This is a genomic window from Streptomyces sp. NPDC058051 (assembly GCF_042885475.1).
Taxonomy (GTDB): domain Bacteria; phylum Actinomycetota; class Actinomycetes; order Streptomycetales; family Streptomycetaceae; genus Streptomyces.
In genome coordinates this window covers 1-92407 of record NZ_JBHVRW010000032.1, presented here as the reverse complement: position 1 = coordinate 92407, position 92407 = coordinate 1, and the positions used below count along the sequence as shown (strand labels likewise).

Here is a 92407-nt window from a genome sequence, read left to right as displayed (position 1 = left end):
CACGGTCGAGTACCCACACCTTCTCGAACGGCCGAATCATCACACCGGTTACGGCCCACCAGGACGTTTCAGCAAGATCGTGTTATGAGCTCTTACGCTCACGCCGCCCCTCAGAGCACGAGTAGTACGTCGGCAGACTGGCTCTGCCCTCTGGAAGAGAGAATCTTCACGGGGGCCTCGGCTAAACGTTTGAGTATCTGCCCCGACGGCGCCGTGCTCTGCAAGGGTATGAAAACGGCACGGCGCCGGGGGCTTGAGGGCAGCCAGTCGGCCGTCTGCGCGAAACCGTCAGGCGGGCTGCTCGGCGGCCATGGCCGTGACAGTAGCCTTCCAAGGACTGACGACGTCGGGGGCAGCGTGCCCAGGCACTGTGACCACGCCCCTGGGGTGCGCAGGGGCGTGCACGAACGGGAACTCCTCCACCGAATCTGGCGGAAGTTCCGTCTCAAGCCCCACATGACGGACACCTTCAAACTGTCGACGGCCCCATGTTCGTGGAGAAGGTCTACGACGTCGTCGGGCTGTACTTCAATCCGCCAAAAGGGGCGGTGGTGCTGTCAGTGGACGAGAAGTCGCAGTTCCAGGCGGTGGACCGGTCTCAGCCGGTGATCCCGGGCATGCCCGAGCGTCGCACCCATGACTACATCCGTAACGGTCTGACCACTCTCTTCGCGGCCTTCGACGTTGCGACCGGCGAAGTCATCACCTCGTTGCACCGTCGGCACCGGGCAGCGAAGTTCAAGAAGTTCCTCATCGAGATCGAGAAGGAGGTTCCCGGGCACCTCCAGATCCACCCGATCCGCGACAACTACGGCACCCACACAAGACGCCCGCCATCAAGGCATGGCTGGCCTAACACCCCCGATTTCACCTGCACTTCACCCCCACCGGTTCGTCCTGGATCACCCCAGGTGGAAAGGTGGTTCGGCTTCCTCGCCGACCAGAAGATCCGCCGCGGCTCCCACAAAAGTGTGCGTTCCTTGGAAGCCGACATCCGAGCCTGGTCAAGGAGTGGAACGAGAACCCAACACCATTCACCTGAACCAAGTCGGCCGAGGAGATCCTCGACTCCCTCGCCCGCTTTTGCCAACGGATCTCCGGCGCAGGACACTAAAGGTTGTTGCAGAAGGGTGGGTGTGGGCAGGCCAATGTGGTGTTTGACCTGTTGGTTCAGCCTGTCATGGTGAGGTTGTGCATGGTGGCGACGGCTTGGACGGCATGGTGAAGGCCGTCTCCTTTCTGGCGGCAGTCGCGGAGGAATTTCCAGGTTTTCATGCGGGCGAAGGTGCGCTCGACGCGGGCGCGGACGCGTCGGCGTTCGGCGTTGTCCTCCTCCTGGCCGCGCAGGAGTGGGCGTCCGGCTCTTCTGCGGTGCGGGACGATCAACCCGGTTCCCAGGTGGGCGCCGTCTGCGATGACCGTTGTCCCGGCCGCGATGGCGGGAAAGGGTCAGGTGGCGGGGGCGGAGTCGGCAACTGACGGCTCGACCGCCTGCTTCTCTGTCTCCGTCTGCGGCTTCTTCCGTCCGGGCGTGTGGTTGAAGAGCAGGTTCAGCAGGAACGCGGCGAGCGTGGCGCTGGTGATGGCGCTGCCGCCGATGATCTGCACCCAGGTCGGGAAGGCGTGGTAGATCGTGGGCGCCGCGACGGGCAGCATGCCGATGCCGATGGAGACGGCCACGATCAACAGGTTGTTGGTGCCCTCGAACTCCACCTTGCGCAGGGTGTTGATGCCGACGGCGGTGACGGTGGCGAACATGACCAGCCCGGCCGCGCCGATCACCGGGCCGGGCAGCGAGGCCACGACCTCGCCGAGCTTGGGGACCAGGCCGAGCGCGACGAGGATGCCGCCGGCGACGGCGGCGACGTAGCGGCTGCGGACCTTGGTCATGCCGACCAGGCCGACGTTCTGGGCGAAGACGGTGTCCACGAAGCCGTTCATGACGCCGGCGAAGATACCGGAGATGCCGTCGCCGGCGAGGCCGCGGGCCAGATCGCTCTTGCTCAGCGGGCGGCCGGTCATCTCGCCGACGGCGAGCATGTCGGCGGTGGACTCGGTGAACGTCACCAGCATCACCACGCACATGGAGATGACCGCGGCGACGGGGAAGTGCGGGGCACCGAAGTGGAACGGCGAGGCGAGCCCGAGCCAGTCGGCGTCACCGACCGAGGAGAAGTTCGTCAGCCCCATCGGGATCGCGGCCAGCGTGCCGGCCACCAGGCCCAGCAGCACACCGAGTTGGGAGATGAAGCCGCTGGTGAAGCGGCTGACGAGCACGATCAGGAGCACGATGCCGCCCGCGAGGGCCAGGTGGCCGGGGGCCGCGTAGTCCTTGGCCGTGGGGTCCAGGCCGGCGATCAGACCGGCGGCCACCCCGATGAGCGAGAGCCCTATGACGGTGATGACCGAGCCGCTGACGAGCGGTGGGAAGAACCGCACCGCCCGGGCGAACGGCACCGCGACCAGCAGTCCGAAGACACCTGCGGCGATCATCGAGCCGTAGACGGCCTGCATCCCGTACTCGCCCGCGATCAGGATCATCGGGGTCACGGCCGTGAAGGTGGCGCCCGCCACGACCGGCAGCCGTACGCCCAGGATCCTGCCGATGCCGAGCGACTGCAGCAGTGTCACCAGGCCGGCCACCAGCAGGTCGGCGTTGATCAGCAGGCCGATGGTGGAGGTGTCCAGCTTGGCCGCAGCACCGAAGACCAACGGAACGGTGACACAGCCGGTGTACATCACGAGCACGTGCTGAAGGCCGAGCAGCCCCAGCCGGGCGGGCGGCAGAACCTGGTCCACCGGGTGCCGGGCAGGTTCGGCGGGGGATTCGGACGCGGGCGCGTCAGGGGCCTGGGACACAGGGAGCCTCCGGAGGCGAAGCCGAGCTTGGGGAGCGGAAAAAGGGAATCAGCAGCACGTGAGGGGCGCGGTGGAGAAGGACGGGGTGGGGCCCGTGGACCAGAAGCCGAACAGCGGGTCAAACTTTTTGTTGACCTCGTTTCCCCCGCGTTTCCCCGACCGAACAGTGGTGTTGCTTTTGCTGTGGCCGGACAGAACGGTGATCGTCGAGGTCATGGCGTGCGAACCGACCGACCGGGGTTGCGCCCTGCGCACGGGAGCCGGGTCCGTGACGTGAGGTGGCCCGCGTGCGGGAGGTCGTCGTGGCCGGGTGAGCCGACGGCCTCACAGGGTGGTGCCGGGGCGTGTGCGTGAGGCGTAATCCCCGGCGCTCCGCAGCGTGACGGAGCCGAAACCCGATCTTTCTACGGTGCTGGTCGTAGGGCTGCCCGTAGTAAACCGCGCGGGCCGGCTCAGGAGGTACGCAGACCGGAAAGTGGAGGTTCGGTGCCAGCAGGCTCGAAGAAGGACAGCGTCCGTACGGTCTGTTCGTACTGCGGGGTCGGCTGCGGCATCGTGCTCGACATCACGCGGGATCCCGCCGACGGCCGCCGCCGCGCGGCGAAGGCTTCCGGGGACAAGGCGCATCCCACCAACGTCGGCCGCCTGTGCACCAAGGGGGCGACGAGCGCGGACATGATGGCCGCGCGCGGACGCATATCGAAGGCGCTGGTCCGGGCCGAGCGCGGCGCCGAGCCGGCCGAGACCGGCGTGGACGAGGCGATCACGGCGGTGGCCGGCCGGCTGCGGGCGCTCCTGGACGAGCACGGGCCCGATGCGCTGTCCTTCTACGTGTCCGGGCAGATGTCGCTGGAGGCGCAGTACCTGGCGAACAAGCTGGCCAAGGGTTTCGTCCGGACGAACCAGATCGAGTCGAACTCCCGGCTGTGCATGGCCTCCGCGGGAACCGGCTACAAGCTGTCGCTGGGCGCGGACGGCCCGCCCGGCTCCTACCAGGACTTCGACCACGCGGACGCGTTCTTCGTCATCGGCGCCAACATGGCCGACTGCCACCCGATCCTCTTCCTGCGCATGACGGACCGGATCAAGTCGGCCGGGGCCAAGCTGATCGTCGTCGACCCGCGCCGCAACGCCACCGCCGCCAAGGCCGACCTCTTCCTCCAGATCAAACCCGGTACCGACCTCGCCCTGCTGAACGGCCTGCTGCATCTGCTGGTCGCGAACGGTCACACGGACGAGGAGTTCATCGCGCAGTTCACCGAGGGCTGGGAGGAGATGCCCGGCTTCCTCGCGGGCTACGCGCCCGACAAGGTCGCGGAGATCACCGGCATTCCGGAGGAGGACATCCGGCAGGCCGCACAGTGGATCGGCGAGGCCGGTGAGTGGATGAGCTGCTGGACCATGGGCCTGAACCAGTCCACGCACGGCACCTGGAACACCAACGCCCTGGTCAACCTGCACCTCGCCACCGGTGCCATCTGCCGTCCGGGCTCCGGCCCGTTCTCGCTGACCGGCCAGCCCAACGCCATGGGCGGCCGGGAGATGGGCTACATGGGCCCGGGCCTGCCCGGTCAGCGTTCCGTTCTGGTCGAGGCCGAGCGTGCCTTCATCGAGAACCTGTGGAACATTCCCGACGGCTCGCTGCGTACCGAGGTCGGGCGTGGCACGGTGGAGATGTTCGAGCAGATGGCCGCCGGGGACATCAAAGCGTGCTGGATCATCTGCACCAACCCGGTCGCCTCGGTCGCCAACCGCAAGACCGTCATCGCCGGCCTGGAGGCCGCCGAACTCGTCATCACCCAGGACGTCTTCACCGAGACCGAGAGCAACACCTACGCCGATGTCGTTCTGCCCGCCACGCTGTGGGCGGAGTCCGACGGCATCATGATCAACTCCGAGCGGAACCTCACCCTCGTGCAGGGCGCCGTCGACCCGCCCGGCCAGGCGCTGCCCGACTGGCAGCTGATCGCCCGGGTGGCCTGCGAGATGGGCTTCGCCGAAGCGTTCACCTACGCCTCGGCCGAGGAGGTGTTCGAGGAGCTGAAGCGGGCGTGGAATCCCAAGACCGGCTGGGACCTGCGCGGCGTGAGCTACGAGCGGCTGCGCACCACGCCCGTCCAGTGGCCGTCACCGGCCGCCGACGGCCCGGACCGCAACCCGATCCGCTACCTCAACAACGGCATCAGCCAGACCCTCCTGGAACGCGAGGACGGCAGCCGCCCCCGCCTGGCCTTCCCCACCGCGAGCGGACGCGCGCAGTTCTTCGCCCGCCCGCACCTGCCGGCCGCCGAACTCCCCGACGACGAGTACCCGTTCGTCCTCAACACCGGCCGCCTGCAGCACCAGTGGCACACGATGACCAAGACCGGCAAGGTCGCCAAGCTCAACAAGCTCAACCCCGACCCGTTCGTGGAGATCCACCCCGAGGACGCCGAGGCTCTGGGCGTCATCGAGGGCGACCCTCTGGAGGTCGCCTCCCGCCGCGGGCGTGCCGTGCTGCCCGCCGTGGTCACCGACCGGGTCCGACCGGGCAACTGTTTCGCACCCTTCCACTGGAACGACCTGTTCGGCGAGTACCTCAGCATCAACGCCGTCACCAACGACGCGATCGACCCGGTCTCCTTCCAGCCGGAGTTCAAGGTCTGCGCCGTCACCCTCGCCAAGACGGCCGCCGCCGTCCCGGCGGCCCGCCCGAGCACCCGGCCGGAGACCACGCCCGTGCCCCCCGCCCCCGTGCCCGCGCCGACCGCCGCAGCTGCCGCCCCGGCGGACTCGCCCGTCCACGCGCTCGCCTCGCTGTTCGGCATCGCCGACCTCGCCCCCGCACCCCTGGCCGAGCCGGAACGCCGCTATCTCGCCGGCTATCTCTCCGGTCTCGCTGCGACCCCGTCCGACGGACGCGTCCCCGTCCTGCCGCCGGGCGCGCCCTTCGACCCGGGCCACGCCCTGTGGGTGGACGGCGTCCTCGCCGGCATGTTCTCCCGCACCGCCGCACCCACCACCACCGCCCTCGTGCCCGCGCAGACCGGTGCCTTGGCAGCCGATCCGGCCGTAGCGACCCGCCGCCTGGTCATCCTGTGGGCCTCCCAGACGGGCAACGCCGAGGAGTTCGCCGCAGAGACAGTCGCCCACCTCACCCGGACGGGCCGCACCCCCGAACTGCTGCCCATGGCCGACGCGACCCCGGCCCACCTCGGCACCGACACCGACGTACTCCTCATCACCAGCACCTCCGGCGACGGCGACGCCCCCGACAACGGCGCCGACTTCTGGCAGAGGCTGTCCGACCCGGACACCGGGCGGCTGGAGGGAATCCGGTACGCGGTTCTCGCCTTCGGCAACTCCGACTACGACGACTTCTGCGGCCACGGCCGCCGACTCGACGAACGGTTCGACGCCCTCGGGGCGACCCGCCTCGTCCCCCGCACCGACTGCGAGCCCGACTTCGAAGAGGCCGCCGAGCAGTGGCTCGGCCGGGTCGTCACCGCGCTGGCCACAGGCGACGACCGGCAGCCTCGTCCCGCGGACGCGGTCGAGGCTCCCGTCGCCGAAACCGCCTCCGCCGGCCCGACCGCCGGCCCGACCGTCACCGCCCCGCAGGCCGTCACCGTCCCGCCGGCCGATCCCGCACCGGCCGGCTACACCAAGGCGTCGCCGTTCGCCACCCTGCTCATCGGCAACAGGCTGCTGAGCCTGCCCGGCTCGCAGAAGGAAGTGCGGCAGTTCGCCTTCGACACGCGCGACGGCGAACTCGCCTACGACGCCGGGGACGCCCTCGGCGTATGGCCGGCCAACGGCGCCCCGCTCGTCGCCGAATGGCTCGCCCTCACCGGCCTCGACCCCGACGAGCCCGTCGACCTCGGCGACGGCGCGCCCCTCCCTCTCGAAGAGGCACTGCGCACCCGCCTGGACATCGCACGCATCTCCCCCGGCCTGCTCAAGTTCGTGGCCGAGCGCACCGGCAGCCACGATCTGAAGCGGCTGCTGCGCTCCGACAACAAGGACGAGCTGGCGAAGTGGAGTTGGGGCCGTCAGGCCGCCGATGTCGTCTCCGCGTTCCCCGTCCAGGCTTCGGCGCCGGAGTGGGCGCGGGTCCTCAAGCGTCTCCAGCCCCGCCTGTACTCCATCTCCTCCAGCCCGCTCGCCCACCGCGGCGAGGTCCGCCTCACCGTCTCCGTCGTCCGCTACACCAACGGCCTCGGCCGGGACCGCAAGGGCGTGTGCTCCACCTACCTGGCCGACTGCGCGGACGACGGCCCGGTCCAGGTCTTCGTGCAGCGCTCACCGCACTTCCGCCCGCCGGCCGACCCGGCCACCCCCGTGATCATGATCGGGCCCGGAACCGGTGTGGCCCCCTTCGTCGGCTTCCTCGAAGACCGCCGGGCCCGCGGCCACACCGGCGCCAACTGGCTCTTCTTCGGCGAACAGTGCCGGGCCACCGACTTCTACTACCGCGAGGACCTGGAGGCATACCGGGCATCCGGCCACCTCGACCGCCTCGACCTCGCCTTCTCCCGCGACCAGCGCAACAAGGTCTACGTCCAGGACCGGATGCGCGAACACGGTCCGCGCCTGTGGCAGTGGCTGCAGGACGGCGCCCACTTCTACGTCTGCGGCGACGCCTCCCGCATGGCCAAGGACGTCGACCAAGCCCTCAAGGACATCGCCGCCACCCACGGCGGCCTGGACACCGACGAAGCCGCCGACTACGTCAGGCGCCTGTCCGCGGACAAACGCTACGTCCGCGACGTCTACTGACGGCACCGTCCCCGAGGTGCGGCTCAGCAAGCACAGCCACCGCCTCGTGTCCCGGGCCGACGGCAGGTCGGCCCGTCGCGAAAGCGCCGGCCCGCCGTGTGTCAGTGGCGTGCTGCATGATCGAGCACGTCGGTGCTCAAAGAGGATGAGGATGGGGAGGCACCATGCCGATCACCAACCAGCAGATGGCAGGACACGCGTTCCTGCGACTGCTGTACGTGGACGATTACTTTCCCGATCATGTCGTGGACAAGGGCAAGGCGATCATGCTGCGGCTGTGCGAGCGGATCGAGGCCGAGCAGCCGTCGGACCTGGCGGCCCTGTATGTGCTGACCCAGGCCGCGACGGAGGAGTTCAACCTGCTGGAGGCGGAGTTCGAGGCAGCCGGGAGCGAGATCGAGACGGTTGCACGGGAGGAGATCGCCGAGGACTTCTGGTTCGTCGCGTCGGCTTACGGCTTCACGGACGCGGACGTCGAGGAAATGATCGCCCCCCGGGATTGGTGACCGGCGGCTGCAAGCCCTTGGGTGGCGGCCCAGGATGCGAGGAGGCGCAAAGCTTCTTCGGAGGGGGAGCGGGGTTCGGCGGTGTAGATGGTGAGGGTGAGGCCGGGTTCGGCCGCCATCTCAAGTCCTTCGTAGGCGAGGGTGAGTTCGCTGACGACCGGGTGGTGGAAGCGCTTTGTGCCGGTGCCGTGGTGGCGGACGTTGTGTGCGCCCCAGCGGGTGCGGAATTCGTCGCTTCGGGTGGACAGCTCTCCGACCAGGTCGTGGAGGTCCTTGTCGTGGGGGTTGCGGCCGGCTTCGGTGCGCAGGATGGCCACGGCCATGTCGGCGGCTTCGTCCCAGTCGGGGTAGAAGCGGTGTGAGGCGGGGTCGAGGAAGTTGAAGCGGGCGAGGTTCGCCTGGTTCTGGGGGGAGGCGTAGACGTCGTGGTAGAAGGCGCGGGCGAGCTGGTTGGCGGCGAGCACGTCCATACGGCCGTTGCGGACGAAGGCGGGCCCGGCGGTGATCGCGTCCAGGGTCCATTGCAGGCTGCGGTGCGGAATCCACTGCCGGGTGGTGCGGCGTCGGGGCCGGGTGAGCGCGTCGGACCCGTCGGCGGCTTGCACCAGAAGGAGCAGGTGGGCGCGCTCCGCGTCGTCGAGCTGGAGAGCGCGGGCGACAGCTTCGAGCACGGTCGGTGAAACGCCGGCAAGGTTGCCGCGTTCGAGCTTGGCGTAGTACTCCACGCTCATGTCGGCGAGCGCGGCGACCTCACTCCGGCGCAGGCCGGGCACGCGCCGCCTGCTGCCGGACGGCAGCCCCGCCTGCTCCGGGGTGATCTTCGCGCGCCGCGAGGTGAGAAACTCGCGGACCTCTTCACGGTTGTCCACCCCTCGACCGTACGTCTCCCGCGCCGCGGGAGGGGTGTACTGCCGGTACACCCCTTGGCGGTGACTCGCTGCGCGCGCGAAGACCGGGTTACCTGGATGACGTGACGTTCTTCCGTCCGGCCGTGAACGCTGCGGGACGGGAAGCCCGCACCCGGCTCGCGGTCGGCGGCTCGCCGTCCGTTCCGGGCCTGCAACCGCACCCGGCGTGTGCCGGTACACCCCCGGTACCGCACGCCCCAGCACGTAAGGAACCCCTCATGCGCGGAGCAGTGATCCACGCCCCCGGCGACGTCCGCTTCGAGACCTTGGACGACCCGAAGATCCTCCGGCCGACCGACGCGATCATCCGCACGGCCGTCACCTGCGTATGCGGCTCCGATCTGTGGCCCTACCGCGGCCTGGAGCCGATCGGCGAGGTACACCCCATGGGGCACGAGTACGTCGGATTCGTCGAGGAGGTCGGCAGCGACGTCACCGCCGTGCGGCCCGGCCAGTTCGTCGTCGGCTCCTTCGCCACGTCGGACAACACCTGCGCCAACTGCCGCAACGGCTTCCAGTCCAACTGCCTGCATCGCGAGTTCATGAGCACCTGCCAGGCCGACTACGTGCGCATCCCCAACGCCCAGGGCACCCTCGTCGCCACCGACGAGACGCCTGCCGACGAGTTCTGGCCCGGCCTGCTGGCCGTCTCCGACGTCATGGGCACCGGCTGGTGGGCCGCTGACGCCGCCGAGGTCAGGCCCGGCTCCACCGCCGTGGTGGTCGGCGACGGCGCCGTCGGTCTGTGCGCGGTGATCGCGGCCAAGGCGATGGGTGCGGAGCGGATCATCGCGATGAGCCGCCACGAGTCCCGCCAGAAGCTCGCCCGCGAGTTCGGCGCCACCGACATCGTCACCGAGCGCGGCGACGAAGGCGTGGCCCGTGTCAAGGACCTCACCGACGGGATCGGCGCCGACTCGGTCCTGGAGTGCGTCGGAACCGCCCAGGCCATGCAGCAGGCGCTGCACTCCGCGCGGCCCGGCGGCAACGTCGGCTTCGTCGGTGTCCCGCACGAGGTCGGCATCGACGGGCAGGAGCTGTTCTTCTCGCACGTCGGCCTGCGCGGCGGCCCCGCCCCGGTGCGTCGTTACCTGCCCGACCTGATCGATCAGGTCCTGACGGGCCGGATCGCGCCGGGCAAGGTCTTCGACCTCACCCTTCCCCTGGACCGGGTTGCCGAGGGCTACAAGGCGATGGACGAGCGCCGTGCCATCAAGGCCCTGCTCACGCCCTGACCTGCGCAGCTCAGGCCCTGACCTGCGCATCCCGCGCTCTCCTCGGGGACGGGGCCTTGTGCGGCCCGTCCTCTCCTCGGGGACGGGTCGTTGTGCGGCCCGTCCTCTCACTCCCCCGTGCGGAATCCTCTGGAGGACTCACCGTGACCACCTTTGCCCTCGTCGGTGCCGGCCCTGGCCTGGGACTGGCCTGTGCCCGCCGCTTCGGCGCCGCCGGCCACAGCGTCGCGCTCCTGGCCCGCAGTGCCGATCACCTGGACGGCCTCGTGGCCGCACTGGACAGCGACGGCGTCCAGGCCCGCAGCTTCGCCGCCGACGTCCTCGAACCTGCCTCCCTCACCACGGCCCTGCGGACGGCCGCCGAGGAGATGGGGCCGGTCGAGATCCTGCAGTTCAGCCCCGTGCCCCGCGCGGACTTCATGAAGCCGGTCCTGGAGACCACCGCCACGGACCTGGACGACCCCCTGGCCTTCTCGGTCAAAGGCCCGGTCACCTGCGTGAACGCGGTGCTGCCCGGGATGCGCTCCCTGGGCCGCGGCACGGTGTTGTTCGTCAACGGCGGCAGCGCGGTGCGCCCGCACCCCGAGCGGGCCGGCACCTCGATCGCCTTCGCAGGCGAGAGCGCGTATGCGCGCATGCTCCACGACGCGCTCACCCCGGAGAACATCCACGCAGCCCAGCTGATCATCCCCGGTGCGATCCGGCCGGATGCCGAGCACAGCAGTCCCGAGGTGCTGGCCGAACGCCTGTACGCCATGCACACCGAGCGCGGCAGCTTCCGGCACTACGCCGAGCCGCTGCCCGCCTGAACCGGGCCGACGCCCAACTGACCTGGTCGCCGTCCTCACGAGTGGCTGTGACCAGCACCAACCCCCTGGACCGTCGTGGCCAGCCTGCGCAGGGCCCGGGCCGAGGGGGTTTGGGGGTCGGCCGTGATCAGGACGATTTCCTGGTCGTCCTCGGGGACGAGAAGTACGTCGCAGTTCAGCCGGATTCGGCCTGCCGTCGGGTGGTCGAGCGTCTTGGTGCGGTGGCCGGGGGCGTGGACCGGACGGGTCTCCCAGAGCTGGTGGAACTCGTCGCTGCCGGCGTGCAGTTCGGCCAGCAGCGCGGCAAGCTGCGGGTCGTGCGGGTAGCGGTCGGCGGCCCGGCGCAGGCGTGCCACCACGACGTGCCCGAACTCCTCGGTGCTGGAGCTCTCGTGCAACCGCCCCTTGCCGAGGAACCGGCGCCGGGCCAGATTCGCCGTCCTGTGTCCGAGGTCGCCGCCCAACAGGGCCTGGGCCAGCGGGTTCCAGGCGACGACGCCGTAGGCCGCGTCGGTGACGATCGCGCCGGTGTCCGGCAGACGCTGCAGCATCCCGGCCACGTGCGGGCGGACGCGCCGTACGGCGCCGGTGGCGGGCGGCGGCGCACTCGTTCCGGCCAGGCGGAACAGGTGGCTGCGTTCGGCCGGCGTCAGGCGGAGGGCCTGGGCCAGCGCGTCCAGGATGCGGGGCGACGGACGTGGGCCGCGGGCCTGCTCAAGTCGTACGTAGTAGTCGACGGACATGTGGGCCAGCTCCGCCACCTCCTCGCGGCGCAGGCCCGGGGTGCGGCGCGGGGCGCCGACGGGCAGGCCGAAGTCGTGCGGACGCAGGGCCGTGCGGCGCTCCCGCAGGAAACGGGCCAGTTCCGGCCGCGCCATGACCTCTCCTCCCGGTGCCTGGTACAGGTTGTCCCTGGCAGGGTGGTCGCCACCAGGGGACCGTGGCTGCCATGAACGATCGCACAGCACTGGTCACCGGTGCCAACAAGGGAATCGGCAAGCAGATCGCCCGCCTGCTGGCCGCGGAGGGTTTCGTCGTGTTCGTGGGCTCCCGCGACGCCGGGCGGGGGCGGCGGGCCGTCGAGGAGATCGGCGACGCCGCTCGCCCGCTCGTCCTCGACGTGACGGATCCGGACAGCGTCGCCGCTGCCGCGGGGCAGGTGGACCGCCTGGACGTCCTGGTCAACAACGCGGGCATCTCCCCCTCGCTCGCGCCGCCGACCGAATCCGGCATCGACGAGTTCCGGCGCACGTACGAGACCAACGTGTTCGGGGTCGTCGCGGTCACCAACGCCTTCCTGCCCGCCCTGCGCCGCTCTCCGCACCCGCGGATCGTCAACGTCTCCAGCGGGACCGGGTCTCTGGCCTGGAGCGCGAGCCCGAACCCCCGGTTCGCGACCGGCAGCGGCGGCGCGGCAGCGTACCGGTCGTCGAAGGCCGCCCTCAACGCCCTCACCGTCCTGTACGCGCGGACGCTGGCCGAGGAGGGCTTCAAGGTCAACGCGCTCGCCCCCGGTCTGCGGGCCACCGACCTCAACTCCCGGGCGGCCGCGGCGGGCGGAGACCCGGCGGAGGCCGCCCGGGGGGCCGTACGGCTGGCGGTCCTGCCGGACGACGGGCCGACCGGCGCGTTCTTCTCCTGGGACGGAACCCCCGTGCCGTGGTGACCGCGGCAACCGCTGCAGGACGCCGGTTCTGCGGGACTGTGGCAGCGGTTGTCCCCCGATCTCCGTGGCACCTTCGGGTCCGGCCGTCCTCCGGCCGGTACGCCCGCCGTGCTCATGCCGTGGTGTCGCCGGAGGCGACGGACGCGGCGGGCTCTGCCGCGCCGTGGGGTGCCGCGTGCCCGGAAGCCAGGGGCCGCTGGCGCGGGATGAAGGACGCGACCGCCACAGCGAGGAGGGCCGCCCCGGCTCCGATGGCCATGACGGTGCGGAACGCGTTCTGCGACGGCAGCTCGGCCGGGCCGAAGCTCATGGTCATCTGGGCCAGCACCACGCCGGCGACCGCGCTGGACACCGAGGTGCCGATGGCGCGCATGAGCGTGTTGAGGCTGTTGGCGGCGGCCGTCTCGGAGACCGGGACGGCGCCCATGACCAGGGCGGGCATCGCGCCGTAGGCCAGACCGACACCGGCACCGATGATGCAGGAGACGAGCACCAGCTGCCAGATCTCGGACATCAGCACGATGTTCAGCAGGTAACCGGCGGCCACCGTGAGGGCACCGAGCATCAGGGTCACCTTCGGGCCGCGGGCGCGGGAGATGCGGGCGGAGAAGGGTGCCACGGCCATCATCACCAGACCCTGCGGGGCCAGGACCAGGCCGGAGACGAGCAGTGACTTGCCCAGCCCGTAGCCGGTGGCCCCGGGAAGCTGCAGAAGCTGCGGAAGCACCAGTGACATGGCGAACATCGAGAAGCCGAACGACATCGACGCCAGGTTGGTGAACAGCACCTGCCGCCTGGCGGCGACCCGCAGGTCGACCAGGGCGTGCGGGATACGGAGCTGGAATGCGCCCCACACCAGCAGCACCACCACACCGGCTGCGAACAGACCCAGCGTCGTGCCGCTGGTCCAGCCCCAGGTGGCGCCCTTGGAGATGGCCAGCAGCAGGCACACGAGCGCGGCGGACAGGCCCAGCGCGCCGACGAGGTCGAACCGGCCTCCGCTGCGCACGCGGGACTCCGGCACCAAGGACGAGACGAGGAGGGTGGCCAGGACGCCGGCGACGGTGGAGACCCAGAACAGGACGTGCCAGTCGAAGTGGTCGGCGATCAGGGCGGCGGCGGGCAGCCCGAGGGCGCCGCCCACGCCCAGCGACGCGCTCATCACCGCGGTGGCGGAGGCGAGCCTCTCGGCGGGCAGCTCGTCACGCATGATGCTGATGCCCAGCGGGATCACACCGGCCGACAGGCCCTGCAGGGCCCGTCCGGCGATCATCGGGACCAGGGAGTCGGCCAGGCCGCACACGATCGACCCGGCGGTCAGCAGCACCAGGCTGACCAGCAGCATGCGCCGCTTGCCGTACATGTCGCCGAGGCGTCCGACGACCGGCGTGGCGACCGCGGACGCGAGCAGGGTGGCGGTGACGGCCCAGGCGGAGTCGGACGCCGAGGCGTCCAGGAGTTTCGGCAGCTGCGGGACCAGCGGGATGACCAGGGTCTGCATGAGAGAGACCACGATCCCGGCGAAGGCCAGCACCGCCACGACAGCGTTCGCCCGCGACGGTTCCACCTTCCTGGCGACTGCGGGCTGGGCGGGGGTGTCGGACATGAAGAGCGGCCTCCGTCTGGACAAGTGAGGACAACGGGAAGAAACTTTTAAATAAAGCCGTTGAATTAAAACTAGGCGGTGACGCGATGCCGGTCAAGCGGGCCAGGCCGCGAGGCAGGTGGGATCGGTTGACGAGACGACGACGGCGACGGCGGCCCACGGACAGCTGCGCCTGCACCTGCGCCTGCAACGGGGCGACGGGGCAACGGGGCGACGGGGCGACGGGGCGACGGGGCGACGGTGGGCTGACGAGGCGTAAGCGCGCTGATCAGTAGGCTCGTGCGCACGGACATCGCCGCCTGGGCGGCGGAACGCGAGCGGCGGCTGAAGGCCGGCCGCTCGCAAGGAGAACGAAGAAAACGCGGAGCGGTGAGGACCATGTCTGGCAAGAGCGTGCGCGAGGAGAAGGTCGAAGCAACCCGAGAGGCGATCCTCGCAGCGGCGGAGCGGCTGTTCGCCGAGCACGGCGTCTACAACGTCTCCAACCGGCAGATCAGTGACGCCGCAGGCCAGCGCAACACCGCCGCCGTGAACTACCACTTCGGCCACAAGGCCGATCTGGTGCGTGCCATCTCGAACCGGCACACCGCTCAGATCGAGCTCATCCGCGGCCGGCTGGTGACGCAGGCCGGTAGCTCCACCGACCTGAGGGACTGGGTGGCCTGCATGGTTCGTCCGGTCACCGAACACCTGGCGACGCTCGGCAGTCCCACCTGGTATGCGCGGTTCAACGCCCAAGTCACCGCAGACCCCGCCCTGTACGACAACATCGCGGCAGAACCCGCGGCCTCGCCGCACCTGCGTACATTGCTGGACGGACTCAGGGCATGCCTGCCCGATCTCCCGCCCGACGTGCAGGCCGATCGCGGCATCATGGCACGCCACCTCATCGTCCAGATGTGCGTCGAACGCGAACGCACCCTGGCCGACGGCGCCTCGCTCCCCCCATCGACCTGGGACGACACAGCCGCGGTGCTCATCGACGCCATCACGGGACTGTGGAGTGCACCCGTCAGCAAGAGCGGAGACGACGGCACGCCCCCTCCCGGGGCCGAACACCGGGCCCGCTCTGCGCGATGAGCGGTGGAACCGCCGGACAGAGGACGACCCACCGGACAGAGAACAACCCGCCGCCCGCACACCGGGCCGGCACCCTCGCCCCCCTCATCCGCGATCTGCTCGCCAAGGATCCCGGAGGCGTCCTGCAGCGGACGAAGCCCTGAGCCGTCTGCGCGTCACGCGCCGCAGCAGCCACTCGCCGGGGCCTCCTCGGCAGCCGCCCCGACCGCGGCGGGAGCACCGAGCCGGACGAGCTGCGGCGCGGGCACGCAGCAGCCACCCTCGGCCTGCTGGGCGGAGGGTGCGTCGTACAGGCCGGTGCCGCCGCAGACTCCGGTCTCGGGCAGGGAGAGTTCGACGCGGTCGGCCGACTCCAGGTCGCCGGCGATCGCGGCGGCGACGGAGCGGACCTGCTCGTAGCCGGTCATCGCGAGGAAGGTGGGGGCGCGGCCGTAGGACTTCATGCCGACCAGGTACACGCCGGGTTCGGGGTGGGACAGCTCGCGGTGGCCGTGCGGGTAGACGGTGCCGCAGGAGTGCTGGTTGGGGTCGATCAGCGGGGCGAGGGCGACCGGGGCCTGAAGGCGCTCGTCCAGCCCGAGGCGCAGCTCGTCGAGGAAGGACAGATCGGGGCGGAAACCGGTCAGCACGATCACCTCGTCCACCGGCTCCAGCCGGCGCCCGTCCTCGCCGACCAGAACCGGACGGCCATCGGCGTCGCGCTCGATCGCCTCGGTGCGAAAGCCCGTGACCGCGTCCGCGTGCCCCTCGTCGACGGCGGCCTTCGCGGCCAGGCCCAGGGCGCCGCGCGCCGGGAGCTGGTCCGCCTCTCCTCCGCCGAAGGTGGAGCCGGAGATGCCACGGCGCAGGATCCACACCGCCTTCGCCCCGGCGCCGTCGTCGGCCTTCGCGAGGTCGGCGAGGTGAGCGAGGGCGGTGAAGGCCGAGGCGCCGGAGCCGATGACGGCGGTGCGCCTGCCCGCGTACCGGGTCCGGACGGCGGGGTTCTTCAGGTCCGGGACGCGGTAGGTGATCCGGTCGGCCGCCGCCTTCTCGCCGAGGGCGGGCAGGCCGCTGCCGCCGGCCGGGCCGGGCGTGGTCCAGGTGCCGGAGGCGTCGATGACGGCGCGGGCGAAGAGCCGCTCCTCGCGGCCGTCGGTGTGGGTGACGTGCACGACGAACGGCTGGGTCTCGCGATCGGCGTCGACGATCCGGTCGCGGCCGGCCCGGGAGACGCCGGTGACGGTGGCGCCGAGGCGGACCCGGCCGCCGAGAACGTCGGCGAGCGGCTGCAGGTAGAGCTCGACCCAGTCCCCGCCGGACGGGTAGGCGGCCGGGTCGGGGCGCGGCCGGCCGGTCGAGGCGAGGAGCTTTTCGGCGGCCGGGTCGACGACCTCGCCCCAGGTGGAGAACAGGCGCACGTGCGACCAGTCGCGCACCGCGGCGCCGGCGGTGGGACCGGCTTCCAGGACCAGGGGCTCGATGTCCCGGTCGATCAGGTGGGCGGCGGCGGCCAGACCGGTGGGTCCGGCCCCGATCACGACGACGGGCAGCTCGGTGGTGGCGGGTGCGTTCACGGCGACTCCTTGCGCTGTTTCGACATCTGTCGATGGCTTGCGCGGCCCAGCATGACACCTATATCGACAAGCGTCAACATAGACATTCATCGAACTCACAGGGGTTACTGATGAAGAACACCGACGTCACAGCACCCTCGTCGATGACCGGCGTCAGTGACGGCAGCCCTCCCAGCCTGGTTCGACGTGTGTCAACATAGACGCATGTCGAACGCCAAGGTGCTTCCCCTGCTCGGACCCGACAGCCAGGGTGTGGCGCCCTGCTGCCCGCCGCTGACCGAACGCCCCATGACCGCCGAGGAGGCGGAAACCGCCGCCCGGATGTTCAAGGCGCTCGGCGACCCGGTGCGCCTGCGGCTGTTCTCCGCCGTGGCCTCCCACGAGGGCGGCGAGGCGTGCGTGTGCGACATCTCCGACGTCGGGGTTTCCCAGCCGACCGTCTCCCACCACCTGAAGAAGCTGAAGGAGGCCGGGCTGCTCACCTCCGAGCGGCGCGGCACCTGGGTCTACTACCGGGTCGAGCCGTCGGTACTCGCCGCGATGGGCAAGCTGCTGGCCATGCCGTCCGCGGCCTGACGATCGAACGGACCGCGCACACCGCCCTGACCACCATCCGGGTCGCGACGCGGGCACGCTTCGCGCGCACGCCGGCTCCGCATCACCGGCAGGTGCCGACGGCAGTGCCAGCGGCGTCTGCGGCGCACCCTGCGGCGCGAAAGTACGTCAGCTGTTGTTTCCCGGTGTGGTGCGGGTGGCGGGCGTGAACTTCTTGCGCCAGGCGAGGGCGACGTGGACGAGTCCGATCAGGACGGGCACCTCGATGAGCGGGCCGACGACGCCGGACAGAGCCTGGCCGGAGGTGACTCCGAAGGTGGCGATGGCGACCGCGATGGCCAGTTCGAAGTTGTTGCCCGCCGCGGTGAAGGCCAGGGTGCTGGTGCGGTCGTAGGCCAGGCCGAGGGTCTTGCCGAGCCAGAAGGTGCCGAAGAACATGACCGCGAAGTACACCAGCAGAGGCAGGGCGATACGCGCGACGTCCAGCGGTTGCGAGGTGATCGCCTTTCCCTGGAGGGCGAAGAGGATGACGATGGTGAACAGCAGCCCGTACAGCGCCCAGGGGCCGATCTTCGGCAGGAATCGGCGCTCGTAGGGTTCGCGGCCCATCTTCCGCTCGCCGATGCGGCGGGTGAGGAACCCGGCCAGCAGCGGGACGCCGAGGAAGATGACGACGTTCAGCGCGATGTGCCACACGGACACGTCCAGACCCTGGCCGTCGCCGAGGTTCATCCAGCGCGGCAGCAGGTCGAGGTAGAGCCAGCCCAGCAGGCCGAACGCGAGCACCTGGAACACCGAGTTCAGGGCGACCAGGACGGCCGCGGCCTCACGGTCGCCGCACGCGAGGTCGTTCCAGATGATGACCATGGCGATGCAGCGGGCGAGTCCCACGATGATCAGGCCGGTGCGGTACTCGGGCAGGTCCGGCAGGAAGATCCACGCCAGCGCGAACATCACCGCCGGTCCCACGATCCAGTTGATGACCAGCGAGGACACCATCAGCTTGCGGTCGCTGGTCACGCGGTCGAGCCTGTCGTAGCGGACCTTGGCGAGGACCGGGTACATCATGACCAGCAGACCGAGCGCGATCGGCAGGGAGATCCCGCCGGTCTCGATCTTCGCGAGCGCGTCGTCCAGGCCCGGAACGAGGCGGCCCAGGCCGAGACCGACGGCCATGGCGAGCAGAATCCACACCGCGAGGTAGCGGTCGAGGACGGAGAGCTTCTTGACGATCGAGTCGTTCCCGGCCGGGCCTGCGCCCCGGGTGGAGGCGGTCGTGGGCTCGGTGGAGGTCACGGGCAGGCTCTCTTGTTCTCGACGGCGGTACGGGCGGAGGCGGCCAGTTCGGCAAACTGCTCGGACAGGCCGGCCAGGACCTCGGGCTTGAGCCTGTAGTAGGTGAAACGGCCACACGGCTCGGTCTCCACCAGCCCGGCCTCACGCAGCACCTTCAGATGGTTGGACAGGTTGGTCTGCTTGGCCCCGGTCTCCTCGACCAGGTGCGTCGTGCAGAGCGTCTCGCGCGCCAGCAGGGTCACGATCTGAAGGCGGAGCGGATCACCCAGCACCCGGATCACATCAGGATCGACTGAAGTCAGCATGCACTGATACTGTCACATCACTGCCCGCTGATGCCGGCGGGGGCTGAAGTCATGGGCGGCTGGTACCGCCATGCGACGAGAGAGAACGATCACCGTGGCCGAGTCCTCCGGCAAGCCGTCCGTCCTGTTCGTCTGTGTCCACAACGCGGGCCGCTCCCAGATGGCCGCCGCCTGGCTGACCCACCTGGCCGGGGACCGCGTCGAGGTCCGGTCCGCAGGCTCCGACCCGGGCACCTCCGTCAACCCGGCCGCCGTCGAGGCCATGGCCGAGGTCGGCATCGACATCTCCCAGGAGACACCGAAGATCCTCACCATCGACGCGGTCCGCGAGTCGGACGTCTGCATCACCATGGGCTGCGGCGACACCTGCCCCGTCTTCCCCGGCAAGCGCTACCTGGACTGGAAGCTCGACGACCCGGCCGGCCAGGGCGTCGAGGCCGTGCGCCCGATCCGTGACGCGATCAAGACTCTGATCGAGGGCCTGATCGCCGAGATCGCCCCGGAGAAGACGGCATAAGGCACAAGCGATATACGCGACGTCGCCGTCATCGACTCCGGCCCCGCCGGATATGCCGTCGCCCTCTGGGCCGCCCGCGCGGCGTACATGAAGGACGGCACTCAGGCTCCGCTCCCCGCCGAGCCCTGTCCGGGCCGCCCGAGGAAGAGGTGAACTTCCCGGGACCGGCAATAGCTCGACATTTCAGTACGCCGTGGCCGGCCCACTCTCCACAAGGCTCCTCTGTCGCCTGGCGTTAACTCTTTCTTCTCTTCGAAGACTCCTGGAATCCACCCGTGATTCTCATGGGCTCTTCATGCGCTGTTGGTTGCGTGTGTGTGGCCGGTCGGTCCGCAACGTATGAGCAAGGAGGCGCATGGTGTTCCTGTCGAAGGCAGGCGCGGCGGGTGAGGGCCGGGCAGACGAGGCCCGGGCCGCTGACAGCGGGGAGCAGGGGAGTGATGAGCCGGTGCATGTGGCCAGTCGGCTGCATGCGTTCAACCGGTTCGAGCTGAAGTATCTGGTCCCGGTGGAGCAGGCGGCTGAGATCCGGGATGAGCTGGCTGAGCGGATGGATCAGGATCTGCACAGTCCGGTCGGTGGGTATGGCGTGTGGAGTCTGTATTACGACACGCCTCAGCTCCGTTTTTACTGGGAGAAGATCGAGGGGCTGAAGTTTCGCCGCAAGTTGCGTATCCGGCATTACGGCAGTCTTGATGGGGTCACTGATGATTCCCCGGTGTGTGTGGAGATCAAGCAGCGTGTGAACCGGGTCACGCAGAAGCGTCGTATCACTCTTCCTTATGGTGTGGCGCGGCAGTTGTGTGACGGGCGGGAGATGGTGGATCACTCGGCGAGGGAGAGTGCCTTCATTCAGGAGGTTCTCGAACTTGTTGTGCGGTTGGATCTGCGGCCTGCCGCGATCACGGGGTATCAGCGTGAGGCCCTGGTGGGGCGGGACGCGGATACCGGTCTGCGGGTCACGTTCGACCGGCGGATCCGTGGCCGGGACCGGGATTTCCATTTCGGTATCGCGACGCCGGAGAACCGGTTCACGATCCCGCCGCATATGTCGGTCATGGAGATCAAGGTGAATGAGCGGACTCCGCACTGGATCACTGATCTGGCCGCGCGGCGCAATCTCAGTCTTGTCCGGATCTCGAAGTACGTGCAGTCCATCGAGGCGTTCGGTCTGGCGCCGCGTTCGGTCTTCCATGTCAATGAGGCGGATTACCCACCGACCACCCCCGCCCCCACCTCTACTTCTACTCTTATCGAGCAGCAGTCGCGGGATGCGCTGCTGAAAGCAGGAGCACAGTGAATTTCGATCTGCAGGAACTCAGTGGCACGTTCAGTGTGGCGGATGTCGTGGCGGCGATGGCGCTGTCGTTCATTCTGTCCACGGTGATCGGCTACACGTACCGGTATACGCACCGCAATGTTTCCTACAGCCAGTCGTACGTGCAGACTCTGGTCATTGTCGGCATGATCGTCGCTTTGATCATGCTGGTCGTGGGGTCGAACCTGGCGCGGGCGTTCTCGCTGGTCGGTGCGTTGTCGGTGGTCCGTTTCCGTAATGCGGTGAAGGAGACCAGGGACGTCGGGTTCATTTTCCTGGCCATGGCGATCGGTATGGCCTGTGGTGCCCGGTTCTACACGCTGGCCGCGGTCGGTGCGGTGGTGATCTGCGCGGTCGTCCTGGTGATGTTCAAGTTCAACTGGTTCGCGCTGAATGTGCAGCGTCAGGTCGTGAAGGTGCAGGTCCCGGCGGGTGAGGACTACACGCCGCAGATCCGTGACGTGCTGATCAAGTACACGAGCGAGTTCGAGCTGGTGAGTACGGAGACGATCCGTGGGGGTGCGCTCAACGAGGTGTTCTACACGGTGCGGCTGAAGAAGGGTGCCGAGCCCGGTGATCTGGTCGGTGCGCTGCAGGAGCGGACGTCCGGCCAGCGGGTGACGGTGCTGACCGGTTACGACACGACGGATCTGTGATGAGCGGCGTAGCCCCTGTGCGGCGTGGGCGGCGGCTGCGGGACCGGGTGCCGGTCCGGCTGCGTCATCACTGGAAGCCGACCGCGGCGCTGGGTGTGGGGCTCGCCGCGGTGGTCGCTTTCCTCGGCGACGCGCGGATCTCCCCGTATGTGACGTCGTCCTCGCGGGTCGAGGCGGACGCCGTCACCGACAACGTCGAGGGCACGGTGGGCCTGTACGACACCTCGGCAGAGCACTCCGTCCAGCTCACGTACCAGCAGACCGATTTCGACAAGATGATGAAGGAGTTCAAGGAGGACGGCACCAAGGACTACATCGAGGCCGACCTCACGATCGACGGTGTCTACCTCAATGACGTCGGGATCCGTCTCAAGGGCAACTCCACCCTGTCGTCCCTGCGCGGCAACAAGGGCATGCCCGGTGGCGGCCGGGACCTGCCCGAAGGCGTGCAGGGCGCCCCCGCCGGCGGCGCCCCCGGCAACGGTGGCGCCGCCGGCAACGGGGGTGGGGCCGGAGGCCAGGACCAGAAGGCGGCCGGCGGCCCCGGCGGGGCTGGTGGTCCTGGTGGGGCTGGTGGTCCTGGTGGGGCTGGTGGTCCTGGTGGTCCTGGTGGGGCTGGTGGCATGGGCGGGATGGTGCAGTACAACCTGTCTGCGGACAAGCCCGAGGAACTGCCCTGGCTCGTCAAGATCGATGAGTATGTCAAGGGCCGGGCCTACCAGGGCGAGCGGGAGATTTCGCTGCGTCCGGGCAGTAACAGTCAGGTGCCTCTCAATGAGGCGCTGTCGCTGTCGCTGACCGAAGAGAGCGGGCAGAAGGCCGAGCGGTATGCCTTCACCGAGGTGAAGGTGAACAACCGGCCCGCCGTCGCCCGCCTCATGGTCGAGGCGCCCGACACCGACTACGCCGACGACGTCGCCGACGGCAACGGCGTGCTCTACAAGGCGAAAGCGAGCGGCAGCTTCGAGTACAAGGGTAACGATCCCACCAAGTACGAGAGTTCCTTCAAGCAGCTCAACAAGAAGGGCAGCCAGGACCTCGAACCGGTGATGAAGCTCATCAAGTGGGCCGACAGCGCCTCGGACAAGGAGTTCGCCCGCGACCTCCACACGTACGTCGATGTCGACTCGCTCGCCCACTACATCGCCACGCAGAACCTCCTGCTGAACTTCGACGACATGGCAGGACCCGGCAAGAACTACCTGCTCTGGTACGACCTGGACACCAAGAAGTTCTCCGTCCTGGGCTGGGACTACAACCTGACCTTCAGCGGAGACACAGCAGCCGGCCCCGACGACTCCATCGGCATGGGCGGCGGCATGCCCGGCGCCAGCACAAACACCGGAGGCAACACCACCAACGGAGGCAACACCGCCAACGGCACCACCGGCCAGACAGACGGTGCCGCACCCTCCGGCACCCCACAAGACCAGCCCAACACCATGCCGAGCGGAGCACCAGAAGGAATGCCCCAGGGCATGCCCGAAGGAATGCCGGAAGGAATGCCCGAAGGTGCGCCCGAGGGAATGCCGGAGGGAATGCCCGGTGGGGCCGGTGCGGATGCCAAGGGAGGCAAGGGCGGCTTCATGCAGCACGTCCTGAAGACCAAGTTCCTCGACTCCGACGTCTTCGACGACATCTACAAGAAGGCATACCGCGAGCTCTACCAGAAGTTCTACAGCTCCGGCACAGCGACAACAGAGCTGAAGGACATCGCGGAACAGGCCCGCTCCGCAGGCGCCGACTCCAAGGAACTGGACACCGCGGTGACCAAGCTCACCAAGACCGTCACCGACCGCACCACCGCCCTCGCCAAAGACAAAGAGGTGACCGGCGCGACCGGCTGAGAACCCCGGCATCCCGGGCCGCCCCACCCCCCGAAGAAACCGCCCGGGATGCCGGAGTAAGTACGTAAAAGTTCGATTTGAGATTTTTGTGTACAGGTTCTCCGATTACCCTTGCGCCGCACGACCAGGACCCGCCCCGTTGCGGCTCCGCCTGCCCGTACCCCGAGGTGTCAGAACGTGATCGACCAGCACACCCCTCCGCGCACTCCCGCCGCCGGGCACACCGTCCTGGTCGTGGAGGACGACATCAGCATCCGCACGCTGCTCACCTCCGCGCTCAGCGCCGCCGGCTACGCCGTGGCCGGCGCCTCCAGCGGACAGGAAGCCATGTTCGAGGCCGGCAACCGCCGACCCCACCTCATCGTCCTGGACGTCATGCTGCCCGACACCGACGGCTTCCAGGTCACCCGCAACCTGCGCGCCCAGGGCATCTACACACCCGTACTGTTCCTCACCGCCCGCACCGGCGTCGACGACCGCATCATCGGCCTGAGCTCCGGCGGCGACGACTACGTCACCAAACCCTTCCACATCCAGGAAGTCCTGCTGCGCATCCGCGCCATCCTGCGCCGCAGCAACGCACCCGCCACCACCACCAACACCCGCCCACCCCTGCGCTACGCCGACCTCACCCTCGACGAAAACACCCACGAAGTACGACGCGCAAACCACCCACTGAAACTGTCACCCACCGAATTCCGCCTCCTGGCCTGCCTCCTCACCCACCCCGAACACGTCCTGGACAAGACCGAAATCCTCCAACAGGTCTGGCAGTACGACTTCTCCGGCGACACCCGCATCGTCGACACCTACGTCAAAAACCTACGCCGCAAGATCGACCGCAACGAACCCCCACTCATCCACACCGTACGAGGCGTCGGATACTGCCTGCGACTACCACGCGACGAAACCAACACGGCCACCCGATGAGATGGCCACACCGACTGCGCCCACGCTCCCTGCGCAGCCGCCTCGTCCTGATCGCCGGCCTGCTGGCCACCAGCGCGGTCCTCCTGTGCCAGTTCGCCGGGCTGACCGTCCTGCGCGGCTGGCTCACCGACCAGGTCGACGACCGGCTCGCCCACTTCCGGCCCCCGGACCGCGTCTACGAGGACATCGCCGACGACGGAGCACCTCAACCGCTGAACTCGGACAACGCGCTGCCCTCGGACTACCGCGTCTTCTTCTACGACAAAAACGGAAGCCTGCTGCGCACTTCCCTGGGAAGCAGCAACGGCGCAGGGCCCCGGCTCCCGCAGCAAGCAGCCGACTTGGGCCTGGCCACCGGGCGGCCGAGCACCCTTCCGGGCGAGGGCGGCGTCACCGGGTCAGGATGGCGAGTGGTCGTCCACTCCGGGCCCGACCACATGCGTGCCGTCGTCGCCCTCCCCCTGGACACCGTGGACGGCGCCACCACCAAACTCCTCTGGCTCAGCCTCGGCCTCGGCGTGGCCGTCGCCGTCGGAGTCGTCGTCCTGGGCAACGGTGCCGTCCGCATCGGACTGCGCCCGCTCACCCGCGTCGAGCACACTGCCCGGCACATCACGGAGGGCACCCTGCTCAACGTCCCCGCGGCAGACCCGGACACCGAGGTCGGGCGGCTCGGCCTGGCCCTCAACACCATGCTCGACCGGCTGCGCACCGCCCTGCACCGCAGGGAGACCTCCGAAGCTCAGCTGCGCCACTTCATGGCGGACGCCGGACACGAACTGCGCACCCCGCTCACCGCCATCCAGGGCTTCGCCGAACTCCTCCTCGACGAACCCGGCATGCCCGGCCGACGGCGCCACGAGGCACACACCCTGATCGCCCACAACGCCGACCGGATGAGCCGCCTCGTCGACGACCTGTTCCTCCTCGCCAAGCTCGGCGACACCCCCGCCGCGCACCGCGAACCCGTCGACCTCCTCTCCCTGGCGGCCGACGCCATCGCCACCACAGCGATACGCCACCCCCACCGCACCATCACCCTGGAGCCACTCACCACCCACCCCGCCGACCCCGAACGCGACCTCGACATCGTCGAGGCGCCCGGCGACCCCCACCAACTCGCCCAGGTACTGGGCAACCTGGTGTCCAACGCCTGCACCCACACTCCCGCCGACAGCAGCGTCCACGTCAGAGTCGGCGCCACCCGCACCCACTCCGAGGGGGGCCTCGGCAGCGGCCCGCCACTGCCGCCCGGCACACCCGTCTGCGTCATCGAGGTCGCCGACAACGGCCCCGGCATCAAGCCCGACGAGGCCCCCCTCGTCTTCGACCGCTTCTACCGCGCGACGCCACTCGACCAGCCCTCCGAACCGGGTTTCGAGGCCCGGCCCGAACCCGGCTCCGGCCTCGGACTCGCCATCGCCGCCGCCATCGCGACAGCACACGGCGGACGCCTCGAACTGGACAACCGCCCCGGCTTGGGCTGCACCTTCCGCCTGCTCCTGCCCGACTCGACCACCGCGCCGAAGGACGACGCCGGTGATCACTGCGGCGCGGCACACCCGCCGCCCCCGTGACGGTCCGGTGGGAGGCACAGCCGCGCAGCCGCCTCGACGCCGGGGCCGGGCCCAGGGACCTGCTTGCTCTCGCCGACCTGTCGGCCGTAGCCGCCCAAGGGCAGCACCACCGCAGCCGAGCCGACCAGGAGGCCGGGAGGCCCCCGCTCCCCGGAGCCGCGGCTGCGCCCCGGGGAGGTGGCCGGCAGGGCCGGGGCTCACGAGGCGGGCAGCACCTTCCAGGAGCCGGTGCCCGGGCCGCGGTCCGTGTAGTGACTGGTGGAGACGTCGTACTGGGCACCACCCTGACGGGAGGCACCGTTGGTGTCCAGGAAGCCGCCGTTGGCGGAGCCGTAGTCGTTCAGCAGGTGCACGAGGGAGTCCGTGCGGATGGCGCCGTCCGCCGGGGAGGAGGTCTTGCCGAAGATGTGCCACTTGCTCGTGCCGGGGCCGCGGTCCTTCGTGGCGGTCGTGGACACGTCGTACTTGGCACCCTGATGGGTGGAGACACTATTGGCGTCCAGGTAGGTGCCGCTGGAGTACTGGTTGACGAGGTACACCACGTCGCCGCTCACGACACGCGCGCCGTTGGCCTTGCCGGCGGCGGAGACGACCTTCCACACCGACGTCCTCGGCCCCCGGCTGTTGGGCGTCCGGTTCGTGCTCACGTCGTACGTGGCGCCCTGATGGGTGGAAACACCGTTGGTGTCCAGGTATCCGCCGTCACCCCGGTACTGGTTCTGCAGCAGGATCTCACTGCCGTACGTCAGCTCGCCACGGGCCGCGGAGCTGGCCGCAGCCGGAGCGGTGAACGTGGCCGCCGTGGCAACGAGCACAGCCGCAGCCGCGACCGTGGGCATGATGAAGCGCATACGCATGAGGTCTTCCTCAGGTTCGTCGGCAGGGACAGGCGTGGAACACCCACCCGAACGACTACGAAGTGCAGCCGTTCAAACGCGGAGAGTAGCAACAGCCGATCTTGCGCCGGACGTGCCGCGCGACCCTCCGCGCTCGCCACGCCCCTATCCGGACAACTTCCGCGCAGATTCTGCCGAGACGGCGCAACCGAAGGCGCGCCAAGGGGGCAGTCCGGAGAAGGAGTGATCGGCCTCACAGGGAGAATCACCTCGACACTTCTTGCCCGATTCAAGCCATATGTCAATGGATCTCCCCGTCTGGCCGCCGCCGCAGGGACCGACGCACGTCTCCTGCCAATGCCAATGCCGGCACCGGCACCGGCACCGGCAGGAGCAACGGCTCTACGGCTCTACGGCTCTACGGCTCTACGGCCACAGCATGTGGCGTTCCCAGGAGCTGCCACGGTCGGGGCGTTCGTAGCGCAGCCGGGCGTGGAGGCGGTTCTTGTCCGCCTGCCAGAACTCGATTTCGGCCGGAACGAGGGTGTAGAGGGTCCATTCCGGACTGACCAGGGCAGGGTCGGACTGGATGCGGGCCAGCGCCGCACGGAACGCCCGGTCGCGCTCCTCGGCGTCGGCCAGTCGGTCGCTCTGGCGGCCCAGCAGCACCTCGGCGCGGGCGGAGGGTGCACGTGCGAGCAGGTCGGCGGCGCTCTGTTCGGGGGACGCGGGCTCGACCGTGCCCCTCACCCGCACCTGCCTTCCCGGGAGAGGCCAGTAGAAGGTGAGCGCCGCGCGGGGCCGGGACGCCAGCTGACGACCCTTGGGACTGCCGGCGTGCACAGCGAACTGCCAGCCTTCACCGTCCACGTTCTTGAGGATGAGCACCCGGGAGTCCGGGCCACCGTCCTCACCGACAGTCGACAGCGTCATGGCATGCGGATCGGGCACACCCGCCGCGACCGCCGCCCTCAGCCAGCCGAGGAACAGGTCGACCGGCTCGGCCGGGGCATCAACGGGGTCGAAATCCGCCAGCGGGCGTCTGCAGCGGGCGCCTGTTCTGTAGCGGGCGTCTGTAGTGGGCGTCTGTAGTGGGCGTCCGCCTCAATGGGCGGAGGGGTACGGGAGGGGCCTCCTACGCCTGCCGGGCGCAGTCCGCGGCCAGGCGCAGGCTCTCGGCGACGGCGTGCGGGATGTCGACGACCGGGAACAGCGTTGCCCGTACGGTCCGTTCAGCATCGACGACGAGGATCAGTCGCTTGTGCCGCAGTCGGCCCGCGCTACGGAAGGTCGGCAGGCGCAGGGCCGCGGCCAGCTGGTGGTCGGAGTCGGAGAAGAGCGGGTACGGCACCCCCTCGGCGCGGGCGAACGCCTCCTGTTCGTGGACGAGTTGGGTGCTCACTCCGCGTACGTCCACGCCGGTTCGCCGGAAGTCGGGCCAGGCGTCCCGGAAGAGCTGGTTCTCCAGCGTGCAACCGGCGGCTCCGGGGATGGACTCGTCCCCTTCGGCTCCTGCGCCGGGGTAGGCGAACAGCACGGTGGCGAGGGCGTCCGGCGAGACGAGCGGCAGGTCGGCGCCCTGCGTGCTGGGCAGTTGGATGCCGTCGGGCAGCCGGGTGCCGGCCAGGGCGTGCACGCGGGCGTGCTCGGCGCCGTCGGCCGCGGCCGTCGCGCTGAGGCTGCCGTCGCCCAGCACCCATCGGTCGCCCCAGTCCTGCATGGCGACGAGCAGGGGGAGCAACGCGGCCCCGGAATCGGTGAGGAGGTATTCGTACCGCACCGGCCGCCGCTGATAGAGGCTGCGACGCAGCACCCCGCGGGCGACGAGCCGGCTCAGCCGCTCGGTGAGGACGTTGCGGGACAGACCGATCTCGGCGGCCAGCGCGTCGAAGCGGACGTGCCCGCGGGCGATCTCCCGCAGCACCAGTACGTTCCACCAGTCGCCCAGGACGACGGCCGCCTGGGCGATGCCGCAGGTCTCGTCAGCGTTGTGCATCCTCATGGACCCATAGTAGGTTCCTTTTCAGGACGCACTTTGTTTCCGATTGGAACTTAATGCCGCCGCAAGGCGGCACGAACGCGAGGAGCAGCAACGTGCCCGTGGTCATCAACCGAGTCGTCGGACGCGAGATCATCGACAGCCGGGGCAATCCCACCGTCGAGGTCGACGTCCATCTCTCGGACGGGTCGCTCGGCCGCGCGGCCGTCCCGTCCGGCGCCTCCACCGGCGCCCGCGAGGCGGTCGAACTGCGCGACGGCGACCCCGCCCGCTTCCACGGCAAGGGCGTCCGGCGCGCGGTCGACGCCGTGAACGACTCCATCTCGGATGCCGTGGTCGGACTGTCCGCCGACGACCAGGCGAGTGTCGACGCGGCCCTGATCGAGCTGGACGGCACAGCCGACAAGGGGCGCCTCGGTGCCAACGCGGTCCTGGGCGTCTCCCTGGCCACCGCCAAGGCCGCCGCGGCCTCCCACCGTCTGCCGCTGTACCGCTACGTCGGCGGAGTCGACGCCCGTCTGCTGCCGGTGCCGATGATGAACATCGTCAACGGCGGCGCGCACGCGGACAATCCGCTCGACTTCCAGGAGTTCATGATCGCCCCCATCGGCGCGGCCACCTTCGCCGAGGCGGTCCGCATGGGCTCGGAGGTCTTCCACACCCTGCGCGGCAACCTCCTCGCCGCCGGCCACAGCGTGAACGTCGGCGACGAAGGCGGCTTCGCGCCCGACCTGCGCACCGCCGACGAAGCCCTGGACTTCGTCGTACGCGCCGTCGAGCAGGCCGGATACAAGCCCGGCACCGACATCACCCTCGTCATGGACCCGGCCACCTCGGAGTTCTTCCACGACGGCGTGTACGACTACACGGGCGAGGGCGTCCGCCGCACCCCCGCCGAACACGCCGACTACCTGGCCGCGCTCGTCGACCGCTACCCCATCGCGTCGATCGAGGACCCGATGGCCGAGGACGACCACGACGGCTGGCGCGCGCTCACCGCCCGGCTCGGCGGGCGCTGCCAGCTCACCGGCGACGACGTCTTCTGCACCAACGAGACGCTGCTGCGCGCCGGTATCCGTGACGGCATCGCCAACTCGATCCTGGTGAAGGTCAACCAGATCGGTACGCTCACCGAGACTCTGGCCACCGTCGCCACCGCCCACCGTGCCGGATACACCGTCGTCATGTCGCACCGCTCCGGCGAGACCGAGGACACCACCATCGCCGACCTCGCCGTCGCCACCGGCTGTGGGCAGATCAAGACCGGTTCGCTGTCCCGCTCCGACCGCACCGCCAAGTACAACCAGCTCGTGCGCATCGAGGAGGAACTGGGCACCCAGGCCCGCTACGCGGGCCACGAGGCCCTGGGGCTGCGCCGCTGACCCCGGTCCGTGGTGTTCCTGATCTGCCGCCGCGTGCTACTGAGGCTCCAGAGACCTCATGGGCGGACGCGGTGTCCGCCCACAGGGCCTCGGGCCCTCACGGGCGGCTCTCGTGGCCGATGTCGCGGACGAGGTCCAGGCCGAGCACGCGGTCGAGATGGGCGAACGTCTCGAACTTGGCGCCGGGCGGCACATCGGACCGACCCGCCACATCGGCCAGCAGATCCAGGACGGCATCGGCTCCGAGATCGTCGACGAGCGCCGCATGCGACCGGCGCAGCAGTTCGGTGGGGATCGGTCTGGACGGTTCCCGCGCCCATGCGGCCACCTGCCGACGCCACCACCGCAGTGTCCGCCGGGCATCGGCCAGCGCCTCACCGGTGAACGTGACGGGTGCGCCGTAGGGGTGGCCGAGCAACAGCAGGCGCACCGCCAGTGGATCCGCGACCTCCGGTTCGAGTACGCCCGGTTCACGCATGTCCGGTTCGAGTACGCCCGGTTCGAGTACGCCCGGTTCGAGTACGCCCGGTTCGAGTACGCCCGGTTCACGTTCACCCGGTTCGAGTGCGTCCGGTTCGAGCACGTCCGGTTCGAGCACGTCCGGTTCGAGCACGTCCGGTTCGAGCACGTCCGGTTCGAGCACGTCCGGGAGATCCGGGGCGAGAACAGGGCCGGGCCCGGGCACGCCCTCTTCCTGTTCCTGGGACGCCGTGCCGACCTGCCCCACGTCGATCCGGACCCCGTCCGTCACGTCGTCGGCTTCGGCGCCACGGGCGACCACATGGATGTCGGCCGGGCCGCCGAGCGCCCCGTCCGGATGATGGCCTGCGACGACGACGGGTGGGTGGATGCCGAGCACCGCCATCACGCGGTCGAGCGCCCCGGCCTGATCCGGTGACAGCACGGGTGTGCTGAGGACCGTGACGACCTGCAGCCCGTTCAGCTCCGCGACGCGCGCCAGCACGTCACCGATCAGTGCCACACGCAGGTGCAGCGGCCCGATCCCGGCGCCGACGGCCGGCAGATGGACGCAGCTGCGCAGCAGGCGGCGCGGGGCGGCGGGGATGTCCACGGGGTGGCCGGTGCGGGCGTCGGCGATACGCAGCATGCTCGGAGGCTACGGGTTGTCCCGTCATCCGTGGTGGATGAGCGCGGGGCGGCGGCTGCGGTGCGTCGCACTGAGGAGGGGCGTCAGCTCTCCTCGGTCAGTTGCTCGTCCAGTTCGTCGAAGAGCAGTTCGCTGTGATCGGTCTGACCCGTGCGGTAGGCGGACCGTGCCACCAGGTGGGCGGCGACCGGTCCGGTCATCAGCTGGAAGAAGCCGATCAGCGCGAGCGTGGCGAGGTCCATGCCGGTGCGCAGGCGCAGGGCGACCCCGGCGAGGACCAGGAGCATGCCGAGCGTCTGCGGTTTGGTGGCGGCGTGGCTGCGGGACAGCACGTCCGGCAGCCGGAGCATCCCGATCACACCGAGCAGACAGACGGCCGCGCCGATGAAGACCAGTACCGCGCCGCCCGTGTCGAGGATCTGGAGCCAGGTGCTCATCGTGGTTCCCCCTCGCCGTCGTTGCGTGGCTCCCGGCTCCCGGTTCCGATCGCGTCGCGCCGTCCCGGCCGGTCGCGTGCGGCGATGAAGCGGGCGATGCCGACCGACCCGGTGAAGCCGAGAAAGGCCAGCACCAGCATGATCGGGAAGTAGAAGGGGTCGCGCGCGAAGGCGGACTTGGCGCCGAGGCCCGCGACGATGAGGGCGGCACACACGTCCAGCGAGATGGCCCGGTCCAGCATGGAGGGACCGCGCCAGATCCGGGCGAGCAGCCCCGCTCCGGCCATGACGATCACGACGACGGCCGCGGTGAGCAGCGCCCGGTCGACGGTCTCCGGCACACTCATGCGCCGCCCCTCCTGTCGTGTGCGAGCGGTGGAGGCGGTCCGGCGACGCGGGCGATCTCGTCGGCGGTGCCGAAGGCCCGTACCGTCAGCTCCTCCAGCCGCCAGACCGAGTGCCGCGCCGCGTCGAGTACGGCGGGCCGGTCCGCGTCAAGGACGTGCAGGAAGACGGTGGCCGTGGCGCGGCGCACCTCGATGACCGAACCGCCGGGCACGTTCGACACGGCGACGGCGGTGGCCGCGAGCATCAGGTCGGAGCGGCAGCGCAGCGGTACGGCGATGACGGCCGCCCGGTGCGGATAGCCGACGAAGATCTGCCGGGTGACCCGTACGCCGGAGGTGTACATGTCGTAGAGCAGATAGCCGGTGAGTCTCAGGATGCCCCAGGGGTGCAGGCGGAGTCCGAGGTCGACCCGGGGCAGCGGGAAGGCCAGGCAGACGGCGACTGCCACGACGGCGCCGATCAGGACGTTGGCCCAGTGCAGGCTGGACCACAGCATCAACCAGATGAGGGTGAGCCAGGCGATCAGCGGGAGGTCCAGCACACGTCCCCGCTTGCCGAACTCGCAGCTGAGCGGCGGCAGGTCCTTGTTCCGGAAGGACAGCTTGATCAGGCGTTTCACCGTCCGAGCACCGCCTCGACGTAGGGGGCGCGGGCCAGGAGTTCGGCGGCTGCCCGGTCGGTGTACGAGGTGAGTGGCGCGGCGAACACGGTGAAGGCGAGTCCGAGGGCGACGGCTGCCGCGGTGGCCGCGGTCATCAGCCTGGGCAGTTGTGTGGTGGTGGTGACGGCGTGTCCGTGCAGGGTGGCCGCGACCGCGCGGCCGGCGGGCTGATGGCGGGGGAAGACCGGTTCGTCGCCGCTTCCGGGGATGTGGTCGGGGCCCTCGTCGGAGTCGTCGTCCTCGTCGGAGTCGGACTCCAGGACGGTGCCGTACGCGGCCTGCCCGGGGGGCGCGGCCCGCCAGAACGCCAGGTTCCAGACCTTGGCCATCACGTACAGCGTGAGGAGGCTGGTCGCGGCCGATCCGATGACGAGGGTCCAGGCCCAGGCGCTTCCGTCGGCGACACCGGCCCGCATCAGCCCCAGTTTGCCGATGAATCCGGACAGCGGCGGAATGCCTGCCAGGTTCATGGCGGGTACGAAGAAGAGGGCGGCGAGCAGGGGGGCGGCCTTGGCCAGGCCGCCGATCCGGGTGAGTTCGGTGGTGCCGCCCCGGCGCTCGATCAGCCCCGCCACCAGGAAGAGGGTGGTCTGGACGGTGATGTGGTGGGCGACGTAGACGATCGCGCCTCCGTACGCCTCCCGGGTGGCGAGGCCGATACCGAAGACCATGAAGCCGATGTGACTGATGAGGGTGAAGGAGAGCAGCCGTTTCAGGTCGGTCTGGGCGACGGCCCCGAGGATGCCGACGACCATGGAGGCGAGTGCGGCGGCCATCAGCAGGTCGCCGAGCCGGTTTCCGGGGAAGAGCAGGGTCTCCGTCCGCAGCATGCAGTAGACACCGACCTTGGTGAGCAGGCCGGCGAAGACCGCGGTGACGGGGGCGGGAGCGGTCGGATACGAGTCGGGGAGCCAGGCGGCCAGGGGGTAGACGGCGGCTTTGATGGCGAAGACGGTGAGCAGCATCGCCTGGATCAGGGTCTGTACCCCGAGCGGGAGTTCGGCGAGTCGTCCGGCCAGTTGGGCGAAGTTGGCGGTGCCGGTCGCCGCGTAGGTCATGGCGATCGCGGTGAGGAACAGCATCGACGAGAACAGCGAGATGATCACGTAGGTGGAGCCCGCGCGGACGCGGGGTCCGGTGCCGCCGAGAGTGAGCAGGACGAAGCTGGCGACCAGCATGATCTCGAAGCCGACGTAGAGGTTGACGAGGTCGCCCGCGAGGAACGTGCAGGAGACGCCGGCGACCAGGATCAGGTACGCGGGGTGGAAGACCGCCACGGGGGTCTCCTCGTCCCGGTCGGCCATGCCCTGGCCGAGGGAGTAGATCAGCACGCAGAGCGTGATGGCCGAGGAGACGGTCAGCATCAGCCCGGACAGCCGGTCGGCGACCAGGGTGATGCCGAGCGGGGGTGCGAAGTCGCCGAGGTGGACGGAGAGCGGGCCCCGGATGTCGGCGACGATCATCAGGGTGAGGGAGAGTCCGAGGACGGCGGTGAGCACGGCGACGCTGATGAGGCGCTGGACCTGCTTGAGCCGGGTGCCGAAGGCGAGGCTCAGGCCGGTGGCGCAGAGCGGCAGCAGCACCGGCAGGGGGACGAGTGCGTTCATCCGGTGGCTCCCGGGTCGGCGTCGGCGGAGTGGTCCTGCTGCTGGGCGTAGTCCTCGGGGTCCGCGCCCAGTACGTCGTGCCAGAGGTCCCCGGTGGCGTACCGGCCCCGGGCCTGCAGGGCGCGGTCGGCGCGGAGCCTGGCCCGCAGACGCCGACGCTCCTCGCGGTACCGGGCACGCTGCTCGTCCGTGATCTCCGGGGCGGCCCGGTACCGGTCGCGCAGTTCGGCGCGCTCCCCCAGCACTTCGGCGCGCAGGACGATGCGCCGGTCCTCCTGGTCGTCGTGGACCTCGTCCGTGCCGGTCAGTTGGTGGCTGCGGTAGGCCATGGCGAGGAGGAACGCCGTGGTGGCGAGGGTGATGACGATCGCCGTCAGCGCGATGGCCTGGGGAAGGGGATCGGTGATCTGCCCCAACGGGACGCCGTAGAGGAGCGGTTCCCGGCCGGCCGGACCGCTCGCGGCGATGACGAGCAGATTGATGCCGTTGCTCGCGATGACCGCGCCGAGCAGGATGCGGGTGAGGGGCCGGGTGAGCATGAGGATGCCGCCGACCGCGCACAGTACCGAGGCGGTGGCCAGGAGCGAGAAGCTGACCGTCATCCGGGGATGCCTCCCGTGCCGGGTGGGGTGCCGCTGCTCGCCGCGGCTGCCTTGTCGATCGCCGCTCGCTCGATCTGCCGGTCGATCTTGGCGCCGAGGGCGCGCACGATGTCCAGGACCACGCCCAGGACCAGCAGATACACGCCGAAGTCGAAGAGGACCGGGGTGCCCACCTCGTACTCCCCGATCAGGGGCAGTCGGCCGTGGTGGGTCCAGGCGTGCAGGACCGTTCCGTCGGCGAGGCCGAGCAGGGCGACGCCGGTGGAGATGAACAGGCCGAGGCCGGTGAAGAGTCCGGGTTGCAGCGGCGCGGCCTCGGCGAGTTCGAAACGGCCGCCCGCCAGGTAGCGGGTGATCAGAGCGAGTCCGGCGACGAGCCCGCCGACGAAGCCGCCGCCCGGCATGTTCTCGGCGCAGAACAGCAGGTACACCGAGAGCACCAGGATCGGGTGGAACAGCAGCCGGGCCACGACCTCGAAGACGATCGAGCGGTGTTCGGGGGCGAGTGTGGAGCCGGCCGCGAGCCAACTGCGCTCCGGTGCCCCTTCGTCGCCGTACGGAAGCCCCGCCATCTCGGGGGCCGTCAACGACCACGCGGTGCGTCCCTCCAGCTCTTCCTGGAGCGACGGTCCCTCGGTGCGGCGGTGCAGGTAGATCAGGCTGGTCACCCCGATCGCCGCCGCCGCGAGCACCGCGGACTCCCCCATCGTGTCCCAGGCGCGCAGGTCGACCAGGATGGTGGCCACGACATCCTTGAGTCCGTGGTGGGCGGTCTCCTTCACCATGGCGGCGCCGGCCGGGTCCGCCGTGCGGGCCGCCGCCGCGACCCACACCACCACGCCGAGCGTCGCCGCCGCGGCCAGCGCCACCGGGATGCGTACGGCACGCCGCCAGGTACTGACGGACTCCTGGAAGTGGACCGGCATCCGCCGGAGCACCAGCACGAACACGATCATGGACACGGTCTCGACGCAGAACTGGGTGAGCGCCAGGTCCGGGCCGCCCTGGACGACGAAGAGGAGCGCCGCGCCGTATCCCGTCAGACCCGCCAGGACCACGGCCTTCATCCGGCGGTTGACGGTGAGGCACAGAAGCGCCGCCGCGCAGGTCAGTACGGCGACGGCACCCTGCAGCGGGAAGTCCCAGACCTTCGGGAGGGCCGCCCCGTGCCAGGGCCGGTCCGCGACGAGGACGGCGAGCTGGCCGGCCAGCATCACGAGCAGGGTGGTGGCGAGGTAGACGGAGAGCGAGCCGCGCTGGACGAAGCCGGTGAGCTGGAGGGAGAACCTCTCCAGGCCGAGCAGCAGGTGCCCGAAGACGCTGTCGGCGGTCGGCCAGGCGATCCTTCGGGAGAGCCGGGTCACGCCCGTGCGCGCGACGAAGAGCACGACACCGCCGACCAGGGCGACGGCCGAGAGCAGCAGGGCGGTGCCGAATCCGTGCCAGAGCGCGAGATGGTACGGATGCGCGGGCCGGGGAAAGGCGTCGGCGTACGCGCTGAGCAGCCGGTTCGTCCACCCGACGCCGGGGCCGAGCACCAGCCCGCAGAGCGCGAGGAGGGCGGGCGGCGCGAGGAATACCGGGCCGACCCGGTGGACGGGGGTGTCCTCGACGCCGGGTTTGCGGGCGAAGGCGCCCCAGACGAAGCGCACGGTGTACGCGACGGTCAGCGTCGAGCCAGCGACCACGACGCCCAGGGCCCAGCGGTCCGCGGTGTCTCCGTGCAGCAGCGCCTCGAACGCGGCCTCCTTCGCGGCGAAACCGAGCAGTGGAGGCAGGGCGGCCATGGATGCCGCTGCCACCACCGCGACCGTGCAGACGTGCGGCAGTGCCCGGCCGACGCCGGAGAGCCTGCGCAGATCGCGGGTGCCTGCCGCGTGGTCGACGATGCCGGTGACGAGGAACAGCGGGGCCTTGAACAGGGCGTGGGCCAGGATCATGGCGGCGGCGGCCAGTGCCGCGTCCCGGTTGCCGACACCGGCGAGCAGGGTGAGGAAGCCGAGTTGGCTGACGGTTCCGTAGGCGAGGACGAGCTTGAGATCGTTCAGGCGCAGCGCCCGCCAGCCGCCCAGCAGCATGGTCGCGGCGCCGAGGATGATGACGACGGGCCGCCAGACCGGCACGTCGGCGAAGCCGGGGGCCAGGCGGGCGACCAGGTAGACGCCCGCTTTCACCATCGCTGCGGCGTGCAGATAGGCGCTGACGGGGGTGGGTGCGGCCATGGCGTTCGGCAACCAGACGCTGAACGGCCAGATCGCCGACTTCGACAGCGCCCCGCACAGGATCAGCACCACGGCGGCCGAGACGGCGGCGCTCGCTCCGGGCGGGTCGGCGAGGATGGCGGAGATCCGGTACGTGCCCGCCGTCTGACCGATGATCAGGAAGCCGACGAACATCGCGAGTCCGCCGAGCGTCGTCACGGTGAGCGCCTGGAGCGCGGAGCGGCGGCTGTGTTTCTGCTCGCTGTCGTACCCGATCAGCAGGTACGAGAAGACCGTGGTCAGCTCCCAGAACACGTAGAGCGCGATCAGGTCGTCGGCGAGGACCAGGGCCAGCATGGCTCCGGCGAACGCGAGGAGGTTCCCCGCGAAGCCGGCCAGCTCCGGGGTCTCATCGGTGAAGTAGGAGGCGCAGTACAGCAGGACGAGCGTGCCGATTCCGGCAGCGAGCAGCACCATCAGCTCGGCGAGTGCGTCGAGCCGCAGGTCGACGGTGACGTCGTAGACCGGCATCCACTGCCAGGTCCAGGTGACCGCGCCACCGGACGCCGCGGTGTCCCACTGCGTGGCCGCCCACACGGTGGCGGCGGCCGGTGGCAGCGCGAGCACGACGAAGGCGCGCCTGCCCCACGCTCGTACCAGCGGGCGTGCGAAGGCGGCCAGGACGAAGTGGCAGACGATGAGCGCGGTCATACGGACCCGTGGGGAGTCCCGCGCCCGCCCCGGTCGGGTGTCGGACGGCTGGATGTCATAGAGCGAGCAAAAGGCACTAAATACAGATATATCGCCGATCGCACTTCACCCGTACGGCGCGCCGCGCCCCACCCGGGCGATGGATTCACGTGCGCACACCGCAGGGTGCGTCCCCCCGTACGGACGCGGCCTGCGCGAAGGGTCTCCCGTGGCCTCCGGAGAGCCTTCCGGACCGGTTCGCGGGCCCGTGCGGTCGCGGCCGGCGTCGCTCGTGATCACCGGCCCGCCTCACCGGCCCGTCGCCCACGATCAACCGGACCGCCGCTCGTGATGAACCGGACCGCCGCTCGGGGCGGTCGGAGCGGGCACCTCCGGCATCTTGATGGCGGAGGTGTGTCTGATCAGTGATGCACTTGTGAGCCCACTTCCTTTCCTTTTTTGCAGTGTGACTAATATCTATGTGTCGGAGTTCTCAACGGAATTGACCAGTCGTGAGGCTGGCACCATCGTCAAGGAGCACGCCCTGCGCACGCGCCTCTCACGGCGGACCCCATCGACCACGATGTCGCTACGGACGGCCCTGCTCGTACTCGCCGTCGTTCCCGGCGTCGCCCTGGCCGCCCTCTGGGCCGTCACCAGCGGACAGACCCTGCTGGACTTCCAACGGCAGGCGGCACAGGGCCAGTTGGCCGAGAAGGCCGGTCAGCCGTCCAATATCGTGTACTACAACCTGCAGGCCGAGCGCCGTCTCAGTGCCGAGGCGCTCGCCCGTGACAAGGGCGCCACCGACGAGCTGGAGCGCCAGCGCAAGAAGACCGACGACGCCGTCGAGAGCTTCCGGACCCTGTCCGACGTGGCAACCGGCGACGCCCCCTCCGAAGTCCGGGACGCGGTCCGCAGGGCGCGCGAGGCGATCAACCAACTCCCGGCCCAGCGCACCCTCGTCGACCAGGGCGGCAACGATCAGCAGGAGGCCGTGTACAGCTACTACACGGACCTGATCGCGGTGGACCTCGAACTCTTCTCGGCGCTCAGCCATGTCGACAACGGCAGGATCACCACCCTCTCGCAGCCGCTGGCCGACCTCTTCTGGACCAAGGAGATGATCTCCCGTTCGGACGCCCTGCTGGAGCGCGGCTGGTCCGACGGCAAGCTGAGCACCGAGGACCTGAAGCAGGTCCGGGAGGCTGTTTCCGGACAGTCGCTCCAGTACTCCACCAAGGTCGTCCCCTATCTGCCCGCGGACGAGAAGGCCATGTGGGAGAAGATCACCCGCAGTCCGGCCTGGCAGACGAAGACGCGCGTGGAGAACGAGGTGCTGCGCCCGGCCGATGCCGACAGCGCCGGCTTCGTCGATGTCGGCGTCAAGGAGAAGACCTGGCGCGGCGCGATGGACGACCTCACTCCGCAACTGGAGCAGCTGCTGGAGCACCGCACCGCCCTCGTGGTCGACGAGGGCAAGGGCAGCGTGATGTCACTGCTGTTCACGATGGTGCTGACCACGGTGGTCGGCCTGCTGGCCGTGATCGCCGTCATCTGGACCACCTGGCGCCTCACCCGTAACCTCCGCCGCCGGATCGGCGGCCTCCAGGAGCGGGCCGAGGAGCTGGAGAAGACCCTCCCCGATGTCGTCGAACGGCTCGGCCGGGGCGAGCGCATCGACGTCGAGGCCGAGGCCCGCGCGATCGAGCACGACCGCGGAAGCGGCAGGGCCGACGAGCTGACCCGCCTCGGCGACGCGCTCAACCTGGCGCGCACCAGTGCGCTGACGGCGGCCGTCACCCAGGCCGACCAGCACCGCGGCTTCGAGCGGCTGCTCCAGCGGATCGCCCGCCGCACCCAGCAACTGATCGGCCAGCAACTGAAGAAGCTGGACGAACTGGAGCGCAAGCACGAGGACCCGGAGGTGCTCGACGGCCTGTTCGACCTCGACCACCTCACCGCCCGACTGCGGCGGTACGAGGAGAACCTGGTGATCCTCTCGGGCGGCTCCCCGCACCGGCGCTGGCGCAAGCCGGTTCCGCTGCTGGACGTGATGCGTTCCGCCCAGGGCGAGGTGCAGGACTACCGGCGCGTGATGCTGGATCTCGACGGCAGCCCCTGGCTCGCGGAGCGGGCCGTCGGCCCGGTCTCGCATGTGCTGGCCGAGCTCATCGAGAACGCGCTCAGCTTCTCCCGGCCGCCGAGTCCGGTCGAGGTCAGGGCCGCCCGGGTGAGCCGCGGTCTGGCGATCGAGGTCGAGGACCGGGGCCTGGGGATGGAGGAGGACCAGCTGGCCGCCGCCAATGAGCTGATGGCCCGGCCGCCCCGGATGGACGTCCTGGCCCACTCCGACGACATCCGGCTCGGTCTGTACGTGATCGCGCGCCTCGCGGACCAGTACGACCTGCGGGTGGAGTTCCGTTCCTCGGCGTACGGCGGCACCCGGGTCGTGGTGCTCGTCCCCGACGCGCTCACCGTCGCCGCGCCGCAGTCCGGCCCGGTCGGCGTGCCCTCCCCGTCGGTGGCCCCCGAAGCGGCCACCGCGCCCGACGAGGCGCTGCCCACACGCGTACAGGGCCAGGCCCTGGCCGGAGTCACCGCGCTGCACACCGCAAGCGCTCCCCCGGCCACCGCCGACCAGCCCCACGAGACGCCGGAACAGAACCGGCCGGAACAGGACCAACAGCCGTACCAGGCCACCGGAAACCCGTACACGGACGGCCGGGAGCAGCCTTACCCGGCGGCGGCGCCGGAGAACACGGTTCCCGCACCGGAGGGGCCCTACGGGACGCCGCCTGCGAGCCCCTACGGCGCACCGGCTGCGCCGTACTCCGCGCCCGCGGCCGGGTACGACGACGCCGAGCGGCCGTACATGACGGCGGCCGGCCAGTACCCCGTGGACCAGCCGCCGTACCGGGCGTCCGATGAGCCGTTCCCGGCCCCGCAACAGCCCTACCCGACGCCCGACGTGCCGTATCCCGCCCCGGGGCAGTCGTACGCCGCTCCGTACGCCTCCGGCACCGGGGCGGACCGTCCCGGCCGCCTCCCGATCCCGGGGCCCCGGCAGTCCGAACCGGGCACCGGGCGTCCCGCGCGGCTGCCGGTGTCCGTGCCCGACCATCCGGCGCCACCGGAGCCGGACGCCCTCCTCGCGGCGAGCGGACCCGACCGGCCGACCGCGTCCGCGCCCGCTGCGGAACCCCCGCTGCCGCGCCGGGTCCGGCAGGCCAGCCTGGTGGACGAACTGCGGATCGGCCCGGCCGCCCCGGCCACCGCACCCGATCCGTCCGGCCGGGAGGAGACCCTGCCGCGACCGGCCCCGCGCCGGGCCGGAGCCGCCATCGGAGCCTTCCAGCGCCGGTCCCGCGCAGCTCGCGCGACCACCGAGACGCCGAAGCAGCCCGCACCGTCCGCCACCCCCCTCCCTACGAGAGAAGAACGGCCATGACACGCACAACCGCCACCCACCAGGATCTCGACTGGCTGCTCGACGGCCTGGTGGACTCGGTGGCCGAGACCCGGAACGCCATCCTGCTCTCCGACGACGGTCTGGTGGTGAGCCATTCACGCACCATCGACCGTGCCGACGCCGAGCGGCTGGCCGCCATCTGCACCGGTCAGCAGAGCCTGGCCCGCGGTGTCGGTCAGCTCTTCGACGGCGGCGGCGTGCACCAGGTGATCGTCGAACTGGCGGACCTCTGGCTCTTCATCATCTCGGCCGGCCAGGGCACCCACCTGGCCGTGATCGCCTCCCAGGAGGTGGATGCCGAAATCATGTCGCTGGCCATGCACAACCTCGTACAGCAGGTGGGACAGAAGCTCGGCACCCCGACCCGAGGTGACTTCGACGCCTTCGGTACCGGGGACGGGCAGCGCGCGTGACCCCGCACTGGGAGGAGGAGGCCGAGGAGGACGGAGCGGGCACGATGGTGCGCCCGTACACCATCACCCGGGGCCGGACCGCCCCCGAGCGGGACGACTTCACCCTCATCACCGTGCTCACGACCGCGCAGGATCCTCGGGACGAGCACGGTGCGCCGATCCTGCCGGGGAGGCTCCAGCCCGAGCACCGGCTGATCCTGCAGCGCTGCCACCGCCCGTCCGCGGTCGCCGAGGTCTCGTCCGGCCTCGGCCTCCCGGTATCGGTGACCAAGATCCTGCTGGCCGACCTCGTCGCCCAGGGCCTGCTGCTGGCCCGCGCCCCGCTCTCGGTCGCGCGCGCGGCCGGCGGGGCCGACAGGGGCGTGCTGGCCGCCGTTCGTGACGGACTCCGGAGACTCTGAACCAACATGACAAGCAGTCAGGCGGCCCCCGCCGCCGTCAAGATCCTCATCGCCGGCGGCTTCGGCGTCGGCAAGACCACCATGGTGGCCGCGATCAGCGAGGTGACGCCGCTGCGCACCGAGGAGTACCTGACCAAGGCCAGCATCGGCGTCGACGACCTGGCCGGTGTCGGTCAGAAGGACACGACGACCGTGGCCCTGGACTTCGGCCGGATCACCGTCAGTCCCGAACTGGTCGTCTACCTCTTCGGCACGCCCGGCCAGGAACGCTTCTGGTTCATGTGGAACGACCTGGTGAACGGGGCGCTCGGCGGTGTGGTGATCGCCGACACGCGCAGGCTGGAGACGAGCTTCGCCTCGATCGACTTCTTCGAGAGCCGCAATATTCCGTTCGTGGTCGCGATCAACTGCTTCCACGGCCACAACACCCGTACACCGGACGAGATCAGGACCGCCCTCGACCTCGATCCGCACGTTCCGCTGCTGATCGGCGACGTCCGCGAGCGGCCGTTCAGCCGGGACGTGCTGCTCGCCCTCGTGGATCACCTGATGAGCCTGCCCGTCACGGCCGGCTGACCGCCCGTTCCCCTTACTTTCTCGCTCTGGAGAGATCTGAGATGGCATCACCCCTGCGCGTCCTGATTCACGGCGGCGGCATCGGCGGGCTCACCCTCGCCACCGCACTGGCCAGGCGCGGCCACACCGTCGAGGTCGCCGAGCTGCGCGACGGGCTGGAAGCACTCGGCGTCGGCATCATCCAGCCGTCCAACGCCCTCCACGTCATGCGGGAGATCGGGGTTCTCGACGCGTGCCTGGAGGCGGGCTTCGAGTGGGAGATCCTGACCATTGCCGACCCGGCGGGCAACACGCTCGCCGAGATACCCCAGCCGCGCATGGGCGACGCCCCCTCCAACAACGGCATCCCGCGCCCCGCCCTGGCCGAGGTGCTGCACGCCGCCGCCGTCGCCGCCGGAGCCACGGTCCGCTTCGGCACCACCATCACCGAGCTGGCCGACGACGGCTCCGGTGTGGACGTCACGCTCTCCGACGGCTCCGCCGGCCGCTGGGACCTGGTGGTCGGCTTCGACGGCATCGGTTCGCCGCTGCGCACCCGGCTCTACGGGGACCGTTACGTCCCCGAGTACACCGGCTTCGCGAACTGGCGGGTGACGGTGCCCCGGCAGCCCCAGGTGCGGGGCGTCGTGATGGGCAGCGCGGGCCAGGACGCGAAGGCGCTGCTCACGCCGATCACCGACGAGCTGATGTACCTGGGCGCCGTGTTCGCGGAGGCCGCGGACTTCCGGCCGGACCCGGAGCGGGCGCACGAGCAGCTCAAGGAGCGGCTGCCGATGTTCTCCGGACCGGTCGCCGAGGCGCTCGCCACCGTCACCGACCCGGCCTCGGTGGTGTACTCGCGGATCTCCCAGGTGACGGTCGAGGAGCCGTGGCACGTCGGCCGGGTGGCGCTGGCCGGTGACGCGGCGCATGCCTGCACCCCGCACATCGCGCAGGGTGCGGCGATGGCCGTCGAGGACGCGCTGGTCCTCGCCGAGTCGCTGGACGCCGAGACCGACGTGGCCGCGGCCCTCAAGACGTGGGAGGCGCGCCGCCGTCCCCGGGCGATGTGGGTGCAGGCCATGTCGCGTGCGGTGCTCAAGCAGGAGACGGGCACGCAGACCACGCCCGAGGAGGACGAGCTGCTGAAGGTCGGTATCCCTGGCGCGGCCCATGTGCTGGTGAAGCCCTACTGATCCGCGCCCAGTACCGCACGGATCGGTGCCGCTCCGCACGGGCCGGCGCAGGTCCGCGCGGTGCCGGACGGGCCCGGGCACCCGGGTCCGTCCGGGGTGTTCAGGGCAGTACCGCCACCCCGTCGATCTCGACGAGAGCCTGCTCGTCCCAGAGCCTCGCCACGCCGATGACCGCCATCGCCGGATAGTCACGGCCCGCCGACTGCCGCCAGATCCGGCCCAGTTCCCCGGCGTGGGCACGGTAGTCGGCCACATCGGTCGCGTAGACGGTGACCCGGACCAGGTCCGCCGGAGTGCCGCCCGCCGCGCGCAGCGCGGTCAGCACATTGGTGAGGGCCGTCGCGAACTGCTCGGTCAGGCCGGTACCCACGACCTTGCCGTCCCGGTCGAGAGAGGTCTGTCCGGCAAGGAAGACCAGGCGTCCGCCGGTGGCCGTGACGGCGTGCGAGAAGCCCGCGGGCGGCGACAGCTCGGCGGGGTTGATCCGGTGGACCGGACTCATGCGGACGCCTCCCGGTTCGCGTACAGCTCCTTGGCGATGATCGTGCGCTGGACCTCACTGGCGCCCTCGTAGATCCGTGGGGCGCGGACCTCCCGGTAGAGGTGTTCGAGGAGGTGGCCGCGGAGCAGGGCGCGGGCGCCGTGCAGTTGGACGGCGGTGTCGACGACGTACTGCGCGGTCTCGGTGGCGTACAGCTTGGCCATGGCCGCGCGACACGGTACGCCCGGCTCCCCCGCGTCGTAGGCGGCCGCCGCCGCGTACACGAGGAGGCGGGCGGCCTCGGTGCGGGTGGCCATTTCCGCGACCTGGTGGGAGACGGCCTGAAGATCCTTCAGCACACCGCCGAAAGCGGTGCGTCCGGCGGTGTGCGCCACCGTCGCGTCGAGGGCGGCGCGGGCCATCCCCACGGCGAACGCGCCGACGCTGGGACGGAACAGGTTGAGGGTGTTCATGGCGACCGGGAAGCCGCGGTCCGGTTCACCGAGCACATCGTCGGGGGTGACCGGGACACCGTCGAAGGCCAGGGCCCCGACGGGGTGCGGCGAGAGCATGTCGAGTGCGGTGCCGGTCAGTCCGGGGCGGTCGGCGGGGACCAGGAACGCGGTGACCCCCCGGGAGCCGGCGCCCTGGGTCGTCCGGGCGAAGACGGTGTAGAAGTCCGCCTCGGGCGCGTTGGAGATCCAGCACTTCTCGCCGGTCAGCCGCCAGCCGCCGGGGGTGTGCGCGGCGTTCAGGGCGAGGGCGGCCGCGTCGGAGCCCGCGCCCGGCTCGCTGAGCGCGAACGCGGCCACGGCGCGGCCGGCACGGACCTCCGGGAGCCAGCGTTCGCGGTGGGCCGAGGTGCCGGCCTGGATCAGGGGGTGGGTGCCGAGGCCCTGGAGTGCCAGCGCCGTCTCGGCCTCCGTGCAGCCGCGGGCCAGGGATTCGCGGAGCAGGCAGAGGTCGAGGGCACCGGAGTCCAGCAGCCGGTCGAGGAGGCCCGATGCGCCGAGTGCGGCGATCAAGGGGCGGTTGACGTGGCCCGGTTCGCCTTTCTCGGCAAGGGGGCGCAGTCGCTGCTCGGCAAGGGCCCTTACCCCTTCGCACCAGGCGGCCTGTGCCGGATCGAGCGAGAATGCCGTCATACCGGCGCCTCTCTAGTCGCGTCGCGTCGTCTCTTCTTATCGCGGACCGTTGACTACCGTCACCCAAACGATACGCTCCACAGGCGACAAGGGGGCGATCCGTCATGGACCCGAAGACCTCAGCGCATCTCGACACCTTCGCCAGGGAACACCTGCCGCCGCCCGACCAGTGGCCGGACGTCCTCTTCGACCTTCCCGAACTGCGCTACCCGGCGCGCCTCAACTGCGCGGCCGAGCTGCTGGACCGTACGGTCGACCGGTTCGGCCCCGACCGACCCGTCTTCCGTACGCCCGACGGCGGAGTCTGGAGCTACGGGGAGCTGCGGGGCCGGGTGGACCGGATCGCCCATGTCCTCACCTCGGATCTGGGGGTCGTTCCCGGCAACCGCGTCCTTCTGCGCGGCCCCACCACGCCCCAGCTGGCCGCCTGTTGGCTCGCGGTGCTGAAGGCGGGCGCGATCGCCGTCACGGTGCTGGCCCAGCAGCGGTCCGCCGAGCTTGCCACGATCTGCTCGATCGCCCGGGTGAGCCACGCGTTGTGCGACGTCCGGACGGTCGCCGACCTGGTGAGGGCAGAGGCGCCGGGGCTGCGGATCACGACGTACGGAGGCGACGGCCCGGACGATCTGCTGCGTCTGGCCGAGGCCAGGACGGGGCCGTACCGTCCCGTGGACACGGCGGCGGACGATGTCGCACTGATCGCGTTCACCTCGGGCACCACCGGGCGTCCCAAGGGCTGCATGCACTTCCACCGGGACGTGCTCGCCGTCGCCGACACGTTCTCGCGCCATGTCCTGCGTCCCACGCCGGACGATGTGTTCGCGGGCAGTCCCCCGCTCGGCTTCACCTTCGGGCTCGGCGGTCTGGTGGTCTTCCCGCTGCGGGCCGGCGCCAGTGCTCTGCTGCTCGAACAGTCCGGGCCGACGCAATTGCTGCCCGCGCTCGCCGCCCACCGCGTCTCGGTGCTGTTCACCGCGCCGACCGCCTATCGCGTGATGCTCGACCATGTCGACGAGCACGATCTGAGCGCGCTGCGACGCTGCGTCTCGGCCGGGGAGAACCTTCCGGCGGCCACCTGGCGTTCCTGGTACGAGCGGACGGGGCTGCGCATCATCAACGGAATCGGCGCCACCGAACTGCTGCACATCTTCATCTCCGCCGCAGACGACGCGATCCGCCCCGGAACCACCGGAGTGCCCGTGCCCGGCTGGCGGGCCCGGGTGCTGGACCGCGAGGGCAGGCAGGTGCCGGACGGGGAGCCCGGCCTCCTCGCCGTACGCGGTCCGGTCGGCTGCCGCTATCTCGCCGACGAGCGTCAGCGGGACTACGTGGCGCACGGCTGGAATCTCACCGGCGACACGTACGTACGCGAGCCGGACGGCTACTTCCGTTACGTCGCCCGCGCCGACGACATGATCATCTCCTCCGGCTACAACATCGCCGGCCCCGAGGTCGAGGACGCTCTGCTGCGCCATCCCTCGGTGGCCGAGGCCGCGGTGGTGGGACGGGAGGACGAGCTGCGCGGCCGGATCGTGGTGGCGTACGTGGTGCTGCGCGACGGCGCCGACCTGTCGGCGGACGAGCTGCGCGCGTACATGAAGGGCGAGCTGGCCCCGCACAAGTGCCCGCGCGTCATCGAGTTCCTGCCGGCCCTTCCCCGGACCGCCACCGGCAAGCTGCAACGGTTCCGGCTGCGGGACGCCTGACACGGAAGGCCGTGCACCCGGGTGGAGCGCGTGCCGGGAAATGCGGGTGCTCCGTTCCGCGCACACGCGGCAGGATGAGGCATGCTCTGGACCTTCACCGAAGACGTCGAAGTCTTTCTCGCCACGGCCGGCGCGTCACTGGCCGCCCGGCCCGTCGAGAACACGCTCGTTCTGACCGTCACCGCCACCCTGCGCCGCCGGGGCCCGCACGCCTTCAGCGACGCCGCGCCGCTGCTGGGTTGGTGGCGCGGGGCAGATGGCCGGATCGCGGGGACGCTGGTGCAGACCCCGCCGTATCCGCTGGTCCTGGGGGCCGTTGCCCCGGAGGCGGTCGGTCCGCTGGCCGCCGCGCTCCCGCCCACCCGCGTCAACGCCGACCGGGCCACCGCCGAGGCGCTGGCCGCCCGGTGGCCCGGCCACCGGGTCGACCAGGAGCAACGGCTCTACCGGCTGGGGACGCTCCTCCCGCCTTCCCCGGCACCGCCGGGGCGTCCCCGGGCGGCCACCGTCGCCGACCGGGAGCTGCTGGTGCGCTGGCATCGCGCCTTCGCCGATCAGGTCGGCCAGGTCGGCACCCATGCCGAACGGATGGTGGACGAGCGGACGGCATCCGGCGGGCTGACGCTGTGGGAGGTGGACGGTGCTCCGGTGTCGATGGCGGGCGCCCTGCCGCGGATCGCGGGCACGGTCCGGGTCACGGCGGTCTACACGCCGGCTGAGCACCGCGGCCGGGGCTACGCCGCCGCGGTCGTGGCGGAGTCCGGCCGACTGGCACGGAAGGCGGGCGCCCGGGAGGTGCTGCTCTTCACCGACCTGGCGAATCCGACCAGCAACGGCGTGTATCAGCGCATCGGCTACCGGCCGGTCTCCGACCGGCTGCTGATCAGCGCGAGGGAACACGGCGCCGAGCAGCATGACGCCGGGAAGCCCGGCCCGAAAGAACACAACCCGAAAGAACATCGCTGGGAAGAACACAGCCCGGAAGAGCTCAGTCCGGAGAAGCGGTGAGCGGGCCGCCCGAACCCGCCTGGCTGGTCGCCGCCCACGTGGTGCTGTGGCGGCGGTACGGGGACCTCGGCCAGGAACTGCGTCCCGGCACGAAGGCGTACCGGGGCGGGGCGAAGGTGTACGTCGTCGACACCTATCCGGGAATGGGCCACCAGCAGCTGACCACGGTGGGACATGCCCGGCACACCGGCCGCTGGATCACCATCGACACGAGCACGCGCCATCTCCACACGTTCCGGGCGCAGTTGGTGTACATCCCGGCCGTTCTGAGGCGGTGCGCCCACCCGGGCATCGCCGGTCCCGGTACCGCCGGTCCGGGCGCTGCCACGCGGCACGAGGCCGAGGAATGGGCCGCTCTGCTGGAGCGTGTCGCCCGGGAGGAGCGCGAGGCCCATCACGGTGCCCCGCACCCCTCCCCGTGTCTCTGCCACTCCTGCCGGCCGGTCACCCCAGGGTGAGCCGGGGCTTGGGCGCGTCCGTACGGCCCGTGGGCGGGGTGCGGCTTCCCGCGCGGTACGGGAGCGGCCAGGGCGCGCCCGGTCCGCGGTAGTCCTGGTCCGCCGCGGCGTGCAGCGTCCAGTGCGGGTCGTAGAGATGGGGGCGGGCCAGGGCGCAGAGGTCGGCCCGCCCGGCGAGCAGCAGCGAATTGACGTCGTCCCACGACGAGATCGCACCGACCGCGATGACGGGCACGCACAGCGTGTTACGGATCCGGTCCGCGTACGGGGTCTGGTAGGAGCGGCCGTACTCGGGGCGCTCGTCGGGGACGACCTGACCGGTGGAGACGTCGATGGCGTCGGCGCCGTGGGCGACGAAGGCACGGGCGATCTCGACGGCGTCCTCGGCCGTCGTGCCGCCCTCGGACCAGTCCGTGGCGGAGATGCGGACGGTCATGGGCCGCTCGTCGGGCCAGTCGGCGCGGATCGCGTCGAAGACTTCGAGGGGGAAGCGGAGCCGGGCCGTCGGCGATCCGCCGTACCGGTCGGTGCGGTGGTTGGTGAGCGGCGAGAGGAAGCTGGAGAGCAAGTAGCCGTGTGCGCAGTGGAGTTCGAGCAGATCGAAGCCACATCGGTCGGCGCGCCGGGCGGCCGAGGCGAACTGTTCGCGTACGGCGTCGAGTCCGGCCCGGTCCAAGGCGTGCGGGACCTGGCTGACGCCGTCGGCGTACGGAATCGGCGAGGCGGCGGTGAGCGGCCAGTTGCCGTCGTCGAGAGGCTGGTCGATGCCTTCCCACATCAGTTTGGTGGACCCCTTGCGCCCGGAGTGCCCGAGCTGCACGCCGATGGCCGTACCGGGTGCCTGTGCGTGGACGAAGTCGGTGATCCGGGTCCAGGCGTCGGCCTGTTCGCGGGTGTAGAGGCCGGTGCAGCCCGGTGTGATGCGGCCCTCCGCGCTGACGCACACCATCTCCGTCATGACGAGCCCGGCGCTGCCGAGTGCGCGTGCCCCCAGGTGGACGAGGTGGAAGTCGCCGGGGACGCCGTCGACGGCCGAGTACATGTCCATGGGTGAGACGACGACGCGGTTGCGGAGTTCGAGGCCGCGCAGCCGCAGCGGGGTGAACATCGGCGGGGTGCCCGGGGCGCATCCGAACTCCTCCTCGACCGCTGCGGTGAAGGAGGCGTCGCGCAGCCGCAGGTTGTCGTGGGTGACACGGCGGCTGCGGGTGAGGAGGTTGAAGGCGAACTGGCGGGGCGGCTGGTCGACGTAGGTGGCCAGCTCCTCGAACCAGTGCAGACTGGCCGCGGCGGCTCGCTGGGTCGACTCGACGACCGGCCGGCGCTCGGCCTCGTACGCGGCCAGTGCGCCGGGCAGGTCGGGCTGTTCCTCGATGTGGGCGGCGAGCGCGAGGGCGTCCTCGACGGCGAGTTTGGTGCCGGATCCTATGGAGAAGTGCGCGGTGTGGGCGGCGTCGCCGATGAGGACCGTGTTGCCGTGCGACCAGCGGGCGTTGACGACGGTACGGAAGGTGAGCCAGGAGGAGTGGTGGGAGCGCAGCGGCCGGCCGCCGAGCGCCTCGGTGAAGATCTTGGCGCAGCGCAGGATCGAGTGTTCCACGTCGCAGGTGTCGAATCCGGCGGCCCGCCAGACCTCCTCGCGCATCTCGACGATGACGGTGGAGGCGTCGGCCGAGAAGGGGTAGGCGTGGAGTTGCATCACGCCGTGCGCGGTCTCGGCGATCTCGAAGCGGAAGGCGTCGAGGGCGAAGTCGACGGCGAGCCAGATGTAGCGGCAGCGGTGGGTGGTGAGGCGGGGCCCGAAGGTGTCGGCGTGGGCGGCGCGGGTGAGGCTGTGCACGCCGTCGGCGGCGATCACCAGGTCGTGTGCGGCGGCCAGTTCGGCGGCCGGCGGAGCCTCGGTACGGAAGCGGAGGTGTACGCCGAGCCGGTCGCAGCGCTCGTGCAGGATCTCCAGGAGCCTGCGCCGGCCCAGTGCCGCGAAGCCGTGCCCGCCGGAGGTCTGGGTCACGCCTCGGTGGACGATGTCGATGTCGTCCCACCGTACGCACGCGTCCTGGAGCGCCCGGTGGACAACGGGGTCGGCGTGCCCGATGCCGCCCAGGGTCTCGTCCGAGAGGACGACTCCGAAGCCGAAGGTGTCGTCGGGGGCGTTGCGCTCCCAGACGGTGATGTCGCGTCCCGGGTCGAGGCGTTTGAGCAGGATCGCGGCGTAGAGCCCGCCGGGGCCGCCGCCGATGATCCCGATCCGCTGCACACCGGTCCGCCCTGTACCGGTCTGCCCCGTGTCGGTCCGCTCCGTGACGGTCTGCCCCGTGCTGGTCTGCCCCGTGTCGGTCCGCTCCGTGACGGTCTGCCCCGTGCTGGTCTGCCCCGTGCTGGTCTGCCCTGTGCCGGTCCGCCGCGTGCCGGGCGCCACAGTCGCGGACGCCTCGCCACCGGTCGGGCTCGTGTCCGGCGGCATCGCGCTACCGGCCTTGCCACTTCGGTGGCCGCTTCTCGGTGAAGGCGGCGTGGAATTCGGCGTAGTCGTCGCCGTGCATCAACAGCGCCTGGGTCGCGGCGTCCATCTCGACCGCGGCGGCGAGCGGCATGTCGAGTTCGGCGGTGAGCAGCGCCTTCGTCTGGGCGAGCGCCAGCGCCGGTCCGTCGGCGAGGCGGCGGGCGAGCGCCGCCGCGCGCGCGTCCGCCTGCCCCTCTTCGGCCAGCTCGCTGATCAGCCCGATCCTCTCCGCCTCGGGTGCGCGGACCGGTTCGCCGAGCATCAGCAGCCGGGTGGCGTGGCCGAGGCCGACGACGCGCGGCAGCAGGTAGGCGGCGCCCATGTCACCGCCGGAGAGGCCGACCTTGGTGAAGAGGAAGGCGAAGCGGGCGGACGGGTCGGCGACCCGGAAGTCGGCGGCCAGCGCCAGAACCGCGCCGGCGCCTGCGGCCATTCCGTGTACGGCGGCGATGACGGGGAAGGGGGTTTCACGTAGGGCCCGGACCACCTGCCCGGTCATGCGGTTGAAATCGAGGAGCTGGGCGGTGTCCATGGCGAGCGTCGCGCCGATGATGTCGTCGACGTCTCCGCCGGAGCAGAACCCGCGGCCCTCCCCCGCGAGCACCAGGGCGCGCACGGTGCGTTCGCGGGACAGTTCGGCAAGCAGATCGCGCAGGTCGGCGTAGGCGCCGAAGGTGAGCGCGTTGAGTTTCCCGGGGCGGTCGAGGGTGACGGTGGCAACTCCGTCGTCCGTCGTCAGCCGCAGATGACGCCAGTCGTCCGTACGGGAGGCGGAACTGGGAAACGGGCTCATGGAAGGGGCTCCCCTTCAGCCGTCGGGCTGCTACCTGCCACCGAACTTATCACTCGTACGTGACTCCCGTCACGAGGACGCAATAGGTGGAGTGTGAGAACTCAGTGCCGAACGTCCCCTTCATACCGGTCCGCAGCCCCTTGTCTGTTCCCTTGCACTTCGTAAGGTTGAAAGCGAGAAGTCTTGACCTCCAGAAAGTCCATGAACTCCGGAACGGAAACCGTGCCGTGCGCCCCGATGTCCCCCTCCCCGCCTCCTGGCGGATCACCCTGCCGCATTCGACGGTGGCCGTACCCGTCGCCCGCGCCCTGATCCGTACGGCGCTGGCGGACATCGACGCACCGGCCGACTCCGACACCGCTGAGCTCCTCACCGCCGAACTGGTCGCCAACGCCGTGGAGCACACCCGTGACGGCGGTGGCCCCATCGAGCTGGTGGTGGAGCTCCTGCCGAGCGGCTGCCAGGTGGAAGTGCACGACCGCGACCCGTCCTCGCCGGGCGATCTCTCCCGTCCGGGGCCGGGCAGCGCGCCGGACCCCTGGCAGGAGCACGGCCGTGGCCTGCTGCTGATCCGTACGCTCAGCGCGTCCTGCGGTCATCGCACGACGGAGACCGGCAAGGCGGTGTGGTTCACCCTGCCGTCCCGTACACCGCGCGACTGACCCGGCATCTCGTGACTGACCCGGCGCCTCGTGACTGAGCCCGCACCTTGTGACTGAGCCCGTACCTTGTGACCGACCCAGCGCCTCAGAGCCGTCCGGCCGCGCCCGTCACCTCGCGTCCGCTGCGGCCAGCCGGGAGTGTCGGCGGCCGTACAGGGCGTAGACCCCCGCGCCGACGATCAGGAAGCCGGCAAACTGCACCCAGGTCGTCCAGCCCGTCCCGTACATCAGATAGAGGCAGAAGACGACGCCGAGGAGTGGGCTCAGCGGGTAGAGCGGCACCCGGAACGATCCCCTCACCTCGGGGTTCCGGCGGCGCAGCACGATCACCGCGATGTTGACCGCGACCATGGTGCCCAGCGTGCCGATCGTCGTCAGATTCACCACGACGCCCAGCGACGAGAACGCCGCGGGGATCGCGAAGACGACCGCCACGATCCAGGTGTTGGCGACCGGCGTCGACGTCCGCGGGGAGACCCGTTCGAAGACGCGCGGAACCAGACCGTCGCGGGACATCGACATCAGGATGCGGGTCTGCCCGTACATCACGGCGAGCACGACCGACGCGATCGCGACGACCGCCCCGAAGGCGATGACGCCCCCACCGACGGTCGAGTCGGTGACCTGGTCGACGACCACCGAGAGCGCGGCCGGCCTGTCGGCGACGGCCTCCGGGCCGAGTGCTCCGATGGCCGCGAGCGCGACGGCACAGTAGAGCAGCGTGACCAGGCCGATGCAGATCATGATCGCGATCGGGATGTTCCGCCGCGGGTTCCTGACCTCTTCGCCCGCGGTGGTGATGGCGTCGAAGCCGATGTACGAGAAGAAGGCCAGCGACGCACCGGCGGTGACCCCGCCCGCCCCGTGGGCGACGAACGGCGTGAGATTCCCGTGCTCGAAGGCCGTGAAGGCGATGAAGCAGAACGCGACGAGGATGCCGATCTTGAGGACCGCCATCGCCGTGGTGGCCCCCGCGCTCTCCCGCACCCCGCGTACCAGCAGGGTGGCGGCCATCATGACCACCAGGACCGCGGGCAGATTGATCACTCCGCCGTCGCCGGGACCGGCCGAGAGGGCCGCGGGCAACTGCCACCCGAACAGGCTGTTCAGCAGCTCGTTGACGTACTGGCTCCAGCCGACAGCGACCGCGGAGACCGAGACGCCGTACTCCAGCAGCAGGCACCAGCCGACGAGGAACGCGATGCGCTCACCGAGGGTCGCGTAGGCGAAGGAGTACGAGCTGCCGGACACCGGGATCGCGCTGCCCAGTTCGGCGAAGGAGAACGCGGTGAAGACGCAGGTGACCGCGGCGAGCACGAAGGACAGCACGACCGCGGGGCCCGCCTCGGCCACGCTGTCGGACAGACCGACGAAGATGCCGGTGCCGACGACTGCACCGACACCGAAGCACACCAGCTGGAAGAGCCCCATGGTGCGCTGGAGGCCGTGCCCCTCCAGGTCGGCGCCGGACTCGGCGATCAGCTGATGGGGGCTCTTGACGCGCGCCCCGGAGGGTCGCGAGGGGCTCGGCGGGCTCGATGGGTACGACGGACTCACGGGGGGTGATCTCTTCTCCGGTGGAGCATGTGGGGGGATGCGGGGGGCGTTCCGGGGCCGGTGGGGGTTCCGGGACATCGCAGCGGGGGTTCCGGGACATCGGGACGGTGGGGCTCCGGGGCAGTGGCGGCTCCGGGGCAGTGGCGGCTCCGGGCCCGGGTGACACACGAAAATGGGGTTCGAGCGTGCGAGCCCGAACCCCACCAACAGGCCACATAGTAGCCACCTTCACGCATGTTCACCCAAATGGGTGCATGATCATGCGGCAATCAGCCTGCGGTCGCCATCGTTGCCACCAGAACGGCCTTGATCGTGTGCAACCGGTTCTCGGCCTCGTCGAAGACGACCGAGTGGGCGGACTCGAAGACCTCGTCGGTGACCTCCAGCTCCGTGAGTCCGTGGGCGGCCTCGATCTCGCGCCCCACCTTGGTGCCGAGGTCGTGGAAGGCAGGGAGGCAGTGCAGGAACTTCACGTCGGCGTTGCCGGTGGCGCGCAGGACGTCCATGGTCACGGCATACGGCGCGAGGGCCTTGATGCGCTCGGCCCAGACCTCCTTGGGCTCACCCATGGAGACCCAGACATCGGTGGCGACGAAGTCCGCGCCCTTGACTCCCTCGGCGATGTTCTCGGTGAGGGTGACGGTCGCGCCGCTCACCTCGGCCAGCCTGCGGGCCTCGGTGACGATCTCCTCGGCAGGCCAGTACGCCTTTGGCGCGACGATCCTCACGTCCATGCCCAGCAGCGCACCCGTGACCAGGTAGGAGTTGCCCATGTTGAAGCGGGCGTCACCGAGGTACGCGAAGGCGATCCTCTCCAGCGGCTTCGCGCTGTGCTCGACCATGGTGAGGACGTCGGCGAGCATCTGGGTCGGGTGCCAGTCGTCCGTGAGCCCATTGAAGACCGGAACGCCGCCGTACGCGGCCAGCTCCTCGACGGCGGCCTGGCTGTCACCGCGGTATTCGATGCCGTCGAACATCCGGCCGAGGACGCGGGCCGTGTCCTTCACCGACTCCTTGTGCCCCATCTGAGAACCGGAGGGGTCGAGATAGGTCGTGGACGCGCCCTGGTCGGCAGCCGCCACCTCGAAGGCGCAGCGGGTACGCGTCGAGGTCTTCTCGAAGATCAGCGCGATGTTCTTGCCGCGCAGCCGCTGCACCTCGGTCCCCGACTTCTTCTCGGCCTTGAGCTCGGCAGCGAGGTCGACCAGGCCGCGGAACTCCTCGGCCGTGAAGTCCAGCTCCTTGAGGAAGTGGCGGCCTGCGAGGTCTATGGCCATAGGACTGCTCCTGAGTCGGTGAGGATCACACATACGAACCATGGAAGTCTATACGAAGCTCTGCATCGCTATACAGCCTCTTGTTCGGCACGATACCGCCCAGCCCCTCCCCGGCACGCCTCCCGGTGCACCACCGCGCCCCTCGCACGCGGACAGACCGGGGTCACGCACCACGCGCCACGTACCGGACCGTCGCACCCCGTCAGACCAGATCCCCGCGGCCCGCGCCACGTATCCGACTGGCGCGCCCCGTCAGACCGGGTCACGCACCACGGGGCAGCTCATGCAGCGGGGGCCGCCCCTGCCCCGGCCGAGTTCGCTGCCGCGGATCTCGATGACCTCGATGCCCTCCTTGCGCAGATGGGTGTTGGTGGTGGCGTTGCGCTCGTACGCGACGACCACCCCCGGCTCGACGGCCAGCACATTGCAGCCGTCGTCCCACTGCTCGCGCTGGGCGGAGCGCACATCCTGGCTGGCGGTGAGGACCCGGATCGAGTCCAGGCCCAGGGCGTGCGCGATCGCGTCGTGCATGCGCTCGGGCGGGTGGTCGGTGACCTTCAGGTCCCTCGGCCCCCCTCCGGGCTCGATGGTGTACGAGCGGAGCATGCCCAGGCCCGCGTACTGGGTGAAGGTGTCGCCGTCGACCATCGTCATGACCGTGTCGAGGTGCATGAACGCCCGGCGCTTGGGCATGTCGAGCGCCACGATCGTGTGCGCCGAGCCTGCGTCGAACAGGCCGCGGGCCAGCATCTCCACCGCCTGAGGGGTGGTGCGTTCACTCATCCCGATGAGTACGGAACCGCGGCCGATGACGAGCACGTCACCCCCCTCGATGGTGGAGGGGTAGTCGTCCTGCCCCTCCGACCAGTGGTGGAAGACACCCGCTTCGGGGCCGGTGAAGAGTGGGTGATGGCGGTAGATCGCCTCGAAGTGGACCGTCTCGCGTTGTCGGGCCGGCCAGCGCATCGCGTTGATCGACACCCCGTCGTATATCCAGGCCGAGGTGTCCCGGGTGAAGAGATGGTTCGGCAGCGGGTCGAGCAGGAAGTCGTCCAGGTCCATGACATGGAAGCGGACGGAGGTCGGCTCGCTGTGCCGCTCCAGGAACTCCCGCTTGGTCACCCCGCCGACCAGCGCCTCGGCCAGCTCGGGGCTGGGCAGCTCGTCAAAAGCGGCGCGCAGATGCTCGGTGGCGAGCGGCCCGTACTCCTTCTCCTCGAAGACCCGGTCCAGGACGAGCCGTCTGGCCACCGGAATATCCAGCGATTCGCGGAGCAGATCGCCGAAGAGGTGCACCTCCACGCCTCGATCACGCAGCACGTCCGCGAAGCCGTCGTGCTCCTGACGGGCACGGCGCACCCAGAGCACGTCGTCGAACAGGAGCGCGTCCTTGTTGCTGGGGGTGAGACGCTTCAGTTCCAGGTCAGGGCGGTGCAGGATGACGCGGCGCAGCCGCCCGGCCTCGGAGTCGACATGGAATCCCATGAGTCCATCCTCACCGCGCGCAGCACCATTCACCCGCGAATCGCCAGCCGGTTTTCCGTCGATCCCACCGGAGAACCCGCTGGCGCCGCGCACCGGGCCGTGCCGGACGGCGCCCCGCCGGGTCAGCCAACGCAACGCCCCACGCGCACACGCACCGCGTCCCGGCGCCAGGCGGCGGCCGGACACCAGGCCCCGGAGCCCGGACACCAGACCCCGGCCCCCGGCCCCCGGCCCCCGGCCCCCGGCCCCCGAGTGTCAGACGCCGCGTGTCAGACACGGCTAGAGCCGTGGATCGACCGGCTCCGATTCCAGGGCCAGCACCGCGAACACCGCCTCGTGGACCCGCCACAGCGGCTCCCCGTCGGCCAACCGGTCCAGCGCTTCGAGCCCCAGCGCGTACTCCCGGAGCGCCAGCGACCGCTTGTGGCCGAGGAACCGGCCGCGCAGCCGCTCCAGGTTCTCCGGGCGGGTGTACTCGGGGCCGTAGATGATCCGGAGGTACTCCCGGCCGCGCACCTTGATGCCCGGCTGGACCAGCCTGTCCTTGCCGTCCCGTACGAGCGCGGCAAGCGGCTTGACGACCATGCCTTCACCGCCTCGGCCGGTCATCTCCAGCCACCAGTCGATACCGGAGCGCACCGACGCCTCGTCGCCGGTGTCGACGACGAGCCGACGGGTGACCTGGAGCAGCCCGGTCGGGTCGTGCTCGACCAGCCGGTCGATCCAGGCCAGCTGCTCGCCGTGCGGCACGGAGGCCAGCGAGCGGCCCTGCACCGCGAGGATCTGGAACGGCGCGAGCCGCACCCCGTCCAGGCCCTGGGTGCTCCAGCAGTAGCGGCGGTACGCCTCGGTGAACGCGGCCGCGTCCTCGGCACGTCCCCGCTGGCGCTCCTCAAGAGTGCCCACGTCCACCCCACGGGCCACGGCTGCCGCGAGGGCCGCTCCGGCGTCCGGGAAGACGGCCCCGGACGCGGCACCGACCGCGGCGTACTGCGAGCGCAGCAGCCCGGCCGCCTTCAGGGACCACGGCATCAGCTCGGCGTCGAGCAGCACCCAGTCGGTGCCCCATTCCTCCCAGAGTCCGGCAGCGGTGACGGCGGTGCGCAGCCTGCCGAGAATCACCTCGGTGAGTGCGGCGTCGTCGAGGAACGGCCTTCCGGTGCGGGTGTACAGCGCTCCGGTCGGGCCTCCCCCATCCCCGGAAGCGTCGGAGCTGTCCTGTACGCCGAACCGCTCACGGGCGGCGTTCGCGTCCCGGCAGACCAGCGCCACCGCACGCGAGCCCATGTGCTTCTCCTCGCACACGACCTCGGTGACACCGTCCGTCCGGTACTGGGCGAAGGCCTCGGCCGGGTACTCCAGATAGCCCTCCTCCTGCGATGTCGCGGTGGGCGCCATGGTCGGCGGGAGGTAGCCGAGCAGCCGGGGATCCACAGCGAACCGGCTCATCACTTCGAGCGCCGCCGCGGCGTTCTCCTCGCGCACCGAGACACGGCCCATGTGCCGGGTCTCCACGATCCGACGGCCGTGCACATCCGCGAGGTCCAGCGGCCGGCCCTCCCGGCCCCCGGGCGCCTCGGTGATCAGTGGCTTGGCCGGCTCGTACCAGACCTTCTCGGCCGGTACGTCGACGAGTTCGCGCTCCGGCCAGCGCAGCGCGGTCATCTTCCCGCCGAAGACCACCCCGGTGTCCAGGCAGATGGTGTTGTTGACCCAGGAGGTGGCGGGCACCGGGGTGTGACCGTAGACCACGGCGGCACGGCCCCGGTACTCCTCCGCCCACGGGTAGCGCACGGGCAGGCCGAACTCGTCGGTCTCGCCGGTGGTGTCCCCGTACAGGGCGTGCGAGCGGACCCGTCCGGAGGTACGCCCGTGGTACTTCTCGGGCAGTCCCGCGTGGCAGACGACGAGTTTGCCCTCGTCGAGCACGTAGTGGCTGACGAGCCCGTCGATGAACTCCCGGACCCGCTCGCGGAAGGCGGGGTCCTTCTCGTCCTCCCGGTCCAACTGCTCGATGGTCTCGGCGAGTCCATGGGTGTGCTGGACCTTGCGGCCCTTGAGGTAGCGGCCGAGCTTGTTCTCGTGGTTGCCGGGCACGCACAGGGCGTTGCCCGCCGCCACCATGGACATGACGCGGCGCAGTACCCCGGGGCTGTTGGGGCCGCGGTCCACCAGGTCGCCGACGAAGACCGCCGTGCGTCCCTCGGGGTGTGCGCCGTCGACGTAGCCGAGCTTGCCGAGCAGGGTTTCCAGCTCGGAGTCGCAGCCGTGGATGTCGCCGATGATGTCGAAGGGGCCGGTGAGGTGGCGCAGGTCGTTGTAGCGGCGCTCCCGCACCACTTCGGCGTGCTGCGCCTCCTCCTCGGTGTGCAGGATGTGCACCTTGCGGAACCCCTCGCGTTCCAGGCCGCGCAGCGAGCGGCGCAGCTCGCGGCGGTGGCGCTGGATGACATGGCGCGGCATGTCGGCACGGTCGGGGCGGGACGCGTTGCGCGCGACGCAGACCTCTTCGGGCAGGTCGAGAACGATCGCGATGGGCAGTACGTCGTAAGTCCTGGCCAGCTGGATCAGCTGCTTGCGGCTCTCGGACTGGACGCTGGTGGCGTCCACGACGGTCAGCCGGCCTGCGGCGAGCCGCTTCCCCACGATGGTGTGGAGGACGTCGAAGGCGTCACGGCTGGCGCTCTGGTCGTTCTCGTCGTCGGCGACGAGGCCGCGACAGAAGTCCGAGGAGATGACCTCCGTGGGCTTGAAGTGCTCGCGGGCGAAAGTGGACTTGCCGGAACCGCTGGCTCCGATGAGGACCACGAGGGAGAGGTCTGTCACCGGCAACGTGCGCGAGGTACGGGTCATGCGGCTTTCGCCCCCTTCTCTGCCGTGGTCTTGTCGCTGTCCTTGCTGCTGGTCTTGGTGCCGACCCTGTCGCCGACCCCGTTGCCGGCGTTGCTCCTGGTGCTGGTGCTGGTGCTGGTCTCATCGGCTGCGGTCATCGTGAACACCGCCATCTGTGTCGGCGGCCCCACCTCGGGGTCGTCGGGCCCCACGGGGACGAAATCGGCCCGGTATCCGTGCCGCCGCGCCACGGCCTGGGCCCAGTCGCGGAATTCGGCCCTGGTCCACTCGAACCGGTGGTCGCCGTGGCGCACCTGTCCGGCCGGAAGGCTCTCCCAGCGGACGTTGTACTCGACGTTCGGCGTGGTCACGAGCACGGTCCGCGGCCTGGCAGAACCGAACACGGCGTACTCCAGCGCGGGCAGCCTCGGCAGGTCGAGGTGCTCGATGACCTCGCTGAGCACGGCAGCGTCATACCCCTTGAGCCGCTTGTCGGTGTAGGTGAGCGAGCCCTGCTGAAGCGTGACCCGGCCGGCCTGCCGTTCTCCCATCCGGTCCAGCTTCAGCCGTCGTGAGGCGATGGCGAGAGCGCGCATGGAGACATCGACGCCGACGATCTCCGTGAAGCTCACGTCCTTGAGGAGCGCCTGAACCAACTGCCCCTGACCGCAGCCCAGGTCGAGGACCCGGCTCGCCCCGGCGGTGCGCAGCACGTCGAGGATCGCGGTGCGACGCTGCTCGGCGAGCGGCACGGGCTTCTCCTCGGTGTCGGTCGTCTCGTCCACCGCGTTGTCGATGCTCTCGACGTCGAGGTCGTCGGACTCGGCGAGCCGCACCAGTTCGAGCCGCTGCATCGCCTGCCGGGTCAGCCCCCAGCGCCGCGACAGATAGCGACTGGTGATCAGTTTCTGCTCGGGGTGGTCGGCCAGCCAGCCCTCTCCGGCCCGCAGCAGCTTGTCCACCTCGTCCGGTGCGACCCAGTAGTGCTTGGCGTCGTCGAGCACCGGCAGCAGGATGTACAGCTGCCGCAACGCGTCCGCCAGCCGCAACTCGCCCTCCAGCACCAGCCGCACGTACCGCGAGTCCCCCCATTCCGGAAACTCCGTGTCCAGGGGCACGGCCACGGCGTCCACACTCGTCCAGCCGAGGGGCCCGAAGAGCTTGCGCACCAGTTCCGCGCCACCGCGCGCCGGCAAGACGGGCACCTCGATCCGCAACGGAAGCGGCTGCTCTGCCCGTTCGGGCAGGGCACGGCACGCACCGTTCAGCGCGGTCTTGAAGACCGTGCTCATCGCCACGGAGAGAAGCGAGGATGCCGCGTACGGACGGTCGTTGACGTACTGGGCGAGCGCCGCGTCGGGCGCGCCACCTCGGCCTTTGCCCTTGCCACGCCGCACCAGCGCCACCGGATCCACCTCCAGCAGGAGTGCGGCTGTGCACCGTTCGGCGGACGCCTCGGGGTAGAAGACATGCGCGGTGCCATGGGACGTGGAGAACGTCTGCGCCTTCTCGGGATGCTTGTGCAGCAGAAAGCCGAGATCGGTCGCGGGACGCTCCGGATTGCCGGTGGTGCTGATCGTCATGAACACACGTCCGAGTATGGTCCGCTTCACTTGCCCCCCACCATGCATTTTCGTCCGTCTACGGCTGTGTCGGCCCGCCTTTCCCTTCGCCTGCCGTCGCTCCGCCGAGCAGCCCGGCCAGCTCCGCGACGGTCTCCGGGCCGACCCGGCAGCAGCCACCCACCAGCCGGGCCCCGGCGTCCTGCCAGGCCGGCACTCTCCCCGGATCGAATGTGGGGTCGCCGGCCCATTCCCGGACGTCGGCATCCCACCGCTCACCACTGTTCGGATAGACGACGACCGGTTTGCCGGCCACCTCCGACGCCACCCGCACCGCCCGGTCCGCGTCCACCGGATCGCAGCAGTTCACCCCGACAGCCATCACGAGGTCATGCCCCGAGGCCAGAGCGAAGGCCGTCTCCAGCGACTGGCCCGCCCTCGTCCGGTCACCGGACACGCTGTACGAGAGCCAGACGGGCAGCCCGCATCCCTCGACCGCCCGCAGCAGCGCCTCGGCCTCGTCGATGTCCGGCACCGTCTCCAGTGCCAGCACATCGGGCTCCGCGGCGACCAGCGCCTCCACCCGAGGCCGGTGGAACCGCTCCAGCTCCCGGACGGAGAGCCCGTAGCGGCCCCGGTACTCACTGCCGTCCGCCAGCATCGCACCGTACGGGCCGACGGAGGCAGCGACCCAGACCTCCCGCTCCACCGCAGCCCCGGCCCGCCGCGCCAGCCGCACACTGCGGGCGAACAGCTCCGCCGCCCGGCCCCGTCCGATCCCCCGCCGCCCGAACCCTTCGAAGCTCGCCTGGTAGCTGGCCGTGGTGAGCACCTGTGCACCGGCCCGCACATAGGCCGTGTGAGCGGCCTCGATCTGCGCCGGCCCGTCGGCCAGCAACCGGGCCGACCACAGGGCGTCGGTCAGATCGCAGCCCTGCGCCTCCAACTGGTTGGAGAGGCCACCGTCGAGCAGGACCGTCCCCTCCAAGAGGGCACGGTCGAGCGCCCGCGCGGGCGGGCCGCCGACTGACCGGATGGGTTGCACAGGTGACTCCCTCGTGAGCCGACTCCTGACCCGGCCCGGGTGAGCGGGAACCGGTCCCGGTGCGAACGAGAAGGAACCGCTCCCGCGCGGTGCGAGTCGGGACCGCTCCCGCGCGGTGCGAGTCGGGACCGCTCCCGCGCCGGGCGGGCCGGACCGGTCCAGGTGCGGGCGAACCGGCCCCCTTCCTGCCCCGGTGGGCCAGGACCGCTCCCGCGCGGTGCGAGTCGGGACCGCTTCCGGCTCAGGCGAGCTGGGACTGGACCTCGGAGGAGATCAGCTCCAGGTGGTCCAGATCGTTCAGATCCAGGATCTGGAGGTAGATCCGGGACGACCCGATCGCGCCGTACCTGCCGATCTTGTCGACCACCTCGGCGGGCGAGCCCGCGAGCCCGTTCGCCTTCAGCTCCGCCACCTCACGGCCGATGGCGGAGGCACGCCGCGCGACCTCGGCGTCATTCCGGCCGACGCAGACCACGAGGGCGTTGGAGTACACGAGGTCGTCCGGTCCGCGGCCGGCCGCCTTGGCCGCCTCCCGGACCCGGCCGAACTGCTTCTCGCTGTCTTCCAGCGACGCGAAGGGGATGTTGAACTCGTCCGCGTACCGGGCGGCCAGCCGCGGTGTGCGCGTCGCGCCGTGACCGCCGATCAGGACCGGCACCTTGGCCTGCGCCGGCTTGGGCAGCGCCGGTGAATCGGTCAGCTGGTAGTACGTGCCGTCGAAGCTGAACGTCTTGCCGATCTCGGTCGCCCAGAGCCCGGTGACGATTTCCAGTTGCTCCTCCAGCCTGCCGAACTTCTCTTTGGGGAACGGAATGCCATAAGCCCTGTGCTCCTCCTCGAACCAGCCTGCGCCCAGGCCGAGCTCCACACGGCCGCCGGACATCTGGTCGACCTGCGCGACCTGGATGGCGAGCACTCCGGGGAGCCGGAAGGTCCCCGCGGTCATCAGCGTGCCGAGCCGGATCCGCTTGGTCTCGCGCGCCAGTCCGGCCAGGGTGATCCACGCGTCGGTCGGGCCGGGCAGCCCGTCCCCCGAACCCATGCGGAGGTAGTGGTCGGAGCGGTAGAAGGCGTCGAAGCCGAGGTCCTCGGTCGCCTTGGCGACGGTGAGCAGGGTGTCGTAGTCGGCCCCTTGCTGGGGCTCGGTGAAGATTCGCAGATCCATGCACCCATCCTGCCTTCCGGATGCCGTCCCTGCCTTCCTCCCCCACCCCGCGCACCGCCACTACCGATTTCCTTCACGGGTCACGGCCTTCCCGAAGCAGCCCCCGACCGCCGTCGTCCCCGCAGCGCGGCGCGGTCACGACGGCCCCGCCGCCGACCCCGCCGGTCCGCGGACTGTTGGTCCGCGGACTGCCGGTCCGCGGGCCGCCGCACCGTGGGGGCCGTCCCGCTCCCGGCCGCGCTCCAGATCCTGCTGCCGCTCTCGGTCCCGCTCGTCGAGGCGCCGCAGCATTCCGTGCACCCGGTCCATGGACTCGTCCGCCGCGTCGATCGCCTCCATGCACTGCCAGTAGAGCCCCTGCTCGTCGGTCTCGCAGGCCACCCCGACCAGCGCCATCGCCGCCTCCCCGAGGAGCGCGCCCAGCCCCGCGAGCGTCGCCCTCGGTTCGCCGACCTCGGAGAGCCGCACGGCCCGCGCCACGGCGGCCCGCGCCGCCGGATGGTCCAGCGCCCCGCCGCTTCTTCCGCCGGTCTCGCTGAGCCCGCGCGCCTCCCCCCGTAACTCCTTGGGACCGTCCGCCGCCAGCCGGCTGCCGATCGCCTGGGCGAGCGCCTGTGCCTGCCACGCCTCGGCGATGATGTCCGGCGTACCGCGGCTCTGTGCCAGAGCACGACGACTTACTTCTACAAGCCGCTCCGCTTCCATGCGTTGCCCCCGTCCGTACGAAAAACCGCTCACCTCATCCATTACCCAGAGTGAGTGAGCCGGTACCGAAAAGCCAGGGGAATTCGGAAATCTGTGGACACCAAATCCGCTGTGAATAAATCGATCACTCCGAAGAGTGACGATCCTGGGACGGAGGAGGGTCACGGCGTTCCGGCACGGGGAATCGGGTCTCGTTCCTGTCGATCTTCTCCGACAGCGCCGCCAGCACGTCGATCCCCAACACCTCGCAGAATTGGAGCAGATACGCGAGAACGTCGGCGACTTCGTCAGCGACCCGATGCGCCGTCTCGGGTGCCTCCATCACCCGTGCCGACTGCTCCGGCGTCAACCACTGGAAGATCTCGACCAGTTCGGATGCCTCGACACTCAGTGCCGCCGCCAAATTCTTCGGGGTGTGGTACTGCTCCCAGTCCCGCGCGGCCGCGAACGCGGCGAGCCGTTGCTGAAGGGCACGTACATCGAGTTCTGTCACGGCTCCAGGTCTACCACCGTCACCCCGGCCGTCTCGCGGGCCCGTACCGCGCCCGACTCCGTAACCGCCCCCACCAGCCTGAGATGCCCGGCCGCCCCGATCGAGACCGCCAGATCCAGGAGTTCGCGCAGTTGCCGTCCGTCCAGGTCACGGTCGAGTCCGTCGGCCAGCACGGTCAGGGTCTGCAGGGCCGACGGCACCTCGCCCGCGGCGTCCACCGCCAGCACCCCGGGGCCGGTGAGCAGCACCAGGGCGAGCGCGAGATACCTCAACTCGCCGTCGCCGAGGCGGCCCACCGGTGTCACGCGTCCCGCACCGCGGGCGACGCTCGCCCGCAGCAACCCGTCCGTGAGCCGCTCGACACCCAGTGCCGTCACGGGCCCCGCGCATCCGGCGTGAGCGGCCGCGACCAGTCGTGCGTGGCGCCCCGCGCACTGCGTGTGCGTGCGCTCCAGCACCGCCGCGAGGTTGTCGCAGCCGCGCCGCAGGCGGCCGTCGCCCGCCGGCACCGGCATCCGCATCCGCGACGGCCGCGGTTCGCAGGCGAAGACCGACCGCAGGGCCACGACCATCTGTTCGGCCGCGGCAAGGACCTGCAACTGCCCCTCGGTCCTGCCCGCCACGCGCAGCGGCAGCAGGGCGGTTCCCAGGCGGTCGTCCGGCAACGGCGCACGCGTCACCGGCACCCCGCCCGCCGTGTGCCAGGCCGCCTGGACCGTCGAACGCCCCGGGTCGCGCAGAGCGGTGGCGAGCAGGGTCTCCCCACCGCCGGTCAGCCGTTCACCGACGATACGGAGGGTGGGCTCCGCCTGGACGGCCACATCGAGCCGTACCGGTCCCGCCGGGCCGTCGGCCGTACAGCCGATCCGGAATCCGCGGCGGCCCTGTGCATCGGCCACGGCGCCTTCCGGTACGCACCCCTCCGGGTCCGGGAAGACCTCGTCGAGCGGGTCGCCGCCGCCCAGCCGCGCCAGCGCCTCGTACGCCTGCAAAGCATGTGACTTGCCGCTGCCGCCCGGCCCGGCGAAGAGCGTCACCGGGCCGATGGGAAAGGTGACGCCGCGATGCGATCCGAAGGCGGACAGCCTCAGTTCGGTGACGACGGGGCCGGCGGAGCGGACGGGACCGCCGGACCGCCGCGCGGATTCCGGGGGTGCCGTCCTGGCGGCGGGAACGCCGTCGGCCACGGACGTACCGGCAGGCGGGGGCGGGGTGGTTCCTGGGCAGAGTGCACTCATGGGACGGACCGTACGCAGACCGGGGCGCGGCGAACCGTTCCGCCTGAACGACCTTCCTACGATCGGGCTACGCCACCGCGACAACCCCGCCCAACCGGCACACGCCTGTTACGCCACCGCCCGGCCGGCACACGTCTGTTACGCCATCGCCACCGCCCGGCCGGCACACGTCTGTTACGCCATCGCCACCGCCCGGCCGGCAGACGCGCCCACCGTCCTACGAACCCGGCACGCCCGCTGCCGTGACTCCCTCGACCTCCATGCCGACCGGAGACAGCAGGAAAACATTCCGGTCGACCCGGTGCATTCCGCTGCCCAGACCGAAGACCACCCCACTGGTGAAGTCCAGGATGCGCTTGGCCACGTCCGTCTCCGCGCCGGTCAGGTCGAGCAGCACCGGGACCTGTGCGACGAGGTACTCCGCCACCTCCCGCGCGTCCGCGAAGACCTGGACCCGGAGCACGACGAGGCGCCGCTGTTCGGCTGCCGCCCTCTCGTCGTGGACCGCACGATGATCGATCCTGGACGGCCACTCGTCGCGGCCGCGCAGCGGTACGACCTGGGCAAGCCCCTCCCACTGCTCGTCCGTGACGTCGTACCTGTCGTACCTGCTCACCGGACCACCCCGTCTGTGCTTCGGTCGGCGTTGCGCTCGCTGTTCATCGGGCAATTCTCTCGCCCCTCACCCGTTCGGCGTACCACCGACACGGTTCACGGGCCGATCGACACCGCTGACGGCCCGTCCGGCGCGTCCTCGGCGGCCTCCCGCCGGTCCGTTCCCGCGGCCATGTCGACGGGGGTGAACCGTACCGGAAGCCGTACCAGGGCACGGTGGAACGGGCCCGGACGCCACGTCAGTCCGCTGACCGGAACGTCCAGTTCTGCGTCGCACAGCTGGCTGGTGAGCTGCTCGATCGCGGTCATGGCGATGAGCAGCGCCGGCTGCTTCGCCGGGCACCGGTGCGGGCCCGCCGACCAGGCCAGGTGGGCGCTGCCCCCGGAGCGGATCCCGGGCTCCGAAATGCCTGGTGGGGACTGGGTGTTGGCCGCGGCGTAGGAGACGAGGACCAGCTGTCCCGCGCGCAGTCGGACACCGTGGAACTCCGTGTCGTGGCGGGGGTAGTGGGCGGCCAGATTGGACAGGGGCGGGTCCTGCCAGAGGACCTCGTTGATCGCCTCGTGCGCCGTCATCGCGCCGCCGTGCAGCGAGCCGGCGTAGCGGGCGTCGGTGAGCATGTGCAGCAGTGCGTTGCCGATCAGATTGGTCGTCGGATCGTGGCCCGCGCTCATGAGGAGCGTGATCTGACGCACAGTCTCGTCGTTGTCGAGATCGGCCGGATGGGCAAGGAGGTACGAGGTGAGGTCGCGGCGCGGCCGGGCGCGCCGCTCGGCGACGAGATCGGTGACGACCTCGACGAGGTCGGCGTACGCGGCGGCGGCGTCCTCCGCGGAGTTGAACATGCCGGCGATGCCGTTGACGATGCGTTCGCTGTCGTCCGGCGGCACACCGAACCAGGTCACGAAGACGTGCACCGGAAGTCGTCGGGCGTACTGCGCGATCAGGTCGCCTCTTCCGGTGGCGGCGAATTCACCGATGAGCCGCTGGGCGACCCGGGCGACCTCGGCCCGCAGGATGTGCGGCTCGATCAGGGCGAGGCTGTCGTTGATGGCATCGCGGTAGCGGGCGTGTACGTCGCCGTCGCTGAAGAGCGCGGTGGGCCGGTAGCCGAGCATGGGCAGGACCGGGGAGTCGTCGGGGACGGTGGCCTGCCAGGCGCGCGGGTCCTTGGTGAAGGTGTAGGTGTCGCGCAGCAGGTCGACGGCGGCCTGGTAGTCGGTGACCAGCAGGGCGTCGATGCCGGGGCTGAGCCGGACGGGGGCCAGGGGGCCGTGTTCGCGCAGGCGCCGGTAATGGCCCTGCGGGTCGGCGGCGAAGTCCGGGCCGTACAGCGCGAGGGGCTGCGGCGGCTGTACGAGCGGTGTCATGACGGGTCCTCGGGCCGGGGCATTCGGGTCAGCACGTGTTCGGCGAGTGCGATGAGTGCGTCGATGCTGCCGCGGCGTTCGCGGGCGTCGCACTGCACCAGCGGCGTTTCGGGGGCGAGGTCGAGGTGTTTGCGCAGGACCTCGTCGGTGTGGGCGGGGGCGTCGGGGAAGCGGTTGACGGCGACGGCGTACGGCAGCCCCTGTTCCTCGACCATGTCCATGACCGCGAAGGAGTCGGCGAGTCTGCGGGTGTCGACCAGGACGAGCGCGCCGAGCGCGCCCCGCGCGATGTCCTCCCAGAGCGGGAGGAACCGCTGCTGGCCCGGGGTGCCGAACATGTAGAGCACCAGGTCGTCGAGGACGGTGAGCCGGCCGAAGTCGATGGCGACGGTGGTCGTGGTCTTGTCCGGCAGTCCCGCGGTGTCGTCGAACGGGGTACTGGACTGGGTCATCGCCTCTTCGGTGTGGAGCGTGGCGATTTCCGACAGTGTGCGGATCAGGGTGGTTTTGCCCACGCCGAAAGGACCCGTGACGACGAGCTTCATCAGGGTCCGGGCGGCAGGCGGCAGATAGCCGATGCCGGTCCGGTCAGTGGAGGGAGCGGAGTCCAACGAGCAGCCTCTCGACGAGCGACCGGTCGATCTCCCCGGCGCTGGGGATGGGCGGTCGGGTGTGCAGGTGTCCGGCGGCCGCGAGGTCTGCGGCCAGGAAGACGGTGGCGCTGACCGGCAGGTCCAGGTGGGCTGCGGTTTCGACGACGGTGAGCGCGCCCGGTTCGAGCAGCTCGCACAGCCTGCGCTGTTCCGAGCCGGTCTCCGGCGGCAGAACCGTGTCGGCGCGTACGAGTACGGCGAGCCGGTCGAGCACGGGACCGGCGGGCAGGTTCCGGCCGCCGGTGACCAGATAGGCGGGGATCAGACGGCGCCCTGGGCCGGAGGTCATGGCCGGTCGGCGGTGTCCGGCCTGCGAGCGGGTGCGTTCATCGCCCGGGTCAGGGCGGTGACCTGCACCTGCATCTGGTAGGCGATGTCGCCGAGTTTGGCTTCGGGGTCCGCGAACAGGGCGAGTGTGGTGTTGTTCCCGGCCGGTACGACGACGGCGAAGCCCTGGTCGGACTCGACGACCGTCTGGGCCAGGCGCGGCGCCTCGACGTCGGTGAACGCCGTCGTGAAGGCGCGGGCTGCGGCGTGCAGCGTGGCGGTCATCGCGGCGACGCGCTCGCCGGACGCCCGGTCCAGGCCGGGCGACGCGCCCTCGACGAGGCCGTCGCCGGTGGCGACCACGGCGTGCTGGACTCCCGGCAGTTCCAGCAGAGGGGTCAGCACCCATGCGAGGTCACCGGTGGTGGGAGTGGGGGCGCTCACTTCTCGTCGTCTCCTTGGTCGTCCTGGTCGTCCTGGTCGTCCTGGTCGTCCTGGTGATCGTGGTCGTCCGCGGCCGGTGCGGATGACCGTCCGACGACGCTCCTGCCATTGAGGGTGCCCTGTTGGAGTGCCGCCCAGGAAGCCCCTGCCTGCTCGGGTGTACGGGGCACCTCTTCCTGCTCGCGGGTGACGGCGGCGGAAGCGGCCCGGGACGGCTTCGGGCGCGGCGCGCGCCGACGCCGGCTGGGCAGCCCGGCGGGCTGCCCACCGGTGGATGGCGGGGCCGTCTCCGGCCCGGCGGGACGCGGGGCCGGTACGGGCTCCGGCTCGGCGGGATGTCCGCCGGCGGGTGGCGGGGCCGTCTCCGGCCCGGCGGGTGCGGAGACCGGAGCGGAGGCGGGCGTGTGCATCGGCTTCGGGGCGAGGGCGGAGAGGCTGCGGGCGTCCTCCATCACGGTGAGCAGATGGGCGGGAACGCGCAGGATCGTACGCATTCCACCGAACGGCGACGCCTCGATGTGGCAGTCGAAGCCGTACTGCACGACGAGTCGGCCGACGACCGCGAAACCGGTCTGCGGCGGGTCGCCCAGCTCGGTCAGGAGCACTTCGGACGGGCCCGCCAGCAGGGCGCGGGCCCGGTCGAGCGCGTCGTCGTCCATGCCGATGCCCGCGTCGTCGACGACCAGGAACGCGCCGCGGCCGCCGCTCTGCTGGACCGTCACCTGCACATCGGTGTCGGGGTGCGAGTACGCGGTGGCGTTGGCCAGCAGTTCGGCGAGGGCGATCGCGAGTGGTTCGGCGGCGCGAGCGACGAGGGCGAGCCGTTCGTCGCGCAGATGGTTGGCGACCTTGATCCGTTCGTAGCCGGCGACCCGGGACTGGGCGCCGAGCACGATCTCGACGAGGGGTGAGTTCTGGCGGGCGAGCCCCGGCCAGGCGTCGCAGAGGACGGCGGTGGACTGGGTGCGCCGCAGGGCGAGTTCGTTGCGGAAGTCCAGCTGCAGGATCCGCGGGTCGTCGTACTCGTGCTGGAGTTCGTGCAGCAGCTGCTGGGACTGGTTGAGCAGGGACTGGATCTTGGCCGATGTGCCGCGCATCGCCGCGCGGGCCGCCGCGTCGACGCGGCCGCGCTCCTCGACGACCGCGGTGCGGGCGGCCTGCACGGCCTCGGTGAGCAGCCGGGCGGCGTCGCCGTCGACCTCGGCCGCCTCCCGCAGGCCGGGGACACGGGCGGTGGGGTGGGAGAGGGCGACCGCGGCGGCGGGTATGCGTTTGCGGGCGAGCTGCCGGATCTCATCGGTGAGAGCGGCGGTACGGGCCTCCGCGGCCTTCAGCTGCCGTTCGGCCAGCTCCGCACGGGCCAGGGCCAGGTGCTCCGAACGCGCCGCGTTCTGTGCGCGTACAGCCGCCACCATGGCGGCAGCGGCGGCGATCACCGCCACGATCCATCCCATGCCGTCACCGCATCTCTGTTGTCGGTTCGGTCTTCCGGCCGCAGCGGCAGCGGAAGTCCCGCTTACTTCGCCGCCGGGTCGGCCGACGCACGGTCCCGCTCCACCTCTTGGGCGACCACGGCGACATCGGTCATCACCTGGAGCACTCCGGGCAGTTCGGAGCCGTCGAGCTGCCGGTACTCGCTGCCGATGGTCACCACCAGCCGCTCGGGGAGGCCGAGCTCCGGGTGGCGCCCCTCGGCGATCACCCGGCGAGCCGCTTCGAGAGCGGGCACCCCGGCCGTGTGGAAGGCGTGGGCGCGCTCGCGCACGTACTCCAGATACACGATGTGGTCGCGTACCCCGGCCCGGTCGAGGACCGGGCCGTGCCCCGGGACGATGATCTCGGCACCGGTGGCCAGAACCCGCTCGCAGGCGGCGATCACGTTGCTGAGCGGACCCGCCCAGTGCACCGGGTGGTCACCGGGCTGCGCGGGGGTGGAGGAGAAGATGATGTCCCCGCTGAACACGGCGCGCTGCGCGGGCAGGTGGACCATGAGGTCACCGGTGGTGTGCGCGGACGGCAGGGCGGAGAGCTGGACCGGGTACGCCCCGAGGGTCAGTTCGAGCTCCCCGGTGAAGTAGGTCGTCGGCTGCACCGGCTCGGTCTGCGACCAGTCGAAGGGGCCGAAGTGCCGGCCGAGGTAGGCCCCGAGCGCGGTGGCCGGATCGCCGGTGGCGACGAGCGCGTGCTGCTGCTGCGGTGTGGGCTCGTAATGGATGTGTTCGCGGGCCTCGCGGGTGGCGATGATCTCCGCGTCGGGGAGTACGCCCGCGCCCCAGAAGTGGTCGCCGTTCGCGTGGGTGACGATCACGCGGTCGACGGAGACGCCTTCGGGCAGCCTCTTCGTGGACTCGGCCAGGAACTCGCCGGCCAGCAGGGCGTCGTACGGGGTGTCGATCCAGAGCGCGCCACGGGGCGAGGCGAGCAGGCCGCAGTTGGCAAGACCCCAACCGCGTTCCGGCGGGAGCCACGCGTACAGGTCCCGCTCCAGCTCGACGAATTCTCCACCCGTGATCGACATGGACGCGATTATGCCGACACCGATCCGGCCGCGCGTTCGAGCTCTGTCAGCACGCGTGCCGGTTGGCGCAAAATCGACGTTTGCGCACGCCGGGGGCCACCCGACGGTGACGGTGTGAGACCGGCCGCCGATGTCCCCATACAGCATCTTCCAGACCATTCATCTCATTTCATCCGACGGTGCCACGCAATGCGGCGGCACCCGATCGCGCTGCGACCACACCGATATGCGCCGACTACCCACCGAGCACGGCTGAAAACAGACGCATAAAACCCCCGATGTCAGAGCTGCAACCGGGGGTCTCCTGCGCATTGTGGACGCATGCGTCGCGGCGTAACCGGTGGGGCCGGTGTTCCAGACCTGCGATGACGACCGCGTCGAGGTTACGGGTGGCGCGCCGTCTGTACGGGTGGCGCGGGCGTTCCTGTGCGGGCACGCCTGGGCGGGGAGCGGGCAGCGGCGCGGGCGATGGCCGCTTACCGGCGGTCGTGGTCCCGTACGTGCCCCTCATCGCGTCACCGCCGGAGCGCCACATCCTCACCCGGCCCTGGAAGACGGACAGCGGCTTGCGCCCCGGAGGCGGCACTCGCGCCCCGGTTCGCCGCCCGCTCCTCGCATCGGCCCTCACATAGCTCACGACGGCCCGACCAGATGGCAAGAGTTGTTCATTTCGCCGACTTAACAAGCATCTACAAGCACAGGAGCAGGCCGAGGATCCCGCTCACCGCTCACAGCCACAGCCACAGCCACAGCCACCGTCACACCGCGATGACGGTGACCCCGGCCTCGCCGAAGCGGGCCTCCGCGTCGGGCGTGATGCCCGTGTCGGTGACCAGGAAGTCGATCCGGCCGAGATCGCAGACCCGGGCGAAGGCCCGCTTGCCGATCTTCGAGGAGTCGGCGGCCACGACCACCCGTTGCGCCTGCTCGGCGAGGAGGCGGTTGATACTGGCCTCGCCCTCGTGGTGGACGTACGCCCCACGCTCGGCGTCGATGGCGTTGACGCCCAGTACGGCGACGTCCAGGGTGATCTCACCCAGCACTCCACTGGCCAGCGGGCCGGTGAGCTCGTACGACTGCGGCCGGGCCACGCCCCCGGTCACCACGATCTTGATCTGTGGCCGGATCACGAGCTCGTTGGCGATGTTGAGCGCGTTGGTCACCACCGTGAGCGCCGGCTGGCCGCCGATCGCGGGACCGGTGTCGCCGACGAGGTCGGAGCGCACGGCCAGCGCGCGGGCCACCTCGGTGATCGTGGTGCCGCCGGTCAGTCCCACCACCTCGCCCACGGCCACGAGTTCGGAGACGGCGCGGCCGATGGCCTGCTTCTCCGGGGCATGGCGGCCCGTCTTGTAGCGCAGCGCCAGCTCGTACGAGACCCCGTGCGCGACGGCGCCGCCACGGGTACGGGTGAGCAACTGCTGCTCGGCAAGCTGATCCAGGTCACGGCGGATGGTCGCGGCCGAGACGTCCAGCACCGTCGCAGCGTCCTCGACCTCCACCCTGCCGTTCTTCCCGACCAGCTCAAGCAGCGCGTTCCACCGGGCATCCCTGGACAAGAGAACTCTCCTTACGGGTCCGGGATTCGAGCACCGTCCCCTTGGGCGCGGTCACCGGACACGCGCAAGCGTGGCACAAGGCACCGATCAGTCAAGTTTTCCGCAACAAGAATGCTTGATAATGCTCGCAGTCCACCTATACCGTGCACGAACAAGCATTCCATCGCGCACGCGGAGGGCAAAAGTGTCGTTTGTCGAGATTGAGACAGCCAGTCAGCCGGAGTGCTGGCGTCGCGCCGCCGACCTGGCACCGAGCCAGTCGGCTGCCCTGCCCGCCGCCGGCGAGCGTATCGCCGTCGTCGGCTGCGGCACGTCGTTCTACATGGCTCAGGCGTATGCCGCGCTCCGCGAGGATTCCGGACAGGGCGAGTCCGACGCGTTCGCGGCGTCGGAGTTCCCCCTCGGCCGCCGTTACGACCGGGTCGTCGCACTCACCCGCTCGGGCACCACGACCGAGGTACTGGACCTCCTGAACCGGCTCCGCGGCGTCACCCGTACCGTCGCGATCACGGCCGACCCGAACACCCCGGTGATGACCTCGGCCGATGATGTCGTCGTGCTCGACTTCGCCGACGAGAAGTCCGTGGTACAGACCCGGTTCGCCACCACCGCGCTCACGCTGCTCCGCGCCCACCTCGGCCTGCACACCGACGCCGCGGTCCGCGACGCGGAGACGGCGCTGGCCGAGCCGCTGCCGGAAGGTCTTCTGGACTGCACGCAGTTCACCTTCCTCGGCCGGGGCTGGACGGCCGGCCTCGCCAACGAGGCCGCGCTGAAGATGAAGGAGGCGTCGCTGTCCTGGACGGAGTCGTACCCCGCGATGGAGTACCGCCACGGCCCCATCAGCATCGCGACGACCGACACCGCGACCTGGATGTTCGGCACGGCCCCCGAGGGCCTCGCGGAGCAGGTGACCTCGACCGGAGCCCGCTGGCTGGAGAGCGGCCTGGACCCACTGGCCGAGCTGGTACGCGTCCAGCGTCTGGCGATCGCCCGCGCCGCCGCCCGCGGTCTGGATCCGGACAGCCCGCGCCACCTGACCCGCTCGGTGGTACTCGCGGACGCCTGACCGACCGGCGGACGAGGAGCCGACGGTCCCTTCCGACCGGGGACCGCGATACAACGGGCGGGGCCGGCGGCCCGTTTCGACCGCCGGACAACGCGCGGGGCCGGCGGTCTGTTCCGACCGCCGGCCCGGTCTCTCGGAGAATTCGGAGGGCGTCGCCTCCTGGTCAGGCCTCGAAGTAGACGTCGAGGACCGCGTCGAGCTCGTCCGCCCACTCCTTGATGTTGCTCCTCGCCGGAGCCTCGACCTCGGCGTTGAACCATCGTCGGGTCGACAGGTGGACCGTGACGGTGAATCGGCGGCCGATCCGAGGCGTCTTCACCTCAACCGCGCCGATCTCGTCCCAGAGGAACTCCGCCTCCTGGTCATCCAGCCGGAACAGAACGCCGTCCCGGTCCACCGTGATGGACCCACGGCGGTCGCTCACCTCGAATACGGGGCCCTTCTCAGCCTCCTCGTCGTCGTCCGCCGCCTCCTCGTCGTCCGCCGCCGCTTCGGCGGCAGCCTCCCCGCCGGCTGCCGCCTCCTCGGGCACGGCATCCTCGGGTACGGCCTCCGCCACGGCGTCGTCGAGAGCGACGGCGCCTGGCGCCCGCTCTTCTGTCTGTTCCTCGTCCGTCAGCTCCCGCTCCGTGTCCGCCTTCCCGGCGGTGACGGGGGCCGTGAGACCAGGGATGTACGCCGGGTCTGTCCCTGCGGCGTACCCGGGCTGGGTCTTGGGATCTATGCGCTGCTCCACGGCGGGCAGTATGGCCGACGAACCTGTACGAGACCAATGACCACCACACCCCGCGTCTGTCTCACGCGGCCCCGATTTCCGCGCGCGCCGTCAGCCGCGCCGTCCATTCCGGGTCACTGCCCCCGCGCCGCCAGGATTTCTGTCACCTGGTCGAGCGGGAGTGCCGGGACATGGTGACCGGCCCGGCCGGTCATCGGGTGTGCGCCGGTGAGCACGTTGAGCACCGCCTCCTCCACCGCCTCCACCACCGCGCCGTAGAAGGGATCCATCCTGCCCCACGGCACGAAGCGCATGGACTCGTACGGCGCACTGCCGTCGTCCTCGGGAAACGTACTGGTGAGCGCGGACGGGTTGGCCGTGGAGAAGGCCAGGAAGAGGTCCCCCGAGAAGTGGCTGCCGGTGGTGCCGGTGCGGGCGAGGCCCAGCGTCACGCGGCGGGCCAGGGCCTTGCACTGCCCCGGCAGCAAGGGGGCGTCCGTCGCCACGACCACGATGACCGAGCCGGCTCCGGGCGGCACCGGCCGCTCCCTCTCAGGTCCCGGCCGCTCCCCCTCAGGCACCGGCCGCTCCCCACCGGGTATCGGCTCGGAGGTCGGCGCCACGGCCGGATCGGGCAGTTCGCGCCCCACCGGGACACCGGCGACCACCAGTTCGCGTCGTGCGCCGAAGTTGGCCTGCACGAAGGCCCCGACGGTGTAGCGGTCCTCGCCGTACCGCACCACCCGCGACGCGGTCCCCGAGCCGCCCTTGAAGCCGTAGCAGCGCATGCCCGTGCCGCCGCCGACGCATCCCTCCTCGACCGGGCCGGAGGCCGCCGCCTCGATCGCGTCCGCCGCGTGACGGGATTCCACCGCCGCGCCGTGGATGTCGTTGAGGTAGCCGTCCCAGGTCTCCGTGACGACCGGCAGCAGCCACTCCGGCGCCATGCCGCGGCGGTTGGCACGTATCCACTCGACCACGCCGCGGTGCGCCGTGCCGACCGCGTACGTGTTGGTGATGACCACCGGCACGGCGAGCGAGCCGCTCTCCTCGATCCAGGTGGTTCCGGTCATCTCCCCGTTGCCGTTGAACGAGTGCCAGCCGGCCGCACAGGGTGTGCCCACGCCGTTCCTGCCGCGCGGAAGGAGTGCCGTCACCCCGGTGCGGACGTCCTCGCCCTCGACCAGGGTGACGTACCCGACCTCGACGCCCGGCACGTCCGTGATCGCGTTCCAGGGCCCCGGCTCACCCGTCAGCGGGACACCCAACTCGCGTGCGCGCTTGCGTTCTTCGCTCGTGTGGCCTGCACTCGTACGGTCTGCGCCCATGGCGTCAGAGACTACGGGTCACCCGCACGCGGCAATAGGTGCGACGTACAGGTCACCCGCGCACCGCACGAGGTACGACGTACAGGTCACCCGCGCACCGCACGAGGTACGACGTACAGGTCACCCGCGCACCGCACGAGGTACGACGTACAGGTCACCCGTGCACCGCACGAGGTACGACGATCGCGGTCGCCAGGAGACCGTCCGCGACCAGCCACCGGCCGCGGAAGGACGTGGGCGTCGCCGTCGCCCCCTCGACCAGTGCCCCTTCGGCCGGTTCCCGCTCCGTCGCGGATATCAGCAGACCGGCGGTGAAGCTACCGTCCGTGTGGAGGACGATGTCGGCCTGTTCGAAGCCGAGCCAGCGGTGGGTGAGCGGGAACCACGCCTTGTAGACGCTCTCCTTCGCACTGAACAGCAGCCGGTCCCAGCGGATCTCGGGAAACGCCCGGCGCAGTTCGCGTTCACGCTGCGCTTCCGTCGCGAGCGCGATGGTCTCGTGCACCCCCTCGGGCAACGGCGCGTGCGGTTCGGCGTCGATGCCGACGGTGACCACGTCGGCGCGGAGAGCGGTGGCCGCGGCTCGGTATCCGGCGCAGTGAGTCATGCTTCCGACCACTCCCTCCGGCCATATCGGCGCACCGCGTTCGCCTTTCAGAATGGCGGCGGGTGCGAAACCGAGTTCGCTGAGGGCGCGGCGCGCGCACCAGCGTGCGGTGGTGAACTCCTTGCGCCGGCTCTCCACCGCATTGCGGATCAGCTCCTCCTCGCCGGGATAGAGAGCCGCCTCGGGTGGGTCGGTCTGCGCCTCGGCCACGGCCACCTGGGACGGCAGTATTTTCTCGATCATGTTCCCCCCTGCACCGGCTGGTTGATCCGTCCCCCGTATCGTCCCTGAAGCCTGCCCACAGACTGAAGGGTTCCCCACAACGTCGGCTGTGCCCCGGACCACATCTTCACGGCGGCGTACGGCCGGCCGGCCACGGTACGGCGCGTGGCGCACCGTACCGGGCCGCAGCCGTCACACCAGGGCCGAGGGATCGGGTTCCGTCCGAGTGAGGCCCGGCCAACGGATCTGAGTGGCACACAGGGACACGAGGACGGCCGAGGCGGCGACGGCGCCCATGCCCCAGACCAGGCTGCCGGCGCTCGCTATGAAGCCGATCACCGCGGGTCCGGCCAGCAGCCCCGCTGTTCCCATGGCGGCGACCAGGGCCAGTGCGTCCGTGCCCTGTTCCGCGGCCGACACATAGACGCACGGGGTGACGGCGGCGACACCGAGCCCGACGCAGGCGAACCCGATCAGCGTCGGCACCACACCGCCGACCAGCAGGGCCGACGCCAGTCCCGCACCGGCCACCACGCCGCCGATCCGGACGATGCGTCCGTCGCCCCAGCGGGTTCGCCAGCCATCGGCGAAGAGACGGGCCAGCACCATCATGACCGAGACGACCGCGATGCCCATGGGCGCCAGTTCGGGTGCCGCGTCGACGACGTCCTTCATGTAGAGCGCGGACCAGTCGTTCATGGCGCCTTCGGTCACCGTGCCGAACACCATCGCGCAGCCCATCCACAGCGTCATGCGCGAGGGCATGGTCAGCCTGCGGCGGCTCTTCTTCGCAGCCTGACGGTCCTCCGTCGGCTGTTGTCTCTCCACCGGCTGTTTTATCTGTTTTTCCGTCAGTTGCTTTTCCTCCGGCAGCAGTCCGGATCGTGTGAGTCCGACCAGCAGCAGAAGAAGGGCGGCGGCCACACCGAAGTGCGCCGTGAGGGCCGGGGTCAGCAGGTTCATACCGGACGCGAGGAGTGCGGCGAACAGGGAACCGGCACTGAACGTCGCATGCAGCTTGGCCATGGCGGTGCGCCGGAACGTGGCTTCGAGAGCGGCCCCCTGCGCGTTCATCGCGACATTCAGGCTTCCGACAGCCACACCGTCACAACAAATGATCACCAGCGCGACCGGATAGTTGGGGGCCGCGGCCAGCGCCGGCAGGAGCAGGCTGAGGCAGCCGGCCGACAGGACCGCGAGGCGCCGGGATCCCAGCCGCTTCATCAGTGCCGCCACCAGGGGGAAGGATGCCGCCGCGCCCGCGCCACAGGCCATCAGCAGGAGGCCGACTTCCGCTTCCGTCAGGTCGAGCCGTGTCTTGATCGCGGGGAGCCGCGATGCCCAGGTGGCGTACTGGCACCCGAGAAAACAGAACAACGCCGCGATGGCCAACTGCGCCCGGCGGAATTCATCACGAACGCGAAACACGCGAAACACAGCGAATCAGCCCACTTCGTCTTTCAAGGGTGCCCCGTGCGGGGACTCAGGGGTGGGGTACGTTCTTCCGGCACGCACACCGGGCACGGGTCTGGACATGCAGACCGCGTCCGCGCCGTAACTCGCCGGGGGCGCGACCCCGCGACGGGCCCGGTATCCGTTGGCCGACCAGAAGGTATCGCTGCCCGAAACGGCGATCAGGGATATCTCGTCGTACCCCTTCGATCCGGCCGTTTCCGTGAAGTGCCGCAGGAGAAGCTTCGCCAGTCCCCTGCCGCGAAATTCCTCGGCGATGACGAGATCGTGCAGGTGCAGGTTACGGGAAGGGAAGACGATGTCCTCTGTCCGGCGCAGATCCGGATACTCGAACATCGGGTAGGGCAAGGCCAGGAGATAGCCCGCCAGCCGCTGGTCGAGATCCAGCACAAAGCATGTGGCCGGCGAGGCGTGCGCTCTGGACTGCAGTGCGTCCCGCCCCTCCGACAGCCCGTCGTCCGTGTACTCGGCGGCCTCCAGTGCCGCGATGCCGTCCCAGTCCCCGTCGGAGATGTGTCGTATGCGCACGTGGTGCCGCATCTACTCCAGCCTTTCCGGGAACACGTCGACGCCGCAGGTGTACGGAAGCGGATCGAAGCCGTTGAACCCGCGCGTCATGTAACTGGTGGCATAGGCGCCGGCGGAGAGGATCCAGACCGGATCTCCCGAAGCGGCGGATTCGGGTACGGCGACGAGACGGTGTTCGTGGGCGTAGGCGTCGTCGCTGTCGCATGTAGGTCCCGCGACCACAGCCCGCACGTCATCCGCTCCGGTGCGGGAGGGAAAGACCAGTCGGTACTGCAACTGGTCCATCTCGTAAAGGCCGTTGAACTTTCCGCAGCTCAGGTACAGCCAGTGCCTGCGTTCGCCGTCGGGCAGTTCCCTGGACGTCAGCCGTGACACATGGGCCCTGATGGCACCGTGGTCGGCGACGAGATGACGTCCCGGTTCCATGAGGAATTCCAGCGGGGTGTCCGACACTGCGGCCAGCCGTTCCATGCCTTCCCGGATCACGGCGAACATCTTGTCCAGCGGAGGATCCAGGGGCCGGCCGTGAAGGTCGAGATATCCGCTCGCGGGCAGACCTCCACCCAGATTGACGTGATCGAGAGGGATGTCCCGACGGTTCAGGTCCCTGATCACCTCTGCCAGTCGTTCGAACGCGTCCTGCCAGGCTTCGGATGTCATTTGCTGTGAGCCGACGTGGACGGACAGGCCGGACGGGGTCAGACCCGAGGACCGTGCCGCCTCCATCACGCGCACCGCGTCGGTTCCCGAGCATCCGAACTTCCGGCTGAGGCCCCAGAGCGCCCCGTCGCCGCTGGTCGCCAGTCTGCAGAAGACACGGGCACCGGGTGCGTGTTCGGCCAGGGCCGCCACATCTTCCAGGCTGTCGGTCGCGAAGTCCCGGACACCCAGGCGATGGGCGTCGATGATGTTCCGGTCGGACTTGATGGTGTTGCCGTAGTGAATTCTGTCGACCGGTGCGCCGTTCCTGATGGCCTGCTCGATCTCCTGGGGACTTGCCGCGTCGAAACCGGACCCCTTCTTCGCCAGGCAGGCCAGGACCTCGTCCACGGAGCAGGCTTTCATGGCAAAGCGAATGGAGATGCCCGGCAGTTCCCGCAACAGCGATTGGTATTGCGCCTCGATTCCCGCGAGATCGAACACGATCCGGTCCTCGTCGGCGGCTGACAGGGCGGCGCGCATGGGTGCGTTGAGATGCATGATGACCGTCCGGGCCCGGCTACCGGCGCGACTCGGGGACATCGGTGGACCTGCTCGCGGCCACCAGTGTTTCCCAGGCTTCGATCAGCAGGGCGAAGTCCTCGATGTCCTCCTGGGCCTCTTCGAGCAGTCTCCGGGCGCGTGACGCCAGAAGCTCGGCGAACTCGGCGTATCTGCCGCCCAGTTGCCGGTAGGAGCGATCGAGGGCGCTCAGCCGGTGTACGTTCTCCTCCCGGTCCGACCGGGCGCTCTCCCTGACGTGTGCGGCGACCGCCGCCGGCCGGACGTGGTGCCGGTCGTCGAGCAGCGACGCACCGGCGGCCGCCATCCTGTCGTAGATGGCGTTGAAGTAGAGCATGGAGAGGAAGAACTTCGTCAGCCGCATGTGGTAGGCCATGAAACCGGAGTCGGTTCTGCGTTCGGCCGTGTAGAAGTTGACGATGTTGCGGTTGTGCAAAACCCCGGGCAGGGTGCTGTCGTACACCAGATGCATGAGGAAGTAGTCGCTGCCGATGGTGTCGGTCGCCGGCGGAAGCGGTACGCGCTCGTACACCTCGTCCTGGAAGCTGATGTTGCACATGTCCACGCGCATGGGGTCGACACGGGTCAGGGTCGAGTGGTCGCCGACGAACGGGGCGGTGCCCGCTCCCCTGAAGGATTCGTCGACCAGTTGCCTCTTCCTCTCGTCCGGCCAATGAGGCGCGGCCCACAGGCTGACGACGTCGTCGTAGATGCCGGAGTCGAGCCGGGCGATCTCGCCGATGTCCACGGACAGTTCACCGACGAACGAACTGCCCACCATCGCCACGGGTTTGTGTACGTGCTCGGGGTCCAGCGCGGTCTCGGTCACCCCGCTCGCCGCGTCCGCCGCCGGGAGGCCGAGTGAGGTGAGTTCGTGGTGGACGGGAAAGACGGGCTCGCCGTCGAGGACCTGGTAGCGGCTGTCCGAGTCCCTGCGGTGCAGCGACCGGCATCCGAGCGCGCTGCCGATCAGGAACGCGCGATTGGTGCAGGCCCCGTAGGAGACGTCGGACGGAAGCATGAGGTCGAGCATCAGGTCCGGCTTCGTCACGCCGGACCGTTCGATCACCCGCCGCAGGAAGTCCCGCTGTCGCGCCTCGTCGAGGTGGTGCGTGATCACGTTCGGTGCCCGATTCGCCTCACTGACGACTCGGGCGTGCTCCGCTCGCGACTCCTCGTCGGAGGAGTCCAGGATCAGCAGGTGCACCTCGACGTCGAAGTGGTCGGCCGCGTAGTCCGCTTCCTCACCGATGGCCGAGATCGTGGCGGCGCACGCCCTGTTCGTGGGAAGGGTCAGGCAGATTCTGCGCATACCGGCTCTCCGATGGACCGTTCGGCTCCTTGCGCGTTCCAGGACGTGAGGCCCAGCAGTCTCTCTCCGAGGCTGTTCAGCTCGGCGGGCCCGTATCGCAGGGACTCATGCCTCGTGAGGTCGCCGACGAGCGTCTTGTTCCAGTCCGGTGTGCTGAGCCGCCGCCACGAGTCGACCCGCGACCGCCGCAGCGCCTCGTGTGACTCCAGGGCGGGCATCATGGAGAGGTACTGAACCGCGCGCACACCGTCTTCCGAGGTGTTCCGTGCCACACCGTGGGCCAGCAGTCCGTTCCAGATCAGCAGGTCACCGGCCTTGAGCTCCGGCCGGACCACAGGGAACTCCACCGGGTCGACATCCGGCCTGATCGGATCCCGGTCCGCCGGCTGAGCGGTCCTCCACCGGTCGAACCGCCGGAACAACTCGGGCGAGCACTGGAAGCCGCCCAACTCCGGAGAGGTGTCGTTCAGCGCGATGATCCCCTGGACCCGCTGTGGCAGAACACTGAGGGTGGTGTCGACATCCCAGTGCAGCTCGATGTCGAAGCCCTGGTCCGTGGGCGCGATGAGCGCGCGATCGCGGTTCCTGATGTTGGGCGGGTTGAGATTGAGCCGGTCCAGGGTCACCCACAGCTCTTCGCAGTCCCACACGTCGACGAACGCGTCGTAGACGCGCTGTGCCTGGCGGCTGTCCCACAGAAGCTGGTGGTGGTACGCCTCGACGAATCCGTAGACATGCAGTTCCCGGTCCAGATCCGTGCGGAACGGCCTGTCCTCGTACCAGCTGTCGGGCCGGTCCGGATCCAGACCCTGGAATTCCCAGGTGAACGCGAGGAGTTGCTCGGCCGTGGCAGCGGGAATCGCCTCCTTCACGATGACGTAGCCGTAGGTCTGCCAGAAGGCGAAGTCCTCCTCGGACAGCACGCGGAGTTCTCGCGACTTCCGGATGTCCCTCAACGGTGTCTCGGCCAGATACGCCTCACCGTCCGCGCTGAAATAGGGGAGGCCCGAAGGGGCTCGGTGCAGATAGCGGTCGGGCGTCGGCATGCAATCACTCCAGTGCTCACGTTCTCGGTGGCCGGGCGGGCCCGACCGCTCCCGCAGCGGTTCGGTACGGGGCTCCTCACGCGTCCTCACGTGTCCGCTTCCACGGAGCGGTGGGAGGCGGGGAGCCGGGAGGCCGCGAAACAAGGTGGTGCCGCCCGCAAAGGCGGCGGGACCACGGCGTGTGGTTGACGGTTGCTGGCGTGTGGTTGACGGTTCTGGCGTCTCGCTCACGTCGCCGTGGTCCTCCGGTCGAGCTGTTGCCATCTCGACCCTGGTCGACCGCGCGAGGTGCAACAAGCCTTTCGGTGTATGCCGAATCGCCGCACTTGCGCCTCGCGGAGCCGGAGTCGCCCTCGAAGTGGAGCGCCGGAGTCGCCCTTGGCGTACAGAGCCGGAGTCACCCTCGGTGTACAGAGCTGGAGTCACCCTCGGCGTACGGCCGGGGTCGCCCTCGGCGTACGACCCGACGAGGACGCGTGGGAGCGTGCCTCGGGCCGTTGAGAGCCGCGGGGTGACGGCCGTCGCAAGGCGTCCGTCAGCTGTCGACTACCGTCGACTACTGCCGACTACTGCCGACTACTGCCGACTACTGCCGACTATGGATTCATCAGGCACTTCGCCAGCGTCACGCCCTCACGGTTCAGCTCGTAAAGGACGCGGGTGCCGGCCCGGTGCCGTTGCACCACCCCGGCCGAGACGAGGGCCGCCAGATGCTGGGACACGGTGCTCACGGCGAGCCCCAGATGGTCGGCGAGGGCGGACGTGGTGATCGGTACGGCCAGCTCGCGGACGACAGAGGCGCGCCCCCGGCCCAGAAGGATCGCCAGACGGTCCGCCCGCTGGGGCTGCGTCGCGCCGTCCCGTTCGGGTCCGCGGTGCAGGAGGCCCGCTCCCCGCGCCGCGAAGGAGACCACGGTCCGGCCGTCGGCGACCGACCACCAGTGGGTACCGTCCGTGAGAAGCATCGGCACCACGGTCAGGCGGTCCACTCCGCCGGTGCGCTCGGACGGGATCCCGAGGTCGTGGAGCAGCGCCGCTCCCCCGCTCATCGCCAGGGTGCGCGAACGGAAGAGGATCTCTTCCTCCAGGGAACGCACGAGGCCGGCCCCGCGCGGTTCGATCGCGGCCCGCCAGAAGGTGGCGAACTCGACCGCCAGGTAGTGCAGCTGACGTTCCGGGTCACGAATCAGCGCTGCGATCACCGGGTCCGCGAACGCCTCAGGGTACTCCCGGGCCAGTTCGTCCCGGACGAGCCCCGGCGGTGTGCGCACCATCGCATCGAGTTCGTCGACGACGCCGGCTCTTCGTGAGGTGACGCCCGCGGTCAGGAACGAGGGAATGCGGCCTCGCGGACGGGCCAGGGCGACGACCGCCTTCAGACGCGGTGTCAGCGCGCCGTGCGCTTCGCGGGCCCAGGACGCGTGCGGCCAGGGAACGTCGGGGCCGTACCGGCTCAGCAGGGTCATTCCACCGAGGGTCTGCCACATCTCGCCCAACGCCAGGCGTACGTCCGGAAACTGTCGGCTCATAAGCTCTCCAGGCCATCGCACACCTGGACCACGTGTCCGGATCGTGGCATCAACTCCGTTGCGAGGTAGCAGCATTCACGTCGGGAGAGCAGCACATCCGGAACGGAGGCATGCGGCGGCTCGAACATGAACCCCGTCCATTCATCGTGGTCCAGACCAATGATGAACGAGCTTTCGGCAGCCACCCCGCGACTGTCAAGGATCTTGTGACCCAGGTCACCATTCACTCACGCAACACGCAAGGCTCGCAACGGAAAGTGACGAAAGTTGGTCTAGACATGATGGCGGAATGCCTGTTAGGTTCACGCCCGAAAACACCCGCGAAGCGCTCCGCGCACGGCCGCGACCAGCGCGCCGCATCGGTCAACTGCCGTGCGCCGTAAGCCTGAGGACGAGGTCGTGCGCGACGAGAAGTTCTTCGTGATGACGACAGGAGTGAAGCAGCGGCCCCGACGCGGGTTGCGCCGGGGCCGAAGGACGAACAGCCGGGTCCGAGGGACGGACATCCGGGTCCGAGGGACGAACAGCGGAGGCCGAGGGACGAACAGCCGGGTCGTACTGGTCGATGCCGGTGTGTTCCCCGACTCCATGCCGGTGCGTTTCTCAGCCGGTCACTGAACGCGGAGGATCCGTCAGGGTTGCAGCGGCATCGTCCAGCAGTTGGACGTGGCGGCCTTGCCGGAGAGCCGGTCGGTGAGCCAGGAGATGGCGCTTCCCTGGTCGGTGAGCAGCGGCACGAGATGGTTGGTGAGCAGTCCGTCGCCGAGGTTGGGCAGGATGACGGCCTCGTAGGTGACGTTGGCTCCCTTGCCGCACCAGTCGACGGCGAGTTGGCGCGCCTGCGCGTGGGGGACGATGTCGTCCTGGACGCCGGTCGCCAGCCGTACCGGACCGGCCGGCTTGAGGGTGCCGATGCGCTGATCGTCGAGGGTGGCCTGGAGTTCCGGCTCGCTCCGCACGATGTCGCTGAGGGACTGACCGGTGGTGGTCCATGCCGTGCTCTTCTTGAACCCGTATCCGAAGATCGCGTCACCGACGCACATGGTGGACAGGTCGCCCAGAGCCGTCCTGCCCGCGGTGTTGAGATACCTGTCGGCGAGGGCCCGCAGGTCGGGGTACGCCTGGAGGAAGCCGTTGAGCGACCAGCCCAGGGCGCCTGCCAGGGCGCTGCCGTCGATCCCCTTGATGACCTCGGTCAGGTTGGCGGGCGGCGCACCGGAGTAGGTGCCTGCGAGCGTGATCTCCGGGGCGTAGGACGGCTGGAGTTCGGCGGCTGCCGCGCTGGCGCCGCCGCCCTGGCTGTAGCCGAAGAGACCGACGCGCGAGTCGGAGGTGATCGACGCCGCGGGCAGTGCGCGCGCGGCGCGGACGGCGTCGAGCAGGGCGTGTCCGCCGTCGAGGCGGTTGACGTAGGTGTGGAGCCGGTCGGTCGCGCCGAGCCCGACATAGTCGGTGACGACCACCGCGACGCCGGAGGCCAGGAGACGGTAGATCGACAGGTCCTCGTAACCGATCGACACGCTCTCGCCGTTCAGCGCGATCGGGTGTTCCAGTCCCAGGGAGGCCGCGCACTGGTCGCCCTGCCCCATCGTGCCGGGGGCCACGGCCACCAGCGGTCGCGGGCTGCCGCCCTTCCACGCCGCCGAGGGCTCGATGTAGGCACCGGTCACCGCGACGGGTTGACCGTTGGAGTCGGTGGACTTGTACATCAACCGGGTCGCGGTTCCCGGCAGCGGGCCACCGATGCCGGGCAGGCTGAGCGCGAGCGGAAGGTGTTCGGTCCGGATCAGGGCGCCGTCGGCCGAGGGAAGCGACGCGGGCGGCTGGTAGAACTCGGGGACGGCCGCGGCACTTGCAGCGACATCGGCCGAACCGGTGGCGGCTGCGGCAGGGATCGCCTGGACGCTCAGGCAGGCGAGTGCCACGAGCGCGGTGGCGACCATGCGGTTGCGGGTCGGGGCGGTGGATCTGCGGCGCGCGGAACGCTCGGGCCGTCCGGCGCCACGGCGTCCGGTGGGCGGTCGATCCGGCCGGTCGGTGCGGCGGAGTAGGTTCATGCGGCTCACTCCCTGCTTCGTCCGTAAGTGGGGGCTGTGCCGGCCGACGGCGGCGGAGGGATGACGCCGTGACCCATGTCGGACCTGAGTTGACAGCCATGGGCTGTCCCCGGCTACAGCCATGGCTGTAGCCGGCCTCCTGTCCGTTCATCCGTTCGTGCAGATCACACGGCGATGCCACCACCGCTGTCGGGCAGCGCAACGCCGGTACTGGTGCTCTGCGCGCCGGGGCGAGGCACGCAGTGACGGGCAACCGACCACGCGCGGGCAGTCGTGCGTCCTCGCGGGCAGTCGTACGTTCTTCGGCGCCCGGCGAGCGGCGCACCCCTGCGGTCGGCGGATACCCGACGCTCGTGGCTGCGGCTCCGCCGTCCTGTCGCCGACAGCACCAGGCCGCCGAACTACCCCGCACAGCAACTTAGTTACTGGCGGGTTACATGGGGAGAGTAAGGCGCGTGGCACTCAGTGACAAGATGTGTGCACGGGCCATTTCCGAGTGGCTCGCCATGGCGCTCTCACCGACAGGCAGGTGGGTGGGTGGGTGGGTGGTCGGGACAGAGCGGTGGCCTGCAGGAGCGCGGCGATCCGGCGGGTGCGGTGGCGCGGAGGGGGCGGTGGCGCGGAGGGGGCGGTGGCGCGGAGGGGGCGGTGGCGCGGAGGGGTGCGGGGCCCTTGTTCCTGTCGAGCCATCACGCAGAGGCTGCGCCGACGCAGAACTCGTTACCCTCCGGGTCGGCCATCAGGACATGGTGTCCGTCAAACTTCTCCAGGGCGGTCCCGCCGGCTCGCACCAGGCGTTCGGACTCCGCCTTGATCCGTGCCCATCGCTCGTCAGGACCCCCGTGCCCTGGCACTCGGACGTCGATGTGGAGCCGGTTCTTCGCTGTCTTGGGCTCGGGGACCTTGAGGATGCAGAGGCGCGGGCCGACACCGTCGGGATCACAGAGCCATGCACCGTCATCCACGGAGTCGTCCTCTGGCAGGTCGAACTGCGCGAACCACTCCTCGCGCGTCTTGAAGGGAGCAGGCGGCGGCTCGTCGACATAGCCAAGGGCCGTTTTCCAGAAGACGGCAAGAGTCTGCGCGTTCGCAGCATCAAGCGTCAGGTCGATTCTGGTTGTCATGGAGGGACCGTACTGCGCACCTCTGACAGTCGAGGCACAACCGAAGCAGCGGCTATCAGCAATGTGCCGGACAGGCCCCTGCCCGGCACATCACGGTCTGCGCCAGAGCCGGAATCGAGGCGACGGTAACGGCGCCGTGGAAGACGTAAGCTCTCTTGTCGTATCTCGTGGCCGTCGTCGTCCCTTCTTCTTCGCCCGGAGTCACTTCTCGTAGAGGTCCTGCCGCTTCTCAAGAAGATCGTCAGTATTCTTCTTATTGAGCCTGGAATCTTTCCACGCCTTGGGGTAGGAATCTTTGACGAGATCCATGTGGTTCGCCAGCAACGCCAGCCGCTGCTCCGGTTTTTCCACGCCCTTCAGATCGATGAGCCCGAGCAGTTTCTTCTGAAGGTCAGACCAGGACAGCTTCTCCTTTTCCTTCTCGTGATCCATCAGATCCTTTCGGATCGCCCCCTCTCCCTTCCCTGTCGCATCCGCAGCGTCGATAGTCGCACCCGGAATGCAGTTGATATAGGTGAGATATGAATTGATGGCCTGCCGGAGGAGAAACGGCCGCAGGGACGCAGAGGTCTTTTGATCCTTGCCTTTCTCTACGTCATTCGCCAAATCAATCTCGGCTTGCGCAAGATTCGCCTTGTGTTTGTCGTCGACATAGAACCCCAGTTCCGACATCTGCGACCCCGTCTTCTCGGCGGCCTCCTTATGGGATTCAAGTATTTCAAAAGCGCGATCAATCGTCTTGCCTGGAACGCGTGACCGCCGCGCCAGGACCTGCCTGAGGAGCCCGCATGACCCGGACGGCGTTTGCCTCCGCCTCCCGCTCGAAGCGGTCCGCCGGGTCGGATACCTTCAGCCCCGCCCCGTTGTCCGTACCGGCCACGGAACCGTGGCGTTGCTGCATGACATGGGTGAGTTCGTGGGCGAGGGTGTGCTCGTCGAAGCCTCCGTCGCCGATGACGACGTGGTCGCCACTGGTGTAGGCGCGGGCGCCGACTTCGGCAGCCGAAGCACGGGCGGCCTTGTCGTCGTGGACGCGGACGTCGGAGAAGTCCGCACCGAGGCGGGCCTCCATGTCGGTGCGGATCGTCTCGTCCAACGGTCGGCCAGAAGCGCGCAGGACGTCATGCACAGTGGAGCGCTGCACGGCGGGCTGCACGGCCGGCCGGGTGTCCTGATACCCGGCCGCGGCGCTGTGCTGGTGCTGACCTTGGGCCTGGGCCTGGTCCTGGGCCTGGGCCTGGGCCTGGGCCTGGGCCTGGGCCTGGGCCTGGGCCTGGGCCTGGGCCCAGGGGTGGCCGGCGTCGCGCAGCATCTGGACGACCGCGTCGTTCCCGACGGTGGCCTGCAGGGCAAGCAGGCCGGGAGGCCGCAAGTGGGAGGCTGCGGATGCACGGTCGCTTGCGGTCCTGGTGGTCCTGGTGGTCCTGGCGTTCTCGTGATCGTGCACGGGGAGTCTCATTCCGGCGTGGGAGTCTCAACTACACCTGCATACACAACCCGTGACTGCTGATGCCAGGGACCTGAGGGCAGCATGGACTGACCCCGGCGGGCAAGGTACAGCGCATCGGGAGGATCCGCCGGAACAGTTCGTCGAAACAATTCGTCGGAGCGGAAGAGCCCGCCCACCCCGCCCACCCCGCCGACGCCCGGCCGACGCCCGGCCGAGTCTCCGCCGACGCACGCCGACGCCCGCCGACGCCCTGACCGTGCCGGCGTCCCGACCGTGTCCTGTCCGCCTCGCTGGGGAACGGGCAGCACCTCACGAACCCGCGTTCTCAGGACCGGTCCACCTCGTCGAGGAATGTCCGCATGACTTCCTTGAAGCGTTCTGGTTCCTCCAGATGCGGCAGGTGGCTCGATTCCTCGAAGATTTCCCACCGTGCGCCTGCGATGTGGTCCATGAAGGGCTGCACCGTGGCCGGTGTCGCCTCGTCGTGCCGACCGGAGATGAGGAGCGTCGGCACGTTGATGTCAGGGCAGTGATCGATGACCGACCAGTCGCGCAAGGTGCCGTTCACGTGGAACTCGCTCGGTCCGTTCATCGCGTAGTACACCGTGGGGTCGTTGTACACCTCGTAGAAGGAGGCCAGGTAGTCCCGGGGCCAGGGGGTGAGGCGGCACACGTGGCGCTCGTAGAAGGGCCGCATGGCCGCGTAGTACTCGTCGGTGTCGGTGGTTCCGGCGGCCTCGTGCCGGAGGAGTGTTTCGTTGACGTTCGGGGGGAGCTGGTCCCGGAGGAGTTTGGCCTCTTGGAGCCAGAGGGGGTAGGAGGCGGGCGAGTTGGCGATGACCAGACCCCGCAGTCCGGCCGGGCGTGACGCTGCGTGTCGGGTGATCAGCATCCCGCCCCAGGACTGGCCGAACAGCACGTAGTTGTCGGCTATGCCGAGGCGTTCCAGCAGGTTGTCGAGTTCCGCGGCGAACAGGTCCACTGTCCAGAAGTCCGCCCCGCGATGGGGCAGATGAGTGGAGCCGCCGTTCCCGATCTGGTCGTAGTGCACGACCGAGCGTGAGCCCTCCGCGAGATCGCTCAGGTTCTGGAGGTAGTCGTGCGTGGAGCCGGGTCCGCCGTGCACGACGACGAGAGCGGGCCCGTCGGCACGGAGATCACCCGTCACCCGGTACCACGTCTCGTACGCGCCGAACGGTACGGTCCCCTTCGCGCTGGGTGCCACAGTCACGTCACTTCGCCTCGCTTCGCGTCGCTTGCGGAGGGGAGTGCTGGGTCTCGTGTACGAGCGCCACAGCCTGTGCCCCGGGGTGCTGATCGCTGATGGGCCTATGGGTACTACTCATCGGCCGTGGTGCCTCACCGCTCGATCGTTCGCCATGGGCCCGGGTCCTTCGCCTCGGCGGCAACCTCGACGGGGACCACGTCGCGTCGGGAACCCCGTCGGGAACCACATCGGGATCCTCGGCCGTGCTGAGGCGGGCCGTCGACGCTCGTCGACGCCTTGGGCTTTTTGCGGCCCGCCCTGCCCGCCCTGCCCTGTATGCGTCCGTCATCGCCACTCGGCCGGATCGTGGAAGGTCTCGGAGGCAAGCCATTCGTCGATGACGCGTGCGGTCTCCTCGGCTCTGTCCTCGACAAGGGTGAAGTGGTTGGCCCGTACCGTCCGCAGCGTGTGCGTGGCCTCCCACGGTTCCGCCCGACCGTCGACCAACTCGGGCGATGTGTCGTCGCCGTCCGGGACGAAGGACTGCGTGCACTGGACGAAGAGCACCGGCGAATCGACCGCGGTGAGCGGCAGTTGCGGTACCAGTTCCACCCAGCGGCCCATCGCGGAGAGCCTGCTGCTGTCGAACTGCCCGAAGACCGTCTCCTTGTCGAACATGCCCAGTGCGAGATCGTCCATGGGCACGCCGTCGCCGCCGCCGTCGTGCACCTTGAAGGTGTCGAGCAGGATGACGCCCGCAGGGCTCACACCGCATTCCTTTTCGAGGTATCCCGCGGTGGCGTAGGCGAGGGTTCCGCCCGACGAGTATCCGAGCAGGACGAACGGTTCGCCGCCCGCGGCGTCCAGTACGCTCCGGGCAAGTGCCTGGACCGCCGCGTCCGACGATGTCGGCAGGCTCTCCCCCGCGACGAATCCGGGGACGGGCAGCGCCGAGATCCTGCGTCGGCCACCGAAGTGGGAGACCAGCCGCGCGTGCTGATGGACACCGCCCGTGGCCATCGGGGTGCTCAGGCAGATCAGGTGTGGCCCGTCGGCGGAATCCGTGAGCCGTACGGCGGAAGGCAGCCGGTCGATCTCTGCGGCGGAGGCGAAGCCCGGTCGAATACTGGCTGCGGCCTGCAGCAGCGCGAACCCCTTGTCGGCCTGTCCGGCCACAACGGCGGAATGGAACAGGTCACGCAGCGTCTCAGGAGCCCGGCCGGTCGGGTGCCCGGCAGTCCCGGCTCCGGCCCTGACGTCGTCGGCTGTGGCGCCGGTACCGGAACGGGCTTCGCCGGCGTCCCGCTCCGCCGCGCCGCCGTCGTCCGCCCGGAGCCCGGAGGCCAGGAATTCCGTACGCAGAAGCCTGGCCAATTGCGCGGGGCTCTTGCTGTCGAAGACCACCATGGGGGGCAGTCGTAGCCCGGTGTCCTTCATCAGTGCGTTACGGAGTTCCATCGCACTCAGCGAGTCGAATCCCGACTCCAGGAAATCGCGCTCGGGGTCGAGGGCGTCCGCCGTGCTGTGGCCGAGGAGAGTGGCTGCCCGCTCCAGGACGAGTGACCGGAGGACGGCCTCCTGCTCGGCCTCTTCCGCCTGTGCGATCCGCTGCCGGAGCGACGCGGTGTCCGTCCTGGTGACGGAAGTGCGCCGTCGGGTGGTGGTGGGGGCGAGGTCGCGGAGGAGAGCGGGAATCGTGTCGGTACGCGCACGGAGGGCCGCGACATCGATCGGCAACGGAACAACCGCCGCCCGGCCCGACGCCAGACCCGCATCGAACAACGCCAACCCCTGAACCGGATCCAACGCAGGCAACCCCTGCCGCCTCATCCGCTCCAGATCCGCCTCACCCAACCACTGCCCCATCCCCGCACCCGACCACAACCCATACGCCATCGACGTCGCCGGCAGACCCTCAAAACGCCGCTGCACCGCCAACGCATCCAGGAACACATTCGCCGCCGCATAGTTCGCCTGCCCCGCCGCCAGCACAGAACCCCCCGCCGACGAGAACATCACGAAGAAACCCAGACCACACGAACGAGTCGCCTCATGCAAATACCACGCCCCATCCGCCTTCGCACC

Annotated in this window: 80 protein-coding genes and 2 pseudogenes; 27 read left to right on the top strand and 55 right to left on the bottom strand. The window is 70.0% G+C overall.

Annotated features, from left to right (window positions below; all coding sequences use genetic code 11):
• The first annotated feature begins 488 nt into the window (after positions 1-488).
• Positions 489-1187 (top strand): transposase, encoded by a 699-nt coding sequence (locus tag ACFVUT_RS33530; RefSeq protein WP_389658170.1) that lies wholly within the window; start codon positions 489-491, stop codon positions 1185-1187.
• Here ACFVUT_RS33530 and ACFVUT_RS33525 read toward each other — a convergent pair.
• A pseudogene (locus ACFVUT_RS33525) lies at positions 1171-1443 on the bottom strand (transposase family protein); the annotation flags it as partial. The gene ACFVUT_RS33530 and the pseudogene ACFVUT_RS33525 overlap by 17 nt on opposite strands.
• 6 nt (positions 1444-1449) lie before the next feature.
• Positions 1450-2859, bottom strand: a complete 1410-nt coding sequence (locus ACFVUT_RS33520) for a nucleobase:cation symporter-2 family protein (protein ID WP_389658167.1) — start codon at positions 2857-2859, stop codon at positions 1450-1452.
• 486 nt (positions 2860-3345) lie between these two features.
• Here ACFVUT_RS33520 and ACFVUT_RS33515 point away from each other — a divergent pair, with 486 nt between their 5' ends.
• Positions 3346-7617 carry a molybdopterin-dependent oxidoreductase gene (locus ACFVUT_RS33515; RefSeq protein WP_389658164.1) on the top strand — a complete coding sequence of 1424 codons (4272 nt, stop codon included), beginning with the start codon at positions 3346-3348 and terminating at the stop codon, positions 7615-7617.
• A 164-nt stretch (positions 7618-7781) separates the two neighbouring features.
• Positions 7782-8123 (top strand): DUF5713 family protein, encoded by a 342-nt coding sequence (locus ACFVUT_RS33510; RefSeq protein ID WP_389658161.1) that lies wholly within the window; start codon positions 7782-7784, stop codon positions 8121-8123.
• On the opposite strand, the gene ACFVUT_RS33505 is transcribed toward ACFVUT_RS33510, so the two are convergent.
• Positions 8069-8992 carry a helix-turn-helix transcriptional regulator gene (locus ACFVUT_RS33505; RefSeq protein ID WP_389658158.1) on the bottom strand — a complete coding sequence of 308 codons (924 nt, stop codon included), beginning with the start codon at positions 8990-8992 and terminating at the stop codon, positions 8069-8071. The genes ACFVUT_RS33510 and ACFVUT_RS33505 overlap by 55 nt on opposite strands.
• A 257-nt stretch (positions 8993-9249) precedes the next feature.
• On the opposite strand from ACFVUT_RS33505, the gene ACFVUT_RS33500 reads away from it, so the two are divergent.
• Both ACFVUT_RS33500 and ACFVUT_RS33495 read left to right on the top strand, forming a co-directional pair.
• Positions 9250-10266 (top strand): zinc-dependent alcohol dehydrogenase family protein, encoded by a 1017-nt coding sequence (locus tag ACFVUT_RS33500; protein ID WP_389658155.1) that lies wholly within the window; start codon positions 9250-9252, stop codon positions 10264-10266.
• Positions 10267-10409: 143 nt separating this feature from the next.
• The gene (locus ACFVUT_RS33495) at positions 10410-11075 is read left to right on the top strand and encodes an SDR family NAD(P)-dependent oxidoreductase (protein ID WP_389658152.1); all 666 of its coding nucleotides are present in this window, start codon (positions 10410-10412) and stop codon (positions 11073-11075) included.
• 35 nt (positions 11076-11110) lie between these two features.
• Here the strand turns inward: ACFVUT_RS33495 and ACFVUT_RS33490 are convergent, their stop codons facing one another.
• A complete protein-coding gene (locus ACFVUT_RS33490) occupies positions 11111-11953 on the bottom strand; it encodes a helix-turn-helix transcriptional regulator (RefSeq protein WP_389658150.1) in 843 nt (280 codons plus the stop codon).
• A gap of 71 nt (positions 11954-12024) precedes the next feature.
• Here ACFVUT_RS33490 and ACFVUT_RS33485 point away from each other — a divergent pair, with 71 nt between their 5' ends.
• A complete protein-coding gene (locus tag ACFVUT_RS33485) occupies positions 12025-12741 on the top strand; it encodes an SDR family oxidoreductase (RefSeq protein ID WP_389658147.1) in 717 nt (238 codons plus the stop codon).
• Positions 12742-12853: 112 nt separating this feature from the next.
• On the opposite strand, the gene ACFVUT_RS33480 is transcribed toward ACFVUT_RS33485, so the two are convergent.
• Positions 12854-14347, bottom strand: a complete 1494-nt coding sequence (locus ACFVUT_RS33480) for an MFS transporter (RefSeq protein ID WP_389658144.1) — start codon at positions 14345-14347, stop codon at positions 12854-12856.
• Positions 14348-14725: 378 nt separating this feature from the next.
• Here ACFVUT_RS33480 and ACFVUT_RS33475 point away from each other — a divergent pair, with 378 nt between their 5' ends.
• Positions 14726-15427, top strand: coding sequence for a TetR/AcrR family transcriptional regulator (locus tag ACFVUT_RS33475; protein WP_389658141.1), 702 nt, complete (start codon positions 14726-14728; stop codon positions 15425-15427).
• Positions 15424-15570: a hypothetical protein gene (locus tag ACFVUT_RS33470; protein ID WP_389658138.1), complete on the top strand. Its 147-nt coding sequence runs from the start codon at positions 15424-15426 to the stop codon at positions 15568-15570. Before ACFVUT_RS33475 ends, ACFVUT_RS33470 begins: the two co-directional genes overlap by 4 nt.
• Positions 15571-15582: 12 nt before the next feature.
• Here ACFVUT_RS33470 and ACFVUT_RS33465 read toward each other — a convergent pair whose 3' ends face one another.
• Entirely contained in the window at positions 15583-16983 is a 1401-nt protein-coding gene (locus ACFVUT_RS33465) for an NAD(P)-binding domain-containing protein (protein ID WP_389658135.1), read from the bottom strand.
• 204 nt (positions 16984-17187) lie between these two features.
• Here ACFVUT_RS33465 and ACFVUT_RS33460 point away from each other — a divergent pair, with 204 nt between their 5' ends.
• Entirely contained in the window at positions 17188-17559 is a 372-nt protein-coding gene (locus tag ACFVUT_RS33460; protein ID WP_389658132.1) for an ArsR/SmtB family transcription factor, read from the top strand.
• Between the two features lie 147 nt (positions 17560-17706).
• Here ACFVUT_RS33460 and arsB read toward each other — a convergent pair whose 3' ends face one another.
• The gene (gene arsB, locus ACFVUT_RS33455; RefSeq protein ID WP_389658129.1) at positions 17707-18834 is read right to left on the bottom strand and encodes an ACR3 family arsenite efflux transporter; all 1128 of its coding nucleotides are present in this window, start codon (positions 18832-18834) and stop codon (positions 17707-17709) included.
• Positions 18831-19139: an ArsR/SmtB family transcription factor gene (locus ACFVUT_RS33450; protein ID WP_389658126.1), complete on the bottom strand. Its 309-nt coding sequence runs from the start codon at positions 19137-19139 to the stop codon at positions 18831-18833. The genes arsB and ACFVUT_RS33450 overlap by 4 nt, the downstream gene beginning before the upstream one ends.
• A gap of 70 nt (positions 19140-19209) precedes the next feature.
• Here ACFVUT_RS33450 and ACFVUT_RS33445 point away from each other — a divergent pair, with 70 nt between their 5' ends.
• The 6 genes from ACFVUT_RS33445 to ACFVUT_RS33420 all read left to right on the top strand — a co-directional run bounded on the left by ACFVUT_RS33445 (position 19210) and on the right by ACFVUT_RS33420 (position 25984).
• Positions 19210-19656 (top strand): arsenate reductase ArsC, encoded by a 447-nt coding sequence (locus ACFVUT_RS33445; RefSeq protein ID WP_389658123.1) that lies wholly within the window; start codon positions 19210-19212, stop codon positions 19654-19656.
• 454 nt (positions 19657-20110) lie between these two features.
• On the top strand, positions 20111-20956 hold the full coding sequence (locus ACFVUT_RS33440; RefSeq protein WP_389658185.1) for a polyphosphate polymerase domain-containing protein: 846 nt from the start codon (positions 20111-20113) through the stop codon (positions 20954-20956).
• On the top strand, positions 20953-21630 hold the full coding sequence (locus tag ACFVUT_RS33435) for a DUF4956 domain-containing protein (RefSeq protein WP_389658120.1): 678 nt from the start codon (positions 20953-20955) through the stop codon (positions 21628-21630). The genes ACFVUT_RS33440 and ACFVUT_RS33435 overlap by 4 nt, the downstream gene beginning before the upstream one ends.
• Positions 21630-23477, top strand: a complete 1848-nt coding sequence (locus ACFVUT_RS33430; protein ID WP_389658117.1) for a CotH kinase family protein — start codon at positions 21630-21632, stop codon at positions 23475-23477. Before ACFVUT_RS33435 ends, ACFVUT_RS33430 begins: the two co-directional genes overlap by 1 nt.
• Before the next feature lie 177 nt (positions 23478-23654).
• Positions 23655-24407 (top strand): response regulator transcription factor, encoded by a 753-nt coding sequence (locus ACFVUT_RS33425; RefSeq protein ID WP_389658114.1) that lies wholly within the window; start codon positions 23655-23657, stop codon positions 24405-24407.
• Positions 24404-25984, top strand: coding sequence for a sensor histidine kinase (locus ACFVUT_RS33420; protein ID WP_389658111.1), 1581 nt, complete (start codon positions 24404-24406; stop codon positions 25982-25984). The genes ACFVUT_RS33425 and ACFVUT_RS33420 overlap by 4 nt, the downstream gene beginning before the upstream one ends.
• Before the next feature lie 197 nt (positions 25985-26181).
• Here ACFVUT_RS33420 and ACFVUT_RS33415 read toward each other — a convergent pair whose 3' ends face one another.
• The 3 genes from ACFVUT_RS33415 to ACFVUT_RS33405 all read right to left on the bottom strand — a co-directional run bounded on the left by ACFVUT_RS33415 (position 26182) and on the right by ACFVUT_RS33405 (position 28822).
• Positions 26182-26841, bottom strand: coding sequence for a hypothetical protein (locus ACFVUT_RS33415; RefSeq protein ID WP_389658108.1), 660 nt, complete (start codon positions 26839-26841; stop codon positions 26182-26184).
• A gap of 405 nt (positions 26842-27246) precedes the next feature.
• The gene (locus ACFVUT_RS33410) at positions 27247-27855 is read right to left on the bottom strand and encodes a pyridoxal 5'-phosphate synthase (protein WP_389658182.1); all 609 of its coding nucleotides are present in this window, start codon (positions 27853-27855) and stop codon (positions 27247-27249) included.
• Positions 27856-27955: 100 nt separating this feature from the next.
• Positions 27956-28822: a winged helix-turn-helix transcriptional regulator gene (locus ACFVUT_RS33405; RefSeq protein WP_389658105.1), complete on the bottom strand. Its 867-nt coding sequence runs from the start codon at positions 28820-28822 to the stop codon at positions 27956-27958.
• A 98-nt stretch (positions 28823-28920) separates the two neighbouring features.
• Between ACFVUT_RS33405 and eno the strand changes: the two genes are divergently transcribed.
• Together eno and ACFVUT_RS33395 are read left to right on the top strand one after the other, a co-directional pair.
• Positions 28921-30201 carry a phosphopyruvate hydratase gene (eno, locus tag ACFVUT_RS33400; RefSeq protein WP_389658179.1) on the top strand — a complete coding sequence of 427 codons (1281 nt, stop codon included), beginning with the start codon at positions 28921-28923 and terminating at the stop codon, positions 30199-30201.
• 58 nt (positions 30202-30259) lie between these two features.
• Positions 30260-31099, top strand: coding sequence for a pentapeptide repeat-containing protein (locus ACFVUT_RS33395; RefSeq protein WP_389658102.1), 840 nt, complete (start codon positions 30260-30262; stop codon positions 31097-31099).
• A 293-nt stretch (positions 31100-31392) separates the two neighbouring features.
• Here ACFVUT_RS33395 and mnhG read toward each other — a convergent pair whose 3' ends face one another.
• From mnhG to ACFVUT_RS33365, 6 genes are read right to left on the bottom strand one after another with little or no spacing between them, the layout of a single operon-like run.
• Positions 31393-31746 carry a monovalent cation/H(+) antiporter subunit G gene (gene mnhG / locus ACFVUT_RS33390; RefSeq protein WP_389658099.1) on the bottom strand — a complete coding sequence of 118 codons (354 nt, stop codon included), beginning with the start codon at positions 31744-31746 and terminating at the stop codon, positions 31393-31395.
• Positions 31743-32093, bottom strand: coding sequence for a monovalent cation/H+ antiporter complex subunit F (locus ACFVUT_RS33385; protein WP_389658096.1), 351 nt, complete (start codon positions 32091-32093; stop codon positions 31743-31745). The genes mnhG and ACFVUT_RS33385 overlap by 4 nt, the downstream gene beginning before the upstream one ends.
• Entirely contained in the window at positions 32090-32713 is a 624-nt protein-coding gene (locus tag ACFVUT_RS33380; RefSeq protein ID WP_389658093.1) for a Na+/H+ antiporter subunit E, read from the bottom strand. Before ACFVUT_RS33380 ends, ACFVUT_RS33385 begins: the two co-directional genes overlap by 4 nt.
• Positions 32710-34362 (bottom strand): Na+/H+ antiporter subunit D, encoded by a 1653-nt coding sequence (locus ACFVUT_RS33375; protein WP_389658090.1) that lies wholly within the window; start codon positions 34360-34362, stop codon positions 32710-32712. Before ACFVUT_RS33375 ends, ACFVUT_RS33380 begins: the two co-directional genes overlap by 4 nt.
• Positions 34359-34964 (bottom strand): Na(+)/H(+) antiporter subunit C, encoded by a 606-nt coding sequence (locus tag ACFVUT_RS33370; protein WP_389658087.1) that lies wholly within the window; start codon positions 34962-34964, stop codon positions 34359-34361. Before ACFVUT_RS33370 ends, ACFVUT_RS33375 begins: the two co-directional genes overlap by 4 nt.
• On the bottom strand, positions 34961-37876 hold the full coding sequence (locus ACFVUT_RS33365; RefSeq protein WP_389658084.1) for a Na+/H+ antiporter subunit A: 2916 nt from the start codon (positions 37874-37876) through the stop codon (positions 34961-34963). The genes ACFVUT_RS33370 and ACFVUT_RS33365 overlap by 4 nt, the downstream gene beginning before the upstream one ends.
• A gap of 562 nt (positions 37877-38438) precedes the next feature.
• On the opposite strand from ACFVUT_RS33365, the gene ACFVUT_RS33360 reads away from it, so the two are divergent.
• The 5 genes from ACFVUT_RS33360 to ACFVUT_RS33340 are packed head-to-tail and all read left to right on the top strand — an operon-like array spanning position 38439 to position 43892.
• Positions 38439-41306 carry a nitrate- and nitrite sensing domain-containing protein gene (locus ACFVUT_RS33360; RefSeq protein ID WP_389658081.1) on the top strand — a complete coding sequence of 956 codons (2868 nt, stop codon included), beginning with the start codon at positions 38439-38441 and terminating at the stop codon, positions 41304-41306.
• Positions 41303-41740 (top strand): roadblock/LC7 domain-containing protein, encoded by a 438-nt coding sequence (locus ACFVUT_RS33355; RefSeq protein WP_389658078.1) that lies wholly within the window; start codon positions 41303-41305, stop codon positions 41738-41740. Before ACFVUT_RS33360 ends, ACFVUT_RS33355 begins: the two co-directional genes overlap by 4 nt.
• Positions 41737-42141 (top strand): DUF742 domain-containing protein, encoded by a 405-nt coding sequence (locus ACFVUT_RS33350; protein WP_389658075.1) that lies wholly within the window; start codon positions 41737-41739, stop codon positions 42139-42141. Before ACFVUT_RS33355 ends, ACFVUT_RS33350 begins: the two co-directional genes overlap by 4 nt.
• Before the next feature lie 6 nt (positions 42142-42147).
• Positions 42148-42717: an ATP/GTP-binding protein gene (locus ACFVUT_RS33345; protein WP_389658072.1), complete on the top strand. Its 570-nt coding sequence runs from the start codon at positions 42148-42150 to the stop codon at positions 42715-42717.
• A gap of 41 nt (positions 42718-42758) precedes the next feature.
• The gene (locus ACFVUT_RS33340; RefSeq protein WP_389658069.1) at positions 42759-43892 is read left to right on the top strand and encodes an FAD-dependent monooxygenase; all 1134 of its coding nucleotides are present in this window, start codon (positions 42759-42761) and stop codon (positions 43890-43892) included.
• 100 nt (positions 43893-43992) lie between these two features.
• On the opposite strand, the gene ACFVUT_RS33335 is transcribed toward ACFVUT_RS33340, so the two are convergent.
• Positions 43993-44394: a RidA family protein gene (locus ACFVUT_RS33335; protein ID WP_389658066.1), complete on the bottom strand. Its 402-nt coding sequence runs from the start codon at positions 44392-44394 to the stop codon at positions 43993-43995.
• A complete protein-coding gene (locus tag ACFVUT_RS33330; protein ID WP_389658063.1) occupies positions 44391-45518 on the bottom strand; it encodes an acyl-CoA dehydrogenase family protein in 1128 nt (375 codons plus the stop codon). Before ACFVUT_RS33330 ends, ACFVUT_RS33335 begins: the two co-directional genes overlap by 4 nt.
• A gap of 104 nt (positions 45519-45622) precedes the next feature.
• Between ACFVUT_RS33330 and ACFVUT_RS33325 the strand changes: the two genes are divergently transcribed.
• From ACFVUT_RS33325 to ACFVUT_RS33315, 3 genes are all read left to right on the top strand, one after another.
• The gene (locus ACFVUT_RS33325) at positions 45623-47224 is read left to right on the top strand and encodes an AMP-binding protein (RefSeq protein WP_389658060.1); all 1602 of its coding nucleotides are present in this window, start codon (positions 45623-45625) and stop codon (positions 47222-47224) included.
• Between the two features lie 81 nt (positions 47225-47305).
• Positions 47306-48232 (top strand): GNAT family N-acetyltransferase, encoded by a 927-nt coding sequence (locus tag ACFVUT_RS33320; RefSeq protein ID WP_389658057.1) that lies wholly within the window; start codon positions 47306-47308, stop codon positions 48230-48232.
• Entirely contained in the window at positions 48229-48690 is a 462-nt protein-coding gene (locus tag ACFVUT_RS33315; RefSeq protein WP_389658054.1) for a hypothetical protein, read from the top strand. The genes ACFVUT_RS33320 and ACFVUT_RS33315 overlap by 4 nt, the downstream gene beginning before the upstream one ends.
• Here the strand turns inward: ACFVUT_RS33315 and ACFVUT_RS33310 are convergent.
• Both ACFVUT_RS33310 and ACFVUT_RS33305 read right to left on the bottom strand, forming a co-directional pair.
• Positions 48677-51154, bottom strand: coding sequence for a bifunctional salicylyl-CoA 5-hydroxylase/oxidoreductase (locus ACFVUT_RS33310; protein ID WP_389658051.1), 2478 nt, complete (start codon positions 51152-51154; stop codon positions 48677-48679). The two genes, ACFVUT_RS33315 and ACFVUT_RS33310, sit on opposite strands and share 14 nt — an antisense overlap.
• A gap of 4 nt (positions 51155-51158) precedes the next feature.
• The gene (locus ACFVUT_RS33305) at positions 51159-51986 is read right to left on the bottom strand and encodes an enoyl-CoA hydratase family protein (protein WP_389658048.1); all 828 of its coding nucleotides are present in this window, start codon (positions 51984-51986) and stop codon (positions 51159-51161) included.
• Between the two features lie 227 nt (positions 51987-52213).
• On the opposite strand from ACFVUT_RS33305, the gene ACFVUT_RS33300 reads away from it, so the two are divergent.
• Entirely contained in the window at positions 52214-52648 is a 435-nt protein-coding gene (locus ACFVUT_RS33300) for an ATP-binding protein (protein ID WP_389658045.1), read from the top strand.
• Positions 52649-52756: 108 nt separating this feature from the next.
• Here the strand turns inward: ACFVUT_RS33300 and ACFVUT_RS33295 are convergent, their stop codons facing one another.
• From ACFVUT_RS33295 to ACFVUT_RS33210, 18 genes are all read right to left on the bottom strand, one after another.
• Positions 52757-54205 (bottom strand): amino acid permease, encoded by a 1449-nt coding sequence (locus ACFVUT_RS33295; protein WP_389658042.1) that lies wholly within the window; start codon positions 54203-54205, stop codon positions 52757-52759.
• Between the two features lie 269 nt (positions 54206-54474).
• Positions 54475-55482, bottom strand: a complete 1008-nt coding sequence (gene argF / locus ACFVUT_RS33290) for an ornithine carbamoyltransferase (protein ID WP_389658039.1) — start codon at positions 55480-55482, stop codon at positions 54475-54477.
• A 252-nt stretch (positions 55483-55734) separates the two neighbouring features.
• Positions 55735-56967: an arginine deiminase gene (locus ACFVUT_RS33285; protein WP_389658036.1), complete on the bottom strand. Its 1233-nt coding sequence runs from the start codon at positions 56965-56967 to the stop codon at positions 55735-55737.
• A 279-nt stretch (positions 56968-57246) separates the two neighbouring features.
• A complete protein-coding gene (locus ACFVUT_RS33280) occupies positions 57247-59820 on the bottom strand; it encodes a polynucleotide kinase-phosphatase (RefSeq protein WP_389658033.1) in 2574 nt (857 codons plus the stop codon).
• Positions 59817-61388 carry a 3' terminal RNA ribose 2'-O-methyltransferase Hen1 gene (locus tag ACFVUT_RS33275; protein ID WP_389658176.1) on the bottom strand — a complete coding sequence of 524 codons (1572 nt, stop codon included), beginning with the start codon at positions 61386-61388 and terminating at the stop codon, positions 59817-59819. Before ACFVUT_RS33275 ends, ACFVUT_RS33280 begins: the two co-directional genes overlap by 4 nt.
• 52 nt (positions 61389-61440) lie before the next feature.
• Positions 61441-62349, bottom strand: a complete 909-nt coding sequence (mmuM, locus tag ACFVUT_RS33270) for a homocysteine S-methyltransferase (RefSeq protein WP_389658030.1) — start codon at positions 62347-62349, stop codon at positions 61441-61443.
• 298 nt (positions 62350-62647) lie between these two features.
• On the bottom strand, positions 62648-63571 hold the full coding sequence (locus tag ACFVUT_RS33265; RefSeq protein WP_389658027.1) for an LLM class F420-dependent oxidoreductase: 924 nt from the start codon (positions 63569-63571) through the stop codon (positions 62648-62650).
• Positions 63572-63706: 135 nt separating this feature from the next.
• Entirely contained in the window at positions 63707-64276 is a 570-nt protein-coding gene (locus ACFVUT_RS33260; protein ID WP_389658024.1) for a DUF6099 family protein, read from the bottom strand.
• A gap of 124 nt (positions 64277-64400) precedes the next feature.
• Positions 64401-64769, bottom strand: a complete 369-nt coding sequence (locus tag ACFVUT_RS33255) for a nucleotide pyrophosphohydrolase (protein WP_389658021.1) — start codon at positions 64767-64769, stop codon at positions 64401-64403.
• Positions 64766-66007 (bottom strand): AAA family ATPase, encoded by a 1242-nt coding sequence (locus ACFVUT_RS33250; protein ID WP_389658018.1) that lies wholly within the window; start codon positions 66005-66007, stop codon positions 64766-64768. The genes ACFVUT_RS33255 and ACFVUT_RS33250 overlap by 4 nt, the downstream gene beginning before the upstream one ends.
• Positions 66008-66224: 217 nt before the next feature.
• Positions 66225-66623: a cell division protein SepF gene (locus ACFVUT_RS33245; RefSeq protein ID WP_389658015.1), complete on the bottom strand. Its 399-nt coding sequence runs from the start codon at positions 66621-66623 to the stop codon at positions 66225-66227.
• Between the two features lie 95 nt (positions 66624-66718).
• Positions 66719-67993 carry a cytochrome P450 gene (locus tag ACFVUT_RS33240; protein WP_389658012.1) on the bottom strand — a complete coding sequence of 425 codons (1275 nt, stop codon included), beginning with the start codon at positions 67991-67993 and terminating at the stop codon, positions 66719-66721.
• Complete coding sequence (locus ACFVUT_RS33235) at positions 67990-68604, bottom strand: ATP/GTP-binding protein (RefSeq protein ID WP_389658009.1); 615 nt, start codon at positions 68602-68604, stop codon at positions 67990-67992. Before ACFVUT_RS33235 ends, ACFVUT_RS33240 begins: the two co-directional genes overlap by 4 nt.
• A complete protein-coding gene (locus ACFVUT_RS33230) occupies positions 68582-68935 on the bottom strand; it encodes a DUF742 domain-containing protein (protein ID WP_389658006.1) in 354 nt (117 codons plus the stop codon). Before ACFVUT_RS33230 ends, ACFVUT_RS33235 begins: the two co-directional genes overlap by 23 nt.
• Entirely contained in the window at positions 68932-69357 is a 426-nt protein-coding gene (locus tag ACFVUT_RS33225; RefSeq protein WP_389658003.1) for a roadblock/LC7 domain-containing protein, read from the bottom strand. Before ACFVUT_RS33225 ends, ACFVUT_RS33230 begins: the two co-directional genes overlap by 4 nt.
• Positions 69354-70811, bottom strand: coding sequence for an ATP-binding protein (locus ACFVUT_RS33220; protein WP_389658000.1), 1458 nt, complete (start codon positions 70809-70811; stop codon positions 69354-69356). The genes ACFVUT_RS33225 and ACFVUT_RS33220 overlap by 4 nt, the downstream gene beginning before the upstream one ends.
• Positions 70812-70873: 62 nt before the next feature.
• Positions 70874-71875, bottom strand: a complete 1002-nt coding sequence (locus ACFVUT_RS33215) for an MBL fold metallo-hydrolase (RefSeq protein ID WP_389657997.1) — start codon at positions 71873-71875, stop codon at positions 70874-70876.
• A 758-nt stretch (positions 71876-72633) separates the two neighbouring features.
• Positions 72634-73434 carry a DeoR/GlpR family DNA-binding transcription regulator gene (locus ACFVUT_RS33210; protein ID WP_389657994.1) on the bottom strand — a complete coding sequence of 267 codons (801 nt, stop codon included), beginning with the start codon at positions 73432-73434 and terminating at the stop codon, positions 72634-72636.
• A gap of 184 nt (positions 73435-73618) precedes the next feature.
• Between ACFVUT_RS33210 and ACFVUT_RS33205 the strand changes: the two genes are divergently transcribed.
• Positions 73619-74503 carry an SIS domain-containing protein gene (locus ACFVUT_RS33205; RefSeq protein ID WP_389657991.1) on the top strand — a complete coding sequence of 295 codons (885 nt, stop codon included), beginning with the start codon at positions 73619-73621 and terminating at the stop codon, positions 74501-74503.
• A 163-nt stretch (positions 74504-74666) separates the two neighbouring features.
• Here the strand turns inward: ACFVUT_RS33205 and ACFVUT_RS33200 are convergent, their stop codons facing one another.
• The 16 genes and pseudogenes from ACFVUT_RS33200 to ACFVUT_RS33125 all read right to left on the bottom strand — a co-directional run.
• A complete protein-coding gene (locus ACFVUT_RS33200) occupies positions 74667-75239 on the bottom strand; it encodes a hypothetical protein (RefSeq protein WP_389657988.1) in 573 nt (190 codons plus the stop codon).
• A 113-nt stretch (positions 75240-75352) separates the two neighbouring features.
• On the bottom strand, positions 75353-76546 hold the full coding sequence (locus tag ACFVUT_RS33195; protein WP_389657985.1) for a P1 family peptidase: 1194 nt from the start codon (positions 76544-76546) through the stop codon (positions 75353-75355).
• Positions 76547-76700: 154 nt separating this feature from the next.
• The gene (locus ACFVUT_RS33190) at positions 76701-77396 is read right to left on the bottom strand and encodes a 4'-phosphopantetheinyl transferase (protein WP_389657982.1); all 696 of its coding nucleotides are present in this window, start codon (positions 77394-77396) and stop codon (positions 76701-76703) included.
• A 171-nt stretch (positions 77397-77567) separates the two neighbouring features.
• Positions 77568-78803 carry an MFS transporter gene (locus ACFVUT_RS33185; RefSeq protein ID WP_389657979.1) on the bottom strand — a complete coding sequence of 412 codons (1236 nt, stop codon included), beginning with the start codon at positions 78801-78803 and terminating at the stop codon, positions 77568-77570.
• A gap of 15 nt (positions 78804-78818) precedes the next feature.
• Positions 78819-79388 carry a GNAT family N-acetyltransferase gene (locus ACFVUT_RS33180; RefSeq protein ID WP_389657976.1) on the bottom strand — a complete coding sequence of 190 codons (570 nt, stop codon included), beginning with the start codon at positions 79386-79388 and terminating at the stop codon, positions 78819-78821.
• Entirely contained in the window at positions 79389-80576 is a 1188-nt protein-coding gene (locus tag ACFVUT_RS33175; RefSeq protein WP_389657973.1) for a type III PLP-dependent enzyme, read from the bottom strand. It lies immediately after the preceding gene.
• Positions 80577-80595: 19 nt separating this feature from the next.
• A complete protein-coding gene (locus ACFVUT_RS33170) occupies positions 80596-81909 on the bottom strand; it encodes a DUF6271 family protein (RefSeq protein WP_389657970.1) in 1314 nt (437 codons plus the stop codon).
• On the bottom strand, positions 81891-82955 hold the full coding sequence (locus tag ACFVUT_RS33165; protein WP_389657967.1) for a phytanoyl-CoA dioxygenase family protein: 1065 nt from the start codon (positions 82953-82955) through the stop codon (positions 81891-81893). Before ACFVUT_RS33165 ends, ACFVUT_RS33170 begins: the two co-directional genes overlap by 19 nt.
• A 596-nt stretch (positions 82956-83551) precedes the next feature.
• Positions 83552-84484 (bottom strand): ArsR/SmtB family transcription factor, encoded by a 933-nt coding sequence (locus ACFVUT_RS33160; RefSeq protein WP_389657964.1) that lies wholly within the window; start codon positions 84482-84484, stop codon positions 83552-83554.
• Positions 84481-84669 carry a hypothetical protein gene (locus ACFVUT_RS33155; protein ID WP_389657961.1) on the bottom strand — a complete coding sequence of 63 codons (189 nt, stop codon included), beginning with the start codon at positions 84667-84669 and terminating at the stop codon, positions 84481-84483. The genes ACFVUT_RS33160 and ACFVUT_RS33155 overlap by 4 nt, the downstream gene beginning before the upstream one ends.
• Before the next feature lie 447 nt (positions 84670-85116).
• Positions 85117-86427, bottom strand: coding sequence for a lipase family protein (locus tag ACFVUT_RS33150; RefSeq protein WP_389658174.1), 1311 nt, complete (start codon positions 86425-86427; stop codon positions 85117-85119).
• An 803-nt stretch (positions 86428-87230) separates the two neighbouring features.
• Positions 87231-87665 carry a VOC family protein gene (locus ACFVUT_RS33145; RefSeq protein ID WP_389657958.1) on the bottom strand — a complete coding sequence of 145 codons (435 nt, stop codon included), beginning with the start codon at positions 87663-87665 and terminating at the stop codon, positions 87231-87233.
• A gap of 201 nt (positions 87666-87866) precedes the next feature.
• On the bottom strand, positions 87867-88337 hold the full coding sequence (locus tag ACFVUT_RS33140) for a hypothetical protein (RefSeq protein WP_389657955.1): 471 nt from the start codon (positions 88335-88337) through the stop codon (positions 87867-87869).
• A gap of 94 nt (positions 88338-88431) precedes the next feature.
• A pseudogene (locus tag ACFVUT_RS33135) lies at positions 88432-89124 on the bottom strand (DUF4157 domain-containing protein); the annotation flags it as partial.
• A 316-nt stretch (positions 89125-89440) separates the two neighbouring features.
• Positions 89441-90346, bottom strand: a complete 906-nt coding sequence (locus tag ACFVUT_RS33130; protein ID WP_389657952.1) for a proline iminopeptidase-family hydrolase — start codon at positions 90344-90346, stop codon at positions 89441-89443.
• A 321-nt stretch (positions 90347-90667) separates the two neighbouring features.
• A partial coding sequence (locus ACFVUT_RS33125) for an alpha/beta fold hydrolase (RefSeq protein ID WP_389657949.1) occupies positions 90668-92407 on the bottom strand: 1740 nt, incomplete at its 5' end.

Bases quoted from the DNA above. Each gene is read 5' to 3' on its own strand.
- ACFVUT_RS33530 (WP_389658170.1), top strand. From the start codon at position 489: ATGTTCGTGGAGAAGGTCTACGACGTCGTCGGGCTGTACTTCAATCCG.
- ACFVUT_RS33510 (WP_389658161.1), top strand. From the start codon at position 7,782: ATGCCGATCACCAACCAGCAGATGGCAGGACACGCGTTCCTGCGACTG.
- ACFVUT_RS33500 (WP_389658155.1), top strand. From the start codon at position 9,250: ATGCGCGGAGCAGTGATCCACGCCCCCGGCGACGTCCGCTTCGAGACC.
- ACFVUT_RS33490 (WP_389658150.1), bottom strand. From the start codon at position 11,953: ATGGCGCGGCCGGAACTGGCCCGTTTCCTGCGGGAGCGCCGCACGGCC.
- ACFVUT_RS33485 (WP_389658147.1), top strand. From the start codon at position 12,025: ATGAACGATCGCACAGCACTGGTCACCGGTGCCAACAAGGGAATCGGC.
- ACFVUT_RS33480 (WP_389658144.1), bottom strand. From the start codon at position 14,347: ATGTCCGACACCCCCGCCCAGCCCGCAGTCGCCAGGAAGGTGGAACCG.
- ACFVUT_RS33475 (WP_389658141.1), top strand. From the start codon at position 14,726: ATGTCTGGCAAGAGCGTGCGCGAGGAGAAGGTCGAAGCAACCCGAGAG.
- ACFVUT_RS33470 (WP_389658138.1), top strand. From the start codon at position 15,424: ATGAGCGGTGGAACCGCCGGACAGAGGACGACCCACCGGACAGAGAAC.
- ACFVUT_RS33460 (WP_389658132.1), top strand. From the start codon at position 17,188: ATGTCGAACGCCAAGGTGCTTCCCCTGCTCGGACCCGACAGCCAGGGT.
- ACFVUT_RS33450 (WP_389658126.1), bottom strand. From the start codon at position 19,139: ATGCTGACTTCAGTCGATCCTGATGTGATCCGGGTGCTGGGTGATCCG.
- ACFVUT_RS33445 (WP_389658123.1), top strand. From the start codon at position 19,210: ATGCGACGAGAGAGAACGATCACCGTGGCCGAGTCCTCCGGCAAGCCG.
- ACFVUT_RS33430 (WP_389658117.1), top strand. From the start codon at position 21,630: ATGAGCGGCGTAGCCCCTGTGCGGCGTGGGCGGCGGCTGCGGGACCGG.
- ACFVUT_RS33420 (WP_389658111.1), top strand. From the start codon at position 24,404: ATGAGATGGCCACACCGACTGCGCCCACGCTCCCTGCGCAGCCGCCTC.
- ACFVUT_RS33415 (WP_389658108.1), bottom strand. From the start codon at position 26,841: ATGCGTATGCGCTTCATCATGCCCACGGTCGCGGCTGCGGCTGTGCTC.
- ACFVUT_RS33405 (WP_389658105.1), bottom strand. From the start codon at position 28,822: ATGAGGATGCACAACGCTGACGAGACCTGCGGCATCGCCCAGGCGGCC.
- ACFVUT_RS33395 (WP_389658102.1), top strand. From the start codon at position 30,260: ATGGGCGGACGCGGTGTCCGCCCACAGGGCCTCGGGCCCTCACGGGCG.
- mnhG (WP_389658099.1), bottom strand. From the start codon at position 31,746: ATGAGCACCTGGCTCCAGATCCTCGACACGGGCGGCGCGGTACTGGTC.
- ACFVUT_RS33385 (WP_389658096.1), bottom strand. From the start codon at position 32,093: ATGAGTGTGCCGGAGACCGTCGACCGGGCGCTGCTCACCGCGGCCGTC.
- ACFVUT_RS33375 (WP_389658090.1), bottom strand. From the start codon at position 34,362: ATGAACGCACTCGTCCCCCTGCCGGTGCTGCTGCCGCTCTGCGCCACC.
- ACFVUT_RS33370 (WP_389658087.1), bottom strand. From the start codon at position 34,964: ATGACGGTCAGCTTCTCGCTCCTGGCCACCGCCTCGGTACTGTGCGCG.
- ACFVUT_RS33365 (WP_389658084.1), bottom strand. From the start codon at position 37,876: ATGACCGCGCTCATCGTCTGCCACTTCGTCCTGGCCGCCTTCGCACGC.
- ACFVUT_RS33360 (WP_389658081.1), top strand. From the start codon at position 38,439: ATGTCGCTACGGACGGCCCTGCTCGTACTCGCCGTCGTTCCCGGCGTC.
- ACFVUT_RS33355 (WP_389658078.1), top strand. From the start codon at position 41,303: ATGACACGCACAACCGCCACCCACCAGGATCTCGACTGGCTGCTCGAC.
- ACFVUT_RS33345 (WP_389658072.1), top strand. From the start codon at position 42,148: ATGACAAGCAGTCAGGCGGCCCCCGCCGCCGTCAAGATCCTCATCGCC.
- ACFVUT_RS33340 (WP_389658069.1), top strand. From the start codon at position 42,759: ATGGCATCACCCCTGCGCGTCCTGATTCACGGCGGCGGCATCGGCGGG.
- ACFVUT_RS33335 (WP_389658066.1), bottom strand. From the start codon at position 44,394: ATGAGTCCGGTCCACCGGATCAACCCCGCCGAGCTGTCGCCGCCCGCG.
- ACFVUT_RS33330 (WP_389658063.1), bottom strand. From the start codon at position 45,518: ATGACGGCATTCTCGCTCGATCCGGCACAGGCCGCCTGGTGCGAAGGG.
- ACFVUT_RS33325 (WP_389658060.1), top strand. From the start codon at position 45,623: ATGGACCCGAAGACCTCAGCGCATCTCGACACCTTCGCCAGGGAACAC.
- ACFVUT_RS33320 (WP_389658057.1), top strand. From the start codon at position 47,306: ATGCTCTGGACCTTCACCGAAGACGTCGAAGTCTTTCTCGCCACGGCC.
- ACFVUT_RS33310 (WP_389658051.1), bottom strand. From the start codon at position 51,154: ATGCCGCCGGACACGAGCCCGACCGGTGGCGAGGCGTCCGCGACTGTG.
- ACFVUT_RS33305 (WP_389658048.1), bottom strand. From the start codon at position 51,986: ATGAGCCCGTTTCCCAGTTCCGCCTCCCGTACGGACGACTGGCGTCAT.
- argF (WP_389658039.1), bottom strand. From the start codon at position 55,482: ATGGCCATAGACCTCGCAGGCCGCCACTTCCTCAAGGAGCTGGACTTC.
- ACFVUT_RS33285 (WP_389658036.1), bottom strand. From the start codon at position 56,967: ATGGGATTCCATGTCGACTCCGAGGCCGGGCGGCTGCGCCGCGTCATC.
- ACFVUT_RS33280 (WP_389658033.1), bottom strand. From the start codon at position 59,820: ATGACCCGTACCTCGCGCACGTTGCCGGTGACAGACCTCTCCCTCGTG.
- ACFVUT_RS33265 (WP_389658027.1), bottom strand. From the start codon at position 63,571: ATGGATCTGCGAATCTTCACCGAGCCCCAGCAAGGGGCCGACTACGAC.
- ACFVUT_RS33260 (WP_389658024.1), bottom strand. From the start codon at position 64,276: ATGGAAGCGGAGCGGCTTGTAGAAGTAAGTCGTCGTGCTCTGGCACAG.
- ACFVUT_RS33250 (WP_389658018.1), bottom strand. From the start codon at position 66,007: ATGAGTGCACTCTGCCCAGGAACCACCCCGCCCCCGCCTGCCGGTACG.
- ACFVUT_RS33240 (WP_389658012.1), bottom strand. From the start codon at position 67,993: ATGACACCGCTCGTACAGCCGCCGCAGCCCCTCGCGCTGTACGGCCCG.
- ACFVUT_RS33230 (WP_389658006.1), bottom strand. From the start codon at position 68,935: ATGACCTCCGGCCCAGGGCGCCGTCTGATCCCCGCCTATCTGGTCACC.
- ACFVUT_RS33220 (WP_389658000.1), bottom strand. From the start codon at position 70,811: ATGGGATGGATCGTGGCGGTGATCGCCGCCGCTGCCGCCATGGTGGCG.
- ACFVUT_RS33215 (WP_389657997.1), bottom strand. From the start codon at position 71,875: ATGTCGATCACGGGTGGAGAATTCGTCGAGCTGGAGCGGGACCTGTAC.
- ACFVUT_RS33195 (WP_389657985.1), bottom strand. From the start codon at position 76,546: ATGGGCGCAGACCGTACGAGTGCAGGCCACACGAGCGAAGAACGCAAG.
- ACFVUT_RS33190 (WP_389657982.1), bottom strand. From the start codon at position 77,396: ATGATCGAGAAAATACTGCCGTCCCAGGTGGCCGTGGCCGAGGCGCAG.
- ACFVUT_RS33180 (WP_389657976.1), bottom strand. From the start codon at position 79,388: ATGCGGCACCACGTGCGCATACGACACATCTCCGACGGGGACTGGGAC.
- ACFVUT_RS33175 (WP_389657973.1), bottom strand. From the start codon at position 80,576: ATGCATCTCAACGCACCCATGCGCGCCGCCCTGTCAGCCGCCGACGAG.
- ACFVUT_RS33170 (WP_389657970.1), bottom strand. From the start codon at position 81,909: ATGCGCAGAATCTGCCTGACCCTTCCCACGAACAGGGCGTGCGCCGCC.
- ACFVUT_RS33165 (WP_389657967.1), bottom strand. From the start codon at position 82,955: ATGCCGACGCCCGACCGCTATCTGCACCGAGCCCCTTCGGGCCTCCCC.
- ACFVUT_RS33160 (WP_389657964.1), bottom strand. From the start codon at position 84,484: ATGAGCCGACAGTTTCCGGACGTACGCCTGGCGTTGGGCGAGATGTGG.
- ACFVUT_RS33150 (WP_389658174.1), bottom strand. From the start codon at position 86,427: ATGGTCGCCACCGCGCTCGTGGCACTCGCCTGCCTGAGCGTCCAGGCG.
- ACFVUT_RS33145 (WP_389657958.1), bottom strand. From the start codon at position 87,665: ATGACAACCAGAATCGACCTGACGCTTGATGCTGCGAACGCGCAGACT.
- ACFVUT_RS33140 (WP_389657955.1), bottom strand. From the start codon at position 88,337: ATGTCGGAACTGGGGTTCTATGTCGACGACAAACACAAGGCGAATCTT.